This window comes from Bacillus sp. SRL337 (assembly GCF_984799155.1).
In genome coordinates, this window is the sequence record NZ_OZ481793.1 from 112,501 (window position 1) to 227,843 (window position 115,343).

Here is a 115,343-nt window from a genome sequence, read left to right on the forward strand (position 1 = left end):
CCCGTAACTTCGGGAGAAGGGGTGCTCTGGTAGGGTGCAAGCCCGAGAGAGCCGCAGTGAATAGGCCCAGGCGACTGTTTAGCAAAAACACAGGTCTCTGCGAAGCCGTAAGGCGAAGTATAGGGGCTGACGCCTGCCCGGTGCTGGAAGGTTAAGGGGAGTGCTTAGCGCAAGCGAAGGTGCGAACCGAAGCCCCAGTAAACGGCGGCCGTAACTATAACGGTCCTAAGGTAGCGAAATTCCTTGTCGGGTAAGTTCCGACCCGCACGAAAGGCGCAACGATCTGGGCACTGTCTCAACGAGAGACTCGGTGAAATTATAGTACCTGTGAAGATGCAGGTTACCCGCGACAGGACGGAAAGACCCCGTGGAGCTTTACTGTAGCCTGATATTGAATTTTGGCACAGCTTGTACAGGATAGGTAGGAGCCTTGGAAACCGGAGCGCCAGCTTCGGTGGAGGCGCTGGTGGGATACTACCCTGGCTGTGTTGAACTTCTAACCCGCGCCCCTGATCGGGGTGGGAGACAGTGTCAGGTGGGCAGTTTGACTGGGGCGGTCGCCTCCTAAAGAGTAACGGAGGCGCCCAAAGGTTCCCTCAGAATGGTTGGAAATCATTCGCAGAGTGTAAAGGCACAAGGGAGCTTGACTGCGAGACCTACAAGTCGAGCAGGGACGAAAGTCGGGCTTAGTGATCCGGTGGTTCCGCATGGAAGGGCCATCGCTCAACGGATAAAAGCTACCCCGGGGATAACAGGCTTATCTCCCCCAAGAGTCCACATCGACGGGGAGGTTTGGCACCTCGATGTCGGCTCATCGCATCCTGGGGCTGTAGTCGGTCCCAAGGGTTGGGCTGTTCGCCCATTAAAGCGGTACGCGAGCTGGGTTCAGAACGTCGTGAGACAGTTCGGTCCCTATCCGTCGTGGGCGCAGGAAATTTGAGAGGAGCTGTCCTTAGTACGAGAGGACCGGGATGGACGCACCGCTGGTGTACCAGTTGTCTTGCCAAAGGCATCGCTGGGTAGCTATGTGCGGAAGGGATAAGTGCTGAAAGCATCTAAGCATGAAGCCCCCCTCGAGATGAGATTTCCCATCACTTTATGTGAGTAAGATCCCTGAAAGATGATCAGGTAGATAGGTCTGAGGTGGAAGCGTGGCGACACGTGCAGCTGACAGATACTAATCGATCGAGGACTTAACCACGTTAAAAAGCGCAGGCGGCTTTTAATAGCCGCCGGAGCTGGATTGCAAAATAGCGAAACTCGGAACCCTTTCAGATTCTTCATGACCTTTATCTAGTTTTGAGAGAACGATGTTCTGTCAACTTCATACAGTCTGGTGACTAAGGCGAAGAGGTCACACCCGTTCCCATGCCGAACACGGAAGTTAAGCTCTTCAGCGCCGATGGTAGTTGGGGGATCTCCCCCTGTGAGAGTAGGACGTCGCCAGGCATTCAAAAGAGTACCCGAAGGGTGCTCTTTTTTATGGAGAAAAAGGAGGATAAACCAAGAGTGTTTAGTTCTGATCCTTGATTCAAGAGCACAGCTCGGGCGGAGAGGAGCAAGAAGGTCAAGGACGCGAGGGAGAGAACACCGGAGTGGGCTCTGCCCATGAGGATGTGAACGAGCGAAGCGGACAAAGAGATTCGCCGCTCATCGCCGTCCGAGCCTTCAGTGGCGATGGAAGTTGGGGCTCCCCCTGTGAGAGTAGGACGTCGCCAGGCGACCAAAAGAGTACCCAAAGGGGTGCTCTTTTTTTGTGTGAGAGAGAATCAGAAGAACGAGCAGATTGTGTAGTTCCGGCCTTTAATCAAGAGCACAGCTCGGGCGGAGAGGAGCAAGAAGGTCAAGGACGCGAGGGAGAGAACACCAGAGTGGGCTCTGCCCATGAGGATGTGAACGAGCGAAGCGGACGAAGAGATTCGCCGCTCATCGCCGTCCGAGCCTTCAGTGCCGATGGTAGTTGGGGACTCCCCTGTGAGAGTAGGACGTCGCCAGGCAATCAAAAGAGTACCCGAAGGGGTGCTCTTTTTTATGGAGAAAAAGGAGAATAAGCCAAGAGTGTGTAGTTCTGACCTTTGATTCAAGAGCACTGCTCGGGCGGAGAGGAGCAAGAAGGTCAAGGACGCGAGGGAGAGAACACCAGAGTGGGCTCTGCCCATGAGGATGTGAACGAGCGAAGCGGACGAAGAGATTCGCCGCTCATCGCCGTCCGAGCCTTCAGTGCCGATGGTAGTTGGGGACTCCCCTGTGAGAGTAGGACGTCGCCAGGCAATCAAAAGAGTACCCGAAGGGGTGCTCTTTTTTATGGAGAAAAAGGAGAATAAGCCAAGAGTGTTTAGTTCTGACCTTTGATTCAAGAGCACTGCTCGGGCGGAGAGGAGCAAGAAGGTCAAGGACGCGAGGGAGAGAACACCGGAGTGGGCTCTGCCCATGAGGATGTGAACGAGCGAAGCGGACGAAGAGATTCGCCGCTCATCGCCGTCCGAGCCTTCAGTGCCGATGGTAGTTGGGGACTCCCCTGTGAGAGTAGGACGTCGCCAGGCAATCAAAAGAGTACCCGAAGGGTGCTCTTTTCTTATGGAGAAAAAGGAGAATAAACCAAGAGTGTGTAGTTCCGGCCTTTAATCAAGAGCACTGCTCGGGCGGAGAGGAGCAAGAAGGTCAAGGACGCGAGGGAGAGAACACCGGAGTGGGCTCTGCCCATGAGGATGTGAACGAGCGAAGCGGACGAAGAGATTCGCCGCTCATCGCCGTCCGAGCCTTCAGTGCCGATGGTAGTTGGGGACTCCCCCTGTGATCGTAGGACGTCGCCAGGCATTCAAAAGAGTACCCGAAGAGGTGCTCTTTTTTTGTGCGAAAAAGAATCAGAACGAACAGGTTGTGTAGTTCCGGACTTTAATCAAGAGCACAGCTCGGACGGGGAGGAGCAAGAAGGTCAAGGACACGAGGGAGAGAACACCGGAGTGGGCTCTGCCCATGAGGATGGGAACGAGCAAAGCGGGTGAAGGGCTACTCTACCAAATAGCATAAACGAAGAAAATTCCTGTGGACGCACTTAATCTGAATCAGACATAATTCACCTCCGATTAGATGCTATTAAGAAGATATGCCGCAATTAATCAGAAATGGGTACGCCACCAGCCTGTTTACGAAGCTTCATTTCTCACTAGTAATCACTGATCAGATAACTCTTCATTTAAAGTTACTCATTTTAATTGAAATCGAAAAGGATTGAGAAGTATTCTTGTTCGCAGGTCTTTAAAACTGGTTTGACGCATAACTTTCTTTTTACAAGCAAAACTAGCAAAGATTAGGTATAACCACTCAACTTCAGCACATACCTCAAAATTTCTACCTATCCATCCGCCGGTCTCACCACGATCTTTATTTTAACGGAAAGCTCTTTCATACCGCATCAAGATATACTGTTGGTCAGGATTAATACTCAATCTGGCACGATAATCCCCAACACGGCATAATTATAAATTCAATGTGCCACCGATTCACACCGCTACCAGATATTAATACATAATATTCTTAATGGACAAACCAGGGTTCTTTTTATTATTTACCTAATAAATCAAAATTCATATGTTTAAAGGAACCCTGCATCTGGGAAAACTTTTAAGGCAGTTTAATGGATTGCAATGACAAGTTGTTCTGGTGTATAATCTTAGTCAAATATAGTCAAAGTCAAAAGAGGAGGAGGCCTGATGAGGAATATTTCCGATATCATCGAAAACTATCTTAAGAGGGTTTTTGAGGCAAGCGGCAATGAAATTGTTGAGATCAAGCGCAGCGAGATTGCCGATAAGTTTCAGTGTGTCCCCTCCCAGATCAACTATGTGATCAATACCAGATTTACAATCGAAAGAGGCTATATGGTCGAAAGCAAGCGGGGCGGTGGAGGATATATCCGTATCATGAAAGTGCAAGCCCTTGACCATGCCCATCTTGTAGATCAGTTAATGGCGTTGGTTGATAGCAGGGTTTCTCAAAGTTCTGCTGAAGATCTGGTATATAGATTGGTTGAAGAAGAGGTTATTACGTTAAGAGAAGCGAAGATTATGATAAGTGTTATGGATCGCTCGGTGTTGTATCTTAATTTGCCAGATAGAGATGAACTAAGGGCAAGGATGCTGAAGGCGATGCTGGTCACATTAAAATATAAATAGGAGAGGTGAGTTGAATTGATTTGCCAGGAGTGTAATGAAAGACCTGCCACTCTCCATTTTACAAAGATTGTGAACGGGGAAAAGACGGAAGTCCATTTGTGTGAAAGATGTGCTAAGGAAAAAGGGGAAATGTTCATGTTTGAGGGCTCTCCTGCCTTTTCAGTCAACAGCCTTCTTTCCGGACTATTGAATTTGAGTCCTGCAATGAAGCAGCAGGAGGCTCAGATCCAACGGCAGGAAGTTTTGCAGTGCGAGAAATGCAAGATGACATTTCAGCAGTTCATCAATGTCGGCAGGTTTGGCTGTGCGCATTGTTATGAAACATTCAAGGATGAGCTGACCCCGATTCTTCGAAGGGTTCACAGTGGAAATGTTGAACATCATGGAAAAGTCCCTCAGCGGATGGGTGGCACGATTCATTTAAAGAAAAAACTTACTGGTTTAAGAGGCCAGTTGCAGCAGTTGATCCAAGATGAGGAATTCGAACAGGCAGCAGGAGTGAGAGATGAGATCCGCTCCCTTGAGAAGGAAATCCATCAAGAGGGAGGCGATAAGTAATGTCCTTGGAGAAATTCCTAAGCCAGGCTTCAAGCTCATGGATGAGTGAGGAGGGGCCAAACTCGGATATCGTTCTGAGCACCCGGATCCGGCTTGCGCGCAACTTGAATGAGTACCTTTTTCCAACTTTATTCTCTGCTGAAGAAGCGGATACGATCATTGAAAAAGTGAAGGGTTGTATTTGTGAAGAGTCAGGGGAACATGGGAATCTTGAATTTTTAAAGATGTCTGAGCTGCAGCCGCTTCAAAAGAGGGTGTTGATGGAGAAGCATCTGGTGAGTCCGAATCTCACGGATGATACAAGCTATGGAGCTGTTGCTCTTTCTGAAAAGGAAGATATCAGCATCATGGTAAATGAAGAAGATCATATCCGCATTCAGTGTCTATTCCCTGGATTGCAGCTGCAGGAAGCATTAACGAAAGCAGATGAAATCGATGACTGGCTGGAAAGTAAGCTAGATTTCGCCTTTCATGAAAAAAGCGGTTATCTTACTTCCTGCCCGACCAATGTCGGTACTGGGATGAGGGCTTCGGTCATGATGCACCTTCCAGCTCTTATCATGACACAGCAGATGAACCGTATAATTCCCGCCATCAACCAATTAGGACTTGTGGTAAGAGGAATTTACGGGGAAGGCAGCGAAGCATTAGGTAACATATTTCAAATTTCCAATCAGATCACTCTCGGGAAATCGGAAGAAGATATTGTGGACGATCTGACCGGAGTCGTCAAACAGATTATTGCTCAAGAACAATCAGCGCGGGAAGCATTAGTGAAAACTTCCAACATACAATTAGAAGACAGAGTGTTCCGCTCCCTCGGTGTCCTGGAGAATTGCAGGGTAATTGAGTCGAAAGAAGCAGCAAAATGTTTGTCGGATGTGAGATTGGGGATTGATTTAGGGTATATAAAGAATATATCCCGCAATATTTTAAATGAATTAATGATTCTTACCCAGCCAGGGTTTTTACAACAATATTCAGGCGGACCGCTCCGCCCAGATGAAAGAGACATAAGGAGAGCGGCCTTTATTCGGGAACGGCTTAAACTTGAGAATAGAAGTAGTTAGGAGGAGACGAATATGATGTTTGGCAGATTTACAGAAAGAGCCCAGAAGGTATTGGCTTTAGCCCAGGAAGAGGCAATCCGTTTATCTCATAGCAACATCGGAACAGAACACATTCTGTTGGGATTGGTCCGTGAAGGTGAAGGAATCGCAGCCAAAGGATTGACAGCCCTCGGACTTAGCCCTGAAAAGATTCAGAAAGAAGTCGAAAGCCTGATTGGGAAAGGCAAGGAGAATTCCCAGACCATCCACTATACACCAAGAGCCAAGAAGGTCATTGAACTATCCATGGATGAAGCCAGGAAACTCGGTCATTCCTATGTTGGGACAGAGCATATCCTTCTTGGGCTGATCAGGGAAGGTGAAGGTGTGGCTGCCCGTGTGCTGAACAATCTCGGGGTGAGCCTGAACAAAGCAAGACAGCAGGTCCTTCAGCTGCTTGGCAGCAACGAATCAAATGGGCATCAGGGCGGCACAAGCACCAATGCCAACACGCCAACGCTGGATAGCCTGGCAAGGGACCTGACAGCTATTGCAAGGGAAGACAGCCTTGATCCTGTCATTGGAAGAAGCAAAGAGATTCAGCGTGTCATTGAAGTTTTAAGCAGAAGAACCAAGAACAATCCTGTATTAATCGGTGAGCCTGGGGTAGGTAAGACAGCGATAGCTGAAGGTCTTGCCCAGCAGATCGTCAATAACGAGGTGCCGGAAATCCTTCGTGACAAACGCGTTATGACGCTGGATATGGGTACCGTCGTTGCCGGAACTAAGTACCGCGGGGAATTTGAGGACCGTCTAAAAAAGGTTATGGATGAGATAAGACAGGCGGGCAATATTATTCTCTTCATCGATGAACTTCACACACTGATCGGCGCAGGCGGAGCAGAAGGAGCAATCGATGCGTCCAACATCCTGAAGCCTTCGTTGGCGCGAGGCGAATTGCAATGTATCGGGGCTACTACTCTTGACGAGTACCGTAAATATATTGAAAAAGATGCGGCTCTGGAAAGAAGATTCCAGCCTATCCAAGTGGATGAGCCTACGGCAGAAGAGTCCGTACAGATACTGAAAGGTTTGCGTGACCGTTATGAAGCCCACCATCGTGTATCCATTACAGATGAGGCGATCGAAGCGGCAGTCAAGCTTTCAGACCGCTATATCTCAGACCGTTTCCTTCCGGATAAAGCGATCGATTTAATTGATGAGTCCGGTTCGAAGGTGAGACTGCGTTCATACACAACTCCTCCTAACCTGAAAGAGCTTGAAGTGAAGCTTGAAGAAATTAGGAAAGAGAAAGATGCTGCAGTCCAAAGCCAGGAATTTGAGAAAGCTGCTTCCTTGAGAGATACAGAACAGCGTTTGAGAGAAGAGCTGGAAGATACGAAGAAAACCTGGAAAGAGAAACAGGGACAGGAGAATACGGAAGTCACAGTCGAGGACATCGCCAAGGTTGTATCCAGCTGGACCGGCATCCCTGTCAGCAAGCTCGCGCAGACGGAAACGGATAAGCTTCTTAAGTTGGAAGAAATCCTGCACTCCCGTGTTATCGGCCAAGATGAAGCTGTAAAGGCTGTATCGAAAGCTGTAAGGAGAGCGAGAGCAGGTTTGAAAGATCCGAAGAGACCAATCGGTTCATTCGTTTTCCTTGGCCCAACCGGTGTCGGAAAAACAGAATTAGCCAGGGCATTGGCTGAATCTATGTTCGGTGACGAGGAATCAATGATCCGGATTGATATGTCAGAGTATATGGAAAAGCATTCGACCTCCCGTCTTGTTGGTTCACCTCCGGGCTATGTAGGATATGAAGAAGGCGGGCAGCTTACCGAAAAGGTACGCCGCAAGCCATACTCCGTCATCTTGCTTGATGAGATTGAAAAGGCGCATCCTGATGTCTTCAATATCCTTCTTCAAGTGCTTGAAGATGGCCGACTGACTGACAGTAAAGGACGTACTGTCGATTTCAGGAATACGGTTTTGATCATGACATCAAATGTAGGAGCCGAATCCCTGAAGAAGAATAAGTACGTTGGCTTCAACATCCAAGATGGAGAACAGGATTACAAAGACATGAAAGGGAAAGTGATGGAGGAACTGAAGAGGGCCTTCCGTCCGGAATTCCTGAACCGAATTGATGAAATCATTGTCTTCCATTCTCTTGAAAAAGAACATTTGAAAGAAATCGTGTCATTGATGTCCGATCAATTGACCAAGAGATTAAAAGAACAGGATATTTCCCTGGCACTTACAGAGGCAGCCAAAGAGAAAATTGCGGATGAAGGCTACGATCCTGAATATGGGGCACGTCCGCTTCGCCGTGCCATCCAGAAGCATATCGAAGACCGATTATCGGAAGAACTGCTGAAAGGTACAGTCCTTACAGGCCAGCAAGTCCTCATTGATGTAGAAAATAATGAGTTTACTGTGCGGATGAAAGAAACGAGCAATACATCTTCTTAAAGAAAAGTTAAACAATCAAGAGCAGTCAAGCAGGCCTTAACGAAAGGCTCCGTTGTTTTCTGGAGCCGCTCTCCAAGGCCAAGGCTGCTCTTGGCTTGTTTTTTTAAAAGTTTCGAACTGCCATATATAATGTGAATCGCGCAAACTGCAGCATCTTCTCTTCAATAGGCTTTTTCGTGAACTTTGTTGCTATTTACTATGAGGGGCGTACTATATCGCCCTATTTCACCAGAAATAATTCGAAAAGAAAGAATGAGCGGATCTTCCATTGATATAGAAGAGCCGTAGTATGGCAAGGAAAAATTCAAACCTTGGGATGTACCCAAGAGCAGCAATCAATACGAGAATAGCCTTTCAATAAGAGGAAAACATTGGTACATCATTCTTGTTGTTTTTTAATTCCCCTCGAATTTGTCACCATTCTATAATAGACCTCAAAACGTCTTCTTGTAGCAGTATTTCAGTAAAATATATTACATAGATATAAAAAGAGAGAGGTAATACAGTTGGCTAAAAAGAAAACTAAGTTTATGTGTCAGTCATGCGGATATGAATCAGCAAAGTGGATGGGCAGATGTCCCGGCTGTTCTGAATGGAATAAGATGGTGGAGGAAGTCGAAATCACCGGTAAACAGCCAAGGGGTGCTTTTAAGCATTCTATGCAGCAAGGGCCATCCAAGGCAGAGAAACTTGTTTCGATTGAAACCAAGCAGGAACCGAGAGTCGCAACCGATTCAAGGGAGTTGAACAGAGTGCTTGGTGGAGGGGTGGTTCCCGGATCGCTTGTTTTAATCGGGGGAGATCCAGGTATCGGAAAATCGACTTTGCTTCTACAGGTTTCATCTCAATTGGCAGAGGGTAAACACAAGGTTCTATATATATCTGGTGAAGAATCCATCAAACAGACAAAGCTTAGGGCAGACCGATTGAAAATCAAAGCAGACGATCTTTATATATATGCAGAAACCAATTTAGAATCTATACATGGAACCATTGAAGAGCTTTCTCCGGCGTTTGTGATTGTCGATTCCATTCAGACCATCTTCCATCCGGATGTGACCTCCGCTCCGGGAAGCGTTTCACAGGTTCGTGAATGCACGGCAGAGTTAATGAGAATTGCGAAAACAAAAGGAATTGCCATATTTATCGTCGGGCATGTTACAAAAGAAGGGTCAATTGCAGGTCCAAGACTGCTGGAACATATGGTTGATACCGTCCTGTATTTTGAAGGTGAGAGGCATCATGCCTACAGAATCCTCAGAGCGGTGAAAAACAGGTTTGGTTCGACCAATGAAATGGGAATCTTTGAAATGAAAGAGCTTGGCCTTGAGGAAGTGGAAAATCCGTCAGAGATATTCCTTGAAGAAAGGTCGCAGGGAGCTGCCGGTTCCACCGTGGTTGCTTCCATGGAAGGAACGAGGCCGGTCCTTGTGGAAATTCAGGCTTTAGTCACTCCGACAAGCTTCAATAATCCACGGAGGATGGCAACGGGAATCGACCATAGCAGAGTTTCCCTGATTATGGCTGTTCTAGAAAAACGTGCCGGCTTCCTGCTGCAGCACCAGGATGCCTACCTGAAAGTAGCAGGTGGTGTGAAGCTGGACGAACCGGCCATCGATCTTGCAGTAGCGGCATCCGTTGCTTCCAGCTTCAGGGACCAGTCATCGGATCCATTCGATTGTATAATCGGCGAGGTGGGATTGACGGGTGAAATTCGCAGGGTATCAAGGATTGAGCAGAGAGTACAGGAAGCAGCAAAACTGGGATTCAAACGGGTCATCATCCCTGCTAATAATATCGGTGGCTGGAAAGCGCCATCTGGAATTGAGATTATCGGTGTGAAGAATATAAATGAAGCACTGAAGCAAATTTTAGGAGGATAACTACATGAGCGAGAAGAAGGTACAGGATAAGTCGATGTCCGATATCTTGCAATTCGTTGCCCCAGGGTCACCTCTCCGGGAAGGTATCGACAATGTACTTAGAGCGAATACCGGGGGACTTATCGTAATTGGTTACAATGAAAAGGTGAAATCTCTGGTGGATGGGGGATTTCACATAAACAGTGTATTTTCGCCGAGCTATCTTTATGAACTGGCGAAGATGGACGGAGCCATCATCCTGAATGATTCCGGAACCAAGATCATCCTGGCCAATGCACAGCTGGCCCCCGATGCGACAGTACCTTCTTCTGAGACCGGTATGAGACACCGGACTGCAGAACGTGTAGCCAAACAGACCAAATGCCTGGTGATTGCGATTTCCCAAAGAAGAAATGTCATTACGCTTTATCAAGGCAATTTCAGATATGCCCTGAAGGACATCTCCAATATTCTTACAAAAGCGAACCAGGCAATCCAGACACTCGAGAAGTACAAGGTCGTGCTTGATCAAAGCATCTCAAACCTCTCTGTCCTGGAATTTGAAGAGCTCGTTACTTACAGCGATCTGCTTCAGGTTCTCCACCGCTTCGAAATGGTTCTCAGGATCAAAAATGAACTTTTGTCTTATTTAAGTGAACTGGGAACAGAAGGAAGGCTCATACGCCTTCAAATGAATGAACTCCTTTCTGACATAGAAGAGGAAGCCATGCTGATCATTAGGGATTACTCCCATATCCGTGATATCAAGCCGTTTGATATCCTCCACAAATTCCAGGAGCTGGTTCATTCCGAAGTGCTGGATGACACAGTCCTTCTAAAACTGCTTGGCTACAATGGCTTTATTCATTTGGATGATGGTGTCTGCCCGCGTGGTTATAGGGTATTGAACAAAATACCGAGGCTGCCGATTGTCATCATTGAAAACCTGGTCACCAACTTTGAAATTTTACCGAATATCCTGAAAGCGGATGTAGGGACACTTGATGATGTTGAAGGAATCGGGGAAGTGAGGGCCCGCAAGATTAAGCAGGGATTAAAATTGATCAGGGAGCAAACCTTTGCTGACAGGCAGTTGTAGGTAATTTGTCATATTTATACTCTTGTGTTAGAATATGTATTTTTAAAATTGACACTGCCGGTATTAAGTGGTAGCCTTTTTTAAAAGGCTGAGAGCGTAGAATGTTATACCAATATAACAAAAACATATCATTTTGATTACATTCAAAAAATATTGCGATTTTATACGTTTCAAAAATAGGAAATTGTTTATAATGAGTAGGAGGAGGTGAGGGGATGTTAAAGAGAATCGTTCAAGCATGTTTCCTTATACTTGGAGGAACATTAGGAATTTTTCTTCTTCCCGATTTACTTACATTAATCAATCTGTCAGATGAACCGTTATTAAACAACCCTTATATAACTGCAATCTTAGGAGCTATTATTTTTTATATATTAACTTTCTGGGCAGTTACGTATGTGGAGAACTTTATTAAGTGGTTTGAAGATTCACTGGTGAGAGCACCGGTGACTGATATTCTGTTTGGGAGCTTGGGTTTAATTCTCGGATTATTCGTTGCTTATCTCTTCGGAATTCCTTTTAATTCAATGGAGATCCCGATAGTGAATACAGTCGTGCCGATTTTACTGACCCTGCTGCTTGGATACCTTGGGTTCCAGGTGGGCTTCAAGAAAAGGGATGAGCTGATCAACCTATTTTCAATGGGGAATAAAGCGAAAAAGAAAGGTACGGAAGATGAAATCGAATCTCCTGAAAAGACGCTTAAAATTCTTGATACCAGTGTTATTATTGACGGACGAATCGCTGATATCTGCCAGACGGGGTTCCTTGAAGGCATTATAGTAATCCCGCAGTTCGTTTTGGAAGAACTACAGCATATTGCCGATTCCTCAGATGTACTAAAGAGGAACCGGGGCAGACGGGGCCTTGATATACTGAACCGGATACAAAAAGAGCTTCCGATTGAAGTCCAGATCTATGAAGGGGACTTCGAGGAGATCCAGGAAGTGGACAGCAAGCTGGTCAAGCTGGCTAAAATCACGAACGGAATTGTCGTTACAAACGACTTTAACTTAAATAAAGTATGTGACTTGCAAAGTGTGCAGGTCTTGAATATCAACGATTTGGCAAATGCCGTGAAACCTGTGGTCCTGCCTGGGGAAGAGCTGCGCGTCCAGGTCATCAAGGATGGGAAAGAGCAGAAGCAGGGTATTGCATACCTTGATGACGGCACAATGATTGTCGTTGAAGAAGGCAGGAATTACATCGGTAAAAGTATTGAGGTTCTTGTGACAAGTGTGCTTCAGACGTCTGCCGGAAGAATGATCTTTGCTAAACCGAAACAATTGGAAAAAGCGTTATAACGAAATAATGAAAATAACAGCATGGTAAACCGGCGGTGGCTAATGTACTCTGGAAGGAGTTCTGTCACCGCCTTTTTATCAGTCTGAGGGAGATAGGAGTCTACATATGAAATACCAGGTAATCATCCCGGCAGCTGGACAGGGGAAACGTATGAAAGCCGGGAAGAACAAGCTGCTGCTTGAGCTTGATGAGCGTCCCATTCTTATCCATACGTTAGAGGTGTTTGAACGGGACACTGATTGTGAAGGAGTCATCCTTGCTGTGCATGAAGATGATAAAGCAGCATTAGAAAAATTAGCTGACATTCATGGCTTGTCGAAGATAAAGGAAATGGTGTTCGGCGGTAAAGAGCGGCAGGACAGTGTTTATAATGCACTGAAGACCGTTGAAAAGGCAGAAATGGTTCTTGTCCATGATGGGGCCCGTCCGTTCATTGCAGAATACGTCATTAAAGAGTTGTTGAAAGAAGCCGGAAATAGAGGAGCGGCCATTGCAGCGGCTCCTGTCAAGGATACAATCAAAAAGGCGGAAGGCGGCATTGTCCAGGAAACCATTGAACGTTCTGGCTTGTGGCAGGTCCAGACTCCGCAGGCTTTCCGGATCGACCTTTTAATGGAGGCACACAGGAGAGCGCAACAGGAAGACTTTACAGGTACTGATGATGCCTCGCTTGTCGAGCGTCTGGGTGAGGAAGTCGGAATTGTGGAGAGTGACTATGATAATATTAAGATAACCACGCCGGAGGATTTATACTTTGCTGAGGCAATCCTCGCGAAGAGAAGGCAAATATAGTTTTGAAAGGAAGTTTGATCATGTTCAGGATCGGACAAGGATTTGATGTTCATCAATTGGCGGAAGGAAGACCGCTGATCATCGGGGGGATCACCATCCCTTATGAAAAGGGCCTGCTTGGCCACTCTGATGCAGATGTGCTTCTGCATACAGTGGCAGACGCCTGTTTAGGCACCATAGCAGCAGGCGATATTGGGAAGCACTTCCCGGATACAGACCCGGAATTCAAAGACGCAGATTCAGGTAAGCTCTTGAGTCATGTTTGGAATCTGGTAAAAGAGGCAGGCTATGAACTGGCGAATATCGACTGCACCATTATTGCGCAAATGCCAAAAATGGCCCCCTACATCACCCAAATGAGAGAAAGAATTGCAGAACTTTTGGAAGCGGATTTATCGCAGGTGAATGTGAAAGCAACCACTTCGGAGAAACTGGGATTCACCGGCCGTGGAGAAGGAATTGCTGCGCAGGCTACTGTGCTGGTGGTTAAGAAATCTACCTGATGACAGTGGTACGGCTGGCAGTGCCAGGGTTATAACAGATTAGGTTATGTTCAGGCATATTAAGATAATTCCTTATCCTAATAATATATAAGATACTTAAAAAGCTTGTGCTGTATAGATTTAAACTTGTACTGTTTACGCGGATAACTCCTGCAGCGAAAAACACCGAACTTTTTCTTAAATGGCAAAAATAATGAACTATTTTTACTGTCAGAACAAGAATATAACTTTATTCAACTATTCAACGATGATAAAATATTGCAGAGATACTGAGAATCGAGGAGGAAATACTCATGACAAACGAAATCAGAGTGCGTTATGCTCCGAGTCCGACTGGACATTTACATATCGGTAATGCGAGAACAGCGCTCTTTAACTATCTATATGCCCGCAGTACCGGTGGAAAGTTCGTTATCAGGGTGGAAGATACAGACGAGAAGCGAAATATTGAAGGCGGCGAAGAAAGCCAGCTGAAATATTTGCAATGGCTCGGCATTGACTGGGATGAGAGTGTTGATAAGGGCGGCGAGTATGGACCATACCGCCAATCAGAAAGAAACCACATCTATAGCAAGTACTACCAGGAACTTTTAGATAAAGGGCTGGCTTATAAATGCTACTGTACAGAAGAAGAACTTGAAGCTGAGCGTGAAGCACAGCAGGCAAGAGGAGAGATGCCAAGGTACTCCGGAAAGTGCGCCAACCTTTCCAAGGAAGAGCAAGAGAAGCTGGCAGCAGAAGGACGCCAGCCGAGCATCCGCTTCAAAGTGCCTGCTGGAAAAGTATACAAATTTGATGATATCGTAAAAGGCGATGTATCGTTCGAATCCGATGGAATCGGCGATTTCGTTATCGTAAAGAAAAATGGAATCCCTACTTATAACTTTGCTGTTGCGGTTGATGACTATCTTATGAAGATCACTCATGTCCTTCGCGGAGATGACCATATTTCCAATACCCCGAAGCAATTGATGATCTTTGAAGCATTCGAATGGGAAGCGCCAATATACGGTCATATGACATTGATTGTAAACGAAAATCGCAAGAAGCTGAGCAAGCGTGACGAAACAATCATTCAGTTCATTGAGCAGTACAAAGAGCTTGGATATCTGCCTGAAGCGTTATTCAACTTTATTGCATTATTGGGCTGGTCTCCAAAAGGCGAAGAAGAGCTGTTCAGCAAAGAGCAGTTCATTGACATCTTTGATCCGGAGCGTTTATCAACATCCCCGGCTGTATTCGATAAACAGAAGCTGCTTTGGGTGAATAATCAATACATGAAGAACCTTGATCTTGAACAGGTTGCTGCGCTGGCAATCCCCCATTTGGTGAAGGCGGGCAAAATCAGTGAAGGACCTTCAGATGGAGAAAGAGAATGGGCACTTAAATTGATTGCCCTATACCAAGAGCAAATGAGCTTTGGTGCGGAAATCGTAGAGCTTTCAGAAATGTTCTTCAAGAATGATATCGAGTACGAAGAGGATGCGAAAGAGGTCCTCGCCGAAGAACAGGTGCCGGAAGTGTTAAGAGCTTTTGTTCTTGAGCTCGACCAGCTTGAAGACTACGAAGCAGCCGGTATCAAAAAATCAATCAAAGCGGTCCAGAAGTCGACTGGGCAAAAAGGGAAGAAGCTGTTCATGCCGATCCGTGCAGCGGTTACTGGCCAGACCCACGGTCCTGAGCTTCCGAATGCAATCGAGTTATTAGGGAAAGATAAAGTAAAACATCGAATTGAGAGTCTTTTGGGTTAACATTTGCTCCAGAATGTAATATATTAAAAGTATTAAACATGAATAAGCAAAAAGTGTTGATGAGGAGAAGTAAAGAAGCGAAGCTTTTCAGAGAGAACCACCATCGGCTGAAAGTGGTTTAAGCCTCTCGTTTCTTGAAATGCACCTCTGAGTCCTTTATTGAAGATAGTATGTAAAGGCGGCTTCCTTCCGTTACAGGGGATTAAAGTTGGGAAAAACTAAGCGTTTTACCTAAACAGAGTGGAACCGCGCCGAAGCGCCTCTGTCTTATGGACAGGGGCGCTTTTTTTGTTTTTTAAAAGGACCATTCCTTCCGTTGGATAGTAAAGATGATTTCCGTTCCAAGTGCGCTACTCCGCGGAGCTGACAGTGCACTAAAAAGCGGAAGCTGCCATTCTGGGCAAACGAAGCGAGCCGATGCTGCCTAATCGCAAAGAGAGTAAGGAAGCCCTCCAGCAGCTGAGCCTTGGAGGTGGATACGCAAGGAGAATGACCGCAGCCTGCCAGCTGGTAGGTTTGTTCCAGCAGGATGGACCATCGGCCGCTGGAGCTGGAAGAGTCCCGCTGATCCCGCAGGAGTCGGGCAGCTTCCGCCCCATTCACCTTAGGCAATGACACGTATCTCTCTTTTGAGAAATCAGTTTTTATAAATACACCCGGAAACAGTTAGGTTCAACTTTTTGGTTTCAAGTGAGCTTAAAGTATGGAATCAGGCTTTTTATAATCATATTTTTAAAAAAATCGGGATGAAAGAAAGGAGGGGGACGCAAGTGTTTAAGCATCTTAGAGAAGATATACAGACTGTATTTGACCAGGATCCGGCAGCCCGCAACTCGCTGGAGGTCATTTTGACTTATTCAGGACTGCATGCGATTTGGGCACACAGGCTGGCCCATGCATTTTATAAACGAAAATTCTATTTTATCGCCAGAGTGATCTCCCAGGTAAGCCGCTTTTTCACTGGTGTTGAAATCCACCCCGGTGCAGTGATCGGCAGACGGTTTTTCATTGACCATGGGATGGGCGTCGTCATCGGCGAGACATGTGAGATCGGTGAAAATGTAACGATCTTCCAAGGGGTCACTCTTGGTGGAACAGGAAAGGAAAAAGGTAAACGCCATCCGACCATCAAGGATAACGCTCTTGTTGCCACAGGTGCGAAAGTACTAGGGTCTATCGTTGTTGGAGAGAATTCTAAGGTAGGGGCAGGCTCGGTAGTTTTAAAGGATGTCCCTCCCAATTCGACAGTGGTCGGCATTCCGGGCAGGGTCGTCATAAAAGACGGCGTAAAGGTGAAAGAGAAAGACTTCAATCATACTGATCTTCCAGATCCTGTGGCAGATCGATGCAATGACTTGGAAATTCAAATACTGACATTGAAGAAAATGCTCGCAGAAGCACAACAGAAAGGGGATATCCGCCAAGATGACCATTAAAATTTACAACACACTCACAAGGAAAAAAGAAGAATTCAAACCGCTGGACGAAGGAAAGGTAAAGATGTATGTCTGCGGTCCGACAGTATACAATTATATTCATATAGGAAATGCCCGCCCCGCAATCGTCTTTGATACCGTCCATCGCTATTTTGAATATCGCGGCTATGATGTCAACTTTGTATCAAACTTCACAGATGTTGATGACAAGCTGATCAAGGCGGCAAACGAACTTGGTGAAGACGTGCCAGCCATTGCTGAGCGGTTTATTGAGGCCTACCATGAAGACACTGGTGCTCTTGGATGCCAGAAAGCAGATGTCCATCCGCGAGTAACAGAAAACATGGATATCATAATAGATTTCATCCAGGCATTGATAGACAAAGAATATGCCTATGAATCGAAGGGTGATGTTTATTACAGGACAAGGAAATTTGAAGGCTACGGTAAGCTCTCGCATCAATCTATCGATGAATTGAAAGTCGGAGCGCGGATCGAGGCGGGAGACAAAAAGGAAGACCCGCTTGATTTCGTGCTTTGGAAAGCAGCGAAAGAGGGAGAAATCTTCTGGGAGAGTCCATGGGGCCAAGGCCGTCCGGGTTGGCATATTGAGTGCTCGGCTATGGCCAAGAAGTATCTGGGAGAAACGATTGATATCCATGCAGGCGGACAGGACTTGGCCTTCCCCCATCATGAAAATGAAATCGCTCAGTCAGAAGCATTGAATAACCAAACATTTGCACGTTATTGGATGCATAACGGATACATTAATATTGATAATGAAAAGATGTCTAAGTCCCTTGGGAACTTTGTTCTCGTTCATGACATTATCAAAGAACAGGATCCGCAAGTCCTCCGGTTTTTCATGTTGTCCGTCCACTACAGGCATCCGATCAACTACAATCTTGAACTGTTGGACAATGCCAAGACAGGTCTGGACCGCTTGAAGACATCTTATGAAAACCTGAAGCATAGAAGGGATTCTTCCGCGGAGCTGACGGATAATAATAATGAGTGGTTTGAAAAAATTGCTATACTGAAAGAACAGTTCATCAGTGAAATGGATGATGACTTTAATACAGCCAACGGTATTTCTGTGCTATTCGAGTTGTCCAGGCAGGCAAATTATTATCTCATGGAAAAGAACACATCCGTTATAGTGATTGATGATTTCATGAGACACTTCCAGGAGTTCTTCGAGGTTCTGGGCCTGAAGCTTGAAGAGGCAGAATTGCTTGATGAAGAAATCGAAGAAATGATCAACCAGCGGAACCAGGCAAGAAAAGACAGGAAATTCCAGCTTGCAGATGAACTGCGAGATAAGTTGAAAGATATGAATATCATTCTGGAAGATACGGCTCAGGGAACACGCTGGAAAAGAGGGTAATCATGTTATATCAGCAGAATGAAAATATAGATGCCAAACAAATGAATGCTCTTGCACTGGCCTACATGGGGGATGCCGTATATGAAACATATGTGCGGCAGTTCCTTCTCCAGTCAGGGAGGGTAAAACCAAACCAGCTGCACCGTGCCGCAACAGGATATGTTTCAGCCAAGGCCCAGGCTGCGGCACTTAAAGTAATATCAGACCAAGAACTTCTTTCGGAGGAGGAAATGGCCATTGTCCGCAGGGGGCGTAATGCCAAGTCCGGCACTATTCCGAAGAATACCGATGTACAGACTTACAGATACAGTACAGCTTTCGAAGCATTAATCGGCTACTTGTTTTTGCAAAACCGGAAGGAACGGCTTGAGGAACTGATACAACAGACTTTAGATAATAATATTAATCACCAGAAAGGAGGATCATGATGGACAGTGAATTTATTGCAGGGAGAAACCCTGTCATAGAGGCCTTGAAATCAGGCCGCGATATCAACAAAATCTGGATTGCAGAAGGCTCACAAAAAGGATCGATGGGACAAATCACCAAGTTGGCAAAAGAAAAGAAGGTTCTGGTCCAGTTTGTTCCGAAACAGAAAATCGAGGGAATGGTCAAGGAGAACCATCAGGGGGTTGTCGCATCAGTAGCCGCTTACCAGTATGCAGAAATGGACGAGCTGTATGCGAGAGCTGAACAAAAGGGTGAGACACCTTTCTTCCTGATGCTTGATGAACTTGAAGATCCCCATAACCTGGGGTCGATTATGAGAACGGCAGATGCTTCCGGTGTCCATGGGATCATCATTCCAAAAAGAAGAGCAGTAGGGCTTACAGCTACAGTAGCAAAAGCATCGACGGGGGCGATTGAACATATCCCTGTAGCAAGGGTCACCAACCTGGCACAGACTATTGATGAATTGAAGGAAAAGGGCCTCTGGGTAGCGGGAACGGATGCGAAAGGTGCGGATGACTACCGCAGGCTGGATGGAGATTTGCCGATATGCCTTGTCATCGGCAGTGAAGGGAAAGGAATCGGCCGTTTGATAAGAGATAAATGTGATTTTCTTATTAAAATGCCTATGGTTGGGCATGTGACATCATTGAATGCATCTGTCGCAGCCAGCATTCTGATGTATGAGGTATACCGCAAACGCCATCCTTTAGGGGAGTAAGAAGATGAACATTCTCCTCGTGGATGGATACAATATCATTGGGGCCTGGCCGGAGCTTAGGGATCTGAAAAACAAAGACCTTGCTGCAGCCAGGGACCGCCTGGTGGAATGTATGGCTGAGTATCAAGGGTATACCGGTTACAGAGTTATTGTTATCTTCGATGCTCACTATGTAACAGGTATTGAAAGAAAATATAAGAATTATAAAGTGGATGTATTTTATACGAGAGAAAACGAGACTGCAGATGAAAGAATAGAGAAACTGGCGATAGAACTCAATAATATAAAAACACAAATCCATGTTGCTACCTCCGACTTTACGGAACAATGGGCCATATTCGGGCAGGGTGCATTGAGGAAATCAGCGCGGGAACTTTTTAATGAGTGGCAGTCCATCCAGAAAAAAATTGAAAAAAATGTCAAGAAAACTGTGGAGAGGAAGCCTTCATCGAAGATCACTCTTACAGAAGAAGTGGCAGAAATTTTTGAAAAATGGCGCCGGGGACAGCAATGACCTGTTGACGCTTTCAAAAATAGTGCTGTATAATATTGTCTATCTATTGTTTGCGCGAGGAGGATATGTGTGGACATTCACAGCAGCACAGGAGAACTGAAAACTCTATTAGAGACAATGGACGACGAAGCCGTGATTGAGATGGTTCACCAGGGAGAAAGCGAAGCGCTGGATTTCCTTATTAAGAAATATCGGAATTTTGTGAGAGCGAAAGCGAGATCCTATTTTCTGATTGGCGCTGACAAAGAGGATATTGTACAGGAAGGCATGATAGGACTGTACAAAGCAATACGTGATTATAAAGAGGATAAACTGACCTCTTTTAAAGCATTTGCCGAGCTGTGCATTACCAGGCAGATCATCACGGCAATCAAGACAGCGACACGCCAAAAACATATACCGCTGAATTCCTATGTGTCATTGGACAAGCCTATTTATGATGAAGAATCGGACAGGACTCTTCTGGATGTCATAACCGGGGCCAAAATAACCAATCCCGAAGAGTTGATCATCAACCGGGAAGAGTTTGACAGTATGGAAGACAAGATGGCAGAACTTTTGAGTGACCTTGAGAGGAAAGTCTTATCGCTTTATCTTGACGGCCAATCCTATCAGGAGATCTCAGAAGAGTTGAACCGCCATGTGAAGTCGATAGACAATGCTCTACAGAGAGTCAAACGCAAGCTGGAAAGGTATTTGGAAGTAAGGGAAATCACCTTATAGTGCTCCCGATGCCGTATTGACACAAAAACACCTCCATGTTATTTTTGATAGGACTTACTTAGTATGAAAAAATAGCAGGTGAAGTTAATGAGCAGCAAAGTTGTTTTGGCTTGCAATGAATGTGGTTCCCGTAACTATACCGCTCCTAATAATAGAAGCGGCAAGCAAGATAGATTAGAGTTGAAAAAGTTCTGCAGTACATGCAATGCCCACACAATCCATAGAGAAACAAAGTAGAATAAAAAGCGGGAACGGCCGATCAGCGCCGTACGGATTGGAGTCTGCTAGCCTTTGGGGCGCTGCAGCTGACATCGAGATGGACGCCCGGTGATATATACAAGTTGGAGGTAACAACAGATGTTCAAATTCTTTAGCAATGTCTCATCAGAGATGAAAAAGGTAAGCTGGCCGAAACGCAAGGAGCTTACACGTTACACAATCACTGTCATTTCTACTGTTATTTTTGTTGCACTTTTCTTTACAGTTATTGATTTGGGGATCTCTGAACTTATTCGTCTTATTCCTGGCAGATAAAGCCTTTTAGTAGAAATTTGATTTCGCCATAATTACGAAATGCAGAATGCGTTGTATATAGAGATAGAATTCATGGTATAATGACATTTAATAGCGCAAAACTTCTAGGAACCCGTTGAAAACCGGGTTTTTTCATTTGGGTTAAAAAAATATTCCGATTATATGATATTTAGAGGAGGGACGGACGTTTAGTCCTAATAAATGGAGAAGAATTGGTATGTAGTCCATACTTACTCAGGTTATGAGAATAAAGTAAAAGCAAACTTGGAAAAACGAGTTGAATCAATGGGAATGCAAGACAAAATTTTTCGTGTAGTCGTACCCGAAGAAGAAGAAACAGAAATTAAAAACGGCAAGAAAAAAGTCGTCAAAAAGAAAGTATTCCCTGGTTATGTAATTGTCGAAATAGTTATGACGGATGATTCATGGTATGTTGTCCGCAATACTCCTGGAGTAACAGGTTTTGTTGGCTCTACAGGTTCAGGTTCGAAGCCGACCCCGCTTCTGCCTGAAGAAGTGAACACGCTGCTTAAGCAGATGGGTATGGTAGAAAAGAGACTCGACATAAACTTCGAACTAGGCGAAACTGTTACAGTGACAGAGGGGCCTTTTGCCAACTTCACAGGGCAGATCGAAGAAATCGATGCAGCCAAAGCAAAAGTCAAGGTATTGGTTAATATGTTTGGCCGTGAAACTCCGGTAGAGTTGGAATTTACACAAATTGATAAATTATAATCTAAAAGAACTTGAAATTAGATTGGAAAAGTGATAATATTTCATAAGTCAGTCTGTCTCTGCGAGAGACTGCTGTACTACAAATTAAGTTCTTTATGTTGATAAAGACATTTTCTAAATTGAGTGGGAGGGCAATATTGGCCCTATTACCACATCACGGACTTTAAGGAGGTGTGTCTCGTGGCTAAAAAAGTAGTTAAAGTTGTTAAGTTGCAAATCCCTGCTGGTAAAGCGAATCCAGCGCCGCCGGTTGGTCCAGCGCTTGGTCAAGCTGGTGTTAATATCATGGGATTCTGTAAGGAGTTTAATGCTCGCACAGCTGATCAAGCTGGCTTGATTATCCCTGTTGAAATTTCGGTATTTGAAGACCGTTCATTTACATTCATCACTAAAACTCCACCTGCTGCAGTTTTACTTAAAAAAGCAGCTGGTATCGAGTCAGGTTCAGGTGAACCAAACCGTAACAAAGTTGCAACGGTTAAACGTGACAAAGTACGTGAAATCGCTGAAACAAAAATGCCTGACTTAAACGCTGCAAGCGTTGAAGCGGCTATGTTAATGGTTGAAGGTACTGCGCGCAGCATGGGTATTGTCATCGAAGACTAATACCTGATTAGTTGAATGTGCATGTTGGACGAGGTTGCGATGATGAAATGGTTGTTTCACTCGCAACCTTTATTCGTGGGAGGTTATTCCGCTAAAACCACAATCAAGGAGGAAATAATAATGGCTAACAAAGGTAAGAAATATCTTGAAGCTCAAAAGCTGGTAGACCGTTCTCAAGCTTATAATGTTGCTGAAGCGGTTGAACTAGTGAAAAAGACAAACTTCGCTAAGTTTGATGCATCTGTAGAAGTGGCTTTCCGTCTTGGGGTAGACACTCGTAAAAACGACCAGCAAATCCGTGGAGCAGTTGTGCTTCCGCACGGAACTGGTAAAACTCAAAAGGTTCTTGTATTCGCTAAAGGCGAAAAAGCAAAAGAAGCAGAAGCTGCTGGCGCTGACTTCGTAGGCGATGCAGATCTAATCGCGAAAATCAACCAAGGCTGGTTCGATTTCGATGTCATCGTTGCTACACCTGACATGATGGGTGAAGTTGGTAAACTCGGACGTGTACTTGGACCAAAAGGTTTAATGCCGAACCCTAAAACAGGAACTGTAACTTTCGATGTTGAAAGAGCGGTTAATGAAATCAAAGCTGGTAAAGTGGAATACCGTGCTGACAAAGCTGGTAACGTACATGTTCCAATTGGTAAAGTATCATTTGATACTGACAAGCTTGTTGAGAATTTCACTACAATGTACGATACAATGCTTAAAGCGAAACCAGCTGCAGCTAAAGGAACTTACGTGAAAAACGTAGCTGTTACTTCAACGATGGGTCCTGGAGTAAAAGTAGATCCTTCAACATTCGCTGTAAAATAATTTAAATTTGATATTGACTTAACTGATTGAATGGTATACAATTCATTCTGTTGTTAAAAAATAAATAACATTTGTACCGTAGACAGCAGGGGCTGCATAGCTTAAATTCCTGCCGAGGTAATTGCGATATAACGAATCAATCATTCGTGTGCAATGCCTTCATGTCTATTAGCGATATGAAGGCATTTTTTATTGTGATAGACCGGTATGAATGTTCATCAGAAATCTACAGGAGGTGTAATGATGAGCAGCATTCTTGAACAAAAGAAACAAATCGTTGATGAAATCTCAGACAAGATGAAGAACAGTGTATCTACTATCATCGTAGATTACCGTGGACTTGATGTATCTGAGGTTACTGAACTTCGTAAACAACTTCGTGAAGCTGGCATCGACTTCAAAGTATACAAAAATACAATGACGCGTCGTGCAGCAGAAGCAGCTGGTTTCGAAGGTTTAAATGAAGTATTGACTGGACCGAACGCAATCGCGTTCAGTACAGAAGAGGTTGTGGCTCCAGCGAAGATTCTTAACAACTTTGCTAAAGATCACGAAGCTCTTGAAATTAAAGCGGGTATCATCGAAGGTACAGTAACTTCTGTTGAAGAAGTTAAAGCAATCGCTGAACTTCCATCTCGCGAAGGTCTTCTTTCCATGCTTCTCAGCGTGCTTCAAGCACCAATGCGCAACTTCGCATTGGCTACGAAAGCAGTTGCGGATCAAAAAGAAGAGCAAGGCGCTTAATCCTGCAAGTTAACTTGCAGAAAAAAACTAAACTAACGTTATAATATAGGAGGAAATATAAAATGAGTAAAGAGCAAATTATCGATGCTATCAAAGAAATGTCTGTTCTTGAATTAAACGATCTTGTAAAAGCTATTGAAGAAGAATTTGGTGTAACCGCTGCTGCTCCTGTAGCAATGGGCGCTGCTGCTGGCGGAGACGCTGCTGCAGAGAAAACTGAATTCGACGTTATCCTTGAGAGCGCTGGTTCTCAAAAAATCAAGGTTATCAAAGTGGTTCGTGAAATCACTGGCCTTGGTCTTAAAGAAGCGAAGGAAGTTGTTGATAACACTCCTAAAGCTCTTAAAGAAGGTATTTCTAAAGAGGAAGCTGAAGAACTTAAAGCTAAACTTGAAGAAGTTGGAGCTGGCGTAGAAGTTAAGTAATTCACGACAGATTTTAAAGCTCGCTTATATAGCGGGCTTTTTTGTTCTGTTGGTTGGTATATCCCGCACATAATTCAGGTTGGGTTTCAGTACGTTGCTGAACACTCCGGATGGGAGGCTTTTAATGACAAATCATTATTATTCCCGTACGCCTGAGGTGGAAAGTGACCCTCAGAGTATAGAAGCGGTATTGAGAGAATTTACATTTCGTTTAAAGACAGACCATGGTGTCTTTTCAAAAAATGAGATTGATTTTGGATCCCGGCTCCTGATTGACTCTTTTGCGGAAAATGAGGTTGCAGGGCCGCTGCTTGACGTGGGTTGTGGTTATGGGCCGGTTGGACTTTCAATGGCGAAAGCATTTCCGGAACGGACTGTGCATATGGTCGATGTCAATGAGAGGGCGCTTGGACTTGCAGAGGAAAATGCGGGCGCCAATGGTATTTTCAATGTTTCGATATATGAAAGCAGCTGCTTTAAGAATGTCATTGACAAGAACTTCTCGGCCATCCTGACAAACCCGCCGATAAGAGCAGGGAAAATGGTTGTCCATGAGATCCTGGAAGACAGTTATCATCACCTGATCGAAGGCGGAGAGTTGTGGGTCGTCATTCAGAAGAAGCAAGGTGCAGCCTCTGCGCAGAAAAAGATGGAAGAAGTCTTCGGAAATTCAGAGGTGGCAGCGAAGAAAAAAGGCTATCAGATTTTAAAATCTGTAAAAGAAAATTAATTGACGTAATATAGGGGCTATGTTAGTATTATAAAATGCAAAAATATTATTTTCCGGAATTATGCCCATATGTATAAAGTATGGTATTTTTGGAAAAGATTATAAAATAATAGCTCGTTATGTGGAAAATGAGGTTTTATGGAGTAAAACCCTTTTTCTTTTTGTCTTATGGCAGAGTGGTTGTGCTGCTATAAGACCAATAGAGGCAACCAAAACGTTTGATTTGAGGGGTGAATCAGTTGACAGGTCAACTAGTTCAGTATGGACGACACCGCCAACGCAGAAGTTTTGCGCGTATCAGTGAAGTATTAGATTTACCAAATTTAATCGAAATTCAAACATCCTCCTATCAATGGTTTCTTGATGAGGGATTAAGAGAGATGTTTCGCGACATTTCTCCGATTGAGGACTTCACTGGTAATCTTTCCTTGGAGTTTATTGACTACAGCCTGGGAGAGCCAAAGTACTCGGTGGAAGAATCAAAAGAGCGAGATGTAACATATTCAGCGCCGTTAAGAGTGAAGGTCCGTTTGTTAAACAAGGAAACCGGCGAAGTCAAGGACCAGGATGTATTCATGGGTGATTTTCCGTTGATGACAGATACGGGGACGTTCGTAATCAATGGTGCGGAACGCGTTATCGTTTCACAGCTTGTTCGTTCTCCAAGTGTGTACTTCAGCGGCAAAATGGACAAAAACGGCAAGAAGGGCTTCACGGCTACCGTTATCCCAAACCGCGGTGCGTGGCTGGAATATGAAACAGATGCGAAAGATGTAGTGCATGTGCGTATCGACCGCACACGTAAGTTGCCGGTTACGGTTCTTTTACGTGCACTTGGGTTTGGTTCTGATCAAGAAATCATCGATTTGATTGGTGATAATGAGTATATCCGGAATACACTCGAAAAGGACAATACAGAGGGTATCGAGAAAGCGCTTCTTGAAATCTATGAGCGTCTTCGTCCGGGTGAGCCGCCTACAGTTGAAAACGCCAAGAGTCTATTAGTTTCACGTTTCTTTGATCCTAAGAGATATGATCTTGCGAATGTAGGGCGCTACAAAATGAACAAAAAGCTGCATATCAAAAATCGTCTTTTCGGACAGACTCTAGCTGAGACACTTGCGGATCCGGAAACGGGCGAAATTGTAGCAGAAAAGGGCACCGTGCTTGACCGCCGTGCTCTTGATAAGATCATCCCATACCTGGAAAACGGTATCGGTTTCAAAACTTACCAGCAATCAGGCGGAGTTTTGGAAGAAGATGTCATTCTTCAATCTATTAAAATTTACTCTCCGAACGAAGAGGGAGAAAAAGAGATCAATGTTATCAGTAATGCGTTTGTTGAAGAGGAAATCAAGAACATTACACCTGCTGATATCATTTCTTCCATCAGTTACTTCTTTAACTTGCTTCACGGAGTCGGCGACACAGATGATATTGACCACTTAGGTAACAGGCGTCTTCGTTCTGTTGGTGAATTGCTTCAAAATCAATTCAGAATCGGTCTTTCCCGTATGGAGCGTGTAGTGCGTGAAAGAATGTCCATTCAGGATGCCAACACGATCACTCCGCAGCAATTGATCAATATCCGGCCGGTTATTGCTTCAATTAAAGAGTTCTTTGGAAGCTCGCAGCTTTCCCAGTTCATGGACCAAACCAATCCGCTTGCCGAGTTGACTCATAAAAGACGTCTTTCAGCATTGGGACCTGGTGGCCTGACTCGAGAGCGTGCAGGATTCGAAGTTCGTGACGTTCATTACTCCCACTATGGGCGTATGTGTCCGATCGAAACTCCTGAGGGTCCGAATATTGGATTGATTAACTCTTTGTCCTCTTTTGCAAAAGTGAACCGTTTTGGATTCATTGAAACACCTTACCGCCGTGTCGACCCTGACACAGGAAAGGTGACAAACCGCATGGATTACTTGACTGCGGATGAGGAAGATAACTATGTAGTGGCACAGGCGAATGCCCGTTTGAGTGATGACGGTTCATTCCTTGATGATGAAGTCATCGCGCGTTTCCGCGGTGAGAACACCGTTGTTAAACGTGAGCGGATCGATTACATGGATGTATCACCTAAACAGGTTGTTTCTGCTGCAACAGCATGTATACCGTTCCTTGAGAACGATGACTCGAACCGTGCCCTCATGGGAGCGAACATGCAGCGTCAAGCAGTGCCGCTTATGAACCCGGAATCCCCTATCGTAGGGACAGGGATGGAGCACGTGTCCGCTAAGGATTCAGGTGCTGCTGTTATTTGTAAGCATGAAGGTATTGTGGAGCGTGTAGAAGCGAAACAAGTCTGGGTACGCCAGATCAAAGAAATTGATGGCCAGGAAGTAAAAGGCGATCTAAATAAATATAGAATGCAGAAGTTCATCCGTTCCAATCAAGGAACTTGTTACAATCAACGCCCGATCGTAAGCGAAGGCGACCGTGTGACAAAAGGTGAAATTCTTGCAGATGGTCCTTCAATGGAAAAAGGTGAACTTGCTCTTGGACGTAACGTCATGGTTGGTTTCATGACTTGGGACGGCTATAACTATGAGGATGCAATCATCATGAGTGAACGCCTGGTCAAAGATGACGTTTATACCTCCATCCATATTGAAGAATACGAATCCGAATCCAGAGATACAAAACTTGGACCGGAAGAAATCACAAGGGATATCCCGAATGTCGGTGAAGATGCTCTTCGTAATCTTGATGAGCGCGGGATCATCCGCATCGGTGCCGAAGTCAAAGATGGTGACCTTCTAGTAGGTAAAGTAACGCCTAAGGGGGTAACGGAACTTACAGCAGAAGAAAGATTATTGCATGCCATCTTCGGTGAAAAGGCGCGTGAAGTCCGCGATACTTCTCTTCGTGTACCTCATGGCGGCGGCGGTATCGTCTTGGATGTCAAAGTCTTCAACCGTGAAGACGGAGATGAGCTTCCTCCTGGTGTGAACCAGCTGGTCCGTGCCTATATCGTTCAGAAGCGTAAGATTTCTGAAGGGGATAAGATGGCCGGACGACATGGTAACAAGGGTGTTATCTCACGTATTCTTCCTGAGGAAGATATGCCGTTCCTTCCAGACGGAACACCGATCGATATCATGTTGAATCCGCTTGGGGTTCCTTCCCGTATGAATATCGGGCAGGTACTTGAGCTTCATCTTGGTATGGCTGCAAGGTATCTTGGTATCCACGTAGCATCCCCGGTATTTGATGGTGCACGTGAGGAAGATGTCTGGGCAACGATTGAAGAAGCAGGAATGGCGAGAGATGCCAAGACTGTCCTTTATGACGGCCGTTCTGGTGAACCGTTTGATAACCGTGTATCAGTGGGTATCATGTACATGATCAAACTGGCTCACATGGTTGACGATAAGCTTCATGCCCGTTCCACCGGACCATACTCACTTGTTACACAGCAGCCATTGGGCGGTAAAGCTCAATTCGGCGGACAGCGTTTCGGTGAGATGGAGGTATGGGCACTTGAAGCATACGGTGCCGCATATACATTGCAAGAAATCCTTACAGTTAAATCTGATGATGTTGTCGGCCGTGTGAAGACATATGAAGCGATTGTCAAAGGTGAAAATGTACCTGAACCAGGAGTCCCTGAATCATTCAAAGTATTGATTAAAGAACTTCAAAGCTTAGGTATGGACGTTAAGATCCTTTCAAGCAACGACGAGGAAATCGAAATGCGTGACTTGGAAGATGAAGAGGAATCACAGCAGGCAGATACTTTAAATATCGCAGACAAGGATGAACAGGAATCCGAAACCGTTGGGTCAAAAGAGTAATCGGATTCTGAAGCAATTAGGGTTAGAACCTGTAGATTAAAAGGGAGGTAGGCCCCTTGCTAGATGTTAATAACTTTGAATATATGAAAATCGGCCTTGCATCACCTGATAAGATTCGTTCTTGGTCATTTGGTGAAGTCAAGAAGCCGGAAACAATCAATTATCGTACACTTAAACCAGAAAAAGACGGCTTGTTCTGTGAGCGCATTTTCGGACCTACAAAGGACTGGGAATGCCACTGCGGTAAATACAAGCGCGTCCGCTATAAAGGTGTTGTCTGTGATCGATGCGGAGTTGAGGTTACAAAAGCGAAAGTGCGCCGTGAAAGAATGGGGCATATCGAGCTTGCAGCACCTGTATCACATATCTGGTACTTCAAAGGGATTCCAAGCCGTATGGGACTTGTCTTAGACATGTCCCCCCGCGCTTTGGAAGAAGTCATTTACTTCGCTTCTTATGTAGTAACAGAGCCGGGCGACACGGCACTTGAGAAGAAACAGCTTTTATCTGAAAAAGAATATCGCGCGTACCGTGAAAAGTATGGGGTCAAATTCCAAGCTGCAATGGGTGCTGAAGCAATCAAAAAGATTCTTCAGGACATCGATTTGGATAAAGAAGCCGATTTCTTGAAAGAAGAGTTGAAGACTGCTCAAGGCCAGCGTCGTACTCGTGCAATCAAACGACTTGAAGTGGTTGAATCGTTCCGCAACTCAGGAAACAATCCTGACTGGATGATCCTCGATGTACTTCCTGTCATTCCGCCGGAACTGCGCCCGATGGTACAGCTTGATGGTGGACGTTTTGCAACATCCGATTTGAATGACCTCTATCGTCGTGTTATCAACCGTAATAACCGGTTGAAACGTTTATTGGATCTTGGAGCACCAAGCATCATCGTTCAAAACGAGAAGCGTATGCTTCAGGAAGCAGTTGATGCATTGATCGATAACGGGCGTCGCGGACGTCCGGTAACAGGTCCTGGTAACAGGCCGTTGAAATCTCTTTCGCATATGCTTAAAGGTAAACAGGGACGCTTCCGTCAAAACCTTCTTGGTAAGCGTGTTGACTATTCTGGCCGTTCGGTTATCGTTGTTGGTCCTAACTTGAAAATGTACCAATGCGGCCTTCCAAAAGAAATGGCTCTTGAGTTGTTCAAGCCGTTTGTAATGAAGGAACTTGTTGAAAAAGGCATTGCGCACAACATCAAGAGTGCAAAACGTAAAATCGAAAGAATCCAGCCAGAAGTATGGGATGTGCTTGAGGAAGTAATCAAAGAGCACCCTGTATTGCTTAACCGCGCCCCTACGCTTCACAGATTGGGAATCCAGGCGTTCGAACCGACATTGGTAGAAGGAAGAGCAATCCGTCTTCACCCGCTCGTATGTACTGCTTATAACGCAGACTTCGATGGTGACCAGATGGCTGTCCACGTACCATTGTCCAGTGAAGCTCAAGCGGAAGCCAGAATGCTGATGCTTGCGGCTCAGAACATCCTGAACCCTAAAGATGGTAAACCTGTTGTAACTCCGTCTCAGGATATGGTCCTTGGTAACTACTACCTGACGATGGAACGCGAAGGCGCCAAAGGGGAAGGAAGCACATTTGCTAATGCAAATGAAGCTCTGATTGCATACCAAAATGGATATGTTCACTTGCACAGCCGTATTGCGATTGCAGCCAGCTCGGTTAATAATAAGACTTTCACTGAAAAACAGAATAAACAATTGTTATTAACAACAGTTGGTAAAATCGTCTTTAATGAAATTCTTCCAGACAGTTTCCCTTATATCAACGAGCCGACTCAGAGCAACCTGGAAACAGTGACACCAGAGAACTATTTCGTTGATCCGACAACTGACATCAAAGAAGAGTTTAAGAATAGAGAGTTGATCAACCCGTTCAAGAAAGGGTTCCTTGGAAATGTTATCGCGGAAGTTTTCAAACGCTTTGCGATCACAGAAACTTCCCGCATGCTTGACCGCATGAAGGACCTAGGGTTTAAGTACTCTACAAAAGCCGGTATCACTGTCGGTATCGCAGATATCGTCGTACTTGGCGAAAAAGAAGAAATTCTGAAAGAAGCTCAGTCTAAAGTAGATAACGTGCTGAAACAATTTAAGCGTGGTTTGATTACTGAAGATGAGCGTTATGACAGAGTTATCTCCATCTGGAGTGCTGCCAAGGATACCATCCAAGGCAAATTGATGGCAACGCTTGACCGAAGCAACCCTATCTTCATGATGAGTGATTCCGGTGCCCGTGGTAATGCATCCAACTTCACTCAGCTTGCGGGTATGCGCGGACTGATGGCCAACCCGGCTGGACGTATCATCGAGCTTCCAATCAAATCAAGTTTCCGTGAAGGATTGACGGTATTAGAGTACTTCATCTCCACTCACGGTGCCCGTAAAGGTCTTGCCGATACGGCCCTTAAGACTGCCGATTCAGGTTACTTGACACGCCGTCTTGTCGATGTTGCACAGGATGTCATTGTCCGTGTGGAAGATTGCGGAACAGACCGCGGCCTCCATGTTGCTTCGATCAAGGACGGTACAGAAATCATCGAACCGTTGGAAGAACGTCTTATCGGACGCTATTCCCGCAGGGTAATCAAGCATCCTGAGACCAAAGAGGTAATCGTTGAGGAAAATCAATTGATTACACAGGATCTTGCTAAGACAATCGTTGATTCTGGTATCGAATCAGTCTATATCCGTTCCGCATTCACTTGTAATACACGCCACGGTGTGTGTGAGAAGTGTTATGGAACAAACCTTGCTACCGGCCAGAAGGTAGAAGTTGGTGAAGCGGTGGGTATCATTGCTGCCCAATCTATCGGTGAGCCAGGTACACAGCTTACGATGCGTACCTTCCATACAGGAGGGGTTGCCGGAGACGATATCACACAAGGTCTTCCGCGTATCCAGGAAATCTTTGAGGCACGCCACCCGAAAGGTCAGGCTGTCATTTCTGAAATCGAGGGTGCCATCACGTCCATTTCAGAAGGCAAGGATCGCCAATATGAAATTACTGTACAAGGTGATGTGGAAACCAGGACGTATAATGCTCCATATACTGCCCGTTTGAAATTCGGTGTTAACGACCGTGTCTTAAGAGGTCAGGAGCTTACTGAAGGTTCCATTGATCCGAAAGAATTATTGAAAGTCCGAGATGTAAATGCGGTTCAGGAATACTTGCTTCGTGAGGTTCAAAAAGTATACCGTATGCAGGGTGTTGAAATCGGCGATAAGCACGTAGAGGTAATGGTACGTCAAATGCTGAGAAAAGTAAGAGTGATCGATGCAGGGGAAACGGATGTTCTTCCTGGTACATTACTCGACATCCACCAATTTACGGATGCCAACGAAAAAGCGATTCTTGAGGGTTCTGTGCCAGCTACAGGCCGGCCTGTGTTGCTTGGTATCACGAAAGCATCTCTTGAAACAGACTCATTCTTGTCTGCCGCATCCTTCCAGGAGACAACACGTGTCCTTACAGATGCAGCGATCAAAGGCAAGCGTGACGAACTTCTCGGCTTGAAAGAAAATGTCATCATCGGTAAACTTGTTCCAGCAGGAACAGGAATGCAGCGCTATCGCAAAGCAGAACCGTTGATGGAAGAAGAAACAGAAGAGACAGTGACAGTAGAATAATTTACTATTAGTGCGGCATTGTTTAGAACGCCGCACTAATAAATTATTTATTATGTTGTTGACAATAGATTTCTAAGATGATAATATATTCAAGGTTGCTCCTATACTGTAACCTGTTACTTTGGAGGATGAAATATGTCTTATGAAAAAGTATCACAGGCTAGTGAAATCATTGTAGGAACAAAGCAGACAGTCAAAGCTCTTAAAAACGGTCTTGTATCAGAGTTGGTCGTAGCCGGAGATGCTGATCATAAGGTTACAGCCAAGGTCATACAAACAGCCGATGAAATGGATGTTCCAGTGACACGAGTTGATTCCATGCGAAAGCTAGGGAAGTCATGCGGGATAGACGTTGGAGCCTCAGCTGTTGCTATTATTAAGTAAAATAGTTTTTGCAGCACTATCACTGCAAAGACTTTGTTTTTACACAAAAATGAACCACCTGGATGTGTGGGCTTATAAAAAGCAAGAAGGGAGGATATATCCATGCCTACTATTAACCAATTAGTGCGTAAACCACGCCAATCTAAATCAACAAAGTCTACTTCACCTGCTTTGAATAAAGGTTACAACAGCTTCAAAAAAGTGAACACTAACCTTTCTTCTCCACAAAAACGCGGTGTTTGTACTCGTGTTGGTACAATGACTCCAAAGAAACCAAACTCAGCGTTGCGTAAATACGCTCGTGTGCGTCTAACAAACGGAATCGAGGTAACTGCATACATTCCTGGGATTGGTCACAATCTTCAAGAGCACAGTGTTGTACTTATCCGCGGCGGACGTGTAAAAGATTTACCGGGGGTACGCTATCACATCGTTCGCGGTGCGTTAGATACAGCTGGTGTTGAAGGTCGTATGCAAGGCCGTTCTAAATACGGTACTAAGCGTCCTAAAGCAGCTAAGAAATAATTAAACAGAACTTAACGAATAGATAACTTTCGTTGAAAGGAGGAAAACACATGCCACGTAAAGGTCCTGTAGCAAAAAGAGACGTATTGCCAGATCCAATGTACAATTCCAAACTAGTTTCTCGTCTAATCAACAAAATCATGATTGACGGTAAGAGAGGTAAAGCTCAAAAGAAACTATACGCTGCGTTTGATATCATCAGCGAGCGTTCTGGGAAAGATGCAATGGAAGTTTTCGATCAAGCTCTGAAAAACATCATGCCAGTATTGGAAGTAAGAGCTCGTCGTGTTGGTGGTGCAAACTACCAGGTTCCTGTAGAAGTTCGTCCAGAGCGTCGTACTACTTTAGGTCTTCGTTGGTTAGTAAACTACTCTCGTCTTCGCGGTGAAAAGACAATGGAAGAGCGTTTAGCTAACGAAATCCTTGATGCAGCAAACAACACAGGAGCGTCTGTTAAAAAGCGTGAAGATATGCATAAGATGGCTGAAGCGAACAAAGCGTTTGCTCACTATCGCTGGTAATCTTCAACTATACAAACTAATTTTCATTAATGGAAGGAGAAAGACGACATGCCTAGAGAGTTCTCCTTAGAAAAGACTCGTAATATCGGAATCATGGCTCACATCGATGCCGGTAAAACAACTGCAACAGAGCGTATCCTTTTCTATACTGGACGTATTCACAAAATCGGTGAAACTCACGAAGGTGCTTCCCAAATGGACTGGATGGAGCAAGAGCAGGAACGTGGAATCACGATCACATCTGCTGCGACAACAGCTTCATGGAAAGACCATCGTATCAACATCATTGATACACCAGGACACGTAGACTTCACAGTTGAAGTTGAGCGTTCCCTTCGTGTACTTGATGGTGCAGTAGCGGTACTAGATGCTCAGTCTGGAGTTGAGCCTCAAACTGAAACAGTTTGGCGCCAAGCAACAACTTACGGTGTTCCACGTGTTGTATTCGTAAACAAGATGGATAAAATCGGTGCAGACTTCCTATATTCTGTAGGAACGTTGCATGACCGTCTTCAAGCGAATGCACATCCCGTTCAGCTTCCAATCGGTGCTGAGGATGAATTCGAAGGAATCATCGACCTTCTGGAAATGAAAGCTTATTTCTACGAAGATGATCTTGGAACACGCGCTGAAGCACGTGAAATTCCAGATGAGTACAAAGATCAAGCTGATGAATACCGCGGAAAGTTGATTGAAGCGGTTGCTGACCTTGATGAAGAACTCATGATGAAATACCTTGAAGGTGAAGAGGTCACTAATGATGAACTTAAAGCTGCAGTACGTAATGCTACATTGACTGTAGATTTCTACCCTGTGCTTTGTGGTTCTGCCTTCAAAAACAAAGGTGTTCAGTTATTGATTGATGCAGTCATTGATTACCTGCCAGCACCAACTGATGTTGCTGACATCAAAGGTATGATCCCTGATACAGAAGAAGAAGTGACTCGTCCATCAACTGACGATGCTCCATTCTCTGCATTGGCGTTCAAAGTTATGACTGACCCTTATGTTGGTAAACTTACATTCTTCCGTGTGTACTCTGGAACATTGGATTCAGGTTCATACGTTCAAAACTCCACGAAAGGCAAGCGTGAGCGTGTAGGACGTATCCTGCAAATGCATGCTAACTCTCGTGAAGAAATCTCAACAGTTTATTCTGGAGACATCGCTGCTGCAGTTGGACTGAAGGACACTGCTACGGGTGATACTCTATGTGATGAAAAGAGCCTTGTTATCTTAGAATCCATGGAATTCCCAGAGCCGGTTATCTCCCTATCTGTTGAGCCTAAATCTAAAGCTGACCAAGATAAAATGACGACTGCACTTCAGAAGCTTCAAGAAGAAGATCCTACATTCCGTGCACATACTGACCAGGAAACTGGACAAGTAATCATCGCGGGTATGGGTGAACTTCACTTGGATATCATCGTGGATCGTATGAGACGTGAATTCAAAGTGGAAGCTAATGTTGGTGCTCCTCAAGTATCTTATCGTGAAACGTTCCGCGGATCCGCTAAAGTTGAGGGTAAATTTGCCCGCCAATCAGGTGGTCGTGGACAATTCGGTCACGTTTGGATTGAATTCTCTCCAAACGAAGAAGGAAAAGGCTTCGAATTCGAAAATGGTATTGTTGGTGGGGTTGTTCCTCGTGAATACATTCCTGCAGTACAAGCTGGACTAGCAGATGCTATGGAAAATGGTGTTATCGCTGGTTACCCGCTAATCGATGTAAAAGCTAGACTTGTAGACGGTTCTTACCATGACGTCGATTCTTCTGAAATGGCCTTTAAAGTAGCTGCTTCTCTAGCACTTAAAAATGCAGTTTCTAAGTGTGATCCAGCTATCCTTGAGCCAATGATGAAGGTTGAAGTTGTCATCCCAGAAGAATACATGGGAGACATCATGGGTGATATCACATCTCGTCGTGGACGCGTTGAAGGAATGGAAGCTCGCGGTAATGCACAAGTAGTTAAAGCGTTCGTTCCACTTTCTGAAATGTTTGGTTATGCAACTTCATTGCGTTCTAACACGCAAGGTCGCGGAACATACTCTATGCACTTCGACCATTATGAAGAAGTACCTAAGTCAATCGCCGAAGAAATCGTCAAAAAAAATAAAGGTGAATAATTGATTTATTCGCTGTAATAAAGTATAAATACTAGTGTAAGCTATGGTCTCAAAGAAGGCAGTACTTCTGCCTTCTGATAACCATATAAAATATACTTAATTCTTTAAAAATCAAAGGAGGATTTCCTAATGGGTAAGGAAAAATTCGATCGTTCCAAGCAACATGCTAATATCGGTACAATTGGTCACGTTGACCATGGTAAAACTACATTAACAGCTGCTATCACAACTACTCTTCATAAGAAGTATGGTCGTGGAACAGCTATGGCTTATGACCAAATTGATGGTGCTCCAGAAGAAAGAGAGCGCGGTATCACAATCTCTACTGCACACGTTGAGTACGAAACTGATACTCGTCACTATGCACACGTTGACTGCCCTGGTCACGCTGACTACGTTAAAAACATGATCACTGGTGCTGCTCAAATGGACGGCGGAATCCTAGTTGTTTCTGCTGCTGATGGCCCAATGCCACAAACTCGTGAGCACATCCTTCTTTCTCGCCAAGTTGGTGTACCATACCTAGTTGTTTTCATGAACAAATGTGATATGGTAGACGACGAAGAGCTTCTTGAACTAGTTGAAATGGAAGTACGTGACCTTCTTTCTGAATACGACTTCCCTGGTGATGATGTACCAGTAATCAAAGGTTCTGCTCTTAAAGCTCTTGAAGGAGACCCTGAGTGGGAAGCTAAAATCTTCGAACTTATGGAAGCTGTTGACAGCTATATCCCAACTCCAGAACGTGACACTGAAAAACCATTCATGATGCCTGTTGAGGATGTATTCTCAATCACTGGCCGTGGAACAGTTGCAACTGGACGTGTTGAGCGTGGACAAGTAAAAGTTGGAGATACTGTTGATATCATCGGTCTTTCTGAAGAACCTAAATCTACAACTGTTACAGGTGTAGAAATGTTCCGTAAGCTTCTTGATTATGCAGAAGCTGGAGACAACATCGGAGCTCTTCTTCGTGGTGTAGCACGTGAAGACATCCAACGTGGTCAAGTACTTGCTAAGCCAGGTACAATCACTCCACACACAAACTTCAAAGCAGAAGTTTATGTTCTTTCTAAAGAAGAAGGTGGACGTCACACTCCATTCTTCACTAACTACCGTCCTCAGTTCTACTTCCGTACAACTGATGTAACTGGTATCTGTAATCTTCCTGAAGGCGTAGAAATGGTTATGCCTGGAGATAACATTGAAATGACAGTTGAACTAATCTCTCCAATCGCTATCGAAGAAGGTACTAAATTCTCTATCCGTGAGGGTGGACGTACTGTAGGCGCTGGAGTAGTTGCTTCTATCCAAGAGTAATCTTACTCTGACGATAAAAATATAAAGCAGATGGGATCCGGAGCCCATCTGCTTTTTTATATGCTCTTATTCAGATGAATATGCAGGGTGTTATGCATACCTCGCTATCACAGTCCGCTGATAGAAGAGAAGATACGTTGATACATTAGCAGAAAAGACTGCCGGTAAGGAAAGGGGTGTAGCGTAAGTGAAGTGATAGGAATAGGAGAGAAACATATGATTATAGGTAGGAAATAAGCAGGTAGTTGAGATACGTACCACTAAAGAAGAAGATCAAGAGTTAATTGGTGAGGATAGAAATAATAAAGGTGCCATTCCAGAAAGAAGATGGTGTGGTAATTGTGTGATAGAGAAAGTAACTCAGGATTGTAAAATGACGCCACACTCATAGTAGTAGGATTAAGAAGGAAACACCAGGTTATAAAAGAAATCACAGCTTAAAACAGTGTGAATAAGAGGGAAACACCAGGTTATAAAAGGAATCACAGCTTAAAACAGTGTGAATAAGAGAAAAACACCAGGTTATAAAAGGAATCACAGCTTAAAACAGTGTGAATAAGAGGGAAATACCAGGTTATAAAAGGAATCACAGCTTAAAACAGTGTGAATAAGAGAAAAACACCAGGTTATAGAAGGAATCACAGCTTAAAACAGAGTGAATAAGAGAAAAACACCAGGTTATAGAAGGAATCACAGCTTAAAACAGTGTGAATAAGAGAGAAACACCAGGTTATAAAAGGAATCACAGCTTAAAACAGTGTGAATAAGAGGGAAACACCAGGTTATAAAACCAAGCTCAGCTTAAAACAGTGTGAATAAGAAGAAAACACCAGGTTTTAAAAGGAATCACAGCTTAAAACAGAGTGAATAAGAGAGAAACACCAGGTTATAAAAGGAATCACAGCTTAAAACAGTGTGAATAAGAGAAAAACACCAGGTTATAGAAGGAATCACAGCTTAAAACAGAGTGAATAAGAGAGAAACACCAGGTTATAAAACCAAGCTCAGCTTAAAACAGTGTGAATAAGAAGAAAACACCAGTTTACAAAAGAACAGTAACCTATAGCAGTGTGATACAAAGATAAACCCCTGGATACAAAAAAATCTGAGTATATAACAGTATAATCAAACAAAGTATCTCTATCAAACCTAGTTTCTTCTATAAGAATGACACTATCCGCAAACCCACACCTTAGGATCACGCAACCACCTACCCAAGTTCCTTCTATATATAAGGATGCCGCTTTAAACTCCCAAACATTCCTCTGCAGACGTGACAACCCATCCCTATAGAAATATTTTGAAATCCGTTGGTACCCTTGCAAACCCCCTAAGAGATTTGTATAATGGTAAAAGTGCGCTGATCACAAAGATATTCAAGAATATGTTGCATATCTCCTGTGAATTAGTTATAATAGACAATGTTGGTCTTTGACTGCGATGAAATGGAAGGTTGCTGACACACCCGGCCGCTTTGCCATGGCGAGTGTGTGGGAAATTTCCATGGAGAATGTCTATCATAAAGTAGGCGAAAAAGGAGGGAAAATAATGGCAAAACAAAAAATTCGTATCCGTTTAAAAGCGTATGATCACAGAATCCTTGATCAATCTGCAGAGAAAATTGTTGAAACAGCAAAGCGTTCTGGTGCGGCAGTATCCGGCCCGATCCCGCTTCCGACTGAGAAGTCTATCTACACAATTCTTCGTGCGGTCCATAAGTACAAAGATTCTCGTGAGCAATTCGAAATGCGTACGCATAAACGCTTAATCGATATTGTTAACCCAACACCACAAACGGTTGATGCGCTAATGCGTTTAGATCTTCCATCTGGTGTCGATATTGAAATCAAATTATAATTACCATACAAAAACAACTCAGGAGGTGTGACTCATGACCAAAGGAATCTTAGGTAGAAAAATCGGTATGACTCAAGTTTTTGCTGAAAACGGTGATCTTATCCCGGTAACTGTTATCGAAGCAGCCGGAAACGTTGTTCTTCAAAAGAAAACTGCTGAAGTTGATGGCTACGAAGCTATCCAAATCGGTTTCGAAGACAAACGCGAAAAGCTTTCTAACAAGCCGGAAAAAGGACACGTTGCTAAAGCGGAAACTGCTCCTAAGCGCTTCATCCGTGAATTCCGCGGAGTAAACTCTTCAGATTATGAAGTAGGTCAAGAAGTCAAAGTAGAAATTTTCGCAGAAGGCGATATCGTAGATGTAACAGGGATTTCAAAGGGTAAAGGTTTCCAAGGTGCTATCAAGCGTCATAACCAATCCCGCGGACCTATGTCCCACGGTTCCCGCTACCATCGTCGTCCTGGTTCAATGGGACCAGTTGATCCAAACCGCGTTTTCAAAGGTAAATTACTACCTGGACGCATGGGTGGAGAACAAATCACGATCCAAAACCTTGAAATTGTCAAAGTTGATGCTGAGCGTAACCTGCTTCTAGTAAAAGGAAATGTTCCTGGACCTAAAAAAGCAATGCTTAAAGTCAAGACTGGCATTAAAACAAAATAATATAACTTTTTTGGAAAGGAGGAAACACGAATGCCGAAAGTAGCATTATTTAACCAAAGCGGATCACAAGTTGGTGATGTAGAACTTAATGATTCAGTGTTTGGTATTGAACCAAATCAAAACGTACTATATGAAGCTGTCATCATGCAAAGAGCATCTCAGCGTCAAGGTACAAGCAAAGTAAAAGGCCGTTCTGAAGTAAGAGGCGGTGGACGTAAACCATGGCGTCAAAAAGGTACTGGACGTGCACGTCAGGGATCTATCAGATCTCCACAATGGCGAGGCGGTGGTACTGTATTTGGACCGGTTCCACGCAGCTACAGCTACAAGCTTCCTAAGAAGGTTCGTCGCTTAGCTATCAAATCTGCTCTTTCTTCTAAAGTAGCAGCTGAAAATATCCTGGTATTAGAATCTCTTGTTTTTGATGCTCCAAAAACAAAAGAATTTGCTGCTGTATTAAAGAGTCTTTCCGTTAACGCTAAGACACTAGTGGTAACAGAAGGTTCTGAAGATAACGTAGCACTATCAGCACGCAACATTCCTGGTGTAACTGTAGTTGCAGCAAACGGAATCAGCGTACTGGATGTTGTTGCTCATGATAAATTGATCATCACTAAAGCAGCAGTTGAAAAAGTAGAGGAGGTGCTTGCATAATGGATGCACGCGATATCATTAAGCGCCCCGTAATTACAGAACTTTCAACTGATCTTATGGCTGATAAAAAGTACACTTTTGAAGTCGACACTAGAGCGAACAAAACTCAAGTTAAAGATGCAGTTGAAGAAATCTTCGGCGTTAAAGTTGCAAAAGTGAACGTTATGAACTACAAAGGTAAATTCAAGCGTATGGGAAAACATGCCGGCTATACGAACAAACGTCGTAAAGCGATTGTTACTCTTACAACTGAAAGCAAAGAAATCGAATTCTTTGAAGTATAATAATTAAAATTTTGAAGAGGAGGGAAAAACATGGCGATTAAAAAGTATAAACCAACCTCTAATGGTCGTCGCGGTATGACTTCATCTGATTTCGCAGAGATCACTACTGACAAACCAGAAAAGTCATTACTAGCGCCTTTACACAAAAAAGGCGGCCGTAACAACCAAGGTAAGTTAACAGTTCGTCATCAAGGCGGCGGTCATAAGCGCCAATACCGTGTTATCGACTTTAAACGCGATAAAGATGGTATACCAGGACGCGTTGCTACAATTGAATATGATCCTAACCGCTCAGCAAATATTGCATTAATCAACTATGTGGATGGAGAGAAACGTTACATTCTTGCTCCTAAGACACTTCAAGTAGGTATTGAAGTAATGTCAGGTCCTGAAGCAGATATCAAAGTAGGTAACGCATTACCACTTATCAACATTCCTGTAGGTACAGTAGTTCACAACATTGAACTTAAACCAGGTAAAGGCGGACAATTAGTACGTTCTGCCGGTACATCTGCACAGGTTCTTGGTAAAGAAGGTAAATACGTACTTGTACGTTTGAACTCTGGTGAGGTTCGTATGATTCTTTCATCTTGCCGCGCAACTGTAGGCCAGGTAGGTAACGAACAGCACGAACTTATCAACATCGGTAAAGCAGGTCGTTCTCGCTGGTTAGGCAAGCGCCCAACTGTTCGTGGATCTGTAATGAACCCTAACGATCACCCACACGGTGGTGGTGAAGGACGCGCTCCTATCGGACGTAAATCACCAATGTCTCCTTGGGGTAAACCAACACTTGGATTCAAGACTCGTAAGAAGAAGAGCAAATCTGACAAATTTATTGTGCGCCGTCGCAAAAAATAACGGGATTGAACTACGGTTCACGCATAGAGCCGTAGAACAATCACGAAGGGAGGTTCAAACATGGGTCGTAGCTTAAAAAAGGGACCTTTTGTTGATGATCATTTGATGGTTAAAATCGAGAAGTTAAACGAAGGCGAAAAGAAACAAGTTGTGAAGACTTGGTCTCGTCGTTCCACAATCTTCCCGAATTTCATCGGTCATACAATCGCAGTTTATGATGGTCGTAAACATGTACCGGTATATGTAACAGAAGACATGGTAGGACACAAGCTTGGTGAATTCGCGCCATCTCGTTCTTACAAAGGTCATGGAAATGATGACAAGAAAACAAGACGCTAATTGAGAGGAGGGTATCCTAATGCAAGCTAAAGCTGTCGCTAAAACAGTTCGTATTGCTCCTCGTAAGGTACGTTTAGTGGTTGATCTAATCCGAGGTAAGCAAGTAGGTGAAGCTGTAGCGATTTTAAATCTTACTCCTAAAGCTGCTTCTCCAGTAGTTGAGAAAGTATTAAAATCCGCTATCGCCAACGCAGAACATAACTATGACATGGACGTGAACAACTTAGTCATCTCTGATGCCTTTGTTAACGAAGGTCCAACAATGAAACGCTTCCGCCCGCGTGCGATGGGCCGCGCAAGCCAAATCAACAAACGCACAAGCCACATCACAATCGTGGTATCAGAAAAGAAGGAGGGATAATTCGTGGGTCAAAAAGTACATCCAGTCGGACTGCGTGTAGGAGTAATTCGTGATTGGGAATCAAAATGGTACGCTGATAAAGATTATGCCAATCTTCTGCACGAAGACCTTAAAGTACGTGAATATATCGCGAAACGCCTAGTTGACGCTTCTGTTTCTAAAGTGGAAATCGAGCGTGCGGCAAACCGCATCAATATTACAGTTCATACAGCAAAACCTGGTATGGTTATCGGTAAAGGTGGTACAGAGGTTGAAGCTTTGCGTAAAGCTTTGAACGAGCTTACTTCTAAGCGTGTACACATCAACATCGTTGAAATCAAGAGAGCTGACCTGGACGCGAAGCTAGTTGCAGAGAACATTGCTCGTCAATTAGAAAACCGTGTTTCTTTCCGTCGTGCTCAAAAACAAACTATCCAACGTGCAATGCGCGCAGGAGCAAAAGGTATCAAAACACAAGTATCTGGTCGTCTTGGCGGTGCAGATATCGCTCGTGCTGAACATTACAGCGAAGGAACAGTTCCACTTCATACACTTCGCGCTGACATTGATTATGCTCATGCTGAAGCTGACACTACTTACGGTAAGCTTGGTGTTAAAGTATGGATTTATCGTGGAGAGGTCCTTCCTGCTAAGAAGAAATCTGAGGAAGGAGGAAAATAATTATGTTATTGCCTAAACGCGTTAAGTATCGTCGTGAACATCGTGGTAAAATGCGTGGTCGCGCAAAAGGCGGTCAAGAGGTTGCTTTCGGTGAATACGGTCTTCAGGCTGTAGAAGCTTCTTGGATCACTAACCGTCAAATTGAAGCTGCTCGTATTGCTATGACTCGTTACATGAAACGTGGCGGTAAAGTTTGGATTAAAATTTTCCCTCACAAACCTTACACTGCAAAACCTCTAGAAGTCCGAATGGGTTCTGGTAAAGGTGCTCCTGAAGGATGGGTAGCAGTCGTTAAACCTGGTAAGATCATGTTTGAAATTGCTGGTGTATCTGAAGAGGTTGCTCGTGAAGCGCTTCGTCTTGCATCACACAAACTTCCTATCAAGACAAAGTTTGTGAAACGAGAAGAAATTGGTGGTGAATCAAATGAAAACTAATGAAATCCGTGACTTAACCACTGCCGAAATTGATCAAAAAGTAAAATCTCTAAAAGAAGAACTGTTTAACCTTCGCTTCCAGCTTGCGACAGGACAGCTTGAAAATACTGCCCGCATCCGTGAAGTGCGCAAAGCGATCGCTCGTATGAAAACTGTAATCCATGAAAGAGAGATCGGCGTTAACAATCGATAAATGAGAGGAGGTTTGCAGAATGAGTGAACGCAACCAACGTAAGGTTTACACTGGACGTGTTGTTTCCGACAAAATGGATAAAACAGTTACAGTTCTAGTTGAAACTTACAAAAAACATTCACTTTACGGCAAACGCGTAAAATACTCTAAAAAGTTTAAAGCTCATGATGAGCAAAACACAGCTAAAACTGGCGATATCGTTCGTATTATGGAAACTCGCCCGCTTTCAGCTACAAAACGTTTCCGTTTAGTAGAAGTTGTAGAAAAAGCAGTAATTATTTAATAAATGTTCGGATATTTGTTTTCCGAAGGGAGGTTACCTAGATGATTCAACAAGAATCTCGTTTGAAAGTTGCCGACAACTCTGGTGCTCGTGAAGTTTTGACTATTAAAGTACTTGGCGGATCTGGCCGTAAGACAGCTAATATCGGTGATGTAATCGTATGTACAGTAAAACAAGCAACACCAGGTGGCGTTGTTAAAAAAGGCGACGTAGTGAAAGCTGTTGTAGTTCGTACAAAGAGCGGTGTTCGCCGTACAGACGGAACTTACATTAAGTTTGACGAAAATGCATGTGTAATCATCCGTGATGATAAAGGACCGCGTGGTACTCGTATCTTCGGACCTGTTGCTCGTGAATTGCGCGAAAACAACTTTATGAAAATTGTATCATTAGCTCCAGAAGTTCTTTAATAGGACCTATTGTGCGTTAAGAGGAGGTGCGACTAATGCATGTTAAAAAAGGCGATAAAGTAATGGTTATCACAGGTAAAGACAAAGGCAAGACTGGTGTTGTGTTGTCAGCATTGCCTAAGAAAGACCGTGTGATCGTAGAAGGAATCAATGTTATCAAGAAACATTCAAAGCCTTCTCAAGCAAACCCGCAAGGCGGAATCATCAGCCAAGAGGCACCTGTTCATGTATCGAATGTTATGCTGCTTGATCCTAAGACGAATGAACCAACTCGCGTAGGATTCAAGAAGGTTGATGGTAAAAATGTACGTGTAGCAAAAAAATCTGGTGAAGTTCTAGATAAATAGTTCAAAGTAGAAGGGAGGTACTCAAATGAACCGCCTAAAAGCAAGGTTTAATGACGAAATCACATCAGCTCTTATGAGCAAATTCAATTATAAATCTGTTATGCAGGTACCTAAACTCGAGAAAATCGTAGTGAACATGGGTGTCGGCGATGCAGTTCAAAATGCGAAAGCATTGGACACAGCTGTAGAAGAATTAACATTGATCACTGGTCAAAAACCAGTTGTAACTAAAGCAAAAAAATCTATCGCAGGTTTCCGTCTTCGTGAAGGCATGCCTATCGGTGCGAAAGTAACTCTTCGCGGCGAGCGCATGTATGAGTTCCTAGATAAATTAATCTCTGTATCTCTACCACGTGTACGTGACTTCCGCGGTATCTCTAAAAAAGCATTCGATGGTCGCGGTAACTACACTCTTGGTGTAAAAGAGCAGCTGATCTTCCCAGAGATCGATTATGATAAAGTTTCCAAAGTACGCGGAATGGATATCGTAATCGTTACAACTGCAAACTCTGATGAAGAATCACGTGAGTTATTGACTCAATTCGGAATGCCATTTCAAAAGTAATCTCTAAATAAGGGAGGCGAAAATGTGGCTAAAAAATCAATGATCGCAAAACAAAAACGTGAACCTAAACACAAAGTTCAAGGATACACTCGCTGTGAGCGTTGTGGCCGTCCACATTCAGTAATCCGCAAATTCAAACTTTGCCGTATCTGTTTCCGTGAACTTGCATACAAGGGTCAAATTCCTGGCGTCAAAAAAGCTAGCTGGTAAAACCCTATATTGGGAAGGAGGTAAATTAATATGACATTGACAGATCCAATTGCAGATATGCTTACTCGCATCCGTAATGCGAACATGGTGCGTCACGAGAAGCTAGAAATACCTGCTTCTAACATCAAAAAAGAAATCGCTGAAATCCTTAAACGTGAAGGTTTCGTGCGTGACGTGGAATTTGTAGAAGATAACAAGCAAGGGGTTATCCGCATTTTCTTGAAATACGGTTCTAACAACGAACGTGTAATCACTGGATTAAAGCGTATCTCTAAACCAGGTCTACGCGTATATGCAAAAGCTAATGAAGTTCCTAAAGTACTTAACGGTCTAGGTGTAGCTCTTGTTTCCACTTCTCAAGGAGTGTTGACTGACAAAGAAGCTCGCGCTCAGCAAGTCGGTGGAGAAGTACTAGGATACGTTTGGTAATATTTTTTGAAATGAATGGAGGTGCAACAGTATGTCACGTGTAGGTAAAAAACCTATCGAGGTGCCAGAAGGCGTTACAATTACTACTGATGCCAATAACGTAACTGTAAAAGGTCCTAAAGGTGAATTGTCTCGTACATTCAGCCCGGATATTAATGTAGAGATCCAAGAGAACGTAGTAAACATCACTCGTCCATCAGAATCAAAAGAACATCGTTCATTACATGGAACGACTCGTGCTTTGATCGCAAACATGGTTGAAGGTGTTTCTAAAGGATTTGAAAGAAACCTTGAACTTATCGGTGTAGGTTACCGTGCTCAAAAACAAGGAACTAAGCTTGTATTGAACGTTGGTTACTCTCATCCAGTTGAATTCGAACCAGAAAACGGTATCGAAATCGACGTTCCTGCTAACACAAAGATTTCAATCAAAGGTATCGACAAAGAGCGTGTTGGTGCAATTGCATCCAACATCCGCGCTGTCCGACCTCCTGAGCCTTACAAAGGTAAAGGTATCCGTTACGAAGGCGAGTACGTACGCCGTAAAGAAGGTAAAACAGGTAAATAATGCCGCTTAGGCAGTAGAAAGGAGTGACCTTAATGATCACTAAGCCATCTAAAAACAAAACGCGTAAGAAAAGACACGCACGTGTACGTTCTAAGATCACAGGAACTGAACAACGTCCTCGTCTTAACGTATACCGTTCAAATAAAAACATCTACGCTCAATTGATCGATGATGTAAATGGTGTAACTTTGGCAAGTGCTTCTACTGTAGATAAAGAAATTAACCTTGATTCTACTGGAAACGTAGATGCAGCTGTTCAAGTCGGTGAACTAATTGCAAAACGCGCAACTGAAAAAGGTTTGAAATCTGTAGTATTCGACCGTGGGGGTTACCTATATCATGGTCGCGTAAAAGCATTAGCAGATGCAGCTCGTGAAAACGGCTTAGAATTTTAATCAAAAAGGAGGGACATATAGATGCGTCGTATTGATCCAAACAAACTAGAACTAGAAGAACGCGTAGTAACGATCAACCGTGTTGCGAAGGTAGTTAAAGGTGGACGTCGTTTCCGTTTCGCTGCTCTTGTAGTGGTTGGAGACAAAAACGGTCATGTAGGTTTCGGTACTGGTAAAGCTCAAGAGGTGCCGGATGCTATCCGCAAAGCGATTGAAGATGCGAAGAAAAACCTTGTTGAAGTACCTATGGTAGGTGGAACAACTCCTCACCAAGTAATCGGACGTTTTGGTGCTGGTGAAATCCTTATCAAGCCTGCTTCTGCCGGTACAGGAATCATCGCTGGTGGACCAGTCCGTGCGGTACTTGAACTTGCTGGTGTTCAGGATATCCTTTCTAAATCATTGGGATCCAACACTCCAATCAACATGATCCGTGCAACAATTTCAGGATTAAAAGAACTTAAACGTGCTGAAGACGTAGCTAAATTACGTGGTAAATCAGTAGAAGAACTGTTAGGATAAGGGAGGGATAACGATGGCAAACAAACTAGAAATTACCCTCACTCGCAGTGTGATTGGTCGTCCGAAAGACCAACGCGAAACAGTAAAGGCTCTGGGCTTACGTAAGCTTCATCAAACAGTTGAACAACAAGATAATGCTGCTATCCGCGGTATGATCAATAAGGTTGCTCACTTAGTCACGGTTAAAGAAGCTTAATTAGATTCTTTGTAAATAAGGAGGTGCCGACATGAAATTACATGAATTAAAACCTGCTAAAGGTTCTCGCAAAGAACGCAATCGTGTAGGCCGTGGAACTGGATCTGGAAATGGTAAAACTTCCGGAAAAGGCCACAAAGGTCAAAACGCTCGTTCTGGCGGCGGAACTCGTCCTGGTTTCGAAGGTGGTCAAACACCTCTATTCCAACGTCTTCCTAAGCGCGGTTTCACAAACATCAACCGCAAAGAATACGCAATTGTTAACCTTGATGCATTAAATCGCTTTGAAGAAGGAACTGAAGTTACACCTGAGCTTCTAATCGAAACAGGTGTAGTGAGCAGCGAAAAATCTGGAATCAAGATTCTTGGTAAAGGTAATATTGAGAAAAAGCTTACAGTGAAAGCAAACAAATTCTCATCTACTGCTAAAGAAGCGATCGAAGCTGCTGGCGGTAAAACTGAGGTGATTTAATGTTTCAGACAATCTCCAATTTTATGCGCGTGGGTGATATAAGAAACAAAATTATCTTCACCCTTCTGATGCTTATTGTCTTTCGCTTAGGTACTTTCATTCCAGTGCCAAGTGTGGATGCAGAAGTATTGAAAATGCAAGAACAGGCCGGTTTAATCGGCTTCCTGAACACATTCGGCGGAGGAGCGCTTCAAAACTTCTCGATCTTTGCTATGGGGATTATGCCGTATATCACAGCATCTATCATTGTGCAGCTTCTGCAGATGGATGTTGTGCCCAAGTTTACGGAATGGTCTAAACAGGGGGATGTTGGCCGCCGTAAATTAGCTCAGTTTACCCGCTATTTCACTATCGTTTTAGGTTTTATCCAGGCACTGGGTATGTCTTATGGATTCAACCAATTATATGGTGGATTTTTGATCCCGAACCCGAGCGTTACGACGTACCTTTTAATTGCATTGATTTTAACTGCCGGTACAGCGTTTTTATTGTGGCTGGGTGAGCAAATCACTGCCAAAGGTGTTGGAAACGGTATTTCGATTATCATTTTCGCAGGTATCGCAGCAGCTATTCCTAATGCAGTAAACCAATATTATGCATCACAGCTTCAAGGTGCGGGCGACGCCCTGTTCCTTCGCATCGTGGTGACATTATTGATCCTATTAGCAATCGTGGCAATCGTAGTCGGTGTTATCTTCATTCAACAGGCACTGAGAAAGATTCCTATCCAATACGCTAAGCGTCTGGTAGGCCGCAGTCCTGTCGGAGGACAATCCACTCACTTGCCATTGAAAGTTAATGCTGCAGGTGTAATTCCGGTTATCTTCGCGATTTCCTTCATTATTACACCGCAAACCATCGCATCATTCTTTGGTACAAATGATGTAACAAGTACGATTCAATATGTATTTGATTATACGCAGCCGATCGGTATGGTCATCTATGTTGCGTTGATCATTGCATTTACGTACTTCTATGCTTTCATTCAAGTCAACCCTGAACAGATGTCAGAGAACTTGAAGAAGCAAGGTGGTTACATTCCGGGAATTCGCCCTGGTAAAAGCACTCAAGAGTATTTGACAAGGGTATTATATCGTCTGACATTTGTCGGTGCGATATTCTTAGCTGTCATTTCCATTCTTCCTGTTTTCTTCATTAAGTTTGCAGGTTTACCTCCTGCGGCTCAAATTGGAGGAACAAGCTTGCTGATCGTGGTGGGTGTTGCACTCGAAACGATGAAAGGGCTGGAAGCTCAGTTGGTGAAACGCCACTATAAAGGCTTCATTAAATAATATAAGGTTTTTGGGGACTTTTGTTCCCTGAAACCCCAATAAAGACTGAGGTGGAATTCGAGTGAATATAGTATTAATGGGTTTGCCAGGTGCAGGAAAAGGGACTCAGGCTGAAAAAATCGTCGAGAAATATGGGATTCCTCATATCTCTACTGGCGACATGTTCCGTGCCGCGATGAAAGAGGAAACGGAACTGGGCTTGAAGGCAAAATCCTTTATCGATAAAGGTGAATTGGTACCGGACGAAGTAACAATCGGTATCGTTCGTGAGCGTCTAAGCAAAGAAGATGCACATAAAGGATTCCTTTTGGACGGTTTCCCAAGAACGGTTGCCCAGGCAGACGCTCTTGAGAACATCCTCGATAACCTTGGCAAGAAGATTGATTATGTGGTTAATATACAGGTGGATAAGGGTGTCTTGATGGAACGCCTGACAGGCAGACGCATCTGCAAAACGTGCGGAGCGACTTATCATCTTGTATTTAATCCTCCAAGTGAAGAAGGCGTTTGCGACCGCTGCGGCGGAGAACTTTATCAGCGTGCTGATGATAATGAGGAAACAGTTCAGAACCGCTTGGATGTCAATATTAAACAAACTCAGCCGCTTCTTGATTTCTATCAGGACAAAGGCTATCTGGTAAACATCGACGGACAGAGGGATATCAATGATGTGTTCTCTGATATCGATGATTTAATCGGGAGTTCCCGCTAATGATCATTTGTAAAACTCCTCGTGAGATAGACATTATGCGTAAAGCAGGAAAGATTGTCGCACTCACTCACAAGGAATTGCAAAAGCATATTGCCCCGGGAATAACGACTCGTGAATTGGATGCAATTGCTGAAAAATTCATAAGTCAAAATGATGCAATTCCTTCTTTTAAAGGTTATAATGGGTTTCGTGGCAGCATTTGTGCTTCCGTAAATGATGAGTTGGTTCATGGAATTCCGGGTGACCGTACGTTGAAAGACGGCGATATTATCAGCATCGATATCGGTGCGAAATATATGGGTTATCATGGTGATTCAGCTTGGACTTATCCTGTAGGGACTATAGATGACGAAACTCAAAGACTGCTGGATGTGACCGAAGAATCGTTATATCTTGGCTTAAAAGAAGCGAAACCAGGTGAACGTCTATCGAACATCTCTCATTCGATTCAGACTTTTGTTGAAGAAGAAGGGTTTTCCATTGTTCGTGAGTATGTCGGACACGGTGTTGGTCAAGACTTACATGAGGATCCTCAAATTCCTCATTATGGTCCTCCTAACAGAGGTCCGCGTCTTAAACCTGGTATGGTACTTGCTATAGAACCTATGGTGAATGCAGGCAGTCGTTATGTAAGAACATTGACGGATAACTGGACAGTTGTTACTGTTGATGGTAAAATGTGTGCTCACTTTGAACACACAATTGCTATTACAGAAGAAGGCTACGAGATTTTAACGAAAGCCTAAGTGAAGGTGATCTGATTGATCGAGTCCGATACGACTCCGTGTATAGGGCAAATCGTTTCAACCAAAAAAGGAAGAGATGCCGGGCAGTACTCGGTCATCATCCGGAAGGTGGATGAACGATTTGTGTTAATTGCTGATGGAGATAAACGAAAGTTTGATCGTCCAAAGAAGAAAAACATTCAACATCTCTATTTTCACAATTATATCTCTCCAGAAGTTCAAAACAGTTTAGAGGAAACTGGGCGAGTGACAAATGGAAAACTGCGTTACGCTCTAACAAAGTTTTTGAATGAAGTCTTAGAAGATGTTAAGAAGGGAGACGAATCCGATGGCGAAAGATGATGTAATTGAAGTGGAAGGCACAGTAGTTGAAACTTTGCCTAACGCTATGTTTAAGGTAGAATTAGAAAATGGTCATACGGTACTTGCTCATGTATCCGGTAAGATTCGCATGCACTTCATCCGAATCCTGCCAGGAGATAAAGTCACTGTTGAACTATCTCCATATGACCTGACTCGCGGAAGAGTCACTTATCGTTATAAATAATCTATTGCACTCCGTACTCTCAAGGAGGTTAGAATAAGATGAAAGTCAGACCATCTGTAAAACCAATCTGCGAAAAATGTAAAGTTATTCGCCGTAAAGGTAAAGTAATGGTTATCTGTGAAAACCCTAAACACAAACAAAAACAAGGCTAATAATGAAGGAGGTGCGCGCTTAATATGGCACGTATTGCTGGTGTAGATATCCCACGTGACAAACGTATTGTCATTTCACTAACATACATTTATGGTATTGGTAAAAATACTGCGAAAAAGATTCTTGCAGAAGCTGGTGTTTCTGAAGACACTCGCGTTCGCGATCTTACTGACGATGAACTTGGTAAAATCCGTGACATCGTTGACAAATTGAAAGTTGAAGGAGACCTTCGTCGTGAAATCTCCCTTAACATCAAACGTCTAATGGAAATCGGTTCTTACCGTGGTCTTCGCCACCGCAGAGGCTTACCGGTTCGCGGTCAAAATACAAAAAACAATGCTCGTACTCGTAAAGGTCCTCGTAAGACTGTAGCGAACAAGAAAAAATAATAGGTAAAGGAGGTTACATCTGAAAATGGCACGTAAAACTAACACTCGTAAACGTCGTGTGAAAAAGAATATCGAAGCTGGTATTGCACACATTCGTTCTACATTCAACAATACAATCGTAATGATCACTGACGTTCATGGTAATGCTGTAGCATGGTCAAGTGCAGGTTCTTTAGGATTCAAAGGTTCTCGTAAATCTACTCCTTTCGCTGCACAAATGGCTGCTGAGACTGCTGCAAAAGCATCCCAGGAACATGGACTGAAAACTCTTGAAGTAACAGTAAAAGGACCAGGTGCAGGCCGTGAAGCAGCAATCCGTGCTCTTCAAGCTGCAGGACTTGAAGTTACTGCAATCAGAGACGTTACTCCAGTTCCTCATAATGGATGTCGTCCGCCAAAACGTCGCCGTGTTTAATTTCTCTGTATAAATTTCGTATCCCTGTCAATAATGGATATGATAAAATGATACGTTTCATGGAGAGGGTTAAACCAGTTGTTGGTATACAATCGGGAACGTAAACATGGGAAATTTCGGTGCTGCCTAAGCCGGGATTTCGACGTTTTGAAGGAGGGTAAATATTAATGATCGAAATTGAGAAACCAAAAATTGAAACGGTTGAGATCAGCGATGATGCCGCATTTGGAAAATTCGTCGTAGAACCACTTGAACGTGGATATGGTACAACTTTGGGTAACTCCTTACGTCGTATCCTATTGTCCTCACTCCCTGGTGCTGCTGTAACATCCATTCAAATTGATGGAGTGTTGCATGAATTTTCAACAATTGAAGGCGTCGTGGAAGATGTAACGACAATCATCATGAATATCAAAAAGCTTGCTCTGAAGATTTATTCTGATGAAGAGAAAACGCTTGAAATTGACGTGAATGGTGAAGGGGTAGTAACAGCTGCTGATATTACTCATGATAGTGATGTAGAAGTTCTTAACCCTGAACTGCACATTGCTACTTTGTCTGCTAACAGCAACTTCCGTATGCGTCTGACAGCTCAACGAGGTCGAGGATATACACCTGCTGATCAAAACAAACGAGAGGACCTGCCAATCGGCGTGATCCCTATCGACTCTATTTACACTCCAGTTTCACGCGTTAACTATCAAGTAGAAAATACTCGTGTTGGTCAATTGACGAACTTCGATAAACTATCTCTTGATGTTTGGACTGACGGAAGCATTGGCCCGAAAGAAGCCATTTCTCTTGGAGCTAAGATCCTGAATGAGCATCTTAACATTTTTGTCGGTCTCACTGACGAAGCTCAGAATGCTGAAATTATGGTAGAAAAAGAAGAAGACCAAAAAGAGAAAGTTCTTGAAATGACAATTGAAGAACTAGATCTATCTGTTCGTTCATATAACTGCTTGAAGCGTGCTGGAATCAACACTGTTCAGGAACTTGCTAACAAGACTGAAGAAGATATGATGAAAGTACGGAACTTGGGACGCAAATCCTTGGAAGAAGTGAAAGTTAAGCTTGAAGATTTAGGCTTAGGTTTACGCAAGGACGACTGAGTCAAGCATCAGGTTATTTAACGATTTAACAAAGGAGGGAATCTTAAATGGCATACAGAAAGTTAGGACGTACTAGCGCTCAACGTAAAGCAATGCTTCGCGATTTAGCTACTGACCTAATCATCAACGAACGCATCGAAACAACAGAAGCTCGTGCAAAAGAACTTCGCTCAGTTGTTGAGAAAATGATCACATTAGGAAAACGTGGTGACTTGCATGCACGTCGTCAAGCATCAAGCTTCGTCCGTCATGAAGTTGCTAATGCTGAAGAGAACCAGGATGCAGTCCAAAAGTTGTTCTCTGACATTGCTGGCCGCTACACAGAGCGTCAAGGCGGATACACTCGTATCATGAAGCTTGGACCTCGTCGTGGTGACGGTGCGCCAATGGTTATCATTGAGCTAGTATAATTTCATTCATACACAACAAGGGCAGGACAGTTATTTTGTTAACTGCTTCTATGCCCTTTTTGTTTACACCTTAGTCAATACTCAAAAAGCAGAGCGTTACGATGGGCATTCCCAGAAGTGACCCGTCTAGCTCATGCACCTCTTCCAGCTTCTATGCGTAGAAGTCCGTTCATAAAGTGAACAAGAAAGCAGCCGCTATCTATGGAATGAGGTGCAGGCTTTTTTTTGTATTCAGGACTTTTCTTAACCGTGTTGATCACCGCTGCAGGCACCCAACTCCGCCACTGGAGCTAGATTGAGCCTCCTCGGCTGCGCCTGCCGGGACTCACCTGTCGCACTAATGCCGCAGGAGTTGTGTACTTCCGCTCCGATCAGCACTCTTTAACTTTTGTGATCGAAATATAACTGAAATTCAATTTTTTCCTTGGCCAGAAACTATTGCGTTACAAGTAGCTTTCCCCATTCAACAAAATATAGAAGAGAACAGTTTGAGCATAGAAGAGACGAGAGGAGGGGTTCTATGAAAGAACTTATTTCCATTGAAAATGTAAGCTATCGCTATCATGAGCAGGAGACATTTGCATTAAATGATATCTCGCTTAAGGTTTATGATTCTGAATGGCTGGCGATTGTCGGGCACAACGGTTCAGGGAAATCAACCTTGGCTAAGATGTTGAACGGACTGCTTTTTCCTGAAGAAGGAACAGTAACAGTAGATGGCATACCTCTTTCAGAAGAGAGTGTCTGGGATATCAGAGCCAAAATAGGAATGGTTTTTCAAAATCCTGATAATCAGTTTGTCGGGACGACAGTGGAAGATGATGTGGCTTTTGGTTTAGAAAATCACGGAGTCTCTCAGGAAATAATGGCAGAAAGAGTCATAGGGGCCCTTACCATGGTCAATATGAGTGATTTTCTTAATCAAGAACCTCACCACCTGTCCGGGGGGCAGAAACAGCGGGTAGCTATAGCAGGCGTCGTGGCCTTAAGGCCGGATATCATTATACTGGATGAAGCAACATCCATGCTGGATCCAAAAGGCAGGCAGGAAGTTCTGGCTACCATCAGAGAGTTGAAAGAGAACAGTAATCTTACAGTCATCTCGATTACCCATGACTTGGAAGAAGCTGCAAAAGCTGACAGGATGCTGGTGTTAAATAAAGGAGAAGTCTTTAAAGAAGGCACCCCTTTGGAAATTTTTAAACTGGACAAGGAATTAACAGCTCTGGGACTGGATATCCCATTTCCGGGGCGAATGGCAAAAGCGTTGAGAGCACGGGGGATTTCTCTTTCAGAAACCTATTTAACACAAGAAGAATTGGTGAGGGACTTATGGACATATCATTTGAACAAGTAGAATATCGGTATTCCGCCGGAACACCCTTTGAGAAGCTGGCCCTTGAGGATCTCAACCTCCTATTGCCTTCACAGAAGTACACAGCGATCATAGGCCATACCGGTTCAGGAAAATCAACTCTTCTTCAACATCTGAATGCTTTGTTGAAACCGACTTCAGGCAAAGTGGTCATAGGCGAATATGAAATTACCCCGAAAAAAAAGAATAAGCAATTGAAGCCCATCAGGAAACGTGTCGGGATTGTATTTCAATTCCCTGAACATCAGCTTTTTGAAGAAACTGTTTTAAAAGATATCTGCTATGGACCCCTTAACTTCGGTGTTTCAGAGGAAGAGGCAGAAAGGCGGGCAAGACAATTGATCGTCACTGTCGGTCTGGACGAGGACATCCTTGAACGCTCTCCTTTTGATTTATCAGGGGGGCAAAAGCGAAGAGTAGCTATTGCAGGGGTACTTGCAATGGACCCGGATGTGCTGGTACTTGATGAACCGACAGCAGGACTCGATCCCAGAGGGCGGACAGATATAATGGATATGTTCCACAATATCCATTTGGAAAAGGAACTCACTACTGTGCTGGTTACACACAGCATGGAAGATGCAGCTCGGTATGCAGATGAATTGGTCATCATGCAAAAAGGAAAGCTTGTAGGGAAAGGGTCTCCTCAAGAGATTTTTTCCAAACCGGAATGGTTATTCTCTTTGGGGCTCGATGTGCCTGAGGCAGTCAAATTCCAATACAGCATGGAACAGCAGCTGGGGCATGAATTCGGCAAAACCTGTCTGACCATTGAAGAGATCGCTGATGAAGTGAAAACTTACATGGAAAGCGGTGGCGGGTCATGATGGATAAAATGATATTTGGCCGATATATACCAAGTGACTCTTTTGTCCACCGAATGGACCCCCGCTCCAAGCTGATTTTTGTTTTTGCTTTCATATGTACTGTCTTTCTGGCTAATAATGCGGTTACCTATACCGTCTTGGGGGCTTTTACATTACTAGCTATGTTATCAGTGAAGGTACCGGTAAGATTCCTGCTTGGCGGACTTAAGCCGGTGATGTGGCTCGTGCTGTTTACCTTCCTTCTGCATATATTCTTTACCAAAGAGGGAGAAGTGCTGCTCGACTTAGGTTTCCTGAAAATTCATGAAGAGGGTCTGAGGCAGGCTATCTTCATTTCTTTGCGGTTTACGTATCTTATCCTTATTACGACTTTGTTGACACTGACAACATCACCCATTGCGATCACGGATGGTCTTGAGACATTGTTGAACCCTTTGAAAAAAATCAAGTTTCCAGTTCATGAGATGGCTTTGATGATGAGTATCTCCCTTAGATTCATCCCTACCTTGATGGAGGAAACGGATAAGATCATCAAAGCGCAGACTGCCAGAGGGGCAGAACTGGCAACTGGTCCGGTTAAAGAAAGAATCAAATCGATTGTGCCTTTATTGATCCCATTGTTTGTCAGTGCTTTCAAGCGTGCAGAGGACTTGGCGACGGCGATGGAAGCAAGGGGATACAAAGGCGGTGAAGGAAGGACGAAGTACAGGGTTCTCCGCTGGACAAAAACAGACACAGCGGTTCTTAGCTCCCTCGTCATGCTGGCTGTCATCCTGATCGTATTAAGAGGCAGATAGGAGTGTTCTTATGCAGAGAATAAAATGCACAATGGCATACGATGGCACACCATTTGCCGGTTATCAGGTTCAGCCAGGGAAAAGGACAATCCAATTGGAAGTTGAAAAAGCCCTGCGTGATATCCATAAAGAGGAAGAAGTGAAGATCACGGCATCAGGGAGAACCGATGCAGGAGTCCACGCTATGGGCCAGGTCTTTCACTTTGACACAGGGCTCTCCATTCCGGAGGAGAAGTGGCCGACGGTGCTGAACAGCAAACTGCCGGCAGAAATCGTCATCACTTCAGCAGAAAAGGTGCCAGCTGACTTTCATGCCCGCTTCTCGGCAGTCAAAAAAGAATACTATTACTCGGTCTATCGAAGTAAAACGCCAGATCCCTTCAAGAGGAACTTTGCTTTGCATTATCCATTTCATTTGAACATAGATGAAATGAGGAGAGCAGCAGAATGTTTGGTAGGAGAGCATGACTTTACCAGTTTCTGTTCAGCAAAGACAGAAGTAATAGATAAGGTCAGAACCATTTACTCTATTGAGATAAATGAAGCCAAAGAAGAGATCACCTTTTCGTATATCGGGAATGGTTTCCTCTATAACATGGTCAGGATCCTCTCAGGGACGCTTTTGGAAGTCGGCAGAGGCAAGTATACAGCGGATGATGTAAGAAGCATGCTGGAGGCGGGAAACCGGAACGCAGCCGGCAAAACAGCTGCTCCGCAAGGATTATACCTGTGGAAAGTGTTCTATTGAAAAAAAACAACTAAAACAACTAATCCAGGTGTAACATTCCCTTGACATCCCGGCCTGAACGAGATATTATAACATATGGTATGTTATTAACCCCACGATAAGCCCCGGAATCTTATTGTGATTAAAGATATATACTATCGGAACTTTTATGAATGATAAATATTAGGAGGGTAACTCATGCGTACGACATATATGGCTAAAGCTAATGAAATCGAACGTAAATGGTACGTTGTCGACGCTGAAGGCAAGACTCTTGGTCGCCTTTCAAGCGAAGTAGCATCTATTTTACGCGGTAAACACAAACCAACTTTCACACCACACGTTGACACTGGTGATCACGTGATCATCATTAATGCATCTAAGATTGAATTAACAGGTAAGAAACTGACTGATAAAATTTACTACCGTCACAGCCAACACCCAGGCGGTTTGAAATCCCGTACAGCTCTTGAAATGCGTACAAACTACTCAGAAAAAATGCTTGAACTTGGAATTAAAGGTATGCTTCCAAAAGGTTCTTTAGGCCGTCAAATGTTCAAGAAGTTACACGTATTCGCTGGCGCAGAACATACGCACCAAGCACAAAAACCAGAAGTTTACGAACTTCGTGGATAATCAATAAGAGGAGGTTATTATCTTGGCACAAGTTCAATACTACGGAACTGGTCGTCGTAAGAGCTCAGTAGCTCGTGTACGTTTAGTACCAGGTAACGGAAAAATCGTTATTAATGATCGTGAAGTAGAAAACTACATCCCATTCGAAGCACTACGTGAGGTTATCAAACAGCCTCTAGTTGCAACTGAAACTGTTGGCAACTACGATGTATTGGTAAACGTTAACGGTGGTGGATACACTGGTCAAGCTGGTGCAATCCGTCATGGTATCGCCCGTGCATTGCTTCAAGCTGATCCTGAATACCGTGGAACCCTTAAGCGCGCAGGATTACTGACTCGTGACGCTCGTATGAAAGAACGTAAGAAATACGGTCTTAAAGGCGCTCGTCGTGCACCTCAGTTCTCAAAACGTTAATCTTTATTATCGTTCAATCCCAGTTGGATTATCCAGCTGGGATTTTTTGTTGTTATGAGATTTGTTTCGTTAGGGGAGGTGCATTAAGTATATGCAAAGAAGGGGCATCAAAGCGGTGAACCAGATACATTAGATTGCTCGGCCAGCGGGTGACAACAAATCGATGGCGGTAGGTCCGCCATCACATGACACCAGATTGCCAAACCTTCTAAAATGATGTACTCCTCTCCCTGCAAAGGAACATGAAGCCGCCTATTCGACAAATTACGGGGAGTGACTGGTATCCTAGCCAGAATTGGAAAGCATTGCTCGAATGAAGTACAGCTTTAAGCAAAAAATAACGATCAAAGGGAGGGAATCGCTTTGAGCGTTATTACTTCATTCAATTCGAAAAGAAGAGAGAAGCAGATACAGCACGAGAGAAAGCTGCTGCGGGAAGTGTCGATCAAGATGCTCCAGGAAAGTGTCCGAAAACATTTTGGACAGATCAAGATCCAGGGCGGTGTCTTTATGCAGCAAGGATTTGATGAAGCGTGCTTTGATGTGGCTATTGAGTCCTATTTGCTTGGCGGGAAGCTGAGTAAATTCGGATACAGCGGTGAAACACTGGAAGATGTGCAAGGCCGATGCAGCCCCGAGATGAAGCACTATATAGATACGTTATATAACTTCTGGCTCTACTGGTCAGAGCTTGGTATTTCCAATACAGTGGATGAGTCCTTCTATTACAGCTGCGAACATTTCGTTGAAACTTGGTGGAGTGAAGGATATCAAAATGGTATAAAGAGGCACAAGCTCAGAATGCATTAATTTCTATTCCGGCAGTTCTAAAACTATCCCTTGTCCCATATTTTTTATAGAGATGGGGGAGGGATTCATTTGAAAAATAAATTAAAGATGATAGGGTTTGCAGGGGTTGCCATCATAATATTCGTCATTTTTCAATATAAGCTGCTTGATACGGGAACGTGGGAGTCCTGGAATCTTCCTTTGTCAGGCAAAATTATTTATATTGACCCCGGGCATGGAGGACCAGATGGGGGTGCTGAAAGCGGAACGGGCTCCAATGAAGTTCTTGAAAAGGATATTGCCTTAAATGTATCTAAAATGCTTCGCGATTATTTTCAGGAGCAAGGAGCTCTTGTCATTATGACAAGGGATAATGACAGTGATTTGGCTCCAGAGGGAACAAGAGGGTATAGCCGTAGAAAAACAGAGGATTTGAAAAGGAGGCTTGAACTGATTAACTCTTCCGACGCTGACTTGTATCTCAGTATTCATTTAAATGCGATACCTTCAAGCAGGTGGAGCGGGGCGCAAACCTTTTTTAATCCAAAATTCAAGGAGAATAAAGAGGTGGCCGAATCGATTCAGTCAGAGTTGATCCGAAATCTTGAAAATACAAAGAGAGAGGCGAAGGGGATTCAGAATGTGTATCTTGTTAAGCATATTAATAAGCCTGGAGCCCTGGTCGAAATTGGATTCTTATCCAACCCTGGTGAAAAAGCCAATCTGATAAATGAAAAGTATCAGCAAAAAGTGGCAGCATCCATTTACGAAGGCGTTTTAAAATATTTTGATGAGGAAACTGATGAGGAGTGACCCTCTCAGTTTTTTTATTTGCCTATAAGCTGTTAGACAATTCAATACAATTAGGTTATGTTATACTGGAATAGGATGAAAACGAATTCAAGATTAGAGGAAGGTGTTAGTTATGTTATCCCAACAACAAGTTAAAGATTTATTATATAAAGTCAACGATCCTTTTTTACATAAAACACTGGAAGAAACAAACGGGGTTCTTGAAATAAGTATTAAAGAAGAGAAGAATCATGTGAGCGTGAAGATTGCAATTGCCAAAACCGGAACGGCAGAACAGATGAAGATGCAGCAGGAAATCGTCAAGATTTTAAAAGAAAATGGAGCAGAAACGGTTGGTATCCGTTTTGCGGACCTTTCCCCGGAAGAACTTGAAAAACATAGAGGTTCCCAACCTGAAGGCGAAGAGTCGGGAAGCCTTCTTTCTCCAGGCAGCAAAACAACATTCATCGCAATTGCCAGTGGAAAAGGCGGGGTTGGCAAGTCGACAGTATCTGTTAACCTGGCTGTTTCATTGGCACGTGCAGGCAAAAAAGTAGGGTTGGTCGATGCCGATATTTATGGTTTCAGCGTGCCTGATATGATGGGTATTGTAAAGCGGCCTGTTGTGAGGGGAGAAAAAATCATCCCAGTTGAAAGATTTGGAGTGAAAGTTATCTCCATGGGCTTCTTTGTGGAAGACAATGCACCTGTAATCTGGAGAGGGCCGATGCTTGGGAAGATGCTGAATAACTTCTTCAATGAAGTTGAATGGGGTGACCTTGATTACCTGCTCCTTGATCTGCCGCCGGGAACGGGAGACGTGGCTTTGGATATCCATACAATGCTTCCGCAATGTAAAGAGATCATTGTTACCACCCCACACCCGACAGCAGCCTTTGTTGCTGCCCGTGCAGGAGCTATGGCTTTAAGTACGGACCATGAAATTTTGGGTGTTATCGAAAATATGTCTTATTTCGAAAGCAAAAACACTGGAGAAAGAGAATATGTCTTCGGAAGAGGCGGGGGGGAAAAGCTGTCTGAAGAACTAAGAACGAATCTCCTCGGACAGCTCCCGCTTCAGCAGCCGGATTGGAATGAAGATGATTTTGCCCCATCCGTATATGGTGAAGATCATCGTTTAGGGAAAATTTATGGGGATATAGCATACAAAGTAATCGAGTTACTGTCCTAAAAAAAACAAGCGGCTTCGAGCCGCTTGTTTTTTTAGTAGAAAAAGGGCTGCTTAAGCACCTTCGCCCCCGCCGCCACTGGAACCCTCACCGCCGGATTGGCCGCCGCCGGTTTCACCGCCGCCTCCTTGGCTGCCTTGCTCTCCGCCCTGGCCTTTCATTTCACCCGCTGCTTTAATCAAGATATCCTGGATCTTGGCTTTGAATAGCGGGCTCTCAAAGGTTTCAGTTACTACTTGCTGGAGATGCTCCCTATACTCTTTGCTTTTAAGAGTTTCCCCGATCTCCTTCTGGATTTCGGGATCTTTCATAATGTCCATGACCATTCCCTGGTACTCCGGATCTTTCATCAGGTCTTTCAACAGCTTTTCATTTTCGCCTTTCATACTTTTTGCCATGGCTTCGGCAAACTTTGGATCTTCAAATGACTTTTTCCAAAATTCGCTGCCTTTGTCTGATGTGAGGGTAGTTGTGATGGTCTCTTTGACGACCCCTTCATTCATAATGAGCTGCTGTTTTACTTTTTCATCAGCCATGATTTCCTGGATGGCCTTTTTTCCATCATCCGTTTTCAGTATATCTACAACCATTTTCTTGGTTTCTTCATAGTCAGGCTGATTGGCGCTTGCTTGACCGCCGCCGCCGCCGCAGGCAGTAAGAATAAGAAGCGGCAATAATATAATTAGAAAGGATATTTTTTTCATCTTAAAGCCCCTTTCACTTCAATGTATCCCTACAATTAATATGGATTAAACGAAAAAAAATATACCGTGGAATGAGGTTGATGTGGATTTTTTAAATGGTCGTTTGGTACAATCAAGGAAGTGCAAAAAAATGTAATGGAGGCATTTCTTAAGTGACTATCCGGAATTGGATTCGATTATTTTTCTCCACACTAATGGTGGGTGGAGTTGTAACAGGTACCGCAGGCTTAATACTGAGGTGGGATGAATTTTCTCCGTGGATTATGGATTTTGATCTAGGAAGGATTCTGTCCGTTCTCTTATGGCTGATAGTAGTAGGGTTTACATTCAGTGTTATAAGCCAAATGGGATTTTTCGCCTATCTGACCATTCATCAGTTTGGACTTGGCATGTTTCGTTCTTTTTGGAATACCGTCCAAGTCGTTGTAATTCTTTTGGTGTTATTTGATTTGATTTATTTCCGATTTGATGGATTTACCGTTGATGGAGAGATCAGGTATTCGTATATCTTTTTATTTTTATTGATTGTCTTGAGTGGACTGGCGGTAGCATTTTTGAAGAACCGGCAGTCGGTTCAAAATACGTTTATTTCAGCCGTTTTCTTTATGGTCGTTGTAACGGTGCTGGAATGGCTACCGGTCCTGCAGGCAAAGGAGAGCAAGTGGCTTTACTTGATGTTGTTTGCCTTGGTGGCTTGCAATGCGTATCAATTGCTGGCCTTGCCAAAATACAACAAGCGTTCGGAAGAGGAAAGGAAAGCAAGACAATAAAGATTAAGGACTGATCCCACCAACCTGGGACCAGTCCTTTTTTAGTATCAAGGAATAAGTGTGGTTTTGGTCTTACCGTTGGCGATCATTTCAGAGACACTTTTAAATTCTCCCTTGGATTTAAGAACTTTCACAATTCCGGGAAGAGATTTTTCGGTTTGTTTAGCGGAATCAGAAGCGTGGAGAAGCACAATGTCTCCCTTCTTGGCTGAAGAAACATTCTTAACAATCTGGTCGGCACCGGGATTTGTCCAATCCTGAGAATTGACACTCCAGTGAACAACCGTATAGCCCAGTTTATCAGCAATGGACAATACCCGTTTATCAAAATGTCCGGTTGGCATTCTCAAGAGAGAAACGCTTTTAATATTTAGCTTCTCAAAAACTTCTTGCGCTTTCAGTATATCCTGCCGTACTTTGGCATCCTCCATCTCGCTGTAATCTTTATAAGCATAACCAAGGCTTCCGATTTCATATCCTTGCTTATCGATCTTTTCAACTATATCAGGATGTCGTTCTGCCCAGGCTCCTGAAAGAAAGAAGGTGGCTGATTGAACTCCTTGTTCCTGAAGTTCTTCAAGAATTGGTTCAGCTTTTTCATCACCCCAGCCCACATTGAAAGTCAGTGATATCCCTTTATCCCCTTTATAAATGGCTTTCGGTCCATCCTCTGTGGAGAAAACAGGCAGAGCAGAAAGGCTACCGGTGAAAATGAATAAAGCCGTAAAGAAAGAAATGACCAGAATTAGAATACCCTGTTTTATTTTTCGGGCATTTAATGTGTAAAAAACATTCATACAATCCCTCCAAGAGACGATTTCCTGTTCTAACATATGCATGTCCGAAGAAAAAATAGTACAGAAATAATGAAAAGCCTATTATAAATTCGGCTTAATTGGAAAAAACTACAATCACTACGTTGAAGGGGTGACAGTTTTGCTGGGTTTCTTAATAAATGAAAGAGAGAAACAGGAAATGGAATACTTACTAAAGAGAGAGATGGACGAAATACTGTTCGATCTGAAAGATTCAAGACTCGACCATATAGTAAAACGAGCTATGGACGAAAGATATAAGATATTATTTGAATTATTCAAGAGGGTTGCTACCCAAAAAGATTGTTTGAGATATATGAAAACCACCAGAGGGAAGCAGGAGAAATCTTAGTTTTACCAGAAAAATTGGACAAGCAAATAAAGAAAATCTTTTTTGTGGAAAACCGTTGACTTTGAATCGTTATCTTGATATATTAATAAGCGTCGCTGTTGAACAACAGTGATTGACAAAAACATTTTAAAAAAAGTTGTTGACTCGGCTTTTGAAAGATGTTAAGATAATCAAGTCGCCAAAAACAAGCGACGCGGATTGAACCTTGAAAACTGAACAAAACAAGACAAAACGTCAACGTTAATCTAGTAAGAACTTGATTCTTACAAAGTTGCTAACACTTTAATTAGCAAATGAGCAAGTCAAACTTTTATCGGAGAGTTTGATCCTGGCTCAGGACGAACGCTGGCGGCGTGCCTAATACATGCAAGTCGAGCGGACGGATGGGAGCTTGCTCCCTGAAGTCAGCGGCGGACGGGTGAGTAACACGTGGGTAACCTGCCTGTAAGACTGGGATAACTCCGGGAAACCGGGGCTAATACCGGATAGTTCCTTTCCTCACATGAGGAAGGGTGGAAAGGTGGCTTCGGCTACCACTTACAGATGGACCCGCGGCGCATTAGCTAGTTGGTGAGGTAACGGCTCACCAAGGCGACGATGCGTAGCCGACCTGAGAGGGTGATCGGCCACACTGGGACTGAGACACGGCCCAGACTCCTACGGGAGGCAGCAGTAGGGAATCTTCCGCAATGGACGAAAGTCTGACGGAGCAACGCCGCGTGAGTGATGAAGGTTTTCGGATCGTAAAGCTCTGTTGTTAGGGAAGAACAAGTGCCGTTCGAATAGGGCGGCACCTTGACGGTACCTAACCAGAAAGCCACGGCTAACTACGTGCCAGCAGCCGCGGTAATACGTAGGTGGCAAGCGTTGTCCGGAATTATTGGGCGTAAAGCGCGCGCAGGCGGTCTCTTAAGTCTGATGTGAAAGCCCACGGCTCAACCGTGGAGGGTCATTGGAAACTGGGGGACTTGAGTACAGAAGAGGAAAGTGGAATTCCACGTGTAGCGGTGAAATGCGTAGATATGTGGAGGAACACCAGTGGCGAAGGCGACTTTCTGGTCTGTAACTGACGCTGAGGCGCGAAAGCGTGGGGAGCAAACAGGATTAGATACCCTGGTAGTCCACGCCGTAAACGATGAGTGCTAAGTGTTAGAGGGTTTCCGCCCTTTAGTGCTGCAGCTAACGCATTAAGCACTCCGCCTGGGGAGTACGGTCGCAAGACTGAAACTCAAAGGAATTGACGGGGGCCCGCACAAGCGGTGGAGCATGTGGTTTAATTCGAAGCAACGCGAAGAACCTTACCAGGTCTTGACATCCTCTGACAACCCTAGAGATAGGGCGTTCCCCTTCGGGGGACAGAGTGACAGGTGGTGCATGGTTGTCGTCAGCTCGTGTCGTGAGATGTTGGGTTAAGTCCCGCAACGAGCGCAACCCTTGATCTTAGTTGCCAGCATTCAGTTGGGCACTCTAAGATGACTGCCGGTGACAAACCGGAGGAAGGTGGGGATGACGTCAAATCATCATGCCCCTTATGACCTGGGCTACACACGTGCTACAATGGACGGTACAAAGGGCAGCAAGACCGCGAGGTTTAGCAAATCCCATAAAACCGTTCTCAGTTCGGATTGCAGGCTGCAACTCGCCTGCATGAAGCTGGAATCGCTAGTAATCGCGGATCAGCATGCCGCGGTGAATACGTTCCCGGGCCTTGTACACACCGCCCGTCACACCACGAGAGTTTGTAACACCCGAAGTCGGTGAGGTAACCTTTTGGAGCCAGCCGCCTAAGGTGGGACAGATGATTGGGGTGAAGTCGTAACAAGGTAGCCGTATCGGAAGGTGCGGCTGGATCACCTCCTTTCTAAGGATATATGAGACGTGACGCGTTGATTTTGTTTTGTTCAGTTTTGATGGTTCAATAAGATTTTTTGCGAAAGCAAACAAATCCACCATCAAACATTGTTCTTTGAAAACTAGATAAAGATAGTCATGAAGAAAGTCAAGAAAGAACCGAGAATTCGCCATTTTAGGATATCTCTTATGAGATATTGTTTTAAACTAAGGTGAAGGAGAAGCGAGGAGTGCAAGGCGCCCGTGTTTCTGAGCAGCGGAGTGTACCTTACCGTACATGAGCAGCGGAAGAAACGAAGGCAACGCCGCAATCCGAAGCTTATCGTTCGCCGATGGTTAAGTTAGAAAGGGCGCACGGTGGATGCCTTGGCACTAGGAGCCGATGAAGGACGGGACTAACACCGATATGCTTCGGGGAGCTGTAAGTAAGCTTTGATCCGGAGATTTCCGAATGGGGGAACCCGCTGCACGTAATGGTGCAGTATCCATACTTGAATACATAGAGTATGGAAGGCAGACCCGGGGAACTGAAACATCTAAGTACCCGGAGGAAGAGAAAGCAAACGCGATTCCCTGAGTAGCGGCGAGCGAAACGGGATTAGCCCAAACCAAGAGGCTTGCCTCTTGGGGTTGTAGGACACTCTATACGGAGTTACAAAGGAATGAAGTAGACGAAGAAGTCTGGAAAGGCTCGTCACAGAAGGTAACAACCCTGTAGTCGAAACTTCGTTCCCTCTTGAGTGGATCCTGAGTACGGCGGGACACGAGAAATCCCGTCGGAAGCTGGGAGGACCATCTCCCAAGGCTAAATACTCCCTAGTGACCGATAGTGAACCAGTACCGTGAGGGAAAGGTGAAAAGCACCCCGGAAGGGGAGTGAAATAGAACCTGAAACCGTGTGCCTACAAGTAGTCAGAGCCCGTTAACGGGTGATGGCGTGCCTTTTGTAGAATGAACCGGCGAGTTACGATCCCATGCAAGGTTAAGTCGGAAAGACGGAGCCGCAGCGAAAGCGAGTCTGAATAGGGCGAATGAGTATGTGGTCGTAGACCCGAAACCAGGTGATCTACCCATGTCCAGGGTGAAGTTCAGGTAACACTGAATGGAGGCCCGAACCCACGCACGTTGAAAAGTGCGGGGATGAGGTGTGGGTAGCGGAGAAATTCCAATCGAACTTGGAGATAGCTGGTTCTCTCCGAAATAGCTTTAGGGCTAGCCTCATGTAGTAAGAGTCTTGGAGGTAGAGCACTGTTTGGACTAGGGGCCCTCATCGGGTTACCGAATTCAGACAAACTCCGAATGCCAAAGACTTATCCATGGGAGTCAGACTGCGAGTGATAAGATCCGTAGTCGAAAGGGAAACAGCCCAGACCACCAGCTAAGGTCCCAAAGTATACGTTAAGTGGAAAAGGATGTGGAGTTGCTTAGACAACCAGGATGTTGGCTTAGAAGCAGCCACCATTTAAAGAGTGCGTAATAGCTCACTGGTCGAGTGACTCTGCGCCGAAAATGTACCGGGGCTAAACGTATCACCGAAGCTGTGGATTGACACCATTTGGTGTCAGTGGTAGGAGAGCGTTCTAAGGGCTGAGAAGCTGGACCGTAAGGACTGGTGGAGCGCTTAGAAGTGAGAATGCCGGTATGAGTAGCGAAAGACAGGTGAGAATCCTGTCCACCGAATGCCTAAGGTTTCCTGAGGAAGGCTCGTCCGCTCAGGGTTAGTCGGGACCTAAGCCGAGGCCGAAAGGCGTAGGCGATGGATAACAGGTTGATATTCCTGTACCACCTCTTTTCCGTTTGAGTGATGGGGGGACGCAGGAGGATAGGGTAAGCGCGCTGTTGGATATGCGCGTCTAAGCAGTTAGGCTGGTGATGAGGCAAATCCCGTCACCATAAAGGCTGAGCTGTGACAGCGAGGGAAATATAGTACCGAAGTTCCTGATTCCACACTGCCAAGAAAAGCCTCTAGCGAGGAAAAAGGTGCCCGTACCGCAAACCGACACAGGTAGGCGAGGAGAGAATCCTAAGGTGAGCGAGAGAACTCTCGTTAAGGAACTCGGCAAAATGACCCCGTAACTTCGGGAGAAGGGGTGCTCTGGTAGGGTGCAAGCCCGAGAGAGCCGCAGTGAATAGGCCCAGGCGACTGTTTAGCAAAAACACAGGTCTCTGCGAAGCCGTAAGGCGAAGTATAGGGGCTGACGCCTGCCCGGTGCTGGAAGGTTAAGGGGAGTGCTTAGCGCAAGCGAAGGTGCGAACCGAAGCCCCAGTAAACGGCGGCCGTAACTATAACGGTCCTAAGGTAGCGAAATTCCTTGTCGGGTAAGTTCCGACCCGCACGAAAGGCGCAACGATCTGGGCACTGTCTCAACGAGAGACTCGGTGAAATTATAGTACCTGTGAAGATGCAGGTTACCCGCGACAGGACGGAAAGACCCCGTGGAGCTTTACTGTAGCCTGATATTGAATTTTGGCACAGCTTGTACAGGATAGGTAGGAGCCTTGGAAACCGGAGCGCCAGCTTCGGTGGAGGCGCTGGTGGGATACTACCCTGGCTGTGTTGAACTTCTAACCCGCGCCCCTGATCGGGGTGGGAGACAGTGTCAGGTGGGCAGTTTGACTGGGGCGGTCGCCTCCTAAAGAGTAACGGAGGCGCCCAAAGGTTCCCTCAGAATGGTTGGAAATCATTCGCAGAGTGTAAAGGCACAAGGGAGCTTGACTGCGAGACCTACAAGTCGAGCAGGGACGAAAGTCGGGCTTAGTGATCCGGTGGTTCCGCATGGAAGGGCCATCGCTCAACGGATAAAAGCTACCCCGGGGATAACAGGCTTATCTCCCCCAAGAGTCCACATCGACGGGGAGGTTTGGCACCTCGATGTCGGCTCATCGCATCCTGGGGCTGTAGTCGGTCCCAAGGGTTGGGCTGTTCGCCCATTAAAGCGGTACGCGAGCTGGGTTCAGAACGTCGTGAGACAGTTCGGTCCCTATCCGTCGTGGGCGCAGGAAATTTGAGAGGAGCTGTCCTTAGTACGAGAGGACCGGGATGGACGCACCGCTGGTGTACCAGTTGTCTTGCCAAAGGCATCGCTGGGTAGCTATGTGCGGAAGGGATAAGTGCTGAAAGCATCTAAGCATGAAGCCCCCCTCGAGATGAGATTTCCCATCACTTTATGTGAGTAAGATCCCTGAAAGATGATCAGGTAGATAGGTCTGAGGTGGAAGCGTGGCGACACGTGCAGCTGACAGATACTAATCGATCGAGGACTTAACCACGTTAAAAAGCACAGGCGGCTTGACCAGAAGCGACAGGCATTAGACAGCAAGCAGATGAGGGTGTTCTTCGCCCTCGGCTGATTGATGGCTAATGACCCCGAGCTTCTAGCCGCCGGAGCTGGATTGCAAAATAGCGAAACTCGGAATCCTTTCTGATTCTTCATGACCTTTATCTAGTTTTGAGAGAACAATTTAAAAAACACTTGATTTTATAAAAAATCTTGTTATAATAAATCTGTCCTTTCAATTTACAAGCAATAATTGTCTGGTGACTAAGGCGAAGAGGTCACACCCGTTCCCATGCCGAACACGGAAGTTAAGCTCTTCAGCGCCGATGGTAGTTGGGGGATCTCCCCCTGTGAGAGTAGGACGTCGCCAGGCTTTTCGTTCCGCAGTAGCTCAGTGGTAGAGCTATCGGCTGTTAACCGATCGGTCGCAGGTTCGAGTCCTGCCTGCGGAGCCATTGCTTCCATAGCTCAGTCAGGTAGAGCACTTCCATGGTAAGGAAGAGGTCACCGGTTCGAGCCCGGTTGGAAGCTTACTAGTTTTATAAAATCGGCCCGTTGGTCAAGCGGTTAAGACACCGCCCTTTCACGGCGGTAACACGGGTTCGAATCCCGTACGGGTCACCATTACGGAGGATTAGCTCAGCTGGGAGAGCATCTGCCTTACAAGCAGAGGGTCGGCGGTTCGATCCCGTCATCCTCCACCATGATTTTGTCACAACTTAATAAAATATAAACATTTTCAAATTAGTGCCGGTGTAGCTCAACTGGTAGAGCAACTGACTTGTAATCAGTAGGTTGGGGGTTCAAGTCCTCTTGCCGGCACCACTCATTTGGAGGGGTAGCGAAGTGGCTAAACGCGGCGGACTGTAAATCCGCTCCTTCGGGTTCGGCAGTTCGAATCTGCCCCCCTCCACCATTTCTTGAATACATAGAGCAGAAAATGGACATGTTAATGAATGTCCTTTTTATTTTCGCTGATATTGGGCTATAGCCAAGCGGTAAGGCATCGCACTTTGACTGCGACATGCGTTGGTTCGAATCCAGCTAGCCCAGCCATTGTGAGCCATTAGCTCAGTTGGTAGAGCATCTGACTTTTAATCAGAGGGTCGAAGGTTCGAATCCTTCATGGCTCATCACAAAAAAAGCTTCCAGACTTATGTCTGGAAGCTTTTTTTGTGTTCAGTTATTGTTCCTGATGCCCAGACTGTCAGATGGAACACCTCAAAAAGCGGTTCAGTCATTTGTGAATTGCTTAATGAAGGAAAACAATATTATAGAAGGAGAGTTAGTTTGTAATGGGGTGAATAGCGAAGAAACACCCTACTATAGAAGGAGAGTTGGTTTGTAATGGGGTGAATAGCGGAGAAACACCCTACTATAGAAGGAGAGTTAGTTTGTAATGGGGTGATTAGTGGAGAAACACCCTATTATAGAAGGAGAGTTAGTTTGTAATGGGGTGAATAGCGAAGAAACACCCTACTATAGAAGGAGAGTTGGTTTGTAATGGGGTGAATAGCGGAGAAACACCCTATTATAGAAGGAGAGTTGGTTTGTAATGGGGTGAATAGCGGAGAAACACCCTACTATAGAAGGAGAGTTAGTTTGTAATGGGGTGATTAGTGGAGAAACACCCTATTATAGAAGGAGAGTTAGTTTGTAATGGGGTGAATAGCGAAGAAACACCCTACTATAGAAGGAGAGTTGGTTTGTAATGGGGTGAATAGCGGAGAAACACCCTATTATAGAAGGAGAGTTGGTTTGTAATGGGGTGAATAGCGGAGAAACACCCTATTATAGAAGGAGAGTTGGTCTGTAATGGGGTGAATAGCGGAGAAACACCCTATTATAGAAGGAGAGTTGGTTTGTAATGGGGTGAATAATGGAGAAGGCCTGCCTTATCCCTCCTCCTCCATGCGAATCCAGCTTCAAGGCCTAGCTGCTGGCGTACTTCCCGACTCCTTCTTGCGATAAGTCAACATCAACTCACTCTGTTCGTTGTATTTCGGTTATCTCATACTGAGTCAGTCCAGTCCGTACGCAGCTGAACAGGTCTTTTCCGCTTTTTATAGATAAGTCAACATCGAATCGCTGCCGCACTTCGTGTTTCCTTTATCTCATACGAAAGCCCTCCAATCCGTACGGCGCTTAACGCCCGCTTCCGCTTTTGATCCGTCCAGCTCCAGCGGGCAGCGCCTAGCGGATTTCGGTCTCTCTCCTTGCGATAAGTCAACATCGAATCGCTGCCGCTCTTCGTGATTCCTTTATCTCATGCGGAGGCGGTCCAGTTTGAACGCCGCTGGGCAGGCTCCCTCCGCTTTTGATCCGTCCAGCTCCAGCGGGCAGCGCCTAGCGGATTTCGGTCTCTCTCCTTGCGATAAGTCAACATCGAATCGCTGCCGCTCTTCGTGATTCCTTTATCTCATGCGGAGGCGGTCCAGTTTGAACGCCGCTGGGCAGGCTCCCTCCGCTTTTGATCCATCCAGCTCCAGCGGGCAGCGCCTAGCGGATTTCGGTCTCTCTCCTTGCGATAAGCCAACATCGAATCGCTAACGCTCTTCGTGTTTCCTTTATCTCATACGAAAGCCCTCCAATCCGTACGGCGCTTAACGCCCGCTTCCTCTTTTGATCCGTCCAGCTCCGGGAGCCTAACGGCTAGCAAACTTCCCTCCTCCTCCTTGCGATAAGTCAACATCGAATCGCTGCCGCTCTTCGTGTTTCCTTTATCTCATGCGGAGGCGGTCCAGTTTGTACGCCGCTGGGCAGGCTCCCTCCGCTTTTGATCCGTCCAGCTCCAGCGGGCAGCGCCTAGCGGATTTCGGTCTCTCTCCTTGCGATAAGTCAACATCGAATCGCTGCCGCACTTCGTGTTTCCTTTATCTCATACGAAAGCCCTCCAATCCGTACGGCGCTTAACGCCCGCTTCCGCTTTTGAATATATATACACTATCTTGTCCGGTTGAGTCATTTTGGTTTTGTTCGTTACAATGGAGGTAGTAAAGGATGAGGAGGAACTGGTATGAAGAAGAATATTTCAATTATTGGCGTGCCTATGGATTTGGGGCAGATGCGCCGTGGTGTAGATATGGGACCAAGTGCAATCCGTTATGCGGGAGTGGCAGAGAGGTTAGAGAGACTTGGCCATACGATTAATGACTTGGGGAACATTGAAATCGCCCAGCCTGAAAGAGTACATACCTCAGATTCAACATTGAGAAATTTGAAAGCGGTTGCGGAGGGGAATCAGAAGCTTGGGGATAAAGTGGATGAGGTCATTGCAAGTAATGACTTCCCGCTTGTGCTTGGTGGAGATCACAGCATTGCCATCGGGACGCTTGCCGGGGTTTCCAAACACTATGAGAATCTTGGTGTCATCTGGTATGACGCACATGGTGATCTAAATACAAGCGACACTTCGCCATCAGGCAATATCCATGGGATGCCGCTTGCTGTATCTTTAGGAATCGGCGATGAAAGCCTGACCGGTATTGGCGGCTATTCTCCTAAGGTAAAGCCTGAAAACATCGTCATCATTGGGGCACGCTCCTTGGATGAAGGTGAGAGGGAATTGATCAAGGATCGCGGAATCAAAGTGTTTACAATGCATGAAGTCGATCGCATGGGCATGACGAAGGTGATGGAGGAGGCAATCAGCTACTTGAAGGAGAAAACCGATGGCGTTCACCTGTCACTCGACCTGGACGGTTTAGACCCAAGTGATGCACCTGGTGTGGGAACACCGGTATTAGGCGGGATCAGTTACCGTGAAAGCCATTTGGCGATGGAAATGCTGGCTGAATCAAATCTCATTACATCTGCAGAATTTGTAGAAGTTAACCCGATTCTGGACGATAAGAACAGAACCGCATCGGTTGCTGTTGCCCTTATGGGTTCCCTATTCGGCGAAAAATTACTATAAAACAATAAAAGCAGCTCCTCCGGGAAGCTGCTTTTAATGATTCTCTGTCTTATGGTGAAAGGTATTTAACAAGTGGTCAAGCTCACAACTGATTTGGACGACATGTTCATTTGCAAAGGACGATTGCAGTGCCAATTTTACCATTCGGCTTCGGTGTTCCTCAATTTGTTTAAGTAATTCAGCTCTCCCCACACTAATTACCTCGTTTCCGGACTTATTTAGTCCTTTTATACCCTTAAATAAAAAATTCTAAACATTTCTTTTCTAAAATTTGTTAGGATAGAGTAGATGAAAAAAATTGAAACCTTTTTTGCTATACGTTCGTATACATGTATAGCCGCATAGAGCGGAGGTATAAAATGGATGCGCTAGTCAATAAAAGAATTAAGCAGGTGCTGAAAGGCGATCAAGATGCATTTGCTGAGGTTATCGAACTTTATAAAGATAAAGTGTTCCAGATTTGTTTCCGTATGTTAGGTAACCGCCATGAAGCTGAGGATATTGCACAAGAGGCTTTCATAAGGGCTTATGTCAATATCCATACGTTTAATCAGAAGCGGAAGTTTTCCACATGGCTTTACCGGATCGCGACAAATCTCTGCATCGATAGAATCAGGAAAAAGAAACCGGATTATTATCTTGATGCCGAAGTCACAGGGACAGATGGATTAACAATGTATTCTCAAATCGCCGCAGATGGACAGCTGCCGGAAGAAGAAGTGGAAGAAATGGAACTTCAGGCAGAAATCCAACGACAGATTTTGAAACTTCCTGATAAATACAGGTCGGTCATTGTCCTGAAGTATATTGATGAATTATCACTTCAGGAAATCAGTGAGATCCTGGATCTGCCGTTGGGTACGGTGAAAACGAGAATACATAGAGGGCGGGAAGCTCTCAGAAAACAATTAAGAAACATGTAGGAAAGGGTGTGAAGCCTTTGAAATCTTGTTGTTCTTTAGAATATGAAGAATATATCCACGAATATTTAGATGAAGAAATTTCACAAGAACACGAAAGAAAATTGAAAGAACATCTTCAAAGGTGTGAAGAATGTCAGCAATTTTTCCATGAAATGAAAAAATCAATAGCACTTGTGCAAAGCACATCACATATACAGGCACCTTCGGATTTCACGAGCAAAGTTATGGCCAGTCTCCCAAAGGAAAAGAAGAAGGTAGGGGCTCAGCGCTGGCTGAGGCATCATCCTTTATTGACAGCGGCGTCTCTGTTTTTTGTCCTGATGGTCGGCAGCCTTTTTTCCTCTTGGAACCAAAGTGACGAGTTTTCCTTTACTAAACAGCCCGATTTGATTGTAAAAGATCATACGGTCATCGTCCCTGAAGGAAAAGTAATCGATGGGAATATCACTGTAAAGAATGGTGATGTTAAAATTGAAGGCCAGGTCAATGGAGACATAACCGTCATTAACGGAAACCAATATATGGCATCTGCCGGAAGTGTTACCGGTGAAATCAAAGAGATAGATGCGGCTTTTGAATGGTTATGGTATCAGATGAAAAAAGGGGTCAAAGACACTCTGAATTGGTTTGAGAAACAACCTGAGGGTGTATAAGAAAAAGAAGGGCTTGTTTAAGGGGAATTTCCTTGGACAGTCCTTTTTTAATAGTAATCGGAGCTTATGCGTGTATATTATCCGAGTGCTTTTGTTATTTCCACTTTTTTTATTATTCAGTATGTCAATACTCTTTGTGATATAATAATAAAGTTACTAATTACATAGCCAGTTTCACGGCTATCCCTTTAGATCACTTCTATTGGAGGATACTATATGCCGTTTTTTGATGTTTACTCAAATTATTCCGTACTGGATTATGCCTCGGACATCGTAGACATACTCCTGGTATGGTTTGTCATCTACAAATTAATAATGCTAATCAAAGGGACAAAAGCCGTTCAGTTGTTGAAAGGTATTTTTGTCATCATCATCGTACGGGTGCTGAGCGGTCTGCTGGGTTTGGATACGTTGAGGTCTTTGGTCGATCAGGCCATTGACTGGGGAATCCTTGCCATTATCATCATTTTTCAGCCGGAACTTCGGCGGGCACTTGAACAGCTGGGCAGAGGAAGGCTGTTCTCAAGGAGCGGAAATCATGAGGAAGAAGAGCAGGCCCATATGATCGAAGCGATTGGCAAGGCGGTCAGTTACATGGCCAAGAGGAGGATAGGCGCACTTCTCTCCATTGAAAGGGAAACGGGCTTGAGTGAATACATAGAAACCGGTATTCCGATTCAATCCAAGATCTCTTCAGAATTGCTGATTAATATCTTCATTCCTAATACACCGCTTCATGATGGTGCAGTCATCCTGCAAAAGAGGAAGATTGCAGCAGCTGCGTGTTACCTGCCGCTATCAGAAAGCCCGTTCATTTCAAAAGAACTTGGGACGAGGCACAGGGCAGCATTGGGAATCAGTGAAGTCACGGATAGTATTACAATTGTTGTATCAGAAGAAACAGGAAGTATTTCGGTTACTATAAACGGTGATTTAAAGCGGAATGTTTCAGTCGAAGACTTGAAACTGATCCTCGAGCATGAGCTGATAGGGGATAAAGCAAATGCTTCCTCTACAAAATGGAGCTGGAGGGGGAAGAGAGACAATGGATAAATTCTTCGAAAGCCGCTGGTTTATGCGTATAGTCGGATTGCTTTTGGCCTTTGTCCTCTATGCTTCTGTCAACTTCGACGAGATGGCGATGCAGAGAAGTGAGAGCAGCAATCCGCAGGCGAACACAGAAACCATTCAGAATATACCTGTCGAAGTTTTCTATGATAGTGAGAATCTGTTTGTCAGCGGAGTTCCAGAAACCGTAAATGTGGAGCTGGATGGACCTAAGAATTTAGTTACGTCCGCGAAACAGCGAAGGGATTTCCATGTTTATGCCGATCTGAATGAACTGGGAATCGGAGATCATCAGGTGCAGCTGAAGGTTGAAGGAATTTCAGATAAACTGCAAGTCAAGCTGAACCCTTCCTTTGCTAATGTTTCCATCCAGGAGAAAGTGACTGAAGAATTCTCCGTTGAGCCTGAATTCAACGAAGCTTTTCTTGCAGAAGGGTTTGAGGTGGAAAGTGTAACTGCAGAACCGAAGCAGGTGGAAATCACCGGTGCAAAGGATATCATAGAGCAGATTGCTTATGTCGTTGCCACCCCGGCTGTCGACAGCGGCATTGAAGGAACCCTTACCAGGGAAGCAAGAGTCCAAGTACTTGATAGGGATTATAATAAACTGGATGTTGCGATTGATCCGGAAACCGTCGATGTGACTATTGAGGTTGTAAATCCCAGTAAAGAAGTTACAGTGGCGGTCAATCAAAAAGGGAAACTTCCTGAAGGATTTGAATTGGAATCCATAACAGTCCAGCCGAAGAGTGTAACGGTTTTTGGAAGGGATGCTCTTCTGCAGTCCATTAATGAATTGACAGCAGAAGTGGACTTAAGCGATGTGAAAAAAGATACAACCATTAAAGTGCCGCTTACACTGCCTGAAGGTGTAAACAAGACCACACCTGGGGAAGTGGAAGTAAAGATAGATTTAAAGGAAGTAGAAAAGAAGACAGTCATGGGAAATACCATAACGATTGAAGGTGCAGAGGAGGACATGGAGTACGAGTTCATCGATCCTGAATTAGGCAGCGTCGATATAACCGTTTCGGGTTTTAAGGAGCAGCTCGACACCGTGAACACTGAATCATTCTCGCTGTTTGCAGATGTAACGGGACTGGCCCCCGGTGAACATGAAATAGAACTTGAAGCAGAGGGTCCGGAAGACATCGAATGGGAACTGACGAATAAAAAAGTTACAATCCAAATACAAGAGAAAATACCGGCTTAATTATTAATCTTTAAGCCCACTTAAGGAGCGATATCATGGGAAAGTATTTCGGGACAGATGGTGTAAGAGGAATTGCTAATACAGAGTTGACTCCAGAGTTAGCTTTTAAACTGGGAAGGTTTGGCGGATATGTGCTGACCAAGGATGCTGACAGGCCAAAAATCCTGATTGGGCGTGACACGAGGATTTCCGGCCATATGCTGGAAGGTGCCTTAGTAGCCGGATTGCTTTCCATAGGTGCTGAAGTTATGCGCCTTGGAGTCATTTCAACTCCTGGTGTAGCCTATTTAACTAAAGCCCTTGATGCACAGGCAGGGGTCATGATCTCTGCATCGCATAACCCGGTGGGGGATAATGGAATCAAGTTCTTTGGCTCTGATGGATATAAGCTCTCGGACGATCAAGAGAAAGAAATTGAGGACCTTCTGGATGAGGAGGAAGATACACTGCCCCGCCCGATTGGCGCTGATTTAGGACAAGTCAGCGATTACTTTGAAGGCGGACAGAAATATCTTCAGTATTTGAAACAGTCTGTTGATGAGGAATTCGAAGGGCTGACGATTGCCTTGGATTGCGCTCATGGCGCAACCTCCTCATTGGCGCCGCATCTGTTTGCTGACCTCGATGCAGATCTTATCACGATGGGAGCTTCTCCAAACGGATTGAATATTAATGATGGAGTAGGATCTACTCACCCTGAAGCACTTGCGCAGCTGATGAAAGAAAAAGGCGCGGATGTCGGCCTTGCCTTTGATGGTGATGGAGACCGCCTGATCGCAATCGATGAAAACGGTGAGATTGTAGACGGCGATCAAATCATGTTTATCTGTGCTAAGCATTTAAAATCCGAGGGCCGTTTAAAGCAGTCTACAGTGGTTTCCACTGTCATGAGTAACCTTGGTTTCCATAAAGGGATGGAGTCAAGCGATATCAAGAGTGTCCAAACGGCTGTTGGAGACCGTTATGTAGTAGAAGAAATGAAAAAGAACAACTATTCCCTTGGCGGTGAGCAGTCCGGACATATCATCTTCCTGGACTACAATACTACAGGTGATGGTTTGTTAACGGGTATCCAATTAGTCAATATTATGAAATTAACAGGAAAACCATTGTCTGAACTTGCAGGTGAAATGCAAAAATTCCCGCAGAAATTGGTCAATATCAGAGTGACAGATAAATATCATGTAACAGATAATGCCAAGGTCAAAGAAGTGATTGAGAAGGTTGAAGCGGAAATGAACGGCAATGGAAGAATCCTTGTGCGTCCTTCGGGTACGGAGCCTTTAGTAAGGGTCATGGCTGAGGCGCCTACCGTAGAATTGTGCGATAAGTATGTAGACGAAATTGCCCAAGTGGTGCAGGAAGAAATGGGATTAAAATAACAAAAAAAGAATTGGGTATGCATAAGAGGGACCTTCGGGACTTCTTATGCATATTTTCTTACTATACCTCTTTTTTTGTCAGCACCTAAGGTTTAATCAACTATGAGTCGGGAAAATTAAGTAAGCATTTTACAAAATGGCTTTGTCTGCTTTTTTGTGCGTGCTGAAAAATTTTTATTGACGAATTCATTCGGGGTATTGTATGATTATCCTGTTTTTGATTCCCTTTTGGGCATTCGGAAACTATTTTAGTGATACTTAGGAGGATAGAGGTTAATTCAAGATTCAAAAAGCGCCAGGACTAAACCGTGTCCGAGAATGGTTTAGTTGACGAGGTGGAGGTTCATCGATGATTCGGCGGATGCCTTCCGGCTTAAAGCAGAGCCGTCAATTTCTTTCTCAAATCACCGAGGCAACTCCGTGGACAAAAGAAAGGAAATGCAAAACTTATAATCAGAGATAAGGGGGCAAGAGGCCCCCGTGCTTCCTGCCCTCTTTCTCGTTAATCAGGGAGGAAATAGAAACTATGTGTGGTATCGTAGGATATATTGGAAATAATGATGCAAAAGAAATTTTACTAAAAGGACTTGAGAAGCTTGAGTACCGTGGCTATGATTCAGCTGGAATCGCTGTGAAAAATGCTGATGGGGTCCATGTCTTCAAAGAAAAAGGACGCATTGCGGATCTTCGTGATAATGTGGATGAAACTGTCCTATCCAATACAGGTATCGGCCATACGCGCTGGGCGACCCACGGTCCTCCAAGCAAAGTAAACGCGCATCCTCATCAATCAATCTCAGAGCGTTTCACACTTGTTCATAATGGAGTCATCGAGAACTACTCCGCTTTAAGACGTGAATATCTTGAAGGCGTCACTTTAAAAAGCGACACAGACACCGAAATCATTGTTCTATTGATTGAGAAATTAGTCAACGAAGGTAAAACGGTGGAAGAAGCATTCCGTTCAACGCTTAAGCTTCTTAAAGGGTCTTATGCAATTGCCCTTCTTGATAATCAAAACGACGAGACGATTTTTGTGGCGAAGAACAAGAGTCCACTGCTTGTAGGGCTTGGAGATGACTTCAATGTTGTTGCAAGTGATGCAATGGCGATGCTTCAGGTGACAGACCAGTATGTTGAGCTTATGGATAAGGAAACAGTTATCGTTACAAAAGAAAAAGTGACGATTCATGACCTTGATGGCAAGGAAGTTTCCCGTGAGCCTTACACTGCAGAATTGGATGCCAGCGATATTGAAAAAGGAACATACCCGCACTACATGCTGAAAGAGATCGATGAGCAGCCGGCAGTTATGCGTAAAATCATCAGTGCTTACCGCAATGATGATCAAGAGCTTGAAATCAATGAAGATATCCTTTCAGCAATGAACAATGCAGACCGCATTTATATTATTGCGGCAGGAACAAGCTACCATGCTGGATTAGTCGGCAAGCAGTTCATTGAAAATATCGCACAGATCCCAGTGGAAGTTCATGTAGCAAGTGAGTTCAGCTATAACATGCCTTTACTGTCTGAAAAACCTTTATTCATCTTCATCTCTCAAAGTGGTGAAACTGCGGACAGCCGTGCGGTACTTGTACAGATCAAGGAATTTGGACACAAATCCCTGACAATTACAAACGTACCTGGTTCTACACTTTCCCGCGAAGCGGATTACACATTGCTTCTGCATGCCGGGCCTGAGATTGCGGTTGCTTCCACAAAGGCCTATACAGCTCAAATTGCAGTCCTTTCCATTCTTGCTGATGTAACAGCCAGATCAAAAGGGATTAAGCCAAGCTTTGATTTGATCCATGAGCTTGGAATCGTTGGAACAGCAATGGAAGCTCTTTGTGATGAGAAAGAAGAATTCGAAGCGATTGCCCGTGATTATCTGGCAACGACACGCAACGCTTTCTTCATCGGACGCCACCTCGATTATTATGTAGGTCTGGAAGGAGCTCTTAAGCTGAAAGAGATTTCTTACATCCAGGCTGAAGGTTTTGCCGGCGGAGAGTTGAAGCATGGAACAATCGCCCTTATTGAAGAAGGCACTCCGGTTATCGCTCTTGCAACACAGGAAGCGGTTAACCTTGGAATCCGCGGAAATGTGAAAGAAGTAGCAGCGCGTGGAGCTAATCCTTGTATCATTTCAATGAAGGGACTCCAAGAGGAAGACGACCGTTTCGTCATTCCAGAAGTAAATGAAATTTTAACACCTCTTATCTCTGTAATACCACTGCAGCTGATTTCTTACTATGCAGCACTTCACCGTGACTGTGATGTGGATAAGCCGCGTAACCTTGCGAAATCAGTTACGGTTGAATAAATCTAATCAATAAACTAATTTGTCAGAAGGTATAATAAGATTGGCAAATATAAGCCGGAAGAGATCTAAGCAAAATGCTTAGGTCTCTTTTGTTATTTTATGTTTTGTATATGGAATCTTTATTTTTACCCCTTTTATTTTTTTCTTGAAAACTTTTCTCCTGAAGTTTTTCGGCCAGGCTTCCTTTTATAAAAAATTCAGGTCAAAAAATTGACATACAACCACTTTAAATAAGATAATGTAGACCGGTTGTTATAATTTTAAGGGGTTTTGATATGAAGAATAATAAGCAAGACACAAAAGCAATCATCTTGAAGAGTGCAACACGCCTGTTTCAGCGGCAAGGATATAATGGAACGGGGCTCAATCAGATTATTGAGGAGAGTGGTGCTCCAAAAGGTTCTATCTATTATCATTTTCCTAACGGTAAGGAAGAGATTGCGTTAGAAGCGGTTTCTATGATGAAGGTGCTTTTGTTGGAGGGAGCCAAGAGGGATTTAAGCGGAAAAGATTCAGCTATTGATGCATTTGAATTTTATGTGAATAATATAGCAGCCATTTTTGACACGAGAGAGTGTGAAGAAGGATTATCAATCGGCTTAATCGCCTGGGAGACAGCCTCCACACATGAGAACCTTCGTTACGCATGTGAAATGGTGTTCAGGGATTGCCAAGCCTTATATGCAGACATACTAGATCAGTATGGTTTTAACCCGGAGCGAGCTGAAGAGTTAGGGATGACCATTACAGCCTTGATTGAAGGGGCATGTATATTGTCAATTACATATCAGAAAGGGGATCCCTTACGGAGGATGGCCAAGCAGTTAAAGCTGCTGTTAAAAATAATTTAAAGATATATAGGAGGAAATAGAAATGGAAATGGGTAATACTCAAGGGAATACGGGGGGTACGGCGGCTGGCAATTTGCGTGTTGTGCCAATCATCATCTCATTTGTTGTTGCTGGATTTATCGGATTATTTAGTGAGACGGCTCTTAATATGGCGTTAACAAATCTGATCGAAAATTTTGGTATCCATGAAACCACTGCACAGTGGTTGACAACCGGTTATCTACTTACACTGGGCATATTGGTTCCTATTTCAGGGCTTATCATGCAATGGTTTACAACGAGACAGCTATTTAACACAGCTCTGACTGCTTCGATTATTGGAACATTCATAGCGGCAGTTGCACCGAGCTTTGCCGTTTTAATGATTGCCCGGGTGGTGCAGGCAGTCGGGACAGCATTGCTGCTTCCGTTAATGTTTAATACAATTCTATTAGTCGTTCCTCCACACAAGCGTGGAAGGATCATGGGAATCATTGGTCTTGTTATTATGTTCGCACCGGCTGTTGGTCCAACAATCTCAGGACTTATACTTAATAATTTGTCATGGCACTGGATTTTCTGGATTTCGCTTCCGTTATTAATCGGAGCACTTATTTTCGGCTTGTTTTTCATGCAGAATGTTACAACTCCGACCAAGCCTAAAATTGATGTTCTTTCCATCATATTATCCACTATCGGTTTTGGGGGTATTGTATATGGATTCAGCAGTGCCGGTGAAGGCGGTGGCTGGAGCAGCCCAACCGTCATCGCATCAATTATTATCGGAGGAGTTGCCTTGGCCATATTTTCATTAAGGCAGATCAAAATGCAGCAGCCAATGCTTAATTTACGTGCATTCAAATATCCGATGTTTACGGTCGGATTGCTATTGATCCTTGTTTGTATGATGGTCTTGCTTTCCACGATGATTCTTTTACCGCTTTATTTACAAACATCACTTGCATTGACTACTTTTGCGGCGGGGCTTCTTCTCCTGCCGGGGGGGATAATCAATGGCATTCTTTCACCAGTGATGGGCGGATTATTTGATAAGTATGGTCCCAAATGGCTGGTGACAATCGGCATCCTGATTCTGACAGGAGCAATGATTGGCTTCTCAACGATTACAATCGATACCAGCTCGACGTTTATCATAGCTTTGCACATCATTACGATGGTGGGAATATCCATGGTAATGATGCCTGCACAAACGAATGGCCTGAATCAGCTGCCTCCTGAGTTATATCCAGATGGAACGGCCATTATGAACACATTACAACAAGTTGCCGGCGCCATTGGAACCGCTATAGCCATTTCCATCCTATCATCTGGTGCAGAAGGATTCATGAACACTGTGGAAGATAAAACAAACCCTCTCAACCCGCTTCTTGCTTTCACTGAAGGAGTACAGAATGCATTTTTATTTGCGATCGTTATGGCGGTCATTGGTTTTGTGATCTCGTTGTTCATTAAACGTGTAAAAGTGGAACATCAAATGTAATTCCCAAACAGTCTTGCTATCGAGTTTAGCAGGACTGTTTTTTATTGAATTTATTTTATATGACATTAATGGAAAGTCTGTTACACAAATTTCCTGCCAGTGAACTTGTTAGATATCACCCCTATAGTCGGGATGGAAACCGAGAAGCCAGGCAGATATCGGAGGCTTATCCGTTTTATATCTATATTTTAGGGAATAAGTCGTTTGTGGAGCATATAATTACGGTATAAGAATAGAAGGTAGAGAAACAATAGGTTTGTCATAGGATGCGCGACAAAGTTGATTTTCATCTTTATTGAAGGTCAACTGTTGTGTGATTTATGATGGAGTAAGGGTTTATTGCAATTATTTATGATTGAAAGGAAGTATATATATGGCTCAATCAAATTTAAAAGTAAGAGTGCAGAAATTCGGTAATTTCCTCAGCTCCATGGTCCTGCCTAATATTGGCGCTTTCATAGCGTGGGGTTTGATTACGGCACTATTCATTCCAACTGGGTTCTTTCCAAATGAAAGCCTTAACAATTTAGTTGGTCCGATGGTTACGTACCTCCTGCCTCTTTTAATCGGTTATACAGGAGGTAAGTTGATTTACGAGCAGCGCGGAGGGGTCGTCGGTGCGATTGCGACAATGGGTGTCATTGTCGGTGCTCCTGAAACGCCGATGTTCCTAGGCGCCATGCTGATGGGTCCGCTAGGCGGATATGTCATCAAGAAGTTTGACCAGATGATCGAAGGCAAGATTAAATCAGGGTTTGAAATGCTCGTCAATAATTTTTCCGCGGGTATCCTTGGGGCCATCCTTGCCATTTTGGCTTACCTTGGTGTCGGACCAGCGGTAGATGCTTTCACAGAAGTACTTGTGACTGGTGTTGACTGGCTGGTTGCTGCAGGATTATTGCCATTGACAAGTATTTTAATTGAACCTGCAAAGATTCTATTCTTAAACAATGCCATCAACCATGGTATTTTGTCACCGATTGGATTGGAACAGGCTTCTGAAACAGGGAAATCTGTCCTGTTACTATTGGAAGCAAACCCTGGTCCAGGTCTTGGTGTGCTGCTGGCATTCATGCTATTTGGCCGTGGAACGGCAAAACAGTCTGCTCCGGGAGCTGCAATCATCCACTTCCTCGGAGGTATCCATGAGATTTACTTCCCGTATGTGCTGATGAAACCGGCTCTATTGCTTTCTGTCATATTGGGCGGAATGAGCGGTGTTTTCACTCTTGTACTGCTGGATGGAGGTCTTCAGGCGATTGCTTCACCAGGCAGTATCCTTGCGATTACAGCCGTCACACCTAATGGAACGACACTTATGGCAAACTATGCAGCTGTTCTTGTCGCAACAGTCGTTTCCTTTGCGGTTTCAGCAATTGTAATGAAAACAAGCAAGACATCTGACGAAGACATCAATGAAGCAACGAAGAAAATGGAAGCAATGAAAGGCAAGAAGAGTTCCGTAGCCGGGCATGTATCTGGTGAGCAAGCGCAAGGAACACTTCCTAAAGAAGTGAACAAAATCGTCTTTGCATGCGATGCCGGTATGGGATCTAGTGCAATGGGTGCGTCCCTGCTCCGCAAGAAAGTGAAAGAGGCAGGATTGGATATATTTGTTACAAATACGGCAATCAGCAGTATCCCTTCAGATGCCCAAGTGGTCATCACACAGGAAGAATTGACTCCTAGAGCGCAAAATAAGATCCCGAATGCCTACCATATCTCAGTGGATAATTTCTTATCCAGCCCTGAATACGATAAGCTGATAGCAAGCTTGCAGGATGGCATTACAGAAGAACAGGCTGAACTGGTGGAAGAATCGGAAACAGATGCTGTCGATACAGAACCGAATGCAGATAAAGATGATGATCTCTTACTCGAAGAGAACATTTTCATCGGCAAGGAATTCGCGAATAAAGAAGAAGCCATCCGCTTTGCTGGGGAAGCGCTGGCAAAAGCCGGTTACGTGGAAGACACCTATGTGGATGCCATGATTGATCGTGAAGGGATTACAACGACTTATATGGGGAATAACGTAGCAATTCCTCATGGTACAGAAGAAGCCAAAAAAGCTGTCGTTAAATCAGGCTTTACTGTCATCCAGGTTCCAAATGGCGTCGACTTTAACGGAGAACAGGCGAAATTGATCTTTGGTATTGCCGGAAAAGATGGGACACACCTGGAAATTCTTTCAGGTATTGCAGTCATTTGTTCTGAACAGGAAAATGTCGATCAGATGGTTCAGGCTAAAACCGCAAAAGAATTGAAAGATATTATTAATAGTAAATAAGGAAAAAGAAGAGAAAGGCGGGGGGAACCTGCCTTTCTGTTCTGCGTTATAAAGGTTGATTTGCAAGAGGGAATGCTTGTAGAAGAAATGAGTGGATAGCATGCTGATAACCTCCAGGGAAAAATCCATCATTGATTTAATCATAAGGACATCCGGTAAGCATACGGTTTCAACCTTGTCTGACTACTTGAATGTCAGCGGGAGAACTGTACAGCGGAACCTGAAGTCGGTAGAGAAAATATTGAAAGAGCATCACTTGGAGTTGAAACGGACAACAAACGATGGCCTCTTCATCGATGGAAAAAATGAATCTATTTATAAGCTGATCCAAAAGCTTGCCGATATTGTTCCAACAGATGAAACTCCCGAAGAAAGAAAGTTAAGCCTGCTGATCATCCTGCTTCAGGAAGGTCCATATTTTAAAAAGCAGATGCTCGCCAACCAGCTCGGTATCAGTCCTGCAACGCTCACTGCCTATCTTGATGAACTGGCAGACTGGTTGAATAAATTTTCTGTTACTGTGACAAGGAAAAGGGGCGTCGGTGTTGAGGTTTCTGCGGACGAGGCAAATATAAGGCATGCTCTTGCAAGTTTCTTTCTGGTGTATTTTTATGAGGACATTATTGAAAGCTTATACTTGCTTCAAAAAGACAGCCATCCGGCTGAGCCGATTCTGGGATACTTTGCTCCCCAGGTCTTATTGAAGGTCGACCAGGTTGCGAATTCAATTTTAAGTAAAGAACAAACAAGGTTAATCGATAGTGATTATATCGGGCTCATCGTCTATATTTGTCTGACGATTCAAAGGACAAGTAGTCTCCATCTTTTGGATCATGTTGAGGTTGAGAATGAGTATACAGGTGAAATCAGGTTGATAAATATGATGATGGCTGAGCTGAAAACTGAATTAGAAATGCAGGTCAGGGACAGTGATATCTATTTTTTAAGCTTGATTTTAAAGGGGTCCAAAGTCCAAGCAGCGGATGCTATTGATTATGACAGTATCATCCTTGGACAGTTGATCAAAAAAGTAATCGAGGATGTATCGTTAAAGCTTCACGTGGACCTGACAGATGATTTTTCTTTATACCAGGGATTGCTCGCCCATATGGAGCCCTCCATCTTCCGATTAAAACAGCAGATGGAATTATTTAATCCTTTAACGGAAGAAATAAAGAGAAAGTATCCTGTGTTATTCATGGCTGTGAAGAAAAGTCTGGAAAGTGAATTTGAAGATATACCCTTCCCGGATGATGAGGTCGCCTTTATTGTTCTTCACTTTGGTTCCGCTTTGCTCATGCATGAAGAAAAGGTAAAGATCAATGCGGTGGTAGTCTGCCCGACCGGAATCGGGACTTCGAAAATGCTTGCAAGCCGTATCAAGAAAGAAATCCCGGAGATCAACACAGTCGAGATTCTCTCACTTAAAGATTTTCAGTCTTCTTCGCTCAGGGATTACGACATTGTGATTTCAACAGTGAGACTTCCGTTTACGGATATTGATTATACACTGGTGAGTCCACTTCTAAGTGATAAGGAAATTGGATTCATCAGAGCCTACTTGCAAAACAACTTAGAGAAGCTTACCCGTAATAAAAGATACTTAACGAATGAAGAACAATCCGCACCCTCCAGGAAAGAGAATCAGCCAAGAGTGAGAGATCTTCTACAGGAAATCAAGGACGTCCATTCAAGTGTCGAATCGATTCTGGATAATTTCCGGGTGTATCGGAAGCAGGAAACCAACGGCCATTTCGATGTATTGAGGGAAATGGCGGAACAGGCAGAAAAGGGCGGCCTTCTCACTGATTCAAAAGAGGTACTGCGGGAACTGGAAGAGAGGGAGAAAAAAGGTGGACTCGGAATCCCGAACACCAGCATGGGCCTGTTCCATTGCCGCAGTGAAAAGATAAACGAATTGATTTTCCAAGTGTCCCACCTGAAGCTGCCTTGCTTGATCAAAGGGATGGATGGCCGGGAAATGCCTATGAAAAGCCTGCTTCTGATGCTTGCGCCAACAGACATGAGTAGCAGGGAACAGGAGATACTAAGCCTTATCAGTACAAGCCTCATCGAAAATAAGATGTCAATGATGATTTTCTCTTCTTCCAACGAAGCGATGATCAGAAAAAAGCTGGAAGAACTTTTTTTGGATTACTTACAAAATAACTTATTAAAGGAATGATGATAATGAAAAAAGCAGTTCATTTTGGTGCTGGAAATATCGGACGGGGATTCATCGGGGCACTCTTTTCACAATCCGGCTATCACGTAACGTTCGTGGATATTGCCGACCAAATCATTAATAAGCTGAACGAGGAAAAACAATATAATGTTGTACTTGCGACGGAAGAAAAAGAGACTGTGACAATTGAAAATGTTTCCGGGTTGAACAATCTTCATCAGGAAGATGAAGTCATCAAGACCATTTCTGAAGCAGCTTATCTAACAACGGCAATCGGCCCCAATATCCTGCCGAGGATTGCTCCGTTGATTGCCCGCGGAATTGCAAATCGTGTTTCCTCTACTGATGAGAAACTGTATGTGATCGCGTGTGAAAACCAAATTGGCGCAACAGATATCCTAAAAGGGCATATTCTTGATAATCTGGATGAAGAAACAAAGGATAAGCTCGATGGACGCGTTTATTTCTTCAATTCCGCAGTGGACCGCATCGTACCGATCCAGGATCAGGACTCATTGGATGTGCTTGTTGAGCCTTATTATGAATGGGTTGTGGAAACAAAAGAAGAAATCCCTCCTGTGAATGGCATGACGATCGTAGAAGATCTTGCTCCATTTATTGAAAGAAAACTATTTACCGTTAACACCGGCCATGCTGTCATCGCTTACTTTGGATACCTTCAAGGAAAAGAAACGATCGATAGAACGTTGGCTGACGAACAAATTGCAAACCAGGTAAGGGGGACCCTTAAAGAGACAGGTGCTTACTTAGTTAAGCAATATGGCCTTAATGAAGAAGATCATTTGGCATATATCAATAAAAATATTGAACGTTTCAAGAATCCTTATTTAAATGATGGGGTTACAAGGGTTGGACGTGCGCCTATTCGTAAATTGGGACCGGAAGACCGCCTGGTGCGCCCGACAACGGAAGCGCAAAAAGCTGGTTTGTCTTATTCCAATCTGGCAAAAGCAATTGCTGCTGCATTGCTGTTTGACTATGCAGAGGACCAAGAGGCAATGGAAATCCAGAACATGATCAAAGAAAGTGGAGTTGCTGCTGTTCTTAGAAACGTGAGCAATTTGCAGGAGGACAGTGAAATTACTCAAGAGGTCATCAAGCAATATGAGCTATTGAAAAAATAATAGACTTGATTAAGTCAGCTTGCAGAAAGGTTTAAGGATCTTTCTGCAAGCTTTTTTCCTGATTTTCTTCTCATCCTTTTATTTTTAGGCAAGTTTATATTCAAAAATAAAAGTATAAAAGTGTAATTATATTCTCTCAGCTTGTGGAAGGAGTAGCTGATAAGTGTGCAGCAATCAGAGACTGGATGTTGGGTGAGAGTCCAGGCAGCTTATTTAAGTGAATTACAATGAAGCTGTATGTAATCATCAACAAGGGTGGTACCGCGGAGCTTCTTCGTCCCTTATTAGGGAGAGGGGGCTGTCTGCTTTGCAGGATATTCCGGTTTGGAAACCTAAGGGTGAAAAATGAATTGAATGCCGCTTTAAGTTTCAAGAGTTTATGGACGGGCTCCACTTTGTGAACGAACGAGCTTGCAGAAAGAGAAGAGGGATGAACCACCATCCTTTGATCTCTATCCAAGGTCGGCGTTATAAGCTTGACCTCTTGGAATGAAAGAGGATTGACCCCTCTTGATTTTGAGTCTGCATTGAAATACAACGAACCTATAAAGAAATGAAGTAATGAGAAAGGGCATATCCGCAATGATATGCCCTTTAATAAAGCTGTTTTCGCATTGACTCTTGTTTTTTCAGGAAAATGCCATGAGAGGACTTTCCCCTGGCTGTTGGAGGGTTTCTCTCTCAATAGGAAAAGCGCCTCTTTTCCCTTGGCTAATCAGAGTTTTTTTAGATGGCGATCAATATCCTTTTTGATAATCAACAAGATTGACGGGAGGTTGATTTCCCGCAACATACTCTTTTAGATTTGGAATGAAAATGTCGTCGATGACTCTACTATCATAAAACTCAGTGGATCCTGCTGTATGAGGGGTGATAATGACATTCTCCATCTCCCAGAGAGCACTGTCTTTTTCAAGAGGTTCTTTGGCAAAGACATCAAGTCCGGCACCAGCGATGTTTTTGGATTTAAGTGCATCAATCAGCTCCTGCTCCTTGATGGTCTCTCCACGGCCGATGTTTATGAGAAAAGCAGAATCTTTCATCAGTTGAAATTCCCTCTCACCGAACATTTCCCGGGTTTCTTCTGTCAGTGGAACGGTTATCACCACATAGTCACAGCGGGGCAATATGTCGTGAAGCTGCTCTGTCTTGAACATTTCGTCAACATTTCGGGCTTCTTTACCAGAGTGGCGGACACCGAGAACGTTCATACCAAAAGCTTTGGCAATCTTGGCGGTTTCTTTTCCAATTGCCCCGACTCCGATGATTCCGATGGTCTTTCCATGAATTTCGAGGTTAAGTCCAGAGTGGTGCCATTCTTTTTCCCCCTGATTTCTCACATAGGCATGAATCTTTCTGGTTAGGCCGAGCATCATGGCAAAAATGGTTTCTGAAATAGGGTAGGCGTGGACTCCATTGGCACTTGTTACTAAAACATTTTTGTTCTCCATTTCCTTCAAAGGAAGACTGTCGACACCGGCACTCCAGGTTTGAATCCAGCGCAGGGCAGTCGTACTTCCAAGTGCTTTCTCTTCCATGCTCCTCTTCCACCCTGCAATGATTTCGGCTTCTGCCAGGTGGTTCTCCCAGCTGCCGGACTCCTTGCCGGTGATGACTTCCCAACCAGGTGCTGCCTGTTGGATACGCTCAGTCTGTTCCTTCTCAATATCTTGTGCAATGATCAGCTTTTTCATTTTTCACCCTCCATTCGTTTCTCCTGATATAATAGTACCAAAATTCCCTTGATAACAGTAAAGAATCGGCTTTTGCTAGTATAATGGAGAAATCACCATGATTATACAGAAACGAGGGAATGATTCATGAATGGAACTGCACATATGATCATAGGGGCGGGTGCCGGCTTTCTGGCCGCTAATTACATACAAGCAGCACCTGTTGAGACAATTATTCTAATTGGAGCAGGCGGCATATCGGGACTGATTCCGGATCTCGATGTGGACGGAAAACTCCGGAACACCTTTACGTCTTCCCACCAGTTCCTGATGACACTGGCTCAAGTGATTGGCGTGGCAGTCATTGTCTATAGCTGGTGGGCAGGGAATGAGCAGGAGATGTGGAAAGGAATTGCGGCAGGGCTTGGGATCATGCTGGTGTCTACTTTTATCAAAAAGCGGCATCTGTTGACGGTGGCAGGAGCAGGTGCATTTGCTGGAGGGCTGTTTCTCGGTGAGAATTGGCTTTTATTATTCGGTGCCTATATCATTATTGCTTCATTGGTTTCGCATCGAAGCTACACCCATTCTTTGATTGGGCTGGCTTTCTTTGCGTTTATCGCTTATTATTTGCAGAACAGTTTAAGAACAGAAGGTATCTTATTTGCTTGTTTAGGAGGATATGCCAGTCACCTGATCGCCGATATGAAATGGCTGCCTTTTAATAAACGAGGCGTGAAACTATTTTTGCCCATCTCCCGGAAAGAATTTTAATATAATACTGTTTCAGTAAGAGAAACCTATTTCAAAAAGCTTAGTGGCCGCCGGCCATTAAGCTTTTTGTTTTCGGGCACAATGCTTGGTGACAGGCACGCCCCGGTATTTGTCGACTCGATACCAGATTCTACTAAGCTTAAGCTGCAGGGAAAGGGGTATAAGAAAGTACAATAAATTACTAGTGAGAAGGTGCGCAATACGTGAATTTACCCCTATTCCTTGGTTTGTTTCTCCTAATATTATTTATTACCGCTTACTTCGGTAATAAAATTCTGCGCATACCTGATATTGTCATATATATACTGCTTGGGGCCGGCATCTCACTTGCTGGACTTCTTGAGGAAGTCAAAACAATTGAAGTGGCTGGGGAGATTGGCCTGATTCTGCTATTCTTCCTGCTTGGAATGAAGTACCCTTTGAAAGAAATCAAATCAAAGGGAAAGAAGGTCTGGAAGCCGGGGATCCTGGATCTGGTTCTTGGTGTAGGTGCAACAGCCGGTATTTGTGCATTATTCGGACAGGGCCTCTTCAACTCTCTGTTGATTGGCGGACTGGTGTATGCCACCAGCTCATCCATTACGATTAAATTGCTTGAGCATAATAGAAAGTTAGACAGAAAGGAATCAGGTTATGTCCTGAGTCTCTTGATATTTGAAGATATGGTGGCGCCTATTTTGATTACGATCCTGATTGGACTCAGAGGGGAAGGATTCAGCCCGGTGGACTTTGGATTGATTTTTCTAAAAGTAGCGCTGCTGGTAGGGCTTGCTGTGGTAATCAGCCACTACACTCAGAAAAAGGCTTACACTCTTATTGAAAAGTTCCTGCATGAAGATTATCTGCTTGTTTATATAATTGGATTGGCATTAGCCTACGGAGGTTTCGCTGTCTTTCTTGACTTATCGGAAGTCATTGGGGCCTTCCTTGCCGGATTGATGTTTGCCGGAACAAACTTTAAGGATAAAATCCAAGAAGTGGCTCTCCCTGTGAGGAACTTATTCCTTCCGTTCTTCTTTCTCAACTTTGGTATTTCTCTAGAGTTTACAAGTGAGATACCGGCGTTTGGACTTCTATTTGCGATCATCCTTTGGTCTGTAGTCCACAAATTGATCGTCGGATTCATCGGCGGCCAATGGTATGGATTGAACAAGCAGGAATCCTTTGAAACGGGATTCACATTGGCGCCAAGAGGGGAGTTTTCCGTTATTATTGCTGGTCTTGCTTCAGGTATTTTGCAAGTTTTTGCCGGTGTATATATCCTTGTTGCAGCCCTGCTTGGAATGCTGTTGTGTCAACTATCTTCGAAGATCGGTGGAAGAGTGTACAGGAAGGAAAAGAAGGTGCAGCCTTGCGGGATACATCAACAAAACGGTGAAAAAAAATGATGCACCTCGCAGGAGAAGCGGCACACCAGAAACTGAAAAAGCGGGCAAAGGTTACAATGACCTTGCCCGCCTTTTTCTATCAGTATACTTTATCACCATTGAAAATGGAGTTCTTTACAACCACATAATCGACGTGGCGAATGGCATCAAGTGTTTTGCCGCCCGCATAAGAAATAGAAGACTGCAGGTCCTGTTCCATTTCTGTCAACGTATCGATTAATGACCCTTTGTGCTCGACGAACATTTTTTTGCCTTCCACGTTTTTCTTTTCACCCTTTTGGAATTCAGAAGCAGAACCGAAGTACTCTTTAAAAGCCTTCCCGTCTCTTTCAACTGTTTCTCCAGGTGATTCTTCATGCCCGGCAAATAAAGAACCGATCATGACCATGGAAGCCCCAAATCGGATGGATTTTGCAATGTCACCGTGTGTACGGATTCCGCCATCAGCAATAATCGGCTTGCTGGCTGCTTTGGCACACCAGCGAAGGGCTGCCAGCTGCCAGCCTCCAGTACCGAAACCTGTTTTGATTTTTGTAATGCAAACTTTGCCCGGTCCGATGCCGACTTTGGTCGCATCTGCACCAGCATGTTCCAATTCCCTTACTGCTTCAGGTGTACCGACATTCCCAGCAATGACAAAGCTGTCCGCAAGGTGTTTCTTGATGTGCTTGATCATTTTAATGACTGCATTGGAATGCCCGTGAGCAATATCAATCGTAATGAATTCAGGTATCACACCTTCGGATGCTAACTGTTCAACGAATCCATATTCCTCGTCTTTTACACCCACACTGATAGAAGCGATAAGTTCTCTTGAGTGCATATCCCTGATGAAATCAAGGCGCTTTTCAGGCTGGAAACGGTGCATGATATAGAAATATCCATTTTCCGCTAGGTACACCGCAATTTTTTCATCTATTATTGTCTGCATATTCGCAGGAACCACTGGCAATTTAAAGGTATAACCGCCTAATGTAATGGTGGTATCACATTCGGAACGGCTGTCGACGACACATTTTGCAGGAATTAATTGAATATCCTCGTAATCAAACACATTTTCCATTTATAACACTCCTAAAGACGAATATTAATTTTGTATTGGTTTAATAATGTTCGTACATTATGAATTTACATCATTTATATATATATGTCAAAGTTTTTTCACGACTCATTTGTTCTGTAAAATTCAGATAAAAGGAGGGGTGGGCAGACGGTAAAGACCGTTTCACTCAAAATGGGTACGGATTTATTTACTCTGCTCCTGTTATTTGGCCTGCCTTATTGGGCATTCTTAAGAACCGGCCGTCCATTCATGGAGTGGACACTCTTGATAGGTATGTTCATGACAACAGCCATATTCTACTGCCATGGTCCGGGATTCAGAGTCATTGTCAAAGAGACAAAGAATAAGTTCTATCAATCCATACCTTTTTTGGATCTCATTTATTTACACCATTGTGGTATCCTGCCTCACATACATATTTTAGGGGGAATACTTTTAAGTGAAGGCTGCCCTTTTAAACTTTGTTGCTATTGACTATGACTTAGTAGTGTTTCCCAAGTAAGAATCCCGGTAAGCAAGAAGGAAATTGTTTTCCCTGCAGAGATAAAAGCTGGCACTCAAGCGATAAATCCGGCTGTTGATTTCTCTCTCAAAGCCGCAATCACTATGAAAACAGCAGGAACGGAAGTATTCAAAAATGAATAATGAAGAGAGACATGCTATCATGGAACCAAATAAATCTTTTGGAAAAGGTGATATGATGGCTGATATTCTACAGGAACCGTTTAGCGGCAATCGAAATTTTGAAGAAATCATACAGGGCAAAAGAAGTCTTGTAGTATTTGTCAGGCACCCTGGCTGACCAGTGTGCCGAGCATTTCTCGCGCAGTTGCGTGAGCATTATGACCAGTTGACGGAAAGCGGAGCACAAGTCATTGCCATTGCTCCTTCCAATCGTTCATTATTGGAACGCTTCACAAAGGAATTTGGACCCTATCCATATACGATTTACGGTGATCCCGACCGACATTTATATAAGAGTATGGGGCATAAAACAATGGCAAAATGGAAGCTCATCGCGAAAGCAGGAAAAGCTTTTCTTAAAGGAGGAAAGAAAGCCTTTCTCCCCGAAGATGAAGGCAAGAGGAACGTCGTGCAGGAGTCGCTTAATACTCAGGATATTTATATTCAGGGAGGTTCCTGGATCTTTAATGAGGATGGAGAAGTGGTGTGGAGCCATATCGATGAGTCACCGGAGGACCATGCTTCCATTGATGAGTTATTAAAACAGCTGAACTAAAAAACCTTCTGTATTAGGCTAAGCGGTTCGGTTGAGAGAGAAATAGCATATTTGCCATTCATTTCGCAGGCAGTTTCGAAGCGGGGAATGAATGGCAAATCGCACAAAAAAGAGGCGCAGCCAAAAAATCGGAGCGCCTCTTTTTGATGTACTATGAAATTAAATCACCTGTTACTTTACTACCTTATTTTTCCCTAACTTAAGGTTCTGCTTTTCGTTAAATAATGAAATTCCAGCTGCACCCAAACCTATTAGGAGGTACTTCAGGAATCCTCCTCCAACGTAGTAATCAACAATTACTATTAGAATCATACAAACCATTACACTTAACAAAACCCTCATGATAACGTTCAAAAGTAATCACTTACCTCTCTATAAAAACTCCTTTAAAGGAACATCCTGGCAGTTCATCATCATCAACTGAAGGCATTAACGGCTCAGCCGTTAATTTGCAGACAAAATGTAGACCGAGTTGTACCCCGCATATATTTCAAACGGAAATTTGCAAAAATCATCGGTATAGGAATAAAAAAGGCGATACAAAATGCAATGCAAATTGTACCGCCAACACCTTGCAATTTGTGGGTCTCAACGAGTTTTGTATTATAAAGGTTTGATACTGTGCCGTGTATAATAATTCTGATAGCGATAAAATAATTCTACTTGAACATCCTGTTGCTCCAGGAAGAAAGTATAGTAGGTTTGGATAGAAGCAGCCTCTTTTTTAAATTGGAAGGACAGCATTTCAGCTTTAGACTCAATATGCTCCTCTAAGTCGTTCCTTTTTATTGTTGCAGGCTGCTCGCTTTGCTTATGTATTTGTTCAATATAGGTATCTATGCAAGTCAGAAGTTCTTGCTCTTTCAGCGATAATCGGTTGATATTCATCCTATTATATCCTCATCCTTTTTAGTGAAAAATTATATTTACTAATTTATGGAAACTAAAAAAGTCAGAAAAGAAGGCATATCCCTCCTCTTCTGACTTATGTCCGGTTCTATGCCCATTCATTGCTATCAGAATTAGATCTTCTGTTAAAATAGCTGATTTCCTTTCCATGATAACATGAACGGTATGAATAGTGTAGGGTTTATTTAGAAGGTGTGAGGTTAAAAAGAATGACGCTTTTATCATTATCGAAGCTCCAGTCCACAAAGAAGTCCGTTAATTCAGAGCCCAGACTGTCTTCAAATCGGCCCGTAGATTCTGAAATGGCCCTCTTTTCAAGGTTTCGTTTGGCTATCCGTAATGTTTCTTGAAACCCGAGCCTGATCAGTTCTTTTTCAAGGCTGATGAATATCCCTTCCCGAATGATCAGCAAACTTCGGGAATTGAGCATGATCGAGTATGTCTTCTCGGGTTTCTTCTGTACCTCTTCACTTATTTTATCGATTTCATGAATGACTGCATCGCTGTTTTGATACTCATCCAATGGCGGAAGCGGGTGTTCTTCATCAGAAGATGACATGACGGCAATCATCATTCCTGTCTGATTCTGAAGTTCCCAATCATAATAAAATTCGGAAACATGCTGACCCGAATTCATTTCAATATAGGCTGTAATGTCTTTAGTCAGACTTTCCACCATCAGATCTCTTATTTTCTCCACATAGACTGTCTGATCATTTTCCATTAAAGACTTTTCCATAGGAGATAAAAAACTTGTTATATGCACTACTACATAAGGACCAGAAACCGTACAGATTACATTTCCTGGTCCGCGGCCAAAGTGTTCCCGCAGCAAGCGGCCAATATAGCTGGAAATATTCTTCTCTAGATTTGTCTTTACCATAAAATACCTCGCTAATTAAATTATTCCTTATTCTTTTCCCGAAGTAGGATAAAACAAAACCGTTCAATGTTCCTTAAAGTCTACAAATGAGAATGTTTTATACTTTATTTTCAAGGTGTAATTCTTTTATAATGGACACATATGCTAACAGATAATGGATAAACGGAAAGTGACTCTGAAGGAGGTGGTAGAAATGACAAAGATCCATTCATTGTCAGATTCTGCAGTGACTCATGCAAAGCCTGTTAGTTGGAAGGCGATCCTTTGCATGGGGTGAATTTCGTTCTCGTAATCGCCCAGGCAAGCTTTCACATTTCTGATTAATCAGGCTTTGCACCTTATCATTTTGATCAAAAAATAATAAGGGGCTGGCTGAATTGAAAGCTGCAAAAGCTAATGATTTATTGCCTGAGAATCTGCTCAGGGAAATCCAGAAATATGTGCAGGGAGAATCAATCTACATTCCCAAACCCAAATCTTCTTATCATAAGTGGGGTTCCCGTTCAGGAGGAAGGAAGCATATCCAGGAACGGAACAGCACCATTAAAGAAGCATTCCAAAGCGGATGCGGGATTGAGAAGCTGGCAGAGGAGTACTTTCTTTCCCCTGAAACAATCAAGAAAATCGTGTACACAAAATGACATCTGAGAAAGCACTGCCGATGCGTCCGCAGTGCTTTTTGTATGGCGCGTTCTTTTTACAATCATTTTCGGCATAGTCTTCCCGCCATGGATATTCTACAATGAAAGAGAAGTCTTTAAAAGGAGTAATGAAGATGGAACCTTTTATAAAAAACGACCAGTATAACTTCATTAAAGCGCAGACAAAGGTCTTGATTAACGGCCGTTCCAATGCAAGTGATCCCAATGTCCTTAAAGCACTGACGGCATTGGCACTCGAAAAGGTGATCAGCCTCATTCCAGACCCCACTCAGGAACAGAGGGAATTGCTGGAACCAATCGCATCGATTAAAGATAAGCAGGATGCGGAAGTTTTTCTGGCAAGATTAAAGCCATTGGTGATTCCTTTCCGGGGTGTCTCTGAAAAAGCACTGCAGAAGCTGTTTCCGAAGGTGAAAAAACTGAAACTTCCCGACCTTGAAAATATAGACCTTAAAGAGATTACTTATCTTGGCTGGAATGATATAGGCCAGGAGAGAAGGTATATTGTTACGGATATCGAAGGCAAGTTGACGGGCATCAGGGGCACATTCAGAAATCACAGCCAAAAAGGGGTCTGCTCGATTTGCAACTCGATAGGGGATGTCGGAATGTTCATTACTGAATCGAAGCCTGCTGCAAACGGCACCTTCAAAAACCGCGGAAATTACATCTGCCAGGACAGCCAAGTGTGCAACCAAAACCTGCAAAGCGAAGAAAAGCTTCATGAATTCATTGAACATTTGAGGGATTTGTAGTCTAAATTGAATATGAGTGGAACGAAAGCGCGCTCTTTAAGAGCGCGCTTTTCTTATATATTTCGAATTAGATGATGAGAGTGGAGGGCGGCGATAGATCCTCATAACAGCCGATAAGCTTCAGGAATCCCTGATATAGCCGTAGACCGCCGATACAATGCCCGCCAAATCAGAAAAAAACGATGATCCCAGAGGCCATCGCGTAAGTCCCATATTACGAATGTTCAGCTGCCCATTCGACCTTTTTCGGGTCGTTCCTGTCACGGGCAAGGAGTTTCAAGGCGACGAAAAGGAAGGCCAAGGCACCCATCATCCGTACGGAAGCTGTCAGAATCATGGCACTGCCCATTCCGAAATGGTTCAGTAGCAGGACACCGAATTGTGGTGCAAGAAACCCGATGATGGCCAGCAGGAAGTTATAGTTTGCAATATAGGTGGTCAGCTGTTTCTGCGGTGAGGAATTAAGCAGTTGGTTGAACAACAGCAGGTTTGTGCCTGCTACGAAAATTCCGATCCACAGGTTGATGATGGTGATATAGTACAGGTTGGTTGAAACGATCATCAAGGCAGGTGCGGTCGCCATTCCTGCAGCTGCAACGAAAAGCATCATCGTGTTGCCATATTTGTCTGCAAACTTTGCCCACCATTTAATACTGACAATTTGAGATAGCTGGTTTGTGACGGAAAACATGCTGAACCAAAGGGCGGTCGCATGGGCTTCCTTGATCTGATAGATACTGAAGATCGACCAGCCCATTTGTGCTCCGAAGTTAAACAGCAGGGCACAAATGATAAAGGCAAGATATGGCTTATGTTTGAACACTTGGAGTGAAAATCTCTTTTTTTGAACGTTTTCTTCCTCTAAAGCAGCCTGTTTGGCAGGTGCATCTTTATGCTTAACCAAATAAAATACTTCCAGCAAGGCAAATCCAAACCCGAAGATAAATAGAATTTGATAAGGGAATACACTGTTTTCGTTAAACTGTTCAAGGAAAAATCCGGTTGAAAATGTCACAACCATTGCAGTGATGGTCATCCATCTGTTTCTAGAACTGAAGAAGTTTCCTCTCCTATCTTCCGGTACAAGGTCACCGATCATTGACTGCCAGGACAATCCTGAAAGGGCGCCCGGGAAATTCAATAATGCTATTAATGCGACAAGGGCCCAAGGAGCATACCGAGGCGACATAAACGGCACAAACAAAATAAGCATGAACAACAGTCTCGTTGCAAAGGTTGAGGCCACGGCAAAATTTTTCTTGCTTTTTACCCGGTTCAGCCACAGGGCTCCTGGAATCAAGGCAAACATTCCTATAATGGACGGAAGCGAGGTGATCAGTCCCATCTGCGTGTTACTCGCACCCAGGACACCAATGGCAAACAACGGGATATATCCATTCACAGCATTTGTTGAAACGGTAGAAGCAACTCCATTGTAAATGCTGAGTTTTTCATTACTATTTAACTTCAAGCGTACAGCTCTCCTCTTTTTTACATTTAAAATGAATAGATCAGTTGGGCACAGCCCGCAATGGCATGACGGAAAAATGCCCTTAACAAATATCCTGATTGATTGTACTTTTTTGCTTTTCAGCTGGCAAGATAAATTGTAAAAAACAGTTAAATATATTTACCTTCTCAATTGAGAAGGGAGGTATATGGAACTAGGTTCTAAAGTCGGATAAAATTCGACAGAAACCGGGGCGTGCCTGTCACCATGAATAGCAACACCTGCCTGAGGAAACCTATAACAACATATTCAAAGGAAGGTGATGTTTATGAAAAGAAACAGGGCGAAAGAACAGCTGCAGTCGATACGGAGGGAAACGAATAACCCCGCGATTGTTAATGATGTGATGGATACGGAGCTGGGGGTGATGCCGGGTATGACGGCAGAAGAATTGACGACAGCTGAAAGGTACTCTGTGCGCAATTCGACAGATGGAAAGACCTGGAACAGTGCAGATGACAGATAAGATTGAATCAAAGGGCCGGGTGTGAGTAACGGGTCTCTTTCTGAGTATTGAACGAAACACTTTTAAAAAGGAGTGCCAAATCACATAGAGTTTGGCACTCCTTTTTTGGCCAATGAATCAGCTTAATTGAAAGTACCCAATGCCTCAAGATGGAAGAAGACACATCCTCCAATTCGTACGCCGCTGAACAGACGCTTCGCTTTTTGGTTCACCGCCCGCGGATTTGTGCATCTGGAGATGAAATTCCCTTACCTCTTTCAAAAATAAACGAAAATCCCTCAAAGAAGATGGGTCAGAGGCATCTGCCACTGACCTTTTTTGTGAAATTTAAACTGATGTTTTTTGGTGAAATGGTCCGCCATTTCGCCGGATAAATGCCAGTTTATACTTCAAAACAAGGACAATCAGGGTGTGAGGTGCAGTGTTTTAAATCAAAATAAACATCCAGGGAAGTATGAAATGGGTGAAATGACAAATAGTAGTCTTAGAGAGTTTATTAAAGGAGACATGCTTATGTATAAGATAGAAGTCAACAACATTACAAAGGTGTTTGGATCGAACCCTAAAGAAGGACTTAAACGATTAAAGGAGGGGCAGGAAAAGGAGAAAATTTTAGAAGAGACCGGCATGACGGTAGGTGTGAACAATGCTTCATTCCAAGTGAAACCTGGTGAATTTTTTGTGATTATGGGTCTCTCAGGCAGTGGTAAATCGACCCTGATCAGGTTGGTGAACAGGCTGATTGAACCCACTGCTGGCGAGGTTCTGATTGACGGCCATAATATTACGGAAATGACCAAGACGGATTTAATGCTCACCCGCCGAAAAAAACTTTCGATGGTCTTCCAGAAGTTCGCATTGTTTCCTCACAGGACGGTTCAAGACAACGTGGAATACGGCCTGGAGATTCAAGGGATCGCCAAAGAAGAGCGAGCTAAAAAAGCCCTTCAGTCGATTCATGATGTCGGGTTGAAAGGATACGAAGAGAGTTATCCCGATCAACTCAGCGGCGGCATGCAGCAAAGGGTTGGTCTTGCGAGGGCCCTTGCCAATGACTCGGACATCCTGCTGATGGATGAAGCCTTCAGTGCTTTGGATCCCCTTATCAGAAAGGAAATGCAGGATGAGCTTCTGCATCTGCAAAGCAAACTGGGGAAAACCATTCTGTTTATTACACACGACCTTGATGAGGCACTGAAACTCGGGGATAGGATTGCCATTATGAAAAATGGATCGATTGTCCAGATTGGCACGGCTGAAGAAATCCTCGAGAACCCGGCTAATGAATATGTTTATAATTTTGTGGAAGATGTCGACCGCTCAAAAGTTCTTGTTGCTGAAAATGTCATGAAAAAGCCTGATGTTGTGACAACTTGGAAAGATGGACCGCGAATGGCAGTGAAAAAGATGGAGGATGCGGGGTTATCCAGTATCTTTGTAGTGGATAAAGACAAAAACCTCAAGGGAATTCTAACAATTGACTCAGCGATCCAGGCCTACAAGGAGAATAAATGGGTGGAAGATGTTCTGGAGCAGGATTATTTTACAACAGATCCTCAGACCCCGCTGAGTGATCTTATCGGTGTGGCAGCAGAGTCCAGATACCCGATTGCTGTCGTAGAGGACAAAAAACTCATGGGGATCATCGTCAGGGTTTCGATTCTATCGGGACTTGTATTAGGTAAAGAACAAAGTGAGGTGACGGCAGAGTGAATTATTTTACATTGCCATTGGAAAAATGGACAAATGATTTTGTTTATGAATGGCTGATTCCTGTCCTGGGAGGTTTCTTTGAAGCCATCAGCGGTATTATTTCGTTTTTTATAAATGGAGTGGCAGATATTTTCACCTGGATCCCGGCAGAGGTCATGTCGATTATTTTCATTCTCCTTGCTTGGAAATTTGCCGGAAAAGGAGTCGCCCTCTTTACCTTGATAGGTGTCTTTTATCTTGGCTCGGTCGATCTCTGGGAGGATGCGATGCTGACATTGGCGGTTGTGGTGGTCGCCACACTATTCTCGATTATCCTTGGTGTACCGCTGGGGATCTTGGCGGCCAAATCAGAGGCACTCGATAAAGTTGTCCGCCCGATTCTTGACTTTATGCAGACGCTGCCCAGCTTTGTTTACCTCATTCCTGCCATCCTGCTGTTTGGCTTGGGTGAAGTGCCGGCTGTCATATCTACATTTGTCTTTGCTACACCGCCGGCTGTCAGGATGACAAGTCTGGCGATCAGACAGGTTCCGGCAGATATGGTAGAAGCTGCGAAGGCGTTCGGCTCTACATCATGGCAGATGCTGACAAAGGTTCAGCTTCCAGTGGCGATTCCTACCATAATGGCTGGAATCAACCAAACGATCATGCTGGCTTTGTCGATGGCTGTTATTGCCTCGATGATTGGGGCTCCAGGGCTTGGTTCCACTGTTTTAGCCGGTATATCAAGCGTAAACGTAGGATTGGGCTTGGTTGGCGGTCTGGGGATTGTTGTTTTGGCTATCATTCTTGACCGGATTACGCAGGGGCTCGGCCAGAAAAAATAATGAGAGGAGTGCATGGTTATGAATAAATGGAGGATTGCCTTCATCCTGCTGATTGCTGCTTTTATGCTGATCGGCTGTGGAACGGGTGCGAATGACGAGGGAGAAGATAATGCCGAACAAAATGGGGGCAATAATGAAGGAGTCACCGTCAATTTCGGCGTGACACCTTGGACAAGTACTGTGCCGCCAACTAAGGTTGCTAAACTGATTCTTGAAGACATGGGGTACACGGTCAATGAAACCAAGGCGGATGCCGGCGGGGTCTATACTGGTTTGGCGAGAGGCGATTTGGACGTGTTTATGGATGCCTGGCTCCCTGTCATGCATGCCAACTACATGGAAAAGTACGGAGATAAGCTTGATGATACCGCAGTCAGCTATAAAGAAGGAGAGCTTGGGTGGGTCATCCCTGCTTATGCAGAAGGGATTGAATCTGTCGAGGATATCAAAGGAAAAGAAGATTTGTTCGGCGGTAAAATTTATGGAATTGAGGAAGGTGCCGGCATGACGGTCACCTCCAGGGAAATGATTGATAAATTAGGATTGGACCTGGAATATGTCGCCTCCAGTGAAGGCGGAATGCTGGCTCAGGCGCAGCGGATGATGGAAAATGAAGAGCCCGTGCTGTTCTTGGGGTGGCGTCCGCATCCTATGTTTGTCAATTACGACTTAAAAGTATTAAAAAGCCCTGAGGAATACTTCCAAACGTCTGAAGTCCATGTCATTACGAACAATGAGCTAAAAGATAAGGCAGCCGAAGCTTATGAATTCCTGAGCAAGTGGAAGATGCCGGTAGAAGACATCGAAGAAATGATCGTCAAGATTGACGAAGGGCAAGATGCTGAAAAAGTGGCTCAGGATTGGATTGATAATCATCAGGAACAAGTAAAAGAAATGAAGGGTAAATAAACTGAAGAGGACCTTGCCTGAGGCAAGGTCCTCTTCAGTGCTTTAACGCAGTGGGGGACAGTCCCCCACTGCGTTAAAGGGGTAAAGCATCAATAAATTTCCACGTCGCCGCTTGATACAGACACGTCGATGTTATATTTTCCGGATCCGTGTGTACCCGAGATATCGCCGCCGTCCGTTTTTTGATTGGCAAGCGGGAACTCACTGGAAATGCTGCCGCTGCTTGCTTCACCGGTGAGCTTGAAATCCGCATCATCCGGCAGGTCGAGCCCCACATCGCCTGAACTTAGGTCAAAGCTGATATCACCTTTCAGTTCCTTGATTTCGACTTCCATTTCCCCAGATGAAAGCTCTCCTTTCAAAGGGCCGGTATAGTCATAAAGTTTCACATCGCCTGAACTGATATCAATGATGCCTTCTCTGGTGATGAAACGATCGGCTGTCAGGCTTCCGGATGATCCGTTATGAATATACTTATCCGTTTTGATGTCAGTCAGCTCAAGATTTCCTGAACTCATGTCTGTTCTTAATGTATCAAGCGCCATTGGATGGGAAGAGGACGGTCCTCCAAATTCAAGACTGCCCGAACCAATATTAATGTCCATATCCCGGTCGAAATTCTCGGGGATATATACAGTCAGCTCTGATTTTTGATTGAATGAGATCCAGCTGAACCATTTACGTTTCACTTCGACCCGGATATCATTCCCCTTGGAACTGACAATCAAGTTCCCTTTTCCTTCAAGTTCTGCTTCCACATCATTCCGGTCTTGCGGTATGACAACGGTATTGCTGCTGGCGACATCAATTTCAATATTATCTATGTCCTCAACGACAGCAACACTGTTTTCCCCTGTCTTTTTTCCAGAGGCAAATAAAGAGGTATTATCGTTGAGAATGATGAAGACAGATCCGACGACCATGGCCGCAATGATAATTGCAAATATATTTTTCAAGTTTATTCCCTCGTTTCTGTATCGTTTTCTATATTTCCATCTTATTGTGTTTACCAGGTTTATACAATGACACCGGCGGTTTATTTTGCAGTAAGACCAGAGACGTAGAAGAGATTTTGCCGAAAGGAAAGGGAAGTGTTATAAAAAGTGCCTGTAAGTGGCAGAATGAAAGCAAAAACCGGAGAATGTGAGTGGCTATGTACTTACTGCTTGTTGTCATTGTATATTTACTTTTTGCTGTCCTGTTTGTGGACTGGAAGCGTTGGAAGGAGTATTACCCCACCGTCCAGTATTATTTGATCTGTAACCTTACATATAACTTTTTGTTCTACAATCATACGCTATGGGAATACAAAGCAGTGACGGTGGAATGGTTGAACCACACTCTGATAGAACTGACATTTTCCTATTTTATACTGCCAATTGTCATCATGATTTACTTGCGCTTCTATCCTCTAGGAAAGAAAAAATTTGTATATTCGTTGATTTGGATTGCGTATTTCACTTTCCTTGAATATATCTTTTATAAAAGAGGCTTGTTTATTTATGAAAATGGGTGGAATGTGAGCTGGTCGCTGGTTTTTAATGTCATCATGTTTGTCATGCTCAGGCTGCATCATAAAAATAAGCTGCTCGCACTAATTATTTCTGTACCGGTCATTGCTATTTTACTGCTGATGTTTCATCCGTCGCTTGAGGACATGAAATAGAAGGTGTTCTTTATGTCAATCTTGAGTCTCCCGGTATTTCTCGTTTTATGGATAGGTACCTATGTTTTGATGGGGCTGTATTTAAAAAAGCAAAAAGATAAACGAAAATAAAAAACTTCTTGTATTTTCCAGCGGCATCCGGTAAACTGTTTCTAATTTATATTTCAGCGTTGACAGGAATAAGTAGCAGATCATCTCCCTATCTCAGAGAGCCGGCGGCTGGTGGAAGCTGGTATACAGGTGGCTGTGAATTACCTCCTCGAGCTTTCTTTGCGAACTTGCAGTAGCAAAGGACGGATGAGCCGTTAATTCTTTGAGTGGAAGAGAAATCTTCAACGAGGGTGGTACCGCGTGCAAAACCACGTCCCTTTTTTGGGATGTGGTTTTTTATTTTGGAAAAATGGATTTCCGCTGCCGGCAGGCCTCGGGCATCCCTCAGTTGAATAAAAGCAGAAGAGGCGGTTCAGCGTCACGGGAGTCAGAAAGGAAGCTCGCACTGGGCTGTGGGGCTAAGGTGGTCAGGAGAAACACCGAAACCTCATAGTCGCTGGCCGTCCAGCTTCGTTCTGCTTGTAAAAGGAAGGAGAATTAGTGTAGAAACAGCGCTCTCTAAAGAACATTAAAGGAGGAGAACAGGGTGGTAGATTGGATGAAAGACCTGAATGAACACCAGTTAAAAGAAGTAGAAAGGCAGTTCGAAGTCTATTCAGGAGGTGCCCAGGAAATCATCCCTGAAGCCGAACTGAAGCAGAAAATCGCGAAATCAATTGTGACAAATGCACCGCTCAAGATCAAGCTTGGTCTTGACCCGACTGCTCCGGATGTGCATATCGGTCATACGGTTGTGTTAAATAAAATGAGGCAGTTTCAAGAGAATGGGCATATCGTCCAGTTAATCATTGGTGATTTTACAGGGAAAATTGGGGATCCCACCGGGAAGTCAGCAGTGAGGAAGCAGCTGACAGATGAAGAGGTCAAACATAACGCAGCGACATACTTCGAGCAATTTGGAAAAGTACTCGACCAAGAAAAAGTTGAGCTTTTCTATAATTCAAAGTGGCTCAAGAAATTGAATCTGGAGGATGTCATCCACTTGGCGGGAAGCATAACTGTGGCAAGGCTGCTTGAACGCAATGATTTCTCGGAAAGACTATCAACCGGAAAGCCGATTTCGCTTCATGAGTTCTTCTACCCGCTGATGCAGGGCTACGATTCAGTCGTCCTGGAGAGTGATATAGAGCTTGGCGGGACGGACCAGCATTTCAATGTTTTAATGGGCCGCGGACTGCAGGAGCACTTTGGAAAAGAAAAACAGGTGGTCATGCTCCTGCCGTTGCTCGAGGGCCTTGACGGAAAAGATAAAATGTCGAAGTCGAAGCATAACTACATCGGCATCGATGAGAATCCCCATGAGATGTTTGGCAAAACGATGTCCATCCCGGATGAACTGATGGTAAAATACTTCAAACTGACAACAGATTTGTCGTTGGAAGAAAAGAAGGAAATCAGCGAAAATCTTGAAAATGGCAGCTTTCATCCGCGGGATGCAAAGATGCTGTTGGGACGTACCCTCGTCCGGATGTACCATGGAGAGGAAGCTGCCCAGAAAGCTCAATCGCAGTTCAAGTCCGTTTTCCAAAAGGGAGCGCTTCCTGAAGATATTCCTGTAGTTCAATGGGAAAAAGAAAAGGAAGTGCCTGTTGTAGACCTGTTGGTGGAGCTCAACATGATGAGCTCAAAAAGCGAAGCACGCCGAATGATCGGCAACGGCGGAGTGAAAATCAACGGGAGCAAAGTGGAGGATCCCGCTTTTGTAACTGTTCTAACAGATGGGCTGATCATTGGGGTCGGCAAACGAAAATTCGCCAAAATCAAACTAAAATAAAAATAATTTGGTAATACATGTTTAAGTCGGGAGCTGCTGGGTATAATAAATTGAGTAAAATACTATAACGAAATGTTTGTTTTGTTAGACATTAGGAGGAAAAGTAAAATGGAACAAGGTAAAGTAAAATGGTTCAACAGTGAAAAAGGTTTTGGATTCATCGAGCGCGAAGGCGGAGACGACGTATTTGTACACTTCTCAGCAATTCAAGGTGAAGGTTACAAAAGCTTAGAAGAAGGCCAGGAAGTTTCTTTCGATATTGAAGAAGGCCAGCGTGGACCTCAAGCGACAAACGTCCAAAAACTCTAATAATGAATGAACCTTATAAAACAAGCCCTCTTCAATGAGGGCTTGTTTTTTTGTGTGGCGGTTGGGATGGAGGGCTTATAGGGGGAAAGTCGATTGGATTAAGGATTCATGGGCGGCATGAGACGGATTGTTATTAAGGTGTGCCATAGAGTGTTTATGAGTCACGTTGTGTGTTGGAAATGAGATAAGATTGCGACATGGAGTGTTCATGAGACGCTTTATTAAGTGAAAAATAAATTAGCGTGTCCCATGAAGGGCTCATAAGCCATTTTTTAAGGTGAAAACGAGATAAGATTGCGACATGGAGTGTTTATGAGACACATTATTAAGTGAAAAATAAATTAGCGTGTCCCATGAAGGGCTTATAAGCCATTTTTTAGGGTGAAAACGAGATAAGATTGCGACATGGAGTGTTCATGAGACGCATTATTAAGTGAAAAATAAATTAGCGTGTCCCATGAAGGGCTTATAAGCCATTTTCCAAGGTGAAAACGAAATAAGAGTGCGTCATGGAGTGTTCATGAGACGCATTATTAAGTTGAAAGCTGGGTTAGGGTGCCTCATAGACCGTTCATAAGCCACATTTTGGATCAGATACAAGATAAGAGTGCATCATGGAGGCAGCGAATAGGGAGGCACTATTCCCAACACTGATAGAAAAAAAGGTCAGCGATAGAAGCAGTAAACTCTTCGGTAGCCTGGGCGGACTCTTCGATAGAACCACCAACTCGTCGATAGACTCACAAGCATTCTCTCATACTAAGCATTTCAAACCCAAAATCCCGTGTCACCAAAACGAAACAGGGTATTAAAACGTTAAAAAGGTGGTGTCTTCATGATTGAATTACAGTATTTCGAGGAACATGATTTTGACCAGCTGATTGGCTGGTTCGACTCTGAACGGGAATATATCCAATGGGGCGGAGGCGGCTTCGGCTATCCGCTGACCCGCAGCAAACTGCGTTCCCATATCGCGGGAGCAAACCAAGAAGACAGTCAAAAGTACATTTACAAGGTGGTTGAGCAGGCTTCCGGAAGAGCGGTCGGCCATATCTCGCTGGAAAGCATCGACAAGAAGAACCTGTCTGCCCGTGTCTGCCGGGTGCTGGTCGGCGATGACTCGATGCGAGGAAAAGGTATCGGGAACCGCATGATGGTTGAAATCCTGAAGGTGGCGTTTGGTGAACAAAAACTCCATCGGGTGAGTCTCGGTGTCTATGACTTTAACCACTCAGCGATAAAATGCTATGAAAAGACCGGTTTCCAAAAGGAAGGGCTCAAACGTGACGTCCAAAGGTTTGGAAATGAGTTTTGGAGCTTATGGGAGATGAGCATCCTTGAGGATGAATGGAAGAAAAAAGTAGACATATATTAGAGGTAAAATGATATGATGGTCCTGTAAGCTATCTTTTTTGAAAAAGGAGAACTAATTGAATGGTGAAGCAATGGAGTAGAATCGCTTTAATTCTTGCAGTCTTTTTTGGTCTAGTGGTAAATAGTACAGTCATCGCAGCCGATAATGAAACGAACCAGGATAGTATAAATGAGAAATTCGGCCTTCCGATTGTGGTTCTTGGAGAATCCCTGTCTGAGGCTCAAAAGGATGAAGTCAGGAAAGCCCTTGATGTGAACGACCCTGAAATGGTTGAGGAAATTACGGTGACAGGCGAAGATCTTGCCCGTTATATACAAGGTGAAGACAGAAATGCAAGAATGTTTTCATCTGCTAAAATCACAAGAAAAGAAAAAGGAGAAGGCCTTGTCATTGAAAGAGCCACTCCAGGAAATATCACAGAAGTAACAGATGAAATGTATGCCAACGCTTTATTGACAGCAGGAGTAGAGGACGCCACGGTCATTGTAGCTTCCCCTATAAAGGTCAGCGGACACTCTGCACTCACAGGCATTTATAAAGCCTATGAAGTCAGCGGAGAAAAGCTGGATTCAGTCCGAATGGAAGTTGCCAATGAAGAGCTTGGCATTGCCACGGAACTGGCAAAAGAAGAAGGAATGAGTCAGGAGAAGGTCAGTGAACTCTTGACAGAAATTAAAAAGGAAATTGCTGAACAGAATCCCGCTACAAAAGAAGATGTTGAGCGGATTGTCAGTGAACAGCTCAAGAAACTAAAGATTGAATTAAGTCCGGAAGATCGCCAGTTGCTAATCGACTTGTTTGATAAAATGAGAAATCTCGATATCAATTTCGATAATGTGAAAGGGCAGCTGGAAGATATATCAAAGGATATCAAACAGAGATTGGAAGACGTAGTGGGTGAGGAAGGAAAAGGATTTCTGCAAGGAATCCTGGACTTCTTCAAAAACCTGTTTCAATCAATTGCCGATTTATTTAAATAAAGAATTGTGAATCCGGGAGGTGATCTTCCGGATTTTTTCTTTTTATAAAAGGCTCTTTCGTAAACTTTGTTCCTATTTGATAATTATTTCGAAAGATAGTGCCGTAATGAACTGGAAAGACCCTTTTTAGAAAAGAGCTTCTCTCTTCGTTCAGAGCGAAAATACTTAGTATCAGGGGGAAAATATATACAAGAACAGCCTTTATAAAAGAACTTGTGGTTATGTCGGGAACCCACTTCTCTATGAGGAGGTGGAATGGGCGTAGAAGAGGAATCGATGAGGTCATAGAGGTCGTATGAGGAGGTGGAATGGGAGAGAAGGAGGAATCGATGAGGTCATAGAGGTCGTATGAGGAGGTGGAATGGGAGAGAAGGAGAAATCGATGTGGTCATAGAGGTCGTATGAGGAGGTGGAATGGGAGTAGAAGAGAAATCGATGCGGTCATAGAGTTCGTATGAGGAGGTGGAATGGGAGAGAAGGAGAAATCGATGAGGTCATAGAGGTCGTATGAGGAGGTGGAATGGGAGAGAAGGAGGAATCGATGCGGTCATAGAGGTCGTATGAGGAGGTGGAATGGGAGAGAAGGAGAAATCGATGTGGTCATAGAGGTCGTATGAGGAGGTGGAATGGGAGTAGAAGAGAAATCGATGCGGTCATAGAGTTCGTATGAGGAGGTGGAATGGGAGAGAAGGAGAAATCGATGAGGTCATAGAGGTCGTATGAGGAGGTGGAATGGGAGAGAAGGAGGAATCGATGCGGTCATAGAGGTCGTATGAGGAGGTGGAATGGGTAAAAGGCGGTGAAGTGCTGTTTGTTAGCGAGCAGGAGGTTTTGAATATTCAATATGAAGTCATAAAAATCCATGAGGACATCAACATCAACTACCGGGGCACCTGAATATCAGTGGATATCATTTTAGATGGACACACCTCCCAAATAAAATTTTGAATTGAATAAATTTTACAAAAACATTACAATAATTACGAAAGGGAGGGTGGGTATGAAGAGTAAGTTATCTTTGTTAATCAAAATTCCATTCTATTATATTCTTGGGATCGTTGGGATTGTGTTTGTCAGTATAGCTCCCCAGGCTTTCAAGGAGAGAGGAATATATAACGGGATTGGCTACTTGGAGGAATTTCTCAAGTTTGCTGTTGCGCTGCCTAGAAAGGAAACGTGGTTTTATATGTATAAGGGGTATGAGGTCGATGTCATTGACATGCTGCTTGAACCCTATTACTATTCATTACAGATTTTGTTCGGTGCTTTGGGAGTGGGACTGGGACTGGCTTTGATTCTTACATATTTCACTGTGTTAATGCCCAAATGGCTGATGTCGCCTATCAAGAAGTCCTTGGGTTTCCTTGAAACCGTTCCCGACTTGATGGTGGCATTCCTATTGCAGCTTTTCATCGTGTTTTTCTACAAAACATTTGGTGTAGAGTTAATGTTGTTCAGTGCTTTGGGTGAAGAAAAAGTGTATCTTGCGCCGATCATTACACTCTCTATCATTCCAATGCTGTCATTCTACCGGATTCTTCTTCTGATGACAGAGGAAGAGTTGCTGAAGACCCACATCGAGTTCGCCCGCAGTAAAGGGATGGGGAAAACCAAAATCCTCCGGTCTTATGTTTTGAAGAACATCTCTCCAAGTGTTTTTTATCATGGAAAGATTATTTTATGGGGTATGTTATCAAGTTTGTTTATCATTGAGACCGTTTTTAACATGAGGGGGATCACCTATTATATTGCCGAGGATTTCAGGCCGATCACTGTTGCCGCTGCCCTCATCATGATCTACACACCATTTTTCTTTCTCTATCAACTTATCTACACGTGGCTGGGAACGGAAGAGATAGATGATCACTCGAAGTATAAAAAAGATCGTTCACCAGTGTCGGAGTGGAGAATTTGGGGACATCTTGGGACTCTTTGGAGATTATTCCGCCAGCATATGAAAAACCCTAAGTTTGCTCTCGGATTCCTCGTTCTGTTCGGAATGATTGCCGGCAGCATCCTTTATACAATTTTTGCAAAAGTGCCGGTTGAACAAATTCTTTGGCTCCGGGATGAAAAAGGAAAGCTGATCAGTGTTCCTCCACATAAACCGTCGGAATTTATGATTCTGGGGTCGGATTATTTTGGCTACAGTATCTTGGATCAATTGATCATCGGGGCAAAATATACATTGGTTTTTGCGCTGATTGTTGCGTTGCTCAGGGTCCTTCTTGGATTTTATCTTTCGGTCTATTATCATTTTTATCTTAATGAATACAGAAAGAACTGGATGACCAGGATTGTTGATTCCATTCATTTTCTGCCGCTAAGCATCATCGCGTACCTTTTATTGAGGCCGGTACTGTGGCAGGATCCTTTCTCGGATATTCAATATTCCATGATGGAGAAATTGTTGTTTGAAGCTTTTATATTGACGATTCTTGTCATTCCACTGACGACTGTGCTAATCGGCAATGAAATGAAGGAGCTGTCTAAGAATGAGTTTATCTTGAATGCCAAGCTTATGGGGGGCAGCAACAGGCATATCCTGTGGACACATCTTTTTCCGCACCTGGCACCGAGGCTGTTCATCTTATTTGGACAGCAATTCATCCAGGTATTGTTTATCCTTGTCCATCTGGGGCTTTTTCACTTATTCCTCGGAGGAACGATTGTCACGAGAGGAGATATGCCCGATCCCCCCAAAACGTCTACTTTTGAATGGTCCGGATTGATCAGTTCGACGAAGAATGCGTTGATGACGGGTCACTACTCGATTGTTTTGGCTCCTTTGGCGGCGTTCATGATCTCCATCATTGCGATGCAGCTGATCGTTCAAGGAGTTAAAGAGATCCAGCAGAAGAAAGTCGGCGTGAACGTAGTCAAGCGTAAACGGAAGAAAGGAGAATCCGAGAATCCGATTTCATTTCAACCAACACCGGCAGACTTTGTCATCACGCCTTCAAAGGTGGTTGACCACTAACGAAAACCCGCTGTTTCAGCGGGTTATCATTTCGTTAATTATTCCTCTGACGGCTCTTCATCAGGATCGGGCTCTTCCGGATCAGCATCTGAACCTTCATCATCATCAAAATTATCTTCTTCTGCTCCGGGTTCATCCTGCTTGGTTCCATCATTAGTATCAATCTCTTCCTCGACTTCATCTACTTCTGGAGGCTGCTCTTCAATCTCCCTGCAGCCTGATAGCAAGAAAGCGAAACATAGCGGAATGGCCATAAGCAGTGCACGCTTCTTCAAAATATAATCACTCCTCTTATCATAAAGTCTTTAGCAAGTTTTTACCCATGAAAAAAATGCTCAAACTAAAGAAACCACGCTGATTATCCATTTTCTTCGTTTCTTTTTGAATTAACAGGGGCTCGGGGATATATGGCTATGAGTCACGACAGGGTTGAGGGCAATAGCAGCGGGGTTTCTAGCTGGTTTGCCGAGACCTGACAGCGATGTACGTCATGGAGATTGTCTAAAATAGCTGAGAGATGCTTGACTGTCCCACCGCTAAGAAGAAATGAATCATACGTTCATTGGAAAGACGCTAGTGTATTCAAAGATGGGTATGACAAAGCAGACAAGTCCTCATTTTCAAATAAAATCTCTTCTAACAATCAGTCGAAAACAAGCTGTCTACCCACTATACAAGGCTCCTGAAAAATGTGATTCTTGATACCATATAAAACCCGATAATCTATACAAGAGGACATGACAGCGGAAGAGTGCAATGGTTTTCGCCACCCTTGCCATCGCTCTGTATAACCGCCTTTTGGGAAAAGAGTACGTTATCCTGCTGCAAAGCCTTGTTGAAGTGATTTCAGAGGCTGGTGCTTCCCGAGAAAATCGGAGGGGAAATTTTTGCGAAAGCAGGGTGAAATTTTATATACTCTTGAAAAAGGAGTGATTGTCATGGCTTATGCGATTATAACCGGTGCTTCCAGAGGGCTTGGCGCCGCGGCAGCAAAACAGCTGCTGGAGGAAGGCACCAATGTGATTTCTATTTCAAGATCCGAAAATGAGCAATTAAGGAAGTTGGCAGACAATAGCAGTGGAGAATACATACATTACAAATGCGATCTTGCTGACCATACTGAGGTAGAATCGGTTTTCGAGGGAATTGCCTCCACGGTCTTCGGGCAGGAGCAAAGAGAGATCTATCTCATCAATAATGCCGGAATGGTAGACCCTATTGAAACAGCAGGGAAGCTGGATATAGACAAAACAGCTTCCAGTTTGAATTTAAACCTGCTGGCACCGATGATCATCAGCAATACTTTTCTCCAAAAGGCGGAGGATTCAGATGCCAGGTTAGTCATTGCCAATGTATCCTCAGGAGCTGGAAGCAGACCGATACAGGGCTGGAGTGTGTATTGCAGTACGAAAGCGGGAGTGAACATGTTCACCCAGACAGTCGCTGCAGAATTGGAAAACCGCAGCAGCAGGCACAAGGTATTTGCGTTCAGTCCGGGGGTCATGGATACCGATATGCAGTCGACGATCCGTTCATCCTCCAAGTCGGCGTTCAAAGACATCGACACCTTCAGGAAGTATAAAGAAGAAGGAATGCTCCGGGATGCGGATACTGTCGCGGGAGCTCTAGTTAAAGTCTTAAAAAGCGAAACAATCGAGAACGGTAAAATCTATCAAATCAACGAACTTTTATAAGGGACAAAGCTGGCTATCGTGGCCGGCTTTTTTATTTTTTTGACATCAAACAAAGGAATTAAGCCGTCTCTCCGCTAATAATATAGTAACAATGAATGAAGAAAAGGTTTATGGGGGGAATAATATAAAAAGACAAACGGGAATCCTTTTACTGCTCATGGTGCTGCTATTGTCAGGGTGTACAGGTGGAAAAAGCGGCAGCGGACTTACCATAGCACCTTATTCGGTAAGCGAAGAAGAACAGGCCCTCATCAGTAAGACAGGGGTGGGGGCCATCGAGTACTTCAAACTTGATGGGAAACTGGCAGAAAACGAAGACCTCCAATTTTTTATGGAAACCTATAAGGATGGCAAATTAACGGATGATCAAGTTTATTCATATGGACAAGTGGAAAAGGAATTCAATCAGGTGCTAATCTCCTTTGGAGTAGATCAGCAGGAACACCAGATTACATTCCTGAATGGGTTTGAGGATGGATTGACAGAACGAGTGGAAGAAATAGAGGGAGTCAGCGCCTCCTCGTTCACCTCATTCATCGAGAAAAAAAAGAAACTAATCAAAAATGAGGATGTTTACCTGACCGCATGGATTGGTACAAAGGGAAGCACGCTTGAAGGTATTTCGCTTAATGAAGACGGAACGCTCCCAGATGATCTGGAAGGTGCTGATGCAGGTTATGTTTTCAAAATGAGATGGACAGATTACAAGGAAGAATAGAGGAGGAC

Annotated in this window: 114 protein-coding genes, 8 tRNA genes, 5 rRNA genes and 3 other annotated features (1 of these 130 running past the window's edge); of the genes, 116 read left to right on the top strand and 11 right to left on the bottom strand. The window is 44.1% G+C overall.

Annotated elements, in window-relative coordinates:
- The 73 genes from AC4E8A_RS00560 to AC4E8A_RS00920 all read left to right on the top strand — a co-directional run.
- A 23S ribosomal RNA gene (locus AC4E8A_RS00560) occupies positions 1-1,201 on the top strand (it extends 1,735 nt beyond the left edge of the window).
- Positions 1,202-1,332: 131 nt separating this feature from the next.
- Positions 1,333-1,449 (top strand): 5S ribosomal RNA (gene rrf, locus AC4E8A_RS00565).
- A 2,261-nt stretch (positions 1,450-3,710) separates the two neighbouring features.
- A complete protein-coding gene (locus AC4E8A_RS00570) occupies positions 3,711-4,175 on the top strand; it encodes a CtsR family transcriptional regulator (RefSeq protein ID WP_490198735.1) in 465 nt (154 codons plus the stop codon).
- A gap of 15 nt (positions 4,176-4,190) precedes the next feature.
- Positions 4,191-4,733, top strand: coding sequence for a protein-arginine kinase activator protein McsA (mcsA, locus tag AC4E8A_RS00575; RefSeq protein ID WP_490196267.1), 543 nt, complete (start codon positions 4,191-4,193; stop codon positions 4,731-4,733).
- Positions 4,733-5,803 carry a protein-arginine kinase McsB gene (mcsB, locus tag AC4E8A_RS00580; protein WP_490196268.1) on the top strand — a complete coding sequence of 357 codons (1,071 nt, stop codon included), beginning with the start codon at positions 4,733-4,735 and terminating at the stop codon, positions 5,801-5,803. Before mcsA ends, mcsB begins: the two co-directional genes overlap by 1 nt.
- A 12-nt stretch (positions 5,804-5,815) precedes the next feature.
- The gene (clpC, locus tag AC4E8A_RS00585; protein WP_490196269.1) at positions 5,816-8,257 is read left to right on the top strand and encodes an ATP-dependent protease ATP-binding subunit ClpC; all 2,442 of its coding nucleotides are present in this window, start codon (positions 5,816-5,818) and stop codon (positions 8,255-8,257) included.
- 506 nt (positions 8,258-8,763) lie between these two features.
- On the top strand, positions 8,764-10,140 hold the full coding sequence (gene radA, locus AC4E8A_RS00590) for a DNA repair protein RadA (protein ID WP_490196270.1): 1,377 nt from the start codon (positions 8,764-8,766) through the stop codon (positions 10,138-10,140).
- Positions 10,141-10,144: 4 nt separating this feature from the next.
- Complete coding sequence (gene disA / locus AC4E8A_RS00595; protein ID WP_490196272.1) at positions 10,145-11,218, top strand: DNA integrity scanning diadenylate cyclase DisA; 1,074 nt, start codon at positions 10,145-10,147, stop codon at positions 11,216-11,218.
- A gap of 215 nt (positions 11,219-11,433) precedes the next feature.
- Complete coding sequence (locus AC4E8A_RS00600; RefSeq protein WP_490196273.1) at positions 11,434-12,522, top strand: PIN/TRAM domain-containing protein; 1,089 nt, start codon at positions 11,434-11,436, stop codon at positions 12,520-12,522.
- Positions 12,523-12,628: 106 nt separating this feature from the next.
- On the top strand, positions 12,629-13,315 hold the full coding sequence (gene ispD, locus AC4E8A_RS00605) for a 2-C-methyl-D-erythritol 4-phosphate cytidylyltransferase (RefSeq protein ID WP_490196275.1): 687 nt from the start codon (positions 12,629-12,631) through the stop codon (positions 13,313-13,315).
- A gap of 20 nt (positions 13,316-13,335) precedes the next feature.
- The gene (gene ispF, locus AC4E8A_RS00610; protein WP_490196276.1) at positions 13,336-13,818 is read left to right on the top strand and encodes a 2-C-methyl-D-erythritol 2,4-cyclodiphosphate synthase; all 483 of its coding nucleotides are present in this window, start codon (positions 13,336-13,338) and stop codon (positions 13,816-13,818) included.
- A 293-nt stretch (positions 13,819-14,111) separates the two neighbouring features.
- Positions 14,112-15,569 carry a glutamate--tRNA ligase gene (gene gltX, locus AC4E8A_RS00615; protein WP_490196278.1) on the top strand — a complete coding sequence of 486 codons (1,458 nt, stop codon included), beginning with the start codon at positions 14,112-14,114 and terminating at the stop codon, positions 15,567-15,569.
- A gap of 47 nt (positions 15,570-15,616) precedes the next feature.
- Positions 15,617-15,836, top strand: a binding site (T-box leader).
- A gap of 503 nt (positions 15,837-16,339) precedes the next feature.
- Positions 16,340-17,005, top strand: a complete 666-nt coding sequence (cysE, locus tag AC4E8A_RS00620; RefSeq protein WP_490196280.1) for a serine O-acetyltransferase — start codon at positions 16,340-16,342, stop codon at positions 17,003-17,005.
- Positions 16,995-18,392 carry a cysteine--tRNA ligase gene (gene cysS, locus AC4E8A_RS00625; RefSeq protein WP_490196281.1) on the top strand — a complete coding sequence of 466 codons (1,398 nt, stop codon included), beginning with the start codon at positions 16,995-16,997 and terminating at the stop codon, positions 18,390-18,392. The genes cysE and cysS overlap by 11 nt, the downstream gene beginning before the upstream one ends.
- A 2-nt stretch (positions 18,393-18,394) precedes the next feature.
- Positions 18,395-18,820: a Mini-ribonuclease 3 gene (locus tag AC4E8A_RS00630; protein ID WP_490196282.1), complete on the top strand. Its 426-nt coding sequence runs from the start codon at positions 18,395-18,397 to the stop codon at positions 18,818-18,820.
- Entirely contained in the window at positions 18,820-19,563 is a 744-nt protein-coding gene (rlmB, locus tag AC4E8A_RS00635) for a 23S rRNA (guanosine(2251)-2'-O)-methyltransferase RlmB (RefSeq protein WP_490198737.1), read from the top strand. The genes AC4E8A_RS00630 and rlmB overlap by 1 nt, the downstream gene beginning before the upstream one ends.
- 4 nt (positions 19,564-19,567) lie before the next feature.
- Entirely contained in the window at positions 19,568-20,077 is a 510-nt protein-coding gene (locus AC4E8A_RS00640) for an NYN domain-containing protein (protein WP_490196283.1), read from the top strand.
- A 69-nt stretch (positions 20,078-20,146) separates the two neighbouring features.
- The gene (gene sigH, locus AC4E8A_RS00645; RefSeq protein WP_490196284.1) at positions 20,147-20,800 is read left to right on the top strand and encodes an RNA polymerase sporulation sigma factor SigH; all 654 of its coding nucleotides are present in this window, start codon (positions 20,147-20,149) and stop codon (positions 20,798-20,800) included.
- An 87-nt stretch (positions 20,801-20,887) separates the two neighbouring features.
- Positions 20,888-21,037 carry a 50S ribosomal protein L33 gene (gene rpmG, locus AC4E8A_RS00650; protein WP_490196285.1) on the top strand — a complete coding sequence of 50 codons (150 nt, stop codon included), beginning with the start codon at positions 20,888-20,890 and terminating at the stop codon, positions 21,035-21,037.
- 120 nt (positions 21,038-21,157) lie between these two features.
- Positions 21,158-21,334: a preprotein translocase subunit SecE gene (secE, locus tag AC4E8A_RS00655; protein ID WP_113929740.1), complete on the top strand. Its 177-nt coding sequence runs from the start codon at positions 21,158-21,160 to the stop codon at positions 21,332-21,334.
- A 201-nt stretch (positions 21,335-21,535) separates the two neighbouring features.
- Positions 21,536-22,069 (top strand): transcription termination/antitermination protein NusG, encoded by a 534-nt coding sequence (gene nusG, locus AC4E8A_RS00660; protein WP_490196286.1) that lies wholly within the window; start codon positions 21,536-21,538, stop codon positions 22,067-22,069.
- Between the two features lie 180 nt (positions 22,070-22,249).
- Positions 22,250-22,675: a 50S ribosomal protein L11 gene (rplK, locus tag AC4E8A_RS00665; protein WP_148941924.1), complete on the top strand. Its 426-nt coding sequence runs from the start codon at positions 22,250-22,252 to the stop codon at positions 22,673-22,675.
- A gap of 120 nt (positions 22,676-22,795) precedes the next feature.
- Complete coding sequence (rplA, locus tag AC4E8A_RS00670; RefSeq protein ID WP_490196287.1) at positions 22,796-23,494, top strand: 50S ribosomal protein L1; 699 nt, start codon at positions 22,796-22,798, stop codon at positions 23,492-23,494.
- 58 nt (positions 23,495-23,552) lie between these two features.
- Positions 23,553-23,694, top strand: a sequence feature (ribosomal protein L10 leader region).
- A gap of 43 nt (positions 23,695-23,737) precedes the next feature.
- Complete coding sequence (gene rplJ / locus AC4E8A_RS00675; protein WP_490198738.1) at positions 23,738-24,238, top strand: 50S ribosomal protein L10; 501 nt, start codon at positions 23,738-23,740, stop codon at positions 24,236-24,238.
- Between the two features lie 62 nt (positions 24,239-24,300).
- Positions 24,301-24,663: a 50S ribosomal protein L7/L12 gene (gene rplL, locus AC4E8A_RS00680; RefSeq protein ID WP_490196288.1), complete on the top strand. Its 363-nt coding sequence runs from the start codon at positions 24,301-24,303 to the stop codon at positions 24,661-24,663.
- Between the two features lie 124 nt (positions 24,664-24,787).
- Positions 24,788-25,393 carry a class I SAM-dependent methyltransferase gene (locus AC4E8A_RS00685; RefSeq protein ID WP_490196289.1) on the top strand — a complete coding sequence of 202 codons (606 nt, stop codon included), beginning with the start codon at positions 24,788-24,790 and terminating at the stop codon, positions 25,391-25,393.
- Between the two features lie 239 nt (positions 25,394-25,632).
- Positions 25,633-29,190, top strand: a complete 3,558-nt coding sequence (rpoB, locus tag AC4E8A_RS00690; RefSeq protein ID WP_490196290.1) for a DNA-directed RNA polymerase subunit beta — start codon at positions 25,633-25,635, stop codon at positions 29,188-29,190.
- 56 nt (positions 29,191-29,246) lie between these two features.
- Complete coding sequence (gene rpoC / locus AC4E8A_RS00695; protein ID WP_490196291.1) at positions 29,247-32,843, top strand: DNA-directed RNA polymerase subunit beta'; 3,597 nt, start codon at positions 29,247-29,249, stop codon at positions 32,841-32,843.
- A 135-nt stretch (positions 32,844-32,978) separates the two neighbouring features.
- A complete protein-coding gene (locus AC4E8A_RS00700) occupies positions 32,979-33,227 on the top strand; it encodes a 50S ribosomal protein L7ae-like protein (RefSeq protein ID WP_490196292.1) in 249 nt (82 codons plus the stop codon).
- A gap of 102 nt (positions 33,228-33,329) precedes the next feature.
- Positions 33,330-33,752, top strand: coding sequence for a 30S ribosomal protein S12 (gene rpsL / locus AC4E8A_RS00705; RefSeq protein WP_113929750.1), 423 nt, complete (start codon positions 33,330-33,332; stop codon positions 33,750-33,752).
- 50 nt (positions 33,753-33,802) lie between these two features.
- Positions 33,803-34,273 (top strand): 30S ribosomal protein S7, encoded by a 471-nt coding sequence (rpsG, locus tag AC4E8A_RS00710; RefSeq protein WP_490196293.1) that lies wholly within the window; start codon positions 33,803-33,805, stop codon positions 34,271-34,273.
- 48 nt (positions 34,274-34,321) lie between these two features.
- The gene (gene fusA, locus AC4E8A_RS00715; protein ID WP_490196294.1) at positions 34,322-36,400 is read left to right on the top strand and encodes an elongation factor G; all 2,079 of its coding nucleotides are present in this window, start codon (positions 34,322-34,324) and stop codon (positions 36,398-36,400) included.
- A gap of 129 nt (positions 36,401-36,529) precedes the next feature.
- Positions 36,530-37,720, top strand: coding sequence for an elongation factor Tu (tuf, locus tag AC4E8A_RS00720; protein ID WP_490196295.1), 1,191 nt, complete (start codon positions 36,530-36,532; stop codon positions 37,718-37,720).
- 1,548 nt (positions 37,721-39,268) lie between these two features.
- Positions 39,269-39,577: a 30S ribosomal protein S10 gene (rpsJ, locus tag AC4E8A_RS00725; protein ID WP_034676072.1), complete on the top strand. Its 309-nt coding sequence runs from the start codon at positions 39,269-39,271 to the stop codon at positions 39,575-39,577.
- A gap of 34 nt (positions 39,578-39,611) precedes the next feature.
- Entirely contained in the window at positions 39,612-40,241 is a 630-nt protein-coding gene (gene rplC, locus AC4E8A_RS00730) for a 50S ribosomal protein L3 (RefSeq protein ID WP_119548621.1), read from the top strand.
- A 30-nt stretch (positions 40,242-40,271) separates the two neighbouring features.
- A complete protein-coding gene (gene rplD, locus AC4E8A_RS00735; protein WP_490196296.1) occupies positions 40,272-40,895 on the top strand; it encodes a 50S ribosomal protein L4 in 624 nt (207 codons plus the stop codon).
- On the top strand, positions 40,895-41,179 hold the full coding sequence (gene rplW, locus AC4E8A_RS00740; protein WP_490196297.1) for a 50S ribosomal protein L23: 285 nt from the start codon (positions 40,895-40,897) through the stop codon (positions 41,177-41,179). The genes rplD and rplW overlap by 1 nt, the downstream gene beginning before the upstream one ends.
- Before the next feature lie 30 nt (positions 41,180-41,209).
- On the top strand, positions 41,210-42,040 hold the full coding sequence (gene rplB, locus AC4E8A_RS00745; protein WP_490196298.1) for a 50S ribosomal protein L2: 831 nt from the start codon (positions 41,210-41,212) through the stop codon (positions 42,038-42,040).
- Positions 42,041-42,100: 60 nt separating this feature from the next.
- The gene (gene rpsS, locus AC4E8A_RS00750; RefSeq protein ID WP_113929759.1) at positions 42,101-42,379 is read left to right on the top strand and encodes a 30S ribosomal protein S19; all 279 of its coding nucleotides are present in this window, start codon (positions 42,101-42,103) and stop codon (positions 42,377-42,379) included.
- Positions 42,380-42,398: 19 nt separating this feature from the next.
- On the top strand, positions 42,399-42,740 hold the full coding sequence (gene rplV, locus AC4E8A_RS00755) for a 50S ribosomal protein L22 (RefSeq protein WP_006838981.1): 342 nt from the start codon (positions 42,399-42,401) through the stop codon (positions 42,738-42,740).
- A 3-nt stretch (positions 42,741-42,743) separates the two neighbouring features.
- Positions 42,744-43,400 (top strand): 30S ribosomal protein S3, encoded by a 657-nt coding sequence (rpsC, locus tag AC4E8A_RS00760; protein WP_113929760.1) that lies wholly within the window; start codon positions 42,744-42,746, stop codon positions 43,398-43,400.
- 2 nt (positions 43,401-43,402) lie between these two features.
- Complete coding sequence (gene rplP, locus AC4E8A_RS00765; RefSeq protein ID WP_113929761.1) at positions 43,403-43,837, top strand: 50S ribosomal protein L16; 435 nt, start codon at positions 43,403-43,405, stop codon at positions 43,835-43,837.
- The gene (rpmC, locus tag AC4E8A_RS00770) at positions 43,827-44,030 is read left to right on the top strand and encodes a 50S ribosomal protein L29 (protein WP_113929762.1); all 204 of its coding nucleotides are present in this window, start codon (positions 43,827-43,829) and stop codon (positions 44,028-44,030) included. Before rplP ends, rpmC begins: the two co-directional genes overlap by 11 nt.
- A gap of 19 nt (positions 44,031-44,049) precedes the next feature.
- Positions 44,050-44,313, top strand: a complete 264-nt coding sequence (gene rpsQ, locus AC4E8A_RS00775) for a 30S ribosomal protein S17 (RefSeq protein WP_490196299.1) — start codon at positions 44,050-44,052, stop codon at positions 44,311-44,313.
- Between the two features lie 41 nt (positions 44,314-44,354).
- Positions 44,355-44,723 (top strand): 50S ribosomal protein L14, encoded by a 369-nt coding sequence (gene rplN / locus AC4E8A_RS00780; RefSeq protein ID WP_119548616.1) that lies wholly within the window; start codon positions 44,355-44,357, stop codon positions 44,721-44,723.
- 35 nt (positions 44,724-44,758) lie between these two features.
- Positions 44,759-45,070 carry a 50S ribosomal protein L24 gene (gene rplX / locus AC4E8A_RS00785; RefSeq protein WP_119548615.1) on the top strand — a complete coding sequence of 104 codons (312 nt, stop codon included), beginning with the start codon at positions 44,759-44,761 and terminating at the stop codon, positions 45,068-45,070.
- 25 nt (positions 45,071-45,095) lie between these two features.
- Positions 45,096-45,635 carry a 50S ribosomal protein L5 gene (gene rplE / locus AC4E8A_RS00790; protein ID WP_490196300.1) on the top strand — a complete coding sequence of 180 codons (540 nt, stop codon included), beginning with the start codon at positions 45,096-45,098 and terminating at the stop codon, positions 45,633-45,635.
- A gap of 24 nt (positions 45,636-45,659) precedes the next feature.
- The gene (locus AC4E8A_RS00795) at positions 45,660-45,845 is read left to right on the top strand and encodes a type Z 30S ribosomal protein S14 (RefSeq protein ID WP_490196301.1); all 186 of its coding nucleotides are present in this window, start codon (positions 45,660-45,662) and stop codon (positions 45,843-45,845) included.
- Between the two features lie 30 nt (positions 45,846-45,875).
- Complete coding sequence (gene rpsH, locus AC4E8A_RS00800) at positions 45,876-46,274, top strand: 30S ribosomal protein S8 (RefSeq protein WP_456272760.1); 399 nt, start codon at positions 45,876-45,878, stop codon at positions 46,272-46,274.
- Positions 46,275-46,305: 31 nt separating this feature from the next.
- Entirely contained in the window at positions 46,306-46,842 is a 537-nt protein-coding gene (rplF, locus tag AC4E8A_RS00805; RefSeq protein WP_490196302.1) for a 50S ribosomal protein L6, read from the top strand.
- Positions 46,843-46,874: 32 nt separating this feature from the next.
- A complete protein-coding gene (rplR, locus tag AC4E8A_RS00810; protein WP_113929770.1) occupies positions 46,875-47,237 on the top strand; it encodes a 50S ribosomal protein L18 in 363 nt (120 codons plus the stop codon).
- A 21-nt stretch (positions 47,238-47,258) separates the two neighbouring features.
- On the top strand, positions 47,259-47,759 hold the full coding sequence (rpsE, locus tag AC4E8A_RS00815; protein ID WP_006838995.1) for a 30S ribosomal protein S5: 501 nt from the start codon (positions 47,259-47,261) through the stop codon (positions 47,757-47,759).
- Between the two features lie 13 nt (positions 47,760-47,772).
- Positions 47,773-47,955, top strand: a complete 183-nt coding sequence (gene rpmD / locus AC4E8A_RS00820; protein WP_409252542.1) for a 50S ribosomal protein L30 — start codon at positions 47,773-47,775, stop codon at positions 47,953-47,955.
- A 31-nt stretch (positions 47,956-47,986) separates the two neighbouring features.
- Entirely contained in the window at positions 47,987-48,427 is a 441-nt protein-coding gene (rplO, locus tag AC4E8A_RS00825) for a 50S ribosomal protein L15 (RefSeq protein WP_490196303.1), read from the top strand.
- On the top strand, positions 48,427-49,719 hold the full coding sequence (secY, locus tag AC4E8A_RS00830; RefSeq protein WP_490196304.1) for a preprotein translocase subunit SecY: 1,293 nt from the start codon (positions 48,427-48,429) through the stop codon (positions 49,717-49,719). Before rplO ends, secY begins: the two co-directional genes overlap by 1 nt.
- 61 nt (positions 49,720-49,780) lie before the next feature.
- Positions 49,781-50,431, top strand: coding sequence for an adenylate kinase (locus AC4E8A_RS00835; RefSeq protein ID WP_490196305.1), 651 nt, complete (start codon positions 49,781-49,783; stop codon positions 50,429-50,431).
- Positions 50,431-51,177: a type I methionyl aminopeptidase gene (gene map, locus AC4E8A_RS00840; RefSeq protein ID WP_490196306.1), complete on the top strand. Its 747-nt coding sequence runs from the start codon at positions 50,431-50,433 to the stop codon at positions 51,175-51,177. Before AC4E8A_RS00835 ends, map begins: the two co-directional genes overlap by 1 nt.
- Positions 51,178-51,192: 15 nt before the next feature.
- Positions 51,193-51,519: a KOW domain-containing RNA-binding protein gene (locus tag AC4E8A_RS00845; protein ID WP_490196307.1), complete on the top strand. Its 327-nt coding sequence runs from the start codon at positions 51,193-51,195 to the stop codon at positions 51,517-51,519.
- Positions 51,506-51,724 carry a translation initiation factor IF-1 gene (infA, locus tag AC4E8A_RS00850; RefSeq protein ID WP_113929778.1) on the top strand — a complete coding sequence of 73 codons (219 nt, stop codon included), beginning with the start codon at positions 51,506-51,508 and terminating at the stop codon, positions 51,722-51,724. Before AC4E8A_RS00845 ends, infA begins: the two co-directional genes overlap by 14 nt.
- Before the next feature lie 38 nt (positions 51,725-51,762).
- Positions 51,763-51,876: a 50S ribosomal protein L36 gene (rpmJ, locus tag AC4E8A_RS00855; RefSeq protein ID WP_003156543.1), complete on the top strand. Its 114-nt coding sequence runs from the start codon at positions 51,763-51,765 to the stop codon at positions 51,874-51,876.
- A gap of 24 nt (positions 51,877-51,900) precedes the next feature.
- Positions 51,901-52,266 (top strand): 30S ribosomal protein S13, encoded by a 366-nt coding sequence (gene rpsM / locus AC4E8A_RS00860; RefSeq protein ID WP_119548602.1) that lies wholly within the window; start codon positions 51,901-51,903, stop codon positions 52,264-52,266.
- A gap of 25 nt (positions 52,267-52,291) precedes the next feature.
- Complete coding sequence (gene rpsK / locus AC4E8A_RS00865; protein ID WP_119548601.1) at positions 52,292-52,681, top strand: 30S ribosomal protein S11; 390 nt, start codon at positions 52,292-52,294, stop codon at positions 52,679-52,681.
- 167 nt (positions 52,682-52,848) lie between these two features.
- Positions 52,849-53,793 carry a DNA-directed RNA polymerase subunit alpha gene (locus AC4E8A_RS00870; RefSeq protein ID WP_119548600.1) on the top strand — a complete coding sequence of 315 codons (945 nt, stop codon included), beginning with the start codon at positions 52,849-52,851 and terminating at the stop codon, positions 53,791-53,793.
- Between the two features lie 47 nt (positions 53,794-53,840).
- Positions 53,841-54,203 carry a 50S ribosomal protein L17 gene (gene rplQ / locus AC4E8A_RS00875; RefSeq protein WP_006838926.1) on the top strand — a complete coding sequence of 121 codons (363 nt, stop codon included), beginning with the start codon at positions 53,841-53,843 and terminating at the stop codon, positions 54,201-54,203.
- Positions 54,204-54,723: 520 nt separating this feature from the next.
- Entirely contained in the window at positions 54,724-55,560 is an 837-nt protein-coding gene (locus AC4E8A_RS00880) for an energy-coupling factor ABC transporter ATP-binding protein (RefSeq protein ID WP_490196309.1), read from the top strand.
- On the top strand, positions 55,536-56,405 hold the full coding sequence (locus tag AC4E8A_RS00885; protein WP_490196310.1) for an energy-coupling factor ABC transporter ATP-binding protein: 870 nt from the start codon (positions 55,536-55,538) through the stop codon (positions 56,403-56,405). Before AC4E8A_RS00880 ends, AC4E8A_RS00885 begins: the two co-directional genes overlap by 25 nt.
- The gene (locus AC4E8A_RS00890) at positions 56,402-57,202 is read left to right on the top strand and encodes an energy-coupling factor transporter transmembrane component T family protein (RefSeq protein WP_490196312.1); all 801 of its coding nucleotides are present in this window, start codon (positions 56,402-56,404) and stop codon (positions 57,200-57,202) included. The genes AC4E8A_RS00885 and AC4E8A_RS00890 overlap by 4 nt, the downstream gene beginning before the upstream one ends.
- A gap of 10 nt (positions 57,203-57,212) precedes the next feature.
- Positions 57,213-57,950: a tRNA pseudouridine(38-40) synthase TruA gene (gene truA, locus AC4E8A_RS00895; protein ID WP_490196313.1), complete on the top strand. Its 738-nt coding sequence runs from the start codon at positions 57,213-57,215 to the stop codon at positions 57,948-57,950.
- Between the two features lie 177 nt (positions 57,951-58,127).
- Positions 58,128-58,565, top strand: a complete 438-nt coding sequence (gene rplM / locus AC4E8A_RS00900; protein ID WP_421382691.1) for a 50S ribosomal protein L13 — start codon at positions 58,128-58,130, stop codon at positions 58,563-58,565.
- A gap of 22 nt (positions 58,566-58,587) precedes the next feature.
- Positions 58,588-58,980 (top strand): 30S ribosomal protein S9, encoded by a 393-nt coding sequence (gene rpsI, locus AC4E8A_RS00905; RefSeq protein WP_006838393.1) that lies wholly within the window; start codon positions 58,588-58,590, stop codon positions 58,978-58,980.
- Between the two features lie 363 nt (positions 58,981-59,343).
- Positions 59,344-59,790, top strand: coding sequence for a DUF2521 family protein (locus AC4E8A_RS00910; protein ID WP_490196314.1), 447 nt, complete (start codon positions 59,344-59,346; stop codon positions 59,788-59,790).
- A gap of 69 nt (positions 59,791-59,859) precedes the next feature.
- On the top strand, positions 59,860-60,582 hold the full coding sequence (gene cwlD, locus AC4E8A_RS00915; RefSeq protein WP_490196315.1) for an N-acetylmuramoyl-L-alanine amidase CwlD: 723 nt from the start codon (positions 59,860-59,862) through the stop codon (positions 60,580-60,582).
- A 112-nt stretch (positions 60,583-60,694) separates the two neighbouring features.
- The gene (locus AC4E8A_RS00920) at positions 60,695-61,753 is read left to right on the top strand and encodes an Mrp/NBP35 family ATP-binding protein (protein ID WP_490196316.1); all 1,059 of its coding nucleotides are present in this window, start codon (positions 60,695-60,697) and stop codon (positions 61,751-61,753) included.
- 51 nt (positions 61,754-61,804) lie between these two features.
- Here the strand turns inward: AC4E8A_RS00920 and gerD are convergent, their stop codons facing one another.
- The gene (gene gerD, locus AC4E8A_RS00925) at positions 61,805-62,455 is read right to left on the bottom strand and encodes a spore germination lipoprotein GerD (protein WP_490196317.1); all 651 of its coding nucleotides are present in this window, start codon (positions 62,453-62,455) and stop codon (positions 61,805-61,807) included.
- Positions 62,456-62,607: 152 nt separating this feature from the next.
- On the opposite strand from gerD, the gene AC4E8A_RS00930 reads away from it, so the two are divergent.
- Entirely contained in the window at positions 62,608-63,225 is a 618-nt protein-coding gene (locus tag AC4E8A_RS00930; RefSeq protein WP_490196318.1) for a KinB-signaling pathway activation protein, read from the top strand.
- A 47-nt stretch (positions 63,226-63,272) separates the two neighbouring features.
- Here the strand turns inward: AC4E8A_RS00930 and pdaB are convergent, their stop codons facing one another.
- Positions 63,273-64,022: a polysaccharide deacetylase family sporulation protein PdaB gene (gene pdaB / locus AC4E8A_RS00935; RefSeq protein WP_490196319.1), complete on the bottom strand. Its 750-nt coding sequence runs from the start codon at positions 64,020-64,022 to the stop codon at positions 63,273-63,275.
- Between the two features lie 139 nt (positions 64,023-64,161).
- Between pdaB and AC4E8A_RS00940 the strand changes: the two genes are divergently transcribed.
- The 13 genes from AC4E8A_RS00940 to rocF all read left to right on the top strand — a co-directional run bounded on the left by AC4E8A_RS00940 (position 64,162) and on the right by rocF (position 73,437).
- Positions 64,162-64,392 (top strand): hypothetical protein, encoded by a 231-nt coding sequence (locus AC4E8A_RS00940; RefSeq protein WP_490196320.1) that lies wholly within the window; start codon positions 64,162-64,164, stop codon positions 64,390-64,392.
- Between the two features lie 310 nt (positions 64,393-64,702).
- A 16S ribosomal RNA gene (locus AC4E8A_RS00945) occupies positions 64,703-66,253 on the top strand.
- Between the two features lie 324 nt (positions 66,254-66,577).
- Positions 66,578-69,513 (top strand): 23S ribosomal RNA (locus tag AC4E8A_RS00950).
- 264 nt (positions 69,514-69,777) lie between these two features.
- Positions 69,778-69,894: ribosomal RNA gene (gene rrf, locus AC4E8A_RS00955) — 5S ribosomal RNA — on the top strand.
- The 16S, 23S and 5S rRNA genes sit together here with 8 tRNA genes alongside, the layout of an rRNA operon.
- Before the next feature lie 7 nt (positions 69,895-69,901).
- A tRNA-Asn gene (locus tag AC4E8A_RS00960) sits at positions 69,902-69,976 on the top strand.
- 2 nt (positions 69,977-69,978) lie between these two features.
- A tRNA-Thr gene (locus tag AC4E8A_RS00965) sits at positions 69,979-70,052 on the top strand.
- A gap of 18 nt (positions 70,053-70,070) precedes the next feature.
- Positions 70,071-70,145: transfer RNA gene (locus tag AC4E8A_RS00970), tRNA-Glu, on the top strand.
- Positions 70,146-70,149: 4 nt separating this feature from the next.
- Positions 70,150-70,225: transfer RNA gene (locus AC4E8A_RS00975), tRNA-Val, on the top strand.
- 45 nt (positions 70,226-70,270) lie between these two features.
- Positions 70,271-70,346 (top strand) — tRNA-Thr (locus AC4E8A_RS00980).
- A 7-nt stretch (positions 70,347-70,353) separates the two neighbouring features.
- A tRNA-Tyr gene (locus AC4E8A_RS00985) sits at positions 70,354-70,437 on the top strand.
- 65 nt (positions 70,438-70,502) lie between these two features.
- Positions 70,503-70,577, top strand: a tRNA-Gln gene (locus tag AC4E8A_RS00990).
- Between the two features lie 4 nt (positions 70,578-70,581).
- A tRNA-Lys gene (locus AC4E8A_RS00995) sits at positions 70,582-70,654 on the top strand.
- Positions 70,655-72,537: 1,883 nt separating this feature from the next.
- Positions 72,538-73,437, top strand: a complete 900-nt coding sequence (rocF, locus tag AC4E8A_RS01000; RefSeq protein WP_490196321.1) for an arginase — start codon at positions 72,538-72,540, stop codon at positions 73,435-73,437.
- Positions 73,438-73,470: 33 nt separating this feature from the next.
- Here the strand turns inward: rocF and AC4E8A_RS01005 are convergent, their stop codons facing one another.
- A complete protein-coding gene (locus AC4E8A_RS01005) occupies positions 73,471-73,629 on the bottom strand; it encodes an aspartyl-phosphate phosphatase Spo0E family protein (protein WP_490196322.1) in 159 nt (52 codons plus the stop codon).
- Positions 73,630-73,796: 167 nt separating this feature from the next.
- Between AC4E8A_RS01005 and sigW the strand changes: the two genes are divergently transcribed.
- The 11 genes from sigW (at position 73,797) to AC4E8A_RS01060 (ending at position 88,956) form a co-directional block, all read left to right on the top strand.
- Positions 73,797-74,360 carry an RNA polymerase sigma factor SigW gene (gene sigW / locus AC4E8A_RS01010; protein WP_490196323.1) on the top strand — a complete coding sequence of 188 codons (564 nt, stop codon included), beginning with the start codon at positions 73,797-73,799 and terminating at the stop codon, positions 74,358-74,360.
- 8 nt (positions 74,361-74,368) lie between these two features.
- Entirely contained in the window at positions 74,369-75,013 is a 645-nt protein-coding gene (locus AC4E8A_RS01015) for a zf-HC2 domain-containing protein (protein ID WP_490196324.1), read from the top strand.
- Positions 75,014-75,229: 216 nt separating this feature from the next.
- The gene (gene cdaA, locus AC4E8A_RS01020; protein WP_490196325.1) at positions 75,230-76,066 is read left to right on the top strand and encodes a diadenylate cyclase CdaA; all 837 of its coding nucleotides are present in this window, start codon (positions 75,230-75,232) and stop codon (positions 76,064-76,066) included.
- Positions 76,059-77,294, top strand: a complete 1,236-nt coding sequence (locus AC4E8A_RS01025; RefSeq protein ID WP_490196326.1) for a CdaR family protein — start codon at positions 76,059-76,061, stop codon at positions 77,292-77,294. Before cdaA ends, AC4E8A_RS01025 begins: the two co-directional genes overlap by 8 nt.
- Before the next feature lie 35 nt (positions 77,295-77,329).
- The gene (gene glmM, locus AC4E8A_RS01030; protein WP_490196327.1) at positions 77,330-78,676 is read left to right on the top strand and encodes a phosphoglucosamine mutase; all 1,347 of its coding nucleotides are present in this window, start codon (positions 77,330-77,332) and stop codon (positions 78,674-78,676) included.
- 526 nt (positions 78,677-79,202) lie between these two features.
- Positions 79,203-81,005 (top strand): glutamine--fructose-6-phosphate transaminase (isomerizing), encoded by a 1,803-nt coding sequence (glmS, locus tag AC4E8A_RS01035; protein ID WP_490196328.1) that lies wholly within the window; start codon positions 79,203-79,205, stop codon positions 81,003-81,005.
- Positions 81,006-81,280: 275 nt separating this feature from the next.
- Positions 81,281-81,856 carry a TetR/AcrR family transcriptional regulator gene (locus tag AC4E8A_RS01040; RefSeq protein WP_490196329.1) on the top strand — a complete coding sequence of 192 codons (576 nt, stop codon included), beginning with the start codon at positions 81,281-81,283 and terminating at the stop codon, positions 81,854-81,856.
- Positions 81,857-81,884: 28 nt separating this feature from the next.
- Complete coding sequence (locus tag AC4E8A_RS01045; RefSeq protein ID WP_490198739.1) at positions 81,885-83,336, top strand: DHA2 family efflux MFS transporter permease subunit; 1,452 nt, start codon at positions 81,885-81,887, stop codon at positions 83,334-83,336.
- Positions 83,337-83,709: 373 nt separating this feature from the next.
- Positions 83,710-85,626, top strand: coding sequence for a PTS mannitol transporter subunit IICBA (locus AC4E8A_RS01050; RefSeq protein WP_490196330.1), 1,917 nt, complete (start codon positions 83,710-83,712; stop codon positions 85,624-85,626).
- Positions 85,627-85,726: 100 nt separating this feature from the next.
- On the top strand, positions 85,727-87,811 hold the full coding sequence (locus AC4E8A_RS01055) for a BglG family transcription antiterminator (protein ID WP_490198740.1): 2,085 nt from the start codon (positions 85,727-85,729) through the stop codon (positions 87,809-87,811).
- 5 nt (positions 87,812-87,816) lie between these two features.
- Positions 87,817-88,956, top strand: coding sequence for a mannitol-1-phosphate 5-dehydrogenase (locus AC4E8A_RS01060; RefSeq protein ID WP_490196331.1), 1,140 nt, complete (start codon positions 87,817-87,819; stop codon positions 88,954-88,956).
- Positions 88,957-89,693: 737 nt separating this feature from the next.
- Here the strand turns inward: AC4E8A_RS01060 and AC4E8A_RS01065 are convergent.
- A complete protein-coding gene (locus AC4E8A_RS01065) occupies positions 89,694-90,650 on the bottom strand; it encodes a D-2-hydroxyacid dehydrogenase (RefSeq protein WP_490196332.1) in 957 nt (318 codons plus the stop codon).
- 126 nt (positions 90,651-90,776) lie between these two features.
- Between AC4E8A_RS01065 and AC4E8A_RS01070 the strand changes: the two genes are divergently transcribed.
- Together AC4E8A_RS01070 and AC4E8A_RS01075 are read left to right on the top strand one after the other, a co-directional pair.
- Positions 90,777-91,403, top strand: coding sequence for a metal-dependent hydrolase (locus AC4E8A_RS01070; protein WP_490196333.1), 627 nt, complete (start codon positions 90,777-90,779; stop codon positions 91,401-91,403).
- A gap of 203 nt (positions 91,404-91,606) precedes the next feature.
- The gene (locus AC4E8A_RS01075) at positions 91,607-92,791 is read left to right on the top strand and encodes a cation:proton antiporter (protein WP_490196335.1); all 1,185 of its coding nucleotides are present in this window, start codon (positions 91,607-91,609) and stop codon (positions 92,789-92,791) included.
- 79 nt (positions 92,792-92,870) lie between these two features.
- On the opposite strand, the gene guaC is transcribed toward AC4E8A_RS01075, so the two are convergent.
- On the bottom strand, positions 92,871-93,854 hold the full coding sequence (guaC, locus tag AC4E8A_RS01080; RefSeq protein ID WP_490196336.1) for a GMP reductase: 984 nt from the start codon (positions 93,852-93,854) through the stop codon (positions 92,871-92,873).
- A gap of 637 nt (positions 93,855-94,491) precedes the next feature.
- On the opposite strand from guaC, the gene AC4E8A_RS01085 reads away from it, so the two are divergent.
- Both AC4E8A_RS01085 and AC4E8A_RS01090 read left to right on the top strand, forming a co-directional pair.
- Complete coding sequence (locus AC4E8A_RS01085; protein ID WP_490196337.1) at positions 94,492-94,656, top strand: hypothetical protein; 165 nt, start codon at positions 94,492-94,494, stop codon at positions 94,654-94,656.
- 3 nt (positions 94,657-94,659) lie between these two features.
- A complete protein-coding gene (locus tag AC4E8A_RS01090; protein ID WP_490196338.1) occupies positions 94,660-95,094 on the top strand; it encodes an AhpC/TSA family protein in 435 nt (144 codons plus the stop codon).
- A 171-nt stretch (positions 95,095-95,265) separates the two neighbouring features.
- Here AC4E8A_RS01090 and AC4E8A_RS01095 read toward each other — a convergent pair whose 3' ends face one another.
- The 3 genes from AC4E8A_RS01095 to AC4E8A_RS01105 form a co-directional block, all read right to left on the bottom strand.
- Positions 95,266-95,448, bottom strand: coding sequence for a hypothetical protein (locus AC4E8A_RS01095; protein WP_490196339.1), 183 nt, complete (start codon positions 95,446-95,448; stop codon positions 95,266-95,268).
- 249 nt (positions 95,449-95,697) lie between these two features.
- Positions 95,698-95,982: a hypothetical protein gene (locus tag AC4E8A_RS01100; protein WP_490196340.1), complete on the bottom strand. Its 285-nt coding sequence runs from the start codon at positions 95,980-95,982 to the stop codon at positions 95,698-95,700.
- A gap of 202 nt (positions 95,983-96,184) precedes the next feature.
- Entirely contained in the window at positions 96,185-96,886 is a 702-nt protein-coding gene (locus tag AC4E8A_RS01105; protein ID WP_490196341.1) for a Na-translocating system protein MpsC family protein, read from the bottom strand.
- A gap of 377 nt (positions 96,887-97,263) precedes the next feature.
- Between AC4E8A_RS01105 and AC4E8A_RS01110 the strand changes: the two genes are divergently transcribed.
- Both AC4E8A_RS01110 and AC4E8A_RS01115 read left to right on the top strand, forming a co-directional pair.
- Positions 97,264-97,527: a CD3324 family protein gene (locus AC4E8A_RS01110; protein WP_490196342.1), complete on the top strand. Its 264-nt coding sequence runs from the start codon at positions 97,264-97,266 to the stop codon at positions 97,525-97,527.
- A 134-nt stretch (positions 97,528-97,661) separates the two neighbouring features.
- Positions 97,662-98,303: a FusB/FusC family EF-G-binding protein gene (locus tag AC4E8A_RS01115; protein WP_490196343.1), complete on the top strand. Its 642-nt coding sequence runs from the start codon at positions 97,662-97,664 to the stop codon at positions 98,301-98,303.
- A gap of 214 nt (positions 98,304-98,517) precedes the next feature.
- Here the strand turns inward: AC4E8A_RS01115 and AC4E8A_RS01120 are convergent, their stop codons facing one another.
- Positions 98,518-99,774: an MFS transporter gene (locus AC4E8A_RS01120; RefSeq protein WP_490196344.1), complete on the bottom strand. Its 1,257-nt coding sequence runs from the start codon at positions 99,772-99,774 to the stop codon at positions 98,518-98,520.
- Between the two features lie 307 nt (positions 99,775-100,081).
- On the opposite strand from AC4E8A_RS01120, the gene AC4E8A_RS01125 reads away from it, so the two are divergent.
- From AC4E8A_RS01125 to AC4E8A_RS01140, 4 genes are all read left to right on the top strand, one after another.
- Positions 100,082-100,279: a hypothetical protein gene (locus AC4E8A_RS01125; RefSeq protein WP_490196345.1), complete on the top strand. Its 198-nt coding sequence runs from the start codon at positions 100,082-100,084 to the stop codon at positions 100,277-100,279.
- 513 nt (positions 100,280-100,792) lie between these two features.
- Positions 100,793-101,992, top strand: coding sequence for a quaternary amine ABC transporter ATP-binding protein (locus AC4E8A_RS01130; RefSeq protein ID WP_490196346.1), 1,200 nt, complete (start codon positions 100,793-100,795; stop codon positions 101,990-101,992).
- Positions 101,989-102,819, top strand: a complete 831-nt coding sequence (locus AC4E8A_RS01135) for an ABC transporter permease (RefSeq protein ID WP_490196347.1) — start codon at positions 101,989-101,991, stop codon at positions 102,817-102,819. The genes AC4E8A_RS01130 and AC4E8A_RS01135 overlap by 4 nt, the downstream gene beginning before the upstream one ends.
- A gap of 18 nt (positions 102,820-102,837) precedes the next feature.
- Positions 102,838-103,728 carry a glycine betaine ABC transporter substrate-binding protein gene (locus tag AC4E8A_RS01140; protein ID WP_490196348.1) on the top strand — a complete coding sequence of 297 codons (891 nt, stop codon included), beginning with the start codon at positions 102,838-102,840 and terminating at the stop codon, positions 103,726-103,728.
- Positions 103,729-103,817: 89 nt separating this feature from the next.
- Here the strand turns inward: AC4E8A_RS01140 and liaG are convergent, their stop codons facing one another.
- A complete protein-coding gene (gene liaG / locus AC4E8A_RS01145; protein WP_490196349.1) occupies positions 103,818-104,684 on the bottom strand; it encodes a LiaG family protein in 867 nt (288 codons plus the stop codon).
- 197 nt (positions 104,685-104,881) lie between these two features.
- Here liaG and AC4E8A_RS01150 point away from each other — a divergent pair, with 197 nt between their 5' ends.
- From AC4E8A_RS01150 to AC4E8A_RS01175, 6 genes are all read left to right on the top strand, one after another.
- Positions 104,882-105,394: a CBO0543 family protein gene (locus tag AC4E8A_RS01150; protein ID WP_490198741.1), complete on the top strand. Its 513-nt coding sequence runs from the start codon at positions 104,882-104,884 to the stop codon at positions 105,392-105,394.
- Between the two features lie 161 nt (positions 105,395-105,555).
- Positions 105,556-105,766 (top strand) — a binding site (T-box leader).
- Positions 105,767-106,043: 277 nt separating this feature from the next.
- A complete protein-coding gene (gene tyrS, locus AC4E8A_RS01155) occupies positions 106,044-107,279 on the top strand; it encodes a tyrosine--tRNA ligase (protein WP_490198742.1) in 1,236 nt (411 codons plus the stop codon).
- A gap of 108 nt (positions 107,280-107,387) precedes the next feature.
- Entirely contained in the window at positions 107,388-107,588 is a 201-nt protein-coding gene (gene cspD, locus AC4E8A_RS01160; RefSeq protein ID WP_490196350.1) for a cold-shock protein CspD, read from the top strand.
- Between the two features lie 835 nt (positions 107,589-108,423).
- Entirely contained in the window at positions 108,424-108,963 is a 540-nt protein-coding gene (locus AC4E8A_RS01165; protein ID WP_490196351.1) for a GNAT family N-acetyltransferase, read from the top strand.
- A 59-nt stretch (positions 108,964-109,022) separates the two neighbouring features.
- Positions 109,023-109,943, top strand: coding sequence for a DUF1002 domain-containing protein (locus AC4E8A_RS01170; protein WP_490196352.1), 921 nt, complete (start codon positions 109,023-109,025; stop codon positions 109,941-109,943).
- 1,000 nt (positions 109,944-110,943) lie between these two features.
- Complete coding sequence (locus AC4E8A_RS01175; protein WP_490196353.1) at positions 110,944-112,923, top strand: ABC transporter permease subunit; 1,980 nt, start codon at positions 110,944-110,946, stop codon at positions 112,921-112,923.
- Positions 112,924-112,961: 38 nt separating this feature from the next.
- On the opposite strand, the gene AC4E8A_RS01180 is transcribed toward AC4E8A_RS01175, so the two are convergent.
- Positions 112,962-113,198: a hypothetical protein gene (locus tag AC4E8A_RS01180; protein ID WP_490196354.1), complete on the bottom strand. Its 237-nt coding sequence runs from the start codon at positions 113,196-113,198 to the stop codon at positions 112,962-112,964.
- Positions 113,199-113,861: 663 nt separating this feature from the next.
- On the opposite strand from AC4E8A_RS01180, the gene AC4E8A_RS01185 reads away from it, so the two are divergent.
- Both AC4E8A_RS01185 and AC4E8A_RS01190 read left to right on the top strand, forming a co-directional pair.
- Positions 113,862-114,617, top strand: coding sequence for a (S)-benzoin forming benzil reductase (locus AC4E8A_RS01185; protein ID WP_490196355.1), 756 nt, complete (start codon positions 113,862-113,864; stop codon positions 114,615-114,617).
- A 91-nt stretch (positions 114,618-114,708) separates the two neighbouring features.
- Entirely contained in the window at positions 114,709-115,335 is a 627-nt protein-coding gene (locus AC4E8A_RS01190; RefSeq protein ID WP_490196356.1) for a hypothetical protein, read from the top strand.
- Positions 115,336-115,343 lie beyond the last annotated feature (8 nt).

What these genes read in the sequence shown, in the direction of transcription:
- rpsQ (WP_490196299.1), top strand. Translation starts at nt 44,050, where the DNA reads ATGAGTGAACGCAACCAACGTAAGGTTTACACTGGACGTGTTGTTTCC.
- AC4E8A_RS01185 (WP_490196355.1), top strand. Translation starts at nt 113,862, where the DNA reads ATGGCTTATGCGATTATAACCGGTGCTTCCAGAGGGCTTGGCGCCGCG.
- guaC (WP_490196336.1), bottom strand. Translation starts at nt 93,854, where the DNA reads ATGGAAAATGTGTTTGATTACGAGGATATTCAATTAATTCCTGCAAAA.
- gerD (WP_490196317.1), bottom strand. Translation starts at nt 62,455, where the DNA reads ATGAAAAAAATATCCTTTCTAATTATATTATTGCCGCTTCTTATTCTT.
- cspD (WP_490196350.1), top strand. Translation starts at nt 107,388, where the DNA reads ATGGAACAAGGTAAAGTAAAATGGTTCAACAGTGAAAAAGGTTTTGGA.
- secE (WP_113929740.1), top strand. Translation starts at nt 21,158, where the DNA reads ATGTTCAAATTCTTTAGCAATGTCTCATCAGAGATGAAAAAGGTAAGC.
- AC4E8A_RS01105 (WP_490196341.1), bottom strand. Translation starts at nt 96,886, where the DNA reads ATGGTAAAGACAAATCTAGAGAAGAATATTTCCAGCTATATTGGCCGC.
- AC4E8A_RS01175 (WP_490196353.1), top strand. Translation starts at nt 110,944, where the DNA reads ATGAAGAGTAAGTTATCTTTGTTAATCAAAATTCCATTCTATTATATT.
- pdaB (WP_490196319.1), bottom strand. Translation starts at nt 64,022, where the DNA reads ATGAATGTTTTTTACACATTAAATGCCCGAAAAATAAAACAGGGTATT.
- rpsE (WP_006838995.1), top strand. Translation starts at nt 47,259, where the DNA reads ATGCGTCGTATTGATCCAAACAAACTAGAACTAGAAGAACGCGTAGTA.
- disA (WP_490196272.1), top strand. Translation starts at nt 10,145, where the DNA reads ATGAGCGAGAAGAAGGTACAGGATAAGTCGATGTCCGATATCTTGCAA.
- AC4E8A_RS00870 (WP_119548600.1), top strand. Translation starts at nt 52,849, where the DNA reads ATGATCGAAATTGAGAAACCAAAAATTGAAACGGTTGAGATCAGCGAT.
- AC4E8A_RS01170 (WP_490196352.1), top strand. Translation starts at nt 109,023, where the DNA reads ATGGTGAAGCAATGGAGTAGAATCGCTTTAATTCTTGCAGTCTTTTTT.
- rplP (WP_113929761.1), top strand. Translation starts at nt 43,403, where the DNA reads ATGTTATTGCCTAAACGCGTTAAGTATCGTCGTGAACATCGTGGTAAA.
- AC4E8A_RS01100 (WP_490196340.1), bottom strand. Translation starts at nt 95,982, where the DNA reads ATGAATATCAACCGATTATCGCTGAAAGAGCAAGAACTTCTGACTTGC.
- rpsH (WP_456272760.1), top strand. Translation starts at nt 45,876, where the DNA reads ATGACATTGACAGATCCAATTGCAGATATGCTTACTCGCATCCGTAAT.
- nusG (WP_490196286.1), top strand. Translation starts at nt 21,536, where the DNA reads ATGGAGAAGAATTGGTATGTAGTCCATACTTACTCAGGTTATGAGAAT.
- AC4E8A_RS01125 (WP_490196345.1), top strand. Translation starts at nt 100,082, where the DNA reads ATGAAAAGAAACAGGGCGAAAGAACAGCTGCAGTCGATACGGAGGGAA.
- AC4E8A_RS01040 (WP_490196329.1), top strand. Translation starts at nt 81,281, where the DNA reads ATGAAGAATAATAAGCAAGACACAAAAGCAATCATCTTGAAGAGTGCA.
- rocF (WP_490196321.1), top strand. Translation starts at nt 72,538, where the DNA reads ATGAAGAAGAATATTTCAATTATTGGCGTGCCTATGGATTTGGGGCAG.
- secY (WP_490196304.1), top strand. Translation starts at nt 48,427, where the DNA reads ATGTTTCAGACAATCTCCAATTTTATGCGCGTGGGTGATATAAGAAAC.
- rplE (WP_490196300.1), top strand. Translation starts at nt 45,096, where the DNA reads ATGAACCGCCTAAAAGCAAGGTTTAATGACGAAATCACATCAGCTCTT.
- AC4E8A_RS01065 (WP_490196332.1), bottom strand. Translation starts at nt 90,650, where the DNA reads ATGAAAAAGCTGATCATTGCACAAGATATTGAGAAGGAACAGACTGAG.
- AC4E8A_RS01045 (WP_490198739.1), top strand. Translation starts at nt 81,885, where the DNA reads ATGGGTAATACTCAAGGGAATACGGGGGGTACGGCGGCTGGCAATTTG.
- rpsG (WP_490196293.1), top strand. Translation starts at nt 33,803, where the DNA reads ATGCCACGTAAAGGTCCTGTAGCAAAAAGAGACGTATTGCCAGATCCA.
- rpsS (WP_113929759.1), top strand. Translation starts at nt 42,101, where the DNA reads ATGGGTCGTAGCTTAAAAAAGGGACCTTTTGTTGATGATCATTTGATG.
- AC4E8A_RS00630 (WP_490196282.1), top strand. Translation starts at nt 18,395, where the DNA reads ATGTTATATCAGCAGAATGAAAATATAGATGCCAAACAAATGAATGCT.
- rpmJ (WP_003156543.1), top strand. Translation starts at nt 51,763, where the DNA reads ATGAAAGTCAGACCATCTGTAAAACCAATCTGCGAAAAATGTAAAGTT.
- AC4E8A_RS01025 (WP_490196326.1), top strand. Translation starts at nt 76,059, where the DNA reads ATGGATAAATTCTTCGAAAGCCGCTGGTTTATGCGTATAGTCGGATTG.
- rpsK (WP_119548601.1), top strand. Translation starts at nt 52,292, where the DNA reads ATGGCACGTAAAACTAACACTCGTAAACGTCGTGTGAAAAAGAATATC.
- rplN (WP_119548616.1), top strand. Translation starts at nt 44,355, where the DNA reads ATGATTCAACAAGAATCTCGTTTGAAAGTTGCCGACAACTCTGGTGCT.
- ispD (WP_490196275.1), top strand. Translation starts at nt 12,629, where the DNA reads ATGAAATACCAGGTAATCATCCCGGCAGCTGGACAGGGGAAACGTATG.
- tyrS (WP_490198742.1), top strand. Translation starts at nt 106,044, where the DNA reads ATGAAAGACCTGAATGAACACCAGTTAAAAGAAGTAGAAAGGCAGTTC.
- glmS (WP_490196328.1), top strand. Translation starts at nt 79,203, where the DNA reads ATGTGTGGTATCGTAGGATATATTGGAAATAATGATGCAAAAGAAATT.
- ispF (WP_490196276.1), top strand. Translation starts at nt 13,336, where the DNA reads ATGTTCAGGATCGGACAAGGATTTGATGTTCATCAATTGGCGGAAGGA.
- rplL (WP_490196288.1), top strand. Translation starts at nt 24,301, where the DNA reads ATGAGTAAAGAGCAAATTATCGATGCTATCAAAGAAATGTCTGTTCTT.
- cysS (WP_490196281.1), top strand. Translation starts at nt 16,995, where the DNA reads ATGACCATTAAAATTTACAACACACTCACAAGGAAAAAAGAAGAATTC.
- glmM (WP_490196327.1), top strand. Translation starts at nt 77,330, where the DNA reads ATGGGAAAGTATTTCGGGACAGATGGTGTAAGAGGAATTGCTAATACA.
- mcsB (WP_490196268.1), top strand. Translation starts at nt 4,733, where the DNA reads ATGTCCTTGGAGAAATTCCTAAGCCAGGCTTCAAGCTCATGGATGAGT.
- AC4E8A_RS00920 (WP_490196316.1), top strand. Translation starts at nt 60,695, where the DNA reads ATGTTATCCCAACAACAAGTTAAAGATTTATTATATAAAGTCAACGAT.
- AC4E8A_RS00640 (WP_490196283.1), top strand. Translation starts at nt 19,568, where the DNA reads ATGAACATTCTCCTCGTGGATGGATACAATATCATTGGGGCCTGGCCG.
- AC4E8A_RS00885 (WP_490196310.1), top strand. Translation starts at nt 55,536, where the DNA reads ATGGACATATCATTTGAACAAGTAGAATATCGGTATTCCGCCGGAACA.
- rplM (WP_421382691.1), top strand. Translation starts at nt 58,128, where the DNA reads ATGCGTACGACATATATGGCTAAAGCTAATGAAATCGAACGTAAATGG.
- rplJ (WP_490198738.1), top strand. Translation starts at nt 23,738, where the DNA reads ATGAGCAGCATTCTTGAACAAAAGAAACAAATCGTTGATGAAATCTCA.
- rplO (WP_490196303.1), top strand. Translation starts at nt 47,987, where the DNA reads ATGAAATTACATGAATTAAAACCTGCTAAAGGTTCTCGCAAAGAACGC.
- fusA (WP_490196294.1), top strand. Translation starts at nt 34,322, where the DNA reads ATGCCTAGAGAGTTCTCCTTAGAAAAGACTCGTAATATCGGAATCATG.
- rpsJ (WP_034676072.1), top strand. Translation starts at nt 39,269, where the DNA reads ATGGCAAAACAAAAAATTCGTATCCGTTTAAAAGCGTATGATCACAGA.
- rpmD (WP_409252542.1), top strand. Translation starts at nt 47,773, where the DNA reads ATGGCAAACAAACTAGAAATTACCCTCACTCGCAGTGTGATTGGTCGT.
- AC4E8A_RS01085 (WP_490196337.1), top strand. Translation starts at nt 94,492, where the DNA reads ATGAATAATGAAGAGAGACATGCTATCATGGAACCAAATAAATCTTTT.
- AC4E8A_RS01115 (WP_490196343.1), top strand. Translation starts at nt 97,662, where the DNA reads ATGGAACCTTTTATAAAAAACGACCAGTATAACTTCATTAAAGCGCAG.
- rpsM (WP_119548602.1), top strand. Translation starts at nt 51,901, where the DNA reads ATGGCACGTATTGCTGGTGTAGATATCCCACGTGACAAACGTATTGTC.
- rplX (WP_119548615.1), top strand. Translation starts at nt 44,759, where the DNA reads ATGCATGTTAAAAAAGGCGATAAAGTAATGGTTATCACAGGTAAAGAC.
- rplC (WP_119548621.1), top strand. Translation starts at nt 39,612, where the DNA reads ATGACCAAAGGAATCTTAGGTAGAAAAATCGGTATGACTCAAGTTTTT.
- rpsL (WP_113929750.1), top strand. Translation starts at nt 33,330, where the DNA reads ATGCCTACTATTAACCAATTAGTGCGTAAACCACGCCAATCTAAATCA.
- AC4E8A_RS01150 (WP_490198741.1), top strand. Translation starts at nt 104,882, where the DNA reads ATGTACTTACTGCTTGTTGTCATTGTATATTTACTTTTTGCTGTCCTG.
- rplR (WP_113929770.1), top strand. Translation starts at nt 46,875, where the DNA reads ATGATCACTAAGCCATCTAAAAACAAAACGCGTAAGAAAAGACACGCA.
- AC4E8A_RS01060 (WP_490196331.1), top strand. Translation starts at nt 87,817, where the DNA reads ATGAAAAAAGCAGTTCATTTTGGTGCTGGAAATATCGGACGGGGATTC.
- rplW (WP_490196297.1), top strand. Translation starts at nt 40,895, where the DNA reads ATGGATGCACGCGATATCATTAAGCGCCCCGTAATTACAGAACTTTCA.
- rplA (WP_490196287.1), top strand. Translation starts at nt 22,796, where the DNA reads ATGGCTAACAAAGGTAAGAAATATCTTGAAGCTCAAAAGCTGGTAGAC.
- gltX (WP_490196278.1), top strand. Translation starts at nt 14,112, where the DNA reads ATGACAAACGAAATCAGAGTGCGTTATGCTCCGAGTCCGACTGGACAT.
- rpmC (WP_113929762.1), top strand. Translation starts at nt 43,827, where the DNA reads ATGAAAACTAATGAAATCCGTGACTTAACCACTGCCGAAATTGATCAA.
- sigW (WP_490196323.1), top strand. Translation starts at nt 73,797, where the DNA reads ATGGATGCGCTAGTCAATAAAAGAATTAAGCAGGTGCTGAAAGGCGAT.
- rplQ (WP_006838926.1), top strand. Translation starts at nt 53,841, where the DNA reads ATGGCATACAGAAAGTTAGGACGTACTAGCGCTCAACGTAAAGCAATG.
- clpC (WP_490196269.1), top strand. Translation starts at nt 5,816, where the DNA reads ATGATGTTTGGCAGATTTACAGAAAGAGCCCAGAAGGTATTGGCTTTA.
- rplB (WP_490196298.1), top strand. Translation starts at nt 41,210, where the DNA reads ATGGCGATTAAAAAGTATAAACCAACCTCTAATGGTCGTCGCGGTATG.
- truA (WP_490196313.1), top strand. Translation starts at nt 57,213, where the DNA reads ATGCAGAGAATAAAATGCACAATGGCATACGATGGCACACCATTTGCC.
- AC4E8A_RS01165 (WP_490196351.1), top strand. Translation starts at nt 108,424, where the DNA reads ATGATTGAATTACAGTATTTCGAGGAACATGATTTTGACCAGCTGATT.
- rplD (WP_490196296.1), top strand. Translation starts at nt 40,272, where the DNA reads ATGCCGAAAGTAGCATTATTTAACCAAAGCGGATCACAAGTTGGTGAT.
- AC4E8A_RS00880 (WP_490196309.1), top strand. Translation starts at nt 54,724, where the DNA reads ATGAAAGAACTTATTTCCATTGAAAATGTAAGCTATCGCTATCATGAG.
- map (WP_490196306.1), top strand. Translation starts at nt 50,431, where the DNA reads ATGATCATTTGTAAAACTCCTCGTGAGATAGACATTATGCGTAAAGCA.
- AC4E8A_RS01190 (WP_490196356.1), top strand. Translation starts at nt 114,709, where the DNA reads ATGAATGAAGAAAAGGTTTATGGGGGGAATAATATAAAAAGACAAACG.
- AC4E8A_RS00600 (WP_490196273.1), top strand. Translation starts at nt 11,434, where the DNA reads ATGTTAAAGAGAATCGTTCAAGCATGTTTCCTTATACTTGGAGGAACA.
- AC4E8A_RS01050 (WP_490196330.1), top strand. Translation starts at nt 83,710, where the DNA reads ATGGCTCAATCAAATTTAAAAGTAAGAGTGCAGAAATTCGGTAATTTC.
- AC4E8A_RS01070 (WP_490196333.1), top strand. Translation starts at nt 90,777, where the DNA reads ATGAATGGAACTGCACATATGATCATAGGGGCGGGTGCCGGCTTTCTG.
- infA (WP_113929778.1), top strand. Translation starts at nt 51,506, where the DNA reads ATGGCGAAAGATGATGTAATTGAAGTGGAAGGCACAGTAGTTGAAACT.
- cdaA (WP_490196325.1), top strand. Translation starts at nt 75,230, where the DNA reads ATGCCGTTTTTTGATGTTTACTCAAATTATTCCGTACTGGATTATGCC.
- AC4E8A_RS00685 (WP_490196289.1), top strand. Translation starts at nt 24,788, where the DNA reads ATGACAAATCATTATTATTCCCGTACGCCTGAGGTGGAAAGTGACCCT.
- AC4E8A_RS01130 (WP_490196346.1), top strand. Translation starts at nt 100,793, where the DNA reads ATGTATAAGATAGAAGTCAACAACATTACAAAGGTGTTTGGATCGAAC.
- rplF (WP_490196302.1), top strand. Translation starts at nt 46,306, where the DNA reads ATGTCACGTGTAGGTAAAAAACCTATCGAGGTGCCAGAAGGCGTTACA.
- AC4E8A_RS00890 (WP_490196312.1), top strand. Translation starts at nt 56,402, where the DNA reads ATGATGGATAAAATGATATTTGGCCGATATATACCAAGTGACTCTTTT.
- rlmB (WP_490198737.1), top strand. Translation starts at nt 18,820, where the DNA reads ATGGACAGTGAATTTATTGCAGGGAGAAACCCTGTCATAGAGGCCTTG.
- tuf (WP_490196295.1), top strand. Translation starts at nt 36,530, where the DNA reads ATGGGTAAGGAAAAATTCGATCGTTCCAAGCAACATGCTAATATCGGT.
- rplV (WP_006838981.1), top strand. Translation starts at nt 42,399, where the DNA reads ATGCAAGCTAAAGCTGTCGCTAAAACAGTTCGTATTGCTCCTCGTAAG.
- AC4E8A_RS01140 (WP_490196348.1), top strand. Translation starts at nt 102,838, where the DNA reads ATGAATAAATGGAGGATTGCCTTCATCCTGCTGATTGCTGCTTTTATG.
- AC4E8A_RS01055 (WP_490198740.1), top strand. Translation starts at nt 85,727, where the DNA reads ATGCTGATAACCTCCAGGGAAAAATCCATCATTGATTTAATCATAAGG.
- rpmG (WP_490196285.1), top strand. Translation starts at nt 20,888, where the DNA reads ATGAGCAGCAAAGTTGTTTTGGCTTGCAATGAATGTGGTTCCCGTAAC.
- AC4E8A_RS00700 (WP_490196292.1), top strand. Translation starts at nt 32,979, where the DNA reads ATGTCTTATGAAAAAGTATCACAGGCTAGTGAAATCATTGTAGGAACA.